Raw genomic sequence first — 115,343 nt, 5'->3', positions numbered from 1 at the left:
AAGTATGCTTCAGCAAGAGCAGAGATCAGAGAGATCTTTACCACCCATAAAGGCAGGTACGGTTATCGTCGTGTGACGGCCGAAATGCACAATCGCAACCATCCGATCAATCACAAGACCGTCTATCGTCTCATGCGAGAAATGGGTCTTTGGGACAAGAAGAGAAAGGTGCACTATCAGTCCTATCTCGGACCACTTGGCAAGGAGGCACCGAACCTTATCAACCGAAGTTTTTCTGCTGGCGCTCCGAATCAAAAGTGGGCAACGGACATCACACAGATCAACATCGGGGGCGAAAAGCTGTACTTCTCACCCATCTTGGATATGTTCAACGGGGAGATCATAGCCTATGACCTCTCGACAAGTCCGAATCTGGAACAAGTATATGCCATGCTCGAAAGGGCTTTCTGCTCTCGCAAAGCTCTCAAAGGGCTGATCCTTCACTCCGATCAAGGCCGGCAGTACCGCTACCAAGGCTACCGCAAACGCCCCGAAGAGCAAGGGATCGTGCAAAGTGTGTCGAGAAAAGCCAACTGTTTCGACAATGCGATGATGGAAAGCTTTTTCGGAACGATGAAAACCGAACTATTTACCTCTCGTAAAGCCTTTGCAAAGGCTTTACGAGAGTACATCAACTACTACAATTGAGAGCGGATAAAGCTCCGATTAAATGGTAAGAGCCTGGAGCAATACAGGACTCAGAGAGAATGAAACAAAAATAGTGTTTAACGTGTCCAACTTTTTGGGGGCACTGCATTTACGGTGTTGGCGTACGTTCGGGTCTGGTAGCCCGATACTGTCGGAAAAGCAGCTACGAACCTGCCCTTGCTGATGTCGATTCCAATGTAAGTCATAACGTCTTTTTTTTGATTGAATACATCCTGTGACCTATCGTCGCTAACACGGGATATAAAGTCCCAACGAACTATCCAGATTTCAGATGTAAAAGCATGGGGACTGAACGTTAACCCCGGTTTCTTGATCCAACCATTAATCGGTCTTTGTCCATGTTTATATCAAAGTTATTAATTATTGAATTATTTACAAAAGTACAAATGTGCGACCATTGAAATCTCTTGCTTATTTTCCCTTTACGGAACACCTCACTTCGGAGTTTACAAAAAAGTCAAGAACAACGTATTCTCCTTTGATTATTGGTCTTTGTTCTAGTCCAATAATATGAGTTGCTGTGCCTATAAGCTTTGTTGACACAGCAAATTCATCTTCTTCTGAAAGCTCGTTAACTGCACTCATCACACTTTCTTTTCCACCCTCTTGAATACATATTTTTTAGCCTGTTCAAATTGTTCATCAGTAGAGATCGTTTTTATAGCTTTCAAAGCTTTTGCTAGTTCTATTCTTGTTACATCTTTACTTATAATTGATAAATCAATTTCATTATTGAAAAATTGTTTTAATATTAGACTGACTTAGATGTTGTATTTTTAGGTCATTAATAACATCTTCGTCAGATTTCGCTTTTAAATGTTTCTTAAATTTCACATCAGGGTGTAAATGGGCATTCGAACTCCCCCCATATATTTCCGTAGTTCCTCTAATAGTTTTTACCACAGAAAACCAATTGCGAGGCTCATCCAAAAATAATGTTGTTTTGGAATAAACAGGTGTTATAAACCCTTCAAAACTATTTAATTCTTGCCGAAGATTTAAAACAAAGAACGCCCCTTGTTCTTCAATTAATGGACTTACTGAACGAACATTAGTTCTAACAGAACAGTCATCATTTAAACCAGAACCAATAACATGTGTACCATTCAAATCTTGTTTTATTCTCCATATTCCAAAATGAATTTTACCATTTCTCGTGTATTCATAAGACCAATATCCATCAATATATAATTTACCCCAATACAAATGCATAAAAAAAGATGTATGAGAGATAACAAAGAATATTAACCATATAATAAATTGATATAGACCTACAGAAATGAGTAATACTATAATCCGATAATATTCTATCGATTTAATACTCGGAAGCCAATCGTCTATACCAATGGCTATATATACTACTAATAACAAAACAATAGTAGCAATATTTTCCCTGTTGTCATTTTTATAAGTACTCATCAGATAATCTAAATTTGATTGAATTTCCACTATGATTTAACATTCTCAAACGCCCGTCATATACATTTTTTATGGCTAATACACTTACTGATGCATTTGTTTGTTTAAAAGACCAGATATAGTTTGCTGGTAAATCCAAAGCATTGCAGATAATTAATCTATTTACAATATCATGCGCTACACTGATTATACTACCACCCCAAGAGTATAAATCTTTTTGATAGTCCTCCCAAATGTTGTTACACCTATTATATGCATTATTTAGATGTTCAGATTGAGGTATATTTGCTTTTTGAGGAACAGTCTGCCATTGGTTATATTCAGCATGCCTGTAGCGTGAAACCTCATCTTCAGTCATGCCTTCCCATATACCATACAAAAACTCATGCAAGTCATTCCTAACACTAACTGATTTTATCCTATTGCTATTTGCTATAATTTCTGCACTTTGTATTGCTCTTGACAATGGACTACAAATAATTCTTGTTGGGATATTAGGAGTAAATGATTTTGCTAGAAGATTCATGTTCTTTATTCCAAGTTCTGAAAGAGGAATATCCATGGAGCCTTGATATTTTCTTTCTAAATTAGAATCTGTTTGACCATGACGAACTAAAAAAAGTTCTCCATATGATTTTGTTCTTTCCTCTGTTTTAAAATCAATTAAAGGGGCATCACAAAAAGTCGGAACTTCATTGGTAAAACACAACTCATAATCACAGGATGTTTCAATAGTATTTCTTTCTTGAATTACAGTTACAGAACCATTATCCAACTGTAGAATATGATGATGTGATTTAGGTAGTTTCAATAGGGTGTTAACTATCGCAGAAATGGAACCTTTATGAGCAACTATAACTTTTATCCCTTTTTTGTCACTATGTAAAATCTCTTCGTTAAGAAAAGAAGAGATTTTGTCATATAATTCTTTAACTGGAAATCGCTCTTCTAATTCAAAATCATATGGTCTAGTCCTCCATAATCGATAAATGTTAGAAAAATTGCTGATAATTTCTTTTCTTTGTAGTCCATGCCAACAACCAAAATTTATTTCTTCTAATCTTTCATCAATTTTCAACCTAGATAGGCTTACCCCACATTGGTTAGCTACAATTTCAGCAGATTCTTTAGTTCTATTTAAGTGTGATGCATAAATATAATCTATGTCTAATTCTTTCAGCCATATTCCAACACGGAGCATCTGTTTTCTTCCTTCTTCTGTAAGAATTGGATGGTCTGTATTCCCTTGAATTATACCATCTTTATTAAAGGTGGTTTCACCGTGCCTAATAAGGATTATTGTATTGCCAGACATAAATTAAAAATGCTTTTGAAAACCATATTTAGTGTAGGAGCTTTTTTGAATTATTCTTTCGACGACAACTCCAGGACAATGCTGTTGCATTTGCGAAAAAATGCTTTCAGGCGAAGTTGGATCAGAAGAAAAGTTTCGAATACTTAGTCGTTCATCTTTCCCTAAGGATATTAGTGGTTCAATAGGGTACGATTTTCCTGAAAGATAAAACTGTTTGTTTTCTAAATCAATTTCAAAGCAAACATCTTTTTCACAAGTTTTTCCCCATCCATGGGGAACGATTAAGCGCTCCATTTTTTCATTAAGCGTAATAATTTTGTTTGCACCTCCTTGCAGTGGTTTAAATACAAAAATATCTTTACCTACTTTGGAAAATATGGGAACTTCTTCACCCTCTGAAATTATGAAACATCCGATAGCAACACTATTTCTTGTGGGCATATAATAATGATGCTTGTCAAATTGATGGTTGATTTTCGTTCTTTTATGTGTCAATAAATGAGCAATGAATCGATGTCGAATAATATTAAAATCTTCGAGCATTTTTGCAATATCAATAAAGAGTTCAGCTTTATCACCCTTTAAATATCGGATATATCTATTCCCTTCTTGGTAAATATTAATGTCATCAGCATACCAATTTTCTTTGGCAGGCATCAATCCATTAAATTGATATTTAAACTCCTTCTCATTGGAATGTATAACAAGTACAGGACAGTTTTTTTCTACACTATGCCCAAAACTAATAAAATGATTTCCTTTGTGAAAATTAAAAACATAACTACTGTTTTCTATTTTGCCTCTTAAATCGGAAAAAGTATTTTCATCTATTGAATCTGTGATATCATCATCAAGATAGAAAATAGAACTAGTATCAATATTGACTGTTGTATCAATGGGAATAAAGGGAGTATTGCATTTCCATTCTACGAATGCTCCTGTCGGAAAACCTCCTGCAATTCTAATAACATCATGAGGGAACCCTAAATCAACAGCAGGTGTAATTCTGCATTCAGCATTGAAATCTATACTTTTTAGAGTATGCTCCAACAATTCTTGCGTTTTTGCAATAAAAGGAATGAGAAGATTATGAGCATAATCTTCTTTTTCTATAAGTTTCATATGGACATTCTTTTAAAGATTATCTATCAAAACTTTTTGAATCTCTTTAATCAGTCCTGTTTGATCTTTATGTTGATTATCGCCCATTACTGGTAAGGCTGGCCAACCATTATCAACCCATTCTAAACCTGCAAAATTTCTTATGCCATTATATCTTGGAATTACGTGATAATGAACATGACGATCAACCATCATAAGCATTAAGTAATTCATAATGTTGTGATTAAAAGTTCTTTTAATGACTGTTTCTACACTTTTAATCAAAGTTGCTAATTCTGCCATTTCTTCTGGAGTAACATCAGATAGATGCAATGCATAGCGATTTAGTGATATTATACCAGAAGCTAATGTCGGCTGAGCAGGTCTAACAGACCAAGACCATGCGCCTGAATTTAAAACAAGGTTTTCTTCTACAGCAAATTTCACTCTAAATTCTTTTAATGTCTTTTCATTGTCCATGATTTTATCTTTTAAATTAAAAACTATATAACATATCATCGCGAATATACTCATAAAAAAACACCTGAAAAAATTTATTTTCAAGTGTTTTTTCAATAACTTACCTAGAGTCGTTTATTCATCAATGAGTTCGTACTTTCGCTTACCCTATCTGTGTATTTATCTCCCGCCGGGAAGCCAGCGGATCGGCAATATAAGGATATGAACTTGTAACGCCTCCGGTAGTAACCGTAATCCTTCCGAAACCAAATATCCATCCTAAAACACTTTGCTTTATGTGCAGACCTTCGCACTTTGCCAGCACCAAATTTACCGCCTTTCGGCTAATTACGCCTGTTTTGAGAACCACCCGCTTATTATGTATTTTCCAGTAGTAAGTGCAACGCAAATAGAAAGAATATCCCCAGAGGGGCTAGCCCCTCTGGGGATGGGCGCCAAAGATTATATTTGCGTGAATATGAAAAAATACAACCATTTGAGCCGAGAGCAAAGGTACACAATAGATCGGCTACTACAACAAAAGAAATCTTATTCTTTCATCGCTCAAACCATTGGTGTGTCAACCAGCACCGTCTCACGAGAAGTCAAACGCAACAAAACGGCAAGAGGAAGATACTCCTGCCATGCAGCACATATGTATGCTACAGAGCGTAAGGAGTGGCGTTGCTATCCGAGGAAATTCACGGATAAAATGCAAGAACAAGTCGTCCAGATTTTGAGAGAAAAACAGTGGTCGCCTGAGCAAATCGTGGGGCGTTTTCGGCTCAAGGGAATCCCCATCGTGGGGAAAACCACCCTATACACTTTTCTCCACGAGGATAAGGCACTCGGAGGAGACCTTTGCCAGCTAACAAGGCATCACTTGAAGTATCGACGAAAGAACCTTGCTAAACCGCTCAAATCCCAATGGGAAAAGCGTAAGGGAATTGACCAAAGACCCCAATGCATCAATCAAGAAGAGCGTTTCGGAGATTTCGAAATGGACCTAATCATTGGAGCTAAACAACAAGAGGCTATCCTAACACTTACCGACAGAAAGACAGATTATGCTATCATTGAACCATTGCCCAAAGGGAAGAATGCTAAGGCATTAGCCAGAGTGGTCAATCAAAAACTAAACTATTTCAAGAGAATGGGGTTGCTACATTCCATCACAACGGACAATGGTGCCGAGTTTATGTTTTTTTCTTCCATCGAAAGGGCGCTCAAAATTCCTGTTTTCTTTGCAAAACCCTATTGCTCAACCGACAAACCACACATAGAACATCTAAACAAACTAATAAGACAATATATACCGAAAGGAACCTCTTTCTCCGAAATATCTAAACTACAAATCAAAACAATACAGAGACTACTAAACAACAGACCCAGAAAAAAGCTAAACTTTCAATCTCCTATAGAAGCCCTTGACGTATATTTGCAACAACGTTGCACTTGACTCTGAAATCTGCATGGTCAAAAAGCTTTGAGAAGTCATCTGCCATACAAAAAATATCTACTATATTTGTCTTCATAGAGTGGCATTTTATTTGTGTGTATTACCTTGATTTTCAGACATTAACGCCCAATTCATTCGCCACTTTTTCAATTATAACTACAACAATATTAGGCAGTTAATGAAGTTTATGAGATTGTTTCATTCTTTGTTTTCTTACGTCGAACTGACGTTAATCTCATCTGTCTTCTACTTTTCCTCTTCCCCTTGGCTGTTGAACTCAAACGAGAGTTTTGCCGTCTGTCCGAAATTGTCCTCCACATACACGTCGATTGTCTGCTGGTCGGTGGAAGCAGAGGTGTAGTAAAGCCTGAACTCCTCTTTTGTAAGCGGGTAACGGTCATTGGGTTTGAATATCGTGCCGTCTTCCATCTTCAGCCGTCCTTTTCCATCGGGCTGAAAGTACCTTATGGTGTAGCGGGTGTCGGCAAAGTTGCCCTCCCTTTTCAATGTACAGCGTATCTCCGCCGTCTGTCCCTTGACGATGTGCTTCTGAACGGGCATCGTCTCGACAGTGAACGGGTACGCCTGCTGAATATCCAACTCATTATCACAAGCAGATAAACAAAATCCTGCAAGAGCAAGCACTCCTATTACCAAAATCGTATTCAATATTTTCTTTTTCATTGTTCCTTACATTTTATTGTTATACACTCACTCCTGCCTTTGATAGAGCAGGTAATCATTCAAATCTTTGTGGTCGGCATACAGAGAGGAACGGTCAATAACCTTCTCTCCGAAATCTGCCCTCAGCCTTTCCAATGTTCTTCGTCCCGCATTATCATTATCGAGGTAGCATTCTATCCTGTGATAACCGCCCAGTACTTTCAGTGCCTTCTCCATGTTGGAAACGGAATTAAGGACAAGCCAGTCCGAAGCGATTATGCCGAGTTGCATGGCGGAGAGGTAATCCATAAAACCCTCAAAGACGGCACACACGTTCGAGCCGTTACGCTTCAGTGAAATGTCTTTGGGCGGTATGCAACCCTTGAAAAAGCAATTACGCAATTCCATTCCTCCTGCCTCGTTACGAAAGCCGATGGCATAGTACCGCTTGCCCCGTACACGATACCTCACCTCCTCGCAGTTGGGGATGGCAACGTGGGCATCGATACCCCGTTCTTCCAGATAGCCCAACAGTCTGCCATTCAATAAGGGACGCCTCTCAATATCCTCAAAGGAGGGATCTCTTTCTTTTTCCCTTAGCGATTGCTCCATAACGGGAAGCGGACAAGCTCCGTTCCGTGCGATGAATGCCGCCCGTAGGAGAAAATCACTGCTTCCGATAAACTCTCCTGCCAAGTCGAAGATGTCGCCACCTTTGCCCGTCCCGAAATCGAACCAAACATTCTTGGCGATATCGACCTTGAAAGAGGGTGTCCGTTCCGTGCGGTACGGAGCGGAATACCATAAAGCGTTTCCTTTCTGTTTGGTCGGATGAATACCCATTGCGTTCAGGAAGTCCGCAATGGGTATCTCTCTCATCTGTCGCATGTCCATCAGTCCAGCATGATTTTCAGTCCGACACCGTACTGGGCATGAAAACGCCCCGTAGAGCCTCCCCACAGGCAACGCTCCCTGCCATAGAGCAACAGTACAAGGCGGTCACTCAGATAGGTCTCCGCCTGTAGGGTGATTGCTCCACCATAGATAAAGCCATCTTTGTTATGGAGCGTAGAGCCATCGAATAGCAGCTTCTTCCCTCCATTGACCGTCTCATATCCCGCCAAGGCGGAAACGCCTGCGGAGAGGAAAAAGGTCTTGCTCCCGTCGGAAAGCACACCAAAGAAGAAGCCTCCCTCGCCTGTGAACTGCTCCATAGGGATACGGCTATCTCGATAAGGGTGGTATCTGCGGAGATACTCCACCCCGAGCACCCATTGATGTCCGCCTTTGGTATAGGTGGCAAGCGAAGCCCCGAACGTATAGCCTGTGTTGTTGCTGGCAGGCTTGGTATAAAAGCCGTCCGCCATGCCTGTGGTCAGGCGTATGCCCTTCATCTTGGGCAGACATCGTTGGGCGTGTGCCTGCCCTGCAAGGAGGGCAAGCATCACGACAAACAGGAAAAATGCGAGCTTTCTCATATCACTTCACTTTGAGTTCGTCAATCTCCCTTGCACGCACAAGGTCTTCGTTCTCCACAACGAAAGACTGGTGTCTTCCGCCGTTCTTCTCGTGCATCTCCACAATGAGCTGCTTATCGTCGGGGATGGTGAACTTTTGAAGCGTGAATACCGTGCGACCGCTCTTCTGCCCCGCCACGCAAGTAACATAGTTGTAGGCACGCAGCGGAAGCAGTACCTGCTCCTGCATGGCGGTCTGCTTGGCTACGTTCTTGTCCACAATTTTGAACGTGATGAAGTCGATGTCGAACGGCACGTTGGACTTGTTGCGCAGTTCCGTATGGAAGTACAGCAGTCCGTTGTGCGAGTACAACCCTTTGAGCAGGTACTGAATACCGAAGGACTTGCTGCCGATGTGCTTCACAGTCCGCCTGTCCTCCTTGTGAATGGACTTCATGATAAGCCTTACCAGCATCGGACTCTCGCTGCCGAGTTCCTTGAGATAAACCTCCATTGCGTTGTTCGGTCGGTTTACGCTCGCCCCGTCGTGGATAGAGTCCGCCATTTCCACATTGAGTAACAGTGGCTCGTTGGCATACTTGACATTGAAGGTGTAGAATGCTCCGTCTTCGGTGATGACACTCATGTTCGTCTCCTCGTGGAAGTTCTTGACCGTCGCTTTCACACGGATGACGTTTTCCGCTCCGTCCGCCTTCCCCGCAATGAGATTGGGCGAACCCAAATCGACATAGCGCACGGCAGATGGGAAGATGATGTGCACCGTCTTGTCATAGGTGATTTCCAATCCGTGGGGCGGTATCATCCGCTCAAAGGCAATCTTTCGGGTCAGACCCTGATAGAGGTCTCCCGTTGAGGTTGTCTCCTGTGCGTTGGCACAGACTGCGCCCAGCATCAGGGCGATGGCTAAAACTGTTCTTTTCATTTTTACATTGGATTAAAGTGGTGAATAATAACTGTGAATTACTTGTTTTCAGGTTGGTAGAGCAATACCTTGTATCCGGCTTTGAGATGCACCTTGACGGTGCGCATTTTCTTGGCGAAATACTGCGAGGTTCCCTGTATCAGCCCCTTGCCCAAGTCGGCGGCAAGCTGTGCACCTGCATCGGTGGAGATGTTCATGCTGCTGCCCACGGATGTCCCCATGTTAGCGGCAATCTCCTTGGCGGCACTGCGCTCCATCGAGCCGGGAATGAATATCCCTTCCTGCCCGTCCATATCGTACACTGTCAGCTCTACGGGAATGATATTGCCCTGATATTCCAGTGAAGAAATGACAACGGCAAGCCGTTCGCCCTGTACCTTTGTCGTTCCCACGACAAGGGTATTGCGTGGTATTTCCCTGCCGGAGACCTGCATCGGTTCCAAGAGACGGAAACGCACCGTCTGACCATCCATAACCGTCTGGTTGTTATGCACACAGGCTGATATGGTGTTTCTATCCGTCTGTGAGGCTGTCCCGATAGCAGTTTGAAATAGGAAATTTCTCTCCTTGACATATTCGGAGCGGAAAGTCGAGTCGCTCATCGGCTGCGCCAGAGCCGACACCACTTGTTCGCTCACAGGGGCAACGGGAAAAGCTACCGCCTTCCCGTTTCGGGTGGTTGCGACCGCTTTCCTTTCGGAAGCCGTCTCCCCATCCGACACCAACGCCATATTGGAAGATGGTTGTCCAGCACCCGACGGCATATACTTTGCCGCCAACTGATAGGACTTTTCGAGCAATGCCATCTGGTCGTTTACGGTTATGGCAGGCGACTGCTGTTCGCTATTCATACGGTTTTCCAACTCTGCCAATCGAGCACGCAGCTCCTCCTTTTCGAGGTCTTCCCTCGGTGCTTCATAGAAACTGCCGAGCGTGCGGTTGATGTCCTGATAGGCGGATGCCGAAGCGTGAAAGCCATCTTGCGGGGCAGAATGTCGGGACGTGTATCCCTCACTCTCATTCGAGGGGTCAGACTCCCAAGCGGACGCTTCGCCCGCTCCCTGTGAAGTCTCTCCTCCTGTCATTTCCCCGAACATGGAACTAAGGCTTTGCATGGCACGACTTCGTTCCTGCTCCTTCTGTTCCATCATCTCCTTCTCATAGGCTTTCTTCTTATCACCAATCAGTTCGGCTGCCATCGGGTCGGGCACTTCCGTGTTGAAGCCCTTGGTCTGTTTCTCCTCTTCTTTCTCCGACGGAGCGAAAATGAGCCACATGGAGCCTGCAAAAAGCAGAAACATCAGGGGATAAATGATAAACTTCTTTTGCCTTTGTCTCTCTTCTTCCGTCAGCTCAGGCGAGGTACTCGTATCGGAGGCTGTCTTTCTTTTGAATGGGAACATAATCGTAATACTTTAATAGGTTGATACTGTCTTGCGGATAGAGCCGCCTTACTTCAGGGGCTTCTATATGCTTGATTGCCGGTAGCCTTTCCTCTTCGGAGTCTCCTTCGGAAAAGATACGGTACAAACCGTTGAAGAAAACATAGTTGGCAAGGAAGGCGAAAAAGAGAAGCATCGTCAGGACGACATATAACCTCATATGAGTGGGGATGCGTCCGCACAGGCGGCGGAGTCTTGCCTCCGCTCCCTCCTGCATCATTCGGAACAGACTTTTCTTTTTCATCGCTTACGAGTACTGATGTCCTTGTTCTCCAATATTTCAAATCCCTCGATGTTGAATCCGTTCGGATTGTCGTCGCTGCGGCTCGTATTGAGCAGGCGACATACGGTCACGAGATTGCGCTCGGTCACGTTGGTTGCACGGATAATCATCTGCCGGGCGTACGTCCGTACCGAATAGGGATAGTGGTCAAAGTCACAGAGTACGCTGTCCACCTGCACGACCTGATTGATGTTTCCTGCCACGATACGGTTGTAGTACCCTTTCTCGGAGAAATCCCGATAGTAATTGTAGGCACTTTTGTCCGCCAAGAGCAGCGCACGGGAGATATTCCCCTCGATGGCACTCTTATCGGGCGAAAGGGTGAAGAACAACTCGTGGAAGCGGCGCACGTGCTCTTTCGCCTCGGCGGGTCTGTTCTGCGACAGATCCTGCGACAAGGCGAGCATCAGCGACTTACCGCCATCCAGCACATAGATTTTCTGCCTTTGAGCTTCGGCAAAGGAGTAGGCACTCCATACCGAATAGCCCGCAAGGGCGGCACACAGACAGACGACAACCAAAGTAAAAAGGCGTATCTGCCTGAAACTTGTTTCGATATTCTTTAATGACTTAAATTCCATAGCGTTTTAATTTTGTTCCGATGGTTCGGAGGATTTGTTTTCTCCCCGATGAAATAATTTTCCGGCAATCTCTTTGGCTTTGCTGCCCGCATGGTTCATCATGCTTCGTCCGTGTCCCACGGCAAAGCCGCCTGCGGCTCCACCCACGGCACCTGCGATACCGGCACCCTTTCCTGCTGCATAGTTCACGTTTTTTCCGAAATTACCTGCTCCACCTGCCTGTATCACCCAGCCCGCAACCGTTGGAATGGTAAAGTAGCCGATGATGCCGATAATCATAAATACAAGGTAGACCCCATTCGAGGCATCTATCGTATAGGTAGGGTCATTTTGTAGCTGTGTGATGTCATGCTTGAGCATCAGCTCCTGAATCTTCGCCAGCATCGAGCTGAACAAGTCCGCCACAGGTAGCCACAGATAGATGGAGATATACCTCGTAAACCATTGCGTGAGGGTACTCTGAAAACCGTCCCACACCGAGATGGCGAAGGCTATCGGTCCCAAGATGGAGAGGACTATCAGGAAGAAAGTCCTGAGCGTGTCGATGAGCAGGGAGGAAGCGGCGAAAAGCAGTTCCAAGAACTCCCGCACCATATTACGGAACCATTTCTTGAGGTTGTACATACTGCGCTCCACATACATTCCTGCCATCGTTGCCATATCCGAGGGGGCGATACCGAGTTCATCCAATTTTTTGTCGAACTCTTCATTACTTACCAGATAGGCTGTTTCGGGATTCTTCACCATCGCCTCGTATTCCAGTTTGTCCCGTAACTTGCGGTATTCGTCCATGCTGAAGGTCTGCTTTTCGAGCATCTTGTGTGTACCCTGCACAACGGGACTGAGTACCCCATTGATGGTCTCCAGCACCATCGGAAAGAAGAGGATGCAAAGACCGAGTGCAAAGGGACGAAGTAGCGGATAGACGTCGATGGGTTCGGCACGAGCCAAGGTCTGCCACACCCGAAGTGCTACATAGAAGAGTGCTCCCAAGCCCGCAATGCCTTTGGCTACCCCTATCATGTTGCCGCACATCGGCATCATCTCCGTGTAAAGCGAACGGAGGACTTGGTGCAGGTTATCAAATTCCGCTCCCATGACTACCAATACCTTTCGTTGTCCGTTCCATAGAGCGAAAGCACCCGGTCGGTATCCTGCTGCTTCTTGGCTCTGAGATAGCTCACGGAGATGTTCTTGTTCGTGTAGTAACGCACGAGGTTACGATAATCCCTGATTTCCTTGTAGCAGCGATCCACCACATCCATACGCTCCTTGTCGGTCATCTTCAGCGTGGTGATGTTCACCACCTGCTTCAGCTCCTTGAGCAGGTTGTTACTCTCTCCGAGTAGTTTGGTATAACCGTTGGCGATGGCAACCAACTCCTCTGGACGGAAGTTCGGGTCGGAAAGCATCTTCTTGTAGTTGTTCATATAGATGTCGGAGATTTCCCCGACCATCAGGATGGTCTCTTTGACTCGTTGGGCATCCCGCACGAGGTCATTCACTTTTTTCAGAGCGTCGTAGTACTTCTTGCTCTCATTGTAGAGTTTCTCCACCTCTTTGAAGTTGTTGAGCGTGTTCTTGACCGTTTTGGAGGTTTGTACGATTTCCTTGGTCGTGTTGATGATGCTCTGTGCAAGGTTGGTGGGGTCTGTGACTACCCACTGGGCGTGTGCACTGCCGGCCAGGAGGCAACCGCACGTGATAAGCATTAAAATTCTCTTTCTCATTTTACGTTGGATTTTAGTGATGATTATTCTTGACTATTCTTCTTCAGTGAGCTGCCTGATGGCAAGCTCCATGTTGCCGCCGAGTTGCTCGGCACGGGCCAGTACGCGCATTTTCTCTGTCTCCTCCGTTGTGTAGGTGAGGTATTCGGCTTTTGATACTTCGGTGGCATAGACAGCGGATTGTACACCACCCAGTCCGATCCATACCTCCTTGTATGACCTCGTGGCATCGTTGCTCTGGTTGATAGAGAGGATTTGTCCCCGCTCCTTGTCCGTCAATCCCAAGAGTGCCTGTATCTGGTCGAACTTGTTCATGTACTTGCGTTGGTCAAGGAGTATCTTGCAATCGCTATTGTTGATAATGGACTCCTTGACTACGGAAGAGGAAATGATATCGTCCACCTCCTGAGTCACCACGACCGCTTCGCCGAAGAACTTACGCACGGTCTTGTAGAGGTAGCGTATGTATCCCGCCATATTTGCGGAAGCTATCGCCTTCCACGCTTCCTCGATAAGGATGACTTTCCGAACCCCTTTCAGTCGTCGCATCTTATTGATGAACAACTCCATAATGATGATGGTCGTGATGGGAAAGAGGATGGGATGATCCTTTATCGCGTCGATTTCGAAAACGATGAAGCGGGCGTTCAATAGGTCGAGTTGCTTGTCCGAGTTCAGCAGATAGTCGTATTCGCCACCCTTGTAGTACGGCTCCAGCACGTTGAGAAAATTGGGCAAGTCAAAATCCTTTTCCCTGACCTTTTTCTCACGAAGCAGAGCCGAGTAATCGGTGGTGAGATACTCGTAAAAGCTGTTGAACGAAGGAACGATACCATCGTCTGTCTTGATCCGCTCGATAAAGAGCGAAACGGCATTGGAGAGGGCAACCTCTTCCGAACGGGTGGCAGGCTCATTGTCCTTTTTCCACAGCGTCAGCAGCAGTGTCTTGATGCTCTCCCGCTTCTCCACATCAAAAATCTTGTCCGTCGTGTAGAAGGGATTGAAGCTGATGGGACTCTCGTCTGAGTAGGTGAAATAGACCCCATCCTCGCCCTGCGTCTTGTGGCGTATCATCTCGCACAAGCCCTGATAGCTGTTTCCCGTGTCTACCAAGACGATATGGGTGTTCTGTTCCCAGTACTGCCTTAGTAGGTGGTTGGTGAAGAACGACTTGCCCGAACCCGACGGTCCCAAGATGAACTTGTTGCGGTTCGTGATGATGCCTTGCTTCATGGGCAGGTCGGAGATGTCAAGATGAATAGGCTTTCCGCTTCGGTCTGCCATCTTAATGCCGAACGGAGACAAAGAATCACGGTAGTTGGTTTCCTCATTGAAGAAGCATACCGCCTGTTCGATGAAGGTGTAGAAACTCTCTTCGGCAGGGAAGTCGGCTTCATTGCCGGGAATGCCCGCCCAGAAGAGCGTCGGCACATCCACCGTGTTGTGTCGTGGCTTGCACTCCATCAGTGCCAGCTGACTACCCACATCATTGCGGATAAGGCGGAGTTCCTCCTCATCCTCGCTCCATGCCAGCACGTTGCAGTGGCAGCGTACCGAGGTAAGTCCGAAGCTGTGTGCCTCATTCAGATACTCGTCAATCCACTGTTTGTTGATTTGGTTGCTTCGGCTGTAACGGGAGAGCGAGTGCATATTCCGTGCGCTCTTCTCGAAGCGTTGCAGGTTCTCCGCACTGTCGTCAATCAGCACATACTGGTTATAGATATGGTTGCACGGCAACAACAGCCCCACGGGAGCGGCAAATGAAAGGCGGCAGTCACTTCGGTCGGTGGATAAACGCTCATACCGCATATCCGTAGCAACCTGTCCGGGCAGATCTTCCGTATCGGAAAGCGTATGCAGGCAGAGCCGTTTGTCGCCGATACGCATGCTGTCGGCACGGAGGTCAATGTCTTCCAAGACCGTCGTGTCAGATAGGGACAGAGAGAAGTATTTTTCTATCAGTCCCGGCTTATCCTCTGTCCCGATAATTTCCTCATCGCTCAATCGGGTAAGACAGACAAAGCCGCTCTCATTGATAATTCTCTCGAATTGCTCGGTAGCTTCAAGAAATTTTCGGGCGGTATCCTTGTCCCGTACCTCCTTGGGGATGATATGTCCCCGGCAGAGAGTGGAAAAGTTGCTTTGCTGTCGGCTGCGGTTCTTGGTTGTCTTAGTCAGGAACAAATAACAGTCGTGATGAAGGAATGGTCGCTCGTTGAAGTGCCGCTCGAAACTTCGGGAAAGGAAGCTCATATCCTCCTTTTGCAATTCCGGGCGGTAGCCCTCCTTGACGAACCAATCCTGTTTGTGTACGATGCTGTAGGTCGGCAACACCTTGATTGCCTTCACCCAAGCCGAATGAATGGCGACATACTCCGCACTTGTCACCGTATAGAGTTCGGGAAGTTCGACCCGAAAAGCAACCGTGATGTCAGCCTCCTTCGAGAGGATACACCCCTCTTCGACGGCAAGCAGCGGAAAGCGGTTCTCCAGCGTGGTGGCTTTCAGTATATTTCTCATTGCCTTTCCTCCTTTTCTTTGTTTTTTCTTTCGTTCTGTTCTCTTTTTACTCTTCTCTGTTCCTTATGTCGGAACAGACGGGGAATGCGACGACGGTTGATGAGGTATCGGGGATGGCTGTGCAAGGCGGAACGCTTCATCAGCCCATATTCCCCATACTTCGTGTTCAGGGAGAAGGTCTGCCACACCAGAACGGACGCGGCAGTCCCTCCGAAACCAATACAAATCCATTGATTGACACCCGCCATGTAGAGGATGACAAACAGCACGAAAAGGGCGAGTAGCCCTCCGGCGAAAAAGAACAGATACTGGCTTTTGAGTCCCTGAAACTCTACCGAGCGACCGATTCCCTTGTTGATGGGATAGGTCTCCATAGGCTTAGAGGAAGAAACTTCTCAGAATGGTGGCTGCGACAATGAGGAAGATACACGCTCCAAACCAGCTTGCGGCGGTCTTCGAGGTGTCCGGATCTCCGGACGCAAACTTTGAATAGACTTTTACCCCTCCGATAAGTCCCACAACCGCACCGATGGCATAGATGAGTTTCGTGGCAGGGTCGAAATAGCTCGTCACCATGTTGGTGGCTTGGTTGATACCCGACAAGCCGTTGCCTTGGGCAAAGGCAGAGGAAATGGAAAGCAGCAGGACGGCTGCGAAAAGAAAATGTCTTTTGGTCATAAATCTTTGTTTTGTGCCAGAAGGATTGGATATGTCCTCCCGACGGATGAATACTGTTGTTACTTTCGGATGTTAGTGGTGGCTCTCTTAGGGTCAGCCGTACTCTTTTTCTTTCATTGTTCCTGTTATATTAAAGGGTCCATACTATTGGGGTTAAAACCGATCGGAAAATGTGTTACGCTTTTTTGCCGCTGTAAAGCTCCTCGAAACGGGCACGGACGATTTCATCGATCGTGGCCGAACGTTTCGCATCGCTTCGGAGCGTTTCCATCAGCCGGGTTCCTTCCAACGCTCTCAGCGTATCGCCAGTACTCTGTCGCTCTGCTTCGGTGTGGGCGTGGCGGTGAATGACCGACAAGGCTTCCAGCACCCGTTCAAAATCAATTCCCATAGCGTATTCGCTTTCCCCCTGTATGGGAAGTTCTTCGTCCTCCTCTTCAAACGATGGTGCATCCGAAGATTCATACGTTAAAGGAATCTCATCTATGTCGGGCAGATCATCCGGCTCTTCCGATGGCTCTTGTCCGTTTTCGAGGGCAAATGTAGAAGCCTTTTTTGCTTCTGCCTCGCCTTTTGGATAACTGCGTACTTGTGGCGTCGAGTGGCTTATCTTAAAGCGACTCTTACCGATTATTTCGGCTTCACAGACCGTTTGACAAGGCTCTTTCTCAATTGCTCTGTTCTTTCTCTTTCTTCGTTCATACGAGAGAAAAAGCAGCAGCCACAAAAGGTAGAGCAAGAGAAGGACAAGGACTATTCGGTACATAGGCGTTGCAGGATTTCATGAAGTTCATCGCCCAACTGAACACAGAGCCTGCTCAACATCCCTCCGTGGGGTGGGAAGAGGGTGCATACCCCTCTTCTGCGCTCGGAAAGCAGCGGACGATATAAACGGGAGTGGCTCAATGAGGTCTGCATCAGCAAAGCTCCTGTTTCATCGGCAAGAGTGAGACAGCGTTCGTCGGCTTCCTCACGTTCCCAAGCCTCTATCATATTGCGAAGCAGGTAAAGCTCACGGATATTGCCCCTGCCCATCGTCAGTATCTGCTCTCCCAAGATGTCGATGAAATGGCGGACAGCTTCCATATCCATCGGACTGTCCGTAACGGGAAAGACGACGGCATCCATTGCCGAAAGCAGTTCCACCGTTCCTTCGGTACGCATCAATGGAGGGAGGTCGAAGAGAATGCAGCGAGGAGGATTGTCCACACAGTGTCGCTCCACCCGGTTCAGGGCTTCCCGCACCGGAGTGCAAATTATCGGATAAGGGGTACAGGGTGTTCGATGTTTCAGGTGCATCAGCCTTTGAGTACTCAGCTCTTCCGACTCTTGCTGCCGCAGACGGGCGATGGTATAGACGGGATGGTTGCAATCCACAACAGCGACATTGCATCCTCTGTGGTAATGCAGAATACTTGCAGCAAGTACCGTAAGCGAGGTTTTGCCGACACCTCCCTTGGGGGAAGCGATGGCGAGATAGATGGGTTTACTCATATTTTCTCCTTTCTTTGAATGGGTGAATACTATGTCTTGATAAATCGTTTGTAATCGAAATTGCCTGACAGAATCTCTTTCGGGGCTTCTTCGGCAACGCGATCCAGCAGTTCGCGGACACGTTCCCCGGCTGCTTTCTTAATTGCTTGGAACATCGGGGAGTCATGTATCTTATAGATGGTTTCAGCAGCTTTCGCCGCTTCCTCTATCGGGGCATTCTTGCAGGAGAGGACATTGCCCATTTGTTGCAGTTCTTCCACGGTGATGCTTTCCGAAAGAGAGTGGCTTTCACCTTGGACTTCCACCAATACATAATCCTCTTCCTCTTCGGGGATGAACGGAGAGGTCTCTTCCGACATTCCCGTTTCAGCCGTCTGTTCCTGTTGTTCTTCTTCAATGGGCAACTCGACTAAAAGGATATTCTCCTCTTGGGAGAATTCCTTCTGGGGGATGCGGATGGTAACGACGAATTTCCCCTTGCCTCGTTCTCGGAAAAAGAGTCGCAATTCACGGTAGAGTCTCACGGCACTCCGATAGCGTCCGTACAGAAAGCGGGCGACCTGTACGCTGCCGAGATAGGCTAAGCCTACCGACAGCAGAATGACAATCACCTGCTTCATCGCTCGAAACGTTTACGGAACTGTTGCTCAAACAAGGCGTCTATCTCATCACGGTGACTCTCTAAGTGATGCCGGAGAATATGTTCTACGAATGCCCCAATCGTCAGTTTGCCTGCGGCTGCCACATAGACGATTTCGGAAATCTCTTCCTGTGTCTTTTTGGAAATGAACACGCCCTTTCGGTCTCCGATGTTCAGGGGTTGCAGAAAGACGGTTTCATAATCGCTTCTCTCTTCCTGAAGGAGACCTGTAGAGTGTCCCTCAGAATGTTCGATGAGCGTGGTGGAGTTACGGATGGTTACTTTTGAAGAGACGCTTTTTCGTTCTCTGCAGGACTCTTTGCCTGCCATTGGTCGGTTTGTTTTCTGTTTCATATCACAATAATTTCTTGAAGTTCTTTTCACTTAATCGGTTGATTTCTTCCTTGTAGTCCTCCAAATGTTTGAGAAGGATGTTTTCCACGTACATGCCCAATGTCATCTCCCTCTTTCGGATGAAGAGGACGATTTCCGACAGTTTGTCCTGCAACTCTTTGGAGATGTAGATTGCCTTGCGGTCATACAGATCATTGCGGTGCATGAAGAGCGAGATGTAATCTCCTTTGGCGATATTCTTGCGACGTGTTCGGATGGGTAGTTGCGGTTCTTCCGAAACCTCTTTTCGTGTTTCCGAAACGGACGCATCCACCTCTTCGACGGTGGCAGGCGGAATCATCTCGCTCTCTTTCTTTTTCATCGGTATACCCTGCGAAATCAGCTCTCGGATGGCGACGGGGTCTATCGCCCCTTTATTCTTCTCGGCCATACGCTTCAGGTTTTACGATGGATAGGATTTCCTCCACAAGCTCTTTCAGACGACTACCTCTGAGCAGCGTGCGGGAGGCGGGAAAGATGGTCGAACGGAAGAGGGTTGTACCCTCATCCATCACTTCCTTTTTGTAGCGGGTCGTATTGGGGACTGCCGTCTTCAAGACCGGAAGTCCCAACTCGGCAATGACCTTTTCATACATCGTATAGAGGGGTGTTTTCTCTCTGCCGTCTACCATGTTCCAAAAGAGGTAGATCCCTTTGTTGGCAGTGTCTGTATTGTCGGTTATCACCTCCTTGATGATGGCTGAAAAGCTCAACGTGCTTTCCAAGGATATACGGTCGGCGGAGATGGGTGTGAAAATGTAATCCATATTGGAGAGAGTGGTCAGCACACCGTCATTGTTGATGGTTCCGGGCAGGTCAAAAAAGACGAAATCCGTATCCGACTCATGTGTTTCCAGATATTCCCTGACCGTATCCACGGCTGCCTCTGCCGTGGCACAAAGGATGGTGTACGTGGGCTTTTGCAACTCGGAGAACTGGGTGGCTGCCAATTCCTGCAGCGCGGGGTTGCGATCCACCCCCTGTGCGTCACGCTGACGCATCGCATTGATGCTGAATTGCGGATAGTCGCAATCCACCACAATAAGGTTATACCCGCAGGCATAGTGCAGGTAACTCGCCGTCAAGACCGTAAAGGTCGTTTTGCCGACACCGCCCTTCTGGGTGGAGAAGGCTATGAAAACAGGTTTCTTTTTCATTTCATTTTCTGTTTAATGGTTCTACATATATGTGAGGAAAGGCGTATGCACACCTTGGCTTGTTTCCTTGAAAAGGCAGATATGGAAATGAGTCCGTGAGGGAATAAATCTCCGGACAGGCATACGATAAGGTATTCCGATAAGAGAACATAGACCCACTTTGGGGGATATGTCCCTCCTTGTATAAGGGTGGAGCTATATGACGGGAGGCATACTTGCACACGTCCACCCATCCATACTTCCACGCTTGTACCCTTGCACAAGGGTATAAGGGTACATGGGTGCAATAACTTGTAGATATTCTCATTCCAGTTCCCATTTCCTTGATTGTCTGTTCAAATGGATGCGGACAGGTTTTTAGACTTAGGCAAGTATGTCCACCGATCCGCAAATAACCGTCCGACGGGGCAAATATAGATGCCCTCAAAGCCTCTTTTCTATCCTTTTTGCTAACTACGTACTTGTGGCGTCGATATGCGTACTTGTGTCTACTTATGAGGTAAGTGTCTTAGATACAATGCATAGTAACTTTGCTCCCAAGCGGTAAGCCGAAGTTTTCGAGGTATGAAGCGTTCTTTTTTGAGATACTCGACTTCCGTCCTTCATGGATGGATTTATTTGCGTCGGAGCAAATAGCAAGGTATGTTTTATGCAGCACGACTCCGTTTTTGCAGCATAAAACCCTTGCTCTTGCAGAGGGCTGAAAAAACTCCGAAGTCGTTTTTTCTTGGAAGGGAGAATGCCTTGTCTCGAATGCCGGTGATGCCGTGAAACACTAAAATCCAAAGTAGAAAATGAAACAAAAGAAAATGCGGGGCATAAGCTCCAAAGTGAAGACCGAGAAACGGGTCTCGGTCAATTTTACGGCGATGGAATTTGCCGAGTTTCTCTCCATGAAAGAGACGGCAGGCGTACAAAGTCAGTCGGCTTTCATCAAGGCAAGGGTCTTTGACAAGACTTTTCGTGTCATAAAAGTAGACCGCTCCTTGCTTGACTACTATCAAAAATTGACGACTTTGTACGGGCAGTTCCGCAGCGTAGGGGTCAATTACAACCAAGTAGTGGTCGCCTTAAAAAGCAATTTCACCGAGAAAAAAGCCTACGCCATGCTTGCCCAACTGGAGAAACTGACACTCGAATTGGCGACTATCGGAGGCGAAATCGTACAACTCACCCGTGAATTTCAGGAGAAATGGTCGCAAAAATAAGCTATGGGATTTCCCTTTTCGGGGCGTTAGCATACAATGGAGAAAAGGTAAACGAGGGTGTCGCCAAGATTTTGGAGACCAACAAAGTGTTTTGTTCTGCCGACGGCACACACGATATTGCAGCCTATATGCAGGACTTTCTGACATATATGCCGAGCCAAGTTCGCACGAAGAAGCCCATTATTCATATTTCCCTGAACCCGCATCCCGATGATAAACTCTCTGATGAGCAGTTCTCTGCCATCGCACAGGAGTATATCGAAAAGATGGGCTACGGCAACCAGCCCTTTGTCGTGTATAAACACGAGGACATAGACAGACATCATTTGCATATTGTCACCTTAGCCGTTGATGAACAAGGGAAGAAGATTAACGATGGCAACAACTTCTACAAGAGTAAGCATATCACCCGAGAGATAGAGCAGAAATATGGCTTGCTGCCTGCCGAAAGGCAACGGGCAAAAGAGACTTTTCGACTGCAAAGAGTCCGTCCTGAAGAGGGAAATCTCAAAAAACAACTGGCTTCGGTTATCAAACCTGCAGCGAAGTTCTATCATTGTCCGAGCTTCAAAGAATACAGAGCCTTGCTCTCCACCTATAATATATGCGTGGAAGAGGTCAAGGGAGAAATATATGGAAAGCCCTATAATGGATTGGTCTATTTTGCTACCGATGATAAAGGTAAAAAGGTGGGGAATCCTTTCAAGGCTTCTCTTTTCGGGAAAGCTGTCGGATATGAAGCCCTACAAAACAGGTTCAAGGCTTCAAAGGAGAAACTGAAAGAAAAACATCTTGCTCCCAAGACCAAAGCTGTCGTAGCCGGAGCATTGAGGCATTCTGTCACAAGAGTGGATTTCAGGGATAATCTCTATCACAAGGGGATTGATGTCCTCTTTCGTGAGAACGACGAAGGGCGGCTCTATGGTGTCACCTTCATAGACCATAACAACGGCTGTGTGGTCAATGGCTCACGATTGGGCAAGGAACTTTCGGCAAACGCCGTTGCCGAGTGGTTCGACCGCCCGCATCCCGAACTGTCTGCTCCTATACAGCAGCGTGAGAAAGGCAGTATTCCCCAAACTCTGACTTCGGACGGAGATTCCGTCTTGGGTGGTCTTCTCGATTTGCCCTTGGAAGCCCACGGTACGGATTGGGAGGAAGAGCAGTTCCGCAGACGGATGCAGCGTAAAAAAAGAAAACAGCGTAAACTCTAAAAAAAACAGAAAGATTATGTCACAACAAGAAGACGATTTGAGAGCACTGGCGAAAATCATGGATTTTCTGCGTGCCGTAAGTATTATATTGGTGGTTGCCCACCTCTATTGGTATTGCTATGAAGCGATACAACTATGGGGCGTGAATATCGGTGTGGTGGACAGGATACTGATGAATTTCCACCGCACGGCGGGACTGTTCGGCAATATGCTCTACACCAAACTCTTTGCGCTGGTACTGATGGGACTTTCCTGCTTAGGTACGAAAGGTGTGAAAGAGGAGCATATCACTTGGTCGAAGATAGGGGCATTCATGGGTGTCGGCTTTGTCTTTTTCTTCCTCAATTGGTGGATACTCGCCTTGCCGCTGCCCATTGAAGCCAATGCGGCTTTCTATACCTTTACGATCACCGTAGGGTATGTGTGTCTGCTGATGGCGGGACTCTATATGAGCCGCCTCTTGAAGAACAACCTGATGGAGGATGTCTTCAATCAGGAGAACGAATCCTTTATGCAGGAAACAAGGCTCTTGGAAAACGAGTACTCGGTCAATCTCCCGACCCGATTCTATTACCGCAAGAAATGGAACAAGGGTTGGATAAACGTGGTCAATCCTTTCCGTGCGGTCTCCGTATTGGGGACACCGGGTAGCGGTAAGTCCTATGCCATCATCAATAATTTCATCAAGCAGCAAATCGAAAAGGGATTTGCCATCTACTGTTACGACTTCAAATATCCCGACCTTTCCACGATTGTGTACAATCACCTGCTGCACCACTCGGAAGGGTATAAGGTCAAGCCGAAGTTTTACGTGATCAACTTCGATGACCCGAGGCGATCGCACCGCTGCAATCCGATACACCCCGATTTCATGAGCGATATATCGGATGCCTATGAATCGGCTTATACGATTATGCTCAACCTTAACAAGACGTGGGTACAGAAGCAGGGTGATTTCTTCGTAGAATCTCCCATCGTTCTCTTTGCCGCCATCATTTGGTATCTCCGCATTTTCGAAGGAGGGAAATACTGTACCTTTCCCCATGCCATTGAGTTTCTCTGCCGAAAATACGAGGATATATTTCCTATCCTGACCTCTTACCCCGAATTGGAGAATTACCTCTCTCCCTTTATGGACGCTTGGCTCGGAGGAGCCGCTGACCAGTTGCAGGGGCAGATAGCTTCCGCTAAGATTCCCTTGTCAAGGATGATAAGCCCGCAGCTCTATTGGATTATGACGGGCGATGATTTCACGCTGGACATCAATAACCCCAAAGAGCCTAAAATCCTGTGTGTAGGGAATAACCCTGACAGACAGAATATCTATGGAGCAGCATTGGGGTTGTATAATTCGCGCATTGTCAAGCTCATCAATAAGAAAGGAATGCTGAAAAGTTCGGTGCTCATTGACGAGTTGCCTACCATATACTTCAAAGGGCTTGATAATCTGATAGCCACTGCTCGAAGCAACAAGGTAGCGGTCTGTTTAGGTTTTCAAGACTTTTCGCAACTGAAGCGCGATTATGGAGACAAGGAAGCTGCTGTAGTGATGAACACCGTCGGGAATATTTTCTCCGGTCAGGTGGTCGGCGAGACGGCAAAGACCTTATCGGAGCGTTTCGGAAAAGTGCTTCAAAAACGGCAGAGCCTGAGCATCACTCGAAGCGACAAAACAACCTCCATCTCCACGCAGATGGACAGCCTTATTCCTCAGAGCAAGATTTCCACACTCACACAGGGAATGTTTGTCGGAGCAGTTGCCGACAACTTCTCCGAACGTATCGAGCAGAAGATATTCCACTGTGAGATTGTGGTGGACAATGCGAAAGTGGCAAAGGAAACGGCCGCTTATCTACCGATACCCATTCTAACAGATTTCAAGGATGAAAACGGAGTGGATATGATGGAACAGGAAATCAAGGCAAACTATGACCGAGTGAAGACGGAGGTGCGGGAAATCGTGGAACGAGAACTGCAAAGAATTGCCGATGACCCGGAGCTTTCAAAGCTGCTTAATACCAAGAAATAACAAGAAGTTTTCCTTGGCTCTAATGTTGGATTTTTGTATTTTTGAATACGCTAAACGATTACACTATGAATTGTTTTAATCATACTCAAGAACCGGCGGTTGCACAATGCACCGATTGCGGAAAAGGGCTCTGTCCCGAATGTACGGAGAGATACCAGCCGATACTTTGCACCCCCTGTTTTCAGAAGAGAAAACGCAGCGAGATTTGGCGAAGCATCTTTAGTCTATTGTTTCTCATTACCTTATTTGTCATCGGCTTCAAGTTGAATTTCTTAGCGACCAAGGGTTTTGAAGATATGAGATGGATGTCGGGATATACACTGATGGCTATATGGTCGGGATACCTCTTCGTAGAGAAGTTCATCCCCTATAAAATGATTGCAGGAACCAACGGGCAGTGGGTAATATACTACATCATCAAACTGATTCTTTTTGTTGTCATTGGTGTTTTCACAGCTCCTTTTACTTGTTTGTGGACTATTATACGGGTTATCAAAGCCTTTCGTTGATAGTAATAAAGTAAAAAACGGGGAACTTTCCTACCATAGAAAGTTCCCCGTTTTCTTCATCTTCTTTTATACTTTCCTCCCCTGATATCGCTTTCTACCATCCGCCTGTTCAATTTTTCTTTCAATTCATCAAGAAAGTAGGTACGACTTTCGTCTTTACGGTGCTTCATGTTCATATAAACATTGTAACAGTTCTTGATTTCGACTCCGAATACCTTGGAAAGCCTATCCGACAATTCTTCTACACCAATCTCTCCATTATTGATACAATTGCAGGTATCCAGAGCATAGAGAAGCTCCACCAAATCTACAACCTTTCCTGTCCAGTGAATTGAAGAACTTTTTTGTAAGTTGGCATCGGAAAAGTTCGTTTTCTTCAGGCCTTTCTCTAAAATCTCCAGTTCAATGGAAAGCACTTGCTCTAGCTCTGAAAAGCAGAGTTGGATAGAAGAACTTACAGAGTGATTTTTTTTGTAATGTCTGAAGTATGAACCGAGTATAGTTCATAATGCGAAACAGAGTAGTATCATCGGTTGCTGAATCACTCAGTTCGAGTATCATTTCAATCAACTCATCAGTAGCTTCACGAATCTCTGAAGCGGAGGAACTCTCAGAAGATACAATCTTAAAAGGATCTGTTTGGGTTAGTCTTTTCATATGATTATTTTATTTGAGATTTACCCAGAGTTGAAGGTTGTCAGAGAAGCTACTTCCCTAAAAATCCCGAAAAAAAGTGAGTCAGTAAGTTCTCGGAGTGAATGGTCAATAGGAAATCGACTTCTTGGTGTTCCAGCTTTTTCATAGGGTGCAATGGTACACGACAAAGAGCCTCTTGTCTACCGAGAGTGTCTCTTGCCATGGAAAGAGATAGAATGTTGCCTTTTGCAACCTCAACAGCCGATTGGAACTCAATTGATGCTCCCTCTATGAGGACATTGGGACGCTTCTCTCCAAATTTTAATAACACATTTATTTTTGTGGTATCCGCCTTATGTTCACTACCTATCTCATGTATGACAGCTGTCCCGGAATAGACCTGCTTATAGGGGAGGAAGTAGGCTACAGCAACAATGCAAAGCAACACAACTCCAATGGCGGTAATACCATAGCGAACCAGTGAGGATGGAATTTGTCCTACTATACTGCGAACTTTCTCACTACGAAGCTCAAAACTTCGCTCTTGTCTATTTTCTTCTTCCATACTAATTTCCTAATTCCAATTGATTCTTCACTAAGGCAAAGTATTTGCCACGCTTTGCAGTAAGTTCTTCGTGTGTCCCTACTTCTACAATCTTCCCCTCATCCAAAACTACAATTTGGTCGGCATTGCGAACTGTGGAAAGGCGGTGTGCTACCACAACTACGGTTTTCCCTTTATAGAAATCTGAAAGGTTTTCTGTAATGGCGCGCTCGTTGTTGGCATCAAGGGCATTAGTCGCTTCGTCCAAGAAGACAAACATCGGATTCTTATAGACTACTCTTGCTATCAGGATGCGTTGTCGTTGCCCTTGACTAATGCCTTGTCCATCCTGTCCTATCATGGTATTATAGGCTAAAGGAAGAGCTTCGATGTAGTCTGCGATATTTGCCACACGAGCTGCGTGGCGGATGCGCTCGATGTCGGGTTCGTCGTCTGATATGGCGATGTTCCTTGCAATAGTATCGGAAAAAAGATAGCCCTCCTGCATCACGGCTCCACATTGACTTCTCCACCACCCAAGATTGTATTCATTCAGATTAGCATTGCCTACCCGAATACTTCCGTTTAATGGTTCATAGAATCCCAATAGGAGTTTTATGAGAGTGGTTTTCCCACTTCCACTGGCTCCAACAATAGCTGTAACTTTGCCGTTAGGAATTAGGAGGCTTATATCAGAAAGAATGTTTCGAGAACTATATATGTCATATTTGAAAGAAAGGTCTTTAATATCAATAGAATGTCCTTCAGGAGTCTCGCCTGTGTAGGCGTTCCGTGCTCGCTCTACATTTTCCTCGTTGGTTTCGGTATGTATCTCATTCATACGATCCAAACTAATACTCACGTCCTGCCATGAATATATGAATTGAATAAGTTGTTCTACAGGGCCATTAAGTTGCCCAATAATATACTGAATCGCAAGCATCATACCAAGGGTCATATTGCTGTGAATAACGGCTGTGGCAGCAAGAACGGTAATGAGAATGTTCTTTACCTCGTTGATAATGACACTACCAACCTGTTGTATTTGTTGTAGATTGAGCGATTGTAGATTGACCTTGAAGAGGTCGGCTTGTACGTCCTCCCATTCCCAACGCTTGCGTTGCTCACAACCCTGTAGTTTAATTTCCTGCATACCTTCTATGAGTTGATAGGTGACGTTACGATTACGCCCTTCCTGTTCAAAGTATTTATAGTCTAACTGTCTGCGTTTTCTAAGAAAGAGGATGATCCATCCGGCATAAAGCAATGTCCCCAAAAGAAAGACAAGAAAGATGCCGAGATTATAAACTGCAAGGACGATGCCGAACACTAAGAATGTGAAGAAGGAGAATAGCAGACTTAGACTACTTGATGTGAGAAATTGCTCCACACGGCGATGGTCTTCGATGCGTTGCAAGAGGTCGCCAAGAAGTTTGGTGTCAAAGAATTTCATCGGGAGCTTCATCAACTTGATGAAAAAGTCTGAGATAAGCGAGATGTTTATACGTGTGGAAATGTGTAGAAGTATTTTAGAGCGGATAAAATCAATGGCAGTACGGCTGAACAGGAGCATCATTTCCGCTAAAAGCACCAACCATACGAAACCAATGTTCTTGCCTCCAATACCTGTATCTACAATGGCTTGGGTAAGAAAAGGAAAGACGAGTTGCAGGAGGGAACCCAGCAATAAACCGAGTGCTAATTGCAAAAAAAAACGCTTGTATTGCTTGAGATAGTTCCAAAGAAATTTGGTACGATTATGAGAGAGAGCATTCCCCGTTTTGTTTAGAGTGTAAAATTGTTCCGTTGGTTTAAGGAGCAATGCGACACCTTTCTCTTCACCTTTGATTTGAGTACTTATCCAATGTTCACAGAATTCATCTTTTGAATAAACTAAAAAACCCTTGCTGGGATCTGCTATACAAATCTCATATTGCTCCCTTCTATTATTTTTTATTTCGCAAAGAACAACAAAGTGATCTTGATTCCAATGTATAATACATGGAAGTTCTATCTCTGTACTTAGATTCTCGAAAGACAGAAATGATGCAAAAGTATGTACGTGAAAAGACTCTGCGATCAGTCTGATACTGTTTAAAGAAACCCCCTTTTTTGTTACTTTGAAAATGCTACCTATTTTTGAGCAATCAATCTTGTGATCGTAAAACTTAAAAATCATTTTTAAGCATGCAATACCACAATCCATGCTATCATGCTGTGGTATAAATCTAATCTTTTTATAATTATGAATCATACCATTGAGATGTATAAGGGTTATATGTGCATTTTCGAGGCTTTTCCAAGAGATTATCTAAAAAAGCCCGACAATCATTACAGACGTATCTAAATTCACAATCACGACAGACGAATATATCATCTTTTATAATCTCCCATTTTTTTTGAAATATCTCACTTTTGACAATTTTCGTGAGCTCTATATCCTGCTTGTCAATATTGCCATAAGTATACGGCAGGCATGGACAATTTGCTACATCTCCCTCTTTTGTAATAAAAACCTTCTTATACAAGCAATTGTTGTGTTTTTTTGACATTATCACAGATTGGAGAGTACTCATGTTATATAGTGTATCCTTATGAATTACACCACAATCCATAGGAGAATTAAAATGTTGTCGTGTATACAATACAGAGCTTATTGATTGACTTCTGTATTTTGAATTTACATTGAATATTTTTGTTTCATTCTGATTAAATACAATAATTGAAACCATGGGCAAATCATACAAGAAGTCTACGATCTCTTGAGGATCTTCCCATAAAGGATTACTAATAAGAAGTTCTATCGAAAACCAAGGATAGACGAGAAATGGAGATAAAACTTGTCTGATTTTAGCGATGGAAACTGATGAAAAAAATCTCAATTGAAGATGCTCACAGCAAAGACTTCTCAACTGAGATGCAATAAAAGAATATCGATGTTCTTTTTCTGCGATATCAATAACCATAATTTCTACAACAGAAGGGGATTCGTAATCTTCTACAACATTGGGAAAATGGTCAATGTCTTGAACAAGTACTCCATATTTATTTTCAAGAATAAAATCAATGAATCCCTTTACGATCTGGAGATCTTCCCCAGAGTATGATTGGCTGATAGCCTCAATAGTTGTTTCTCTAAATCTCTCAAGTAGTTTTTCTGGTATAACAGGGATATACGAAAAAGAGCCAGCCTTCTTCGTGTCAAAAACTAATGTCCTATTAGCACCTCGAGTAATAATAATATCTGGAAAAATTAATAAATACATCAGTCTTTGTCATTGTTGATAGAAATCGCAATGGACTTCCATCTGTTAGATTTTCGAAAAATGCAATATCCTTGATATTTTTGAGAATAGCAGTATTTTTCATTACTACTCTCTTCTTTGTGTTGAGAGATTTTTCTTTCTTCAATACTTCTTAAAAATAGAGGTGCCTCTATTTTTTCTTTGTTATTCATAACTGTTCGGAGATTATTTTGTCAAGGTGATAATTACAAGCATTTCCATAAGCAGAGAATTGTCCAACAGGGTTGATTTCCAAAAAAATGATCTCATTATTCTTAGATAGAATAAAATCTAATGCTCCATATGACAATCCAATCTGATTCATAATAGTCACGATTTTCTTTTCTATTTCTAGTGGTAATTTATAGGGGGTCATTCTCAGTATCTCTTGTGGACATCTGCGTCCGTCAATCTGAGAATGCTCATAAGCTTGAGTAAACATTGCTATCGAATAACATATTTCTTTAATATAAATAACTCTTATTTCGAGTTGTTTCTCTATCTGCTCTTGAAATAGTGCAACTGGAAAGTAAGAAGGGATATTGGGTAAATCATCCTTGCTTATAGAGGATGTGTAAGATACAAATGCATACTCTTCTCCAATGTCATACACACCTTCATACAAGGGTTTAATTATTAAATTTCCGTATATTTCTAATATTTTAACCAATTCATTTTTAGAGTTAAGTATAAATGTTTTAGGTACGGATAACCCAATCTCTTTGGCAAGGGTCAGTGTCTCAATTTTGTTTAACTCTCTTAATTTATAGCTGCCTAGCCTTGTGCGAGCTTTTCGTATAATGTGAGAGAAAATAAATTCTCTATAGGCCTTAAACTCTGATAAGGCAAATTCTGAAGCATGCTTAGAAAGATATTTGTATGTCTCTTCTGTTTTATTTGGAAAAATATCATCATACGTATGGGAGTTCGTTTTCTGACAGATATTCAGTCCACACTTTCGATACCAAAAACTGTCAATGCAAATCAAAGGCACTTCTTCCTCCATATAATGAGATGTAATATATAGAAGACCATTCCTATATGAGAACGAAGCATCGAAGCCATCTCCATTAAATCTCAAATAGTCTTTTGCTTGGTAGTATAACCAATCAATGACATTTGATGTTGAAGCATCATCCAAACGTGACGAAATTAAAATCATTCTATGAAGTTTTTTAAGAATAAGAGGTGAGAAACCTTTGATAAAAATCTCCTCACCTCGATAATTACTTGAGAGCTGGACATAACCATCATTTATTCAGGTGAACAATCTCTGCTCTAGCCTCATAAGCAAAGTAAAAAACATAGGTATTTTCCCTGCTTATGTAGGTACACAAACAGGTTACGGAAGCAATTTTTTACCTTCAAGAGTTGGCGTAGTGGATACAGAGTCGTCTGCATCACTGTCTTTGTCTTTGCCACTAGACAAATTTGCCGAAGCGGCTAGAGAAATCGTAATAGAGATTTTCTCAACTCCTTGACCTCCAAGTAGAACTTCTTGCATACTCTGTGGGATTTCAACGCCCACGTCAAACTTTTTCTGTTTCATAACGAAAACTTTTAAATGGTTAATAATTGATTGTTAATACATTAGTCGCATCATTTCTTTCGAAAGGGTTTGACCACTGCTTTTATTGCGTTTCCCCCACTTGTATTGAACTGTAAGGAAAATACCTCTAGTCCCTCCATGGGAGTAATCCTGTCTCAAGATATTGTTTGTATTGAGTAGGATTCTTTCATAGGCTTTGTTGAAAATATCTGTAGCATAGATTTGTGTAATTAGCTTGCCACTCATCCAACTTTTAGATAAGCGTATATCAAAGTTGCTGTATCCTTTTGTTTCTCCCGTTGCATAACTTCCATTCTTGAGGTGTCCAGAAATTCCACACCTTAATGATACGCCCTTAAGAAATGTATAGTTTAATCGAAAAGAATAGGCAATCAAGGGTTTGTTATAAGATACCCCTCCATATTTCAAATCTTGTAACTGCAAACCAACATCTGCGAGAATACCTAGATTTCTTATTTGAGGGTTCATTGAAAGTCCTGCATAAAACTGATTATAATCCGGTAAGTTTTCTGGAGAAATCTTTACAATCATGCTTTGGGGATCAAGCAATGTGCAGACTTCAAAAAAGCCATCCTTTACTCTAGAATACGAGAGGGATAAGTTTGCCCAGCTGTAAGTAAGATCCGTTGTTAAAGAGTGTACATAGCTATTTCTAAGTGTGGGATTTCCATCCCATCTTAGATATTTGTTACTCATAAAGGAATTAGACGAAAGCTGGTTGTAACTAGGTTTATCTATTGTTTTATTATAAGATAACTCTAATGAGAAATCTTCATTCTCGTAAGAAACGGAGAGCTTGGGCAGGTATTTTAGCGAACGTTTACTCTGCCCGTTGATTATTGTCTCATTTTTAAAGTATTTGAAATCAATAAACTCCATTCCCATCTGAGCCTGAGCCCTCCACCTTTTGTTAATATTAGCCTGTAAAGCGATGTATCCAGTAAGTTGTTTTTGATTAAAAAAGTCAGTATTACTATTTGTAGTTTTATACCTACCATCTCTTTGTGTAAAAATGTATTCTATCCCAGAGAATAAACTAAATACCTTTGAAAGATTTTGTTCACAATCACCTTTTAGTGTTAGGTTGTGAGCAATACTTTTTTGATCAAACTTACTTGTCTCTTGTTCAGTAGATAAATATCGATTAGCATTCTGCTTCATATAGAAATATGTTCCAGAAAAATCTATTTTTGTTTTTGTGGTATTAAAGTGGTATGCTCCACTAAGCAATGTATTTGATGAGTTTGTTTGGGTTATACTATTAAATTCTTGGACAAGGTTGACATTATTGATGTCGTTGTGGTGCAAGAATCCATTAAGATGTTCTTTTCCGAGAACTGTAGGATCTACGTTTGCAAAAAGATTGATACTATGGTTGTTATTTATACGATAAACTACCTCTGTTGAAAGACTTAGATTCTTTTGTACACCACTTAACTCTGTAACGGAACGATTCCTGATCTGATTATCTAGAACAGAATAATCATAGGTGTCTTCTTTATGATACATCTTCTCTCCATAGATGTAATTTGTACCTGCTTTGATAGATATCTTTGATAAATTGAGATATGCTGTAGCATTTAGAGCATTTGAAAATTTTCCTTTTGAGCCAACTTTATCCATAATGTCAATGCCCCAAATATCCTGATAGGAAGTGGACGTTGTGATAATAATGGCAGACGAAGTGTTTACCCCATATCTCCCATTAGGATTTCCTAGCACTTCTATTTTTCTTATTTCAGACGATTTTATACTCAATATCTTGTCAATATTTAGCACTTTACGACCATTAAGATAGATATTTGGGATTCCCTTGCCTAAAATTGCAATCTCGTCCCCTTGAACAACAACACGAGGAATTTCCCTCAAAATATCTATGACTGTACCAATGTTTTCTAAGGAACTTCCCTTGACATTTACCTTAATATTATTGGCCTTTCTAGAAATCCTTTTTTCCCCTTGAACAATAACTTCATCAAGCAACACAGAGTTTATATTGAAGCGTAGAATACCTAACTCTAGCTTATCTAGCCCTTTAGGTATGTCAAAATGAAGTTCTTTGAGTGATGCGCCCATATATGAAACTTTCAATATATAACTATCATCGCTAGATACGAGAAATGAGACTTCTCCATTTTCATTACTCCATGAAGAAAGAACAAGGAGGTTTTCTTTTGCTCTAAAAACAGAGCATTTAGCACAATCAACACTTTGCCCCAATGAGTCCTTCAAAGATAAAGAAACTTCAGTGTCTTGGGCATTTGATAGCATAGGAACAAAAACGAGAATAACACCTAATAGAATTTTTCTCAGCACAACTATTTTGAGGACTGATATTCTACAGATAATCTCTTCCCACAACACATCTCTCAGGGATGTACCGAAATGCACAAAATTAGATCCACTCAACAAAAATGAATCGTGGAAACCTATGAGTCTAGCTCTCTTCCTATCCATTTTCTCTTTCATAAAACAAATCAGCTATTTTTCCCAAGTGTCAAATATTTCCCTCAAAATAAATCGAAGCCCTCCTGTTCAAATAAAAATGACTCCTAGTATTTCCTTAGAAGCAGTGATCCGAATGAAAATCGACCACTCTCAGGAACAAGAAGGAGTATCTTCTGTCCTTGTTTTATCTCTTTTGATCTAATTAACTCATCTAATGCCACATAGATAGCTGCTGAACCTATATTCCCAACTGAAGTGAGGTTTGTAAACCACTTTTCTTTCGTTAGAGCAATTCCCCGATTGGAGAGCTCATCATTAAGTTTCTCGTAAAAGAACATTGAAGAGACATGAGGTATCACATAGTCTATCTCTTCTGGTTTTAGATTGTACTTAGCAAGTACTGTCTCTATATGATCTACCCAATACTTAATAATGTGTACTTTCAACTGACGAATATCTTGTTTACCCACAAGAACTCCACGCTCTTTAATTTCCTCGGGAGTATATTCTTTCCAACTCTTCAAACGTCCATCGGATTGTAATTCCGAAGCCATAAACATACACGTTGGTAGTTCATTAGCGTATGAGGTCATCTCAATCCATTCGATTTCGAGAGAGGGGTCTCCTTTAGGAGTATCTTCTACTAATACAGCCCCGGCACCATCAGACAACATAAACCTCATAAAATCCTTTTCAAAAGCCATATAGGGGTCTTTATCCGGATTCGCATGTGTTGCTTCATATTCGGGTTCATAGAATTTTGCAACCAATGCCGGTGAGGTTAATTCCGAAGCAACGCATACAGCCTTTTGATGCAATCCTGCAAGAATATTACTGTAACAAATCTTCAGTGCTTGTAGGGAAGTGAGACATACACCTGCTGAGGAAAATATCTCCATCGGGAAGTTCCCTAGCTCTCCATGCACCATAGAGGCATGGGAGGGCAGAAGTTGATCAGGAGTACTCGTACCACAGGCTAAAAGGGTAACATCGGTTGGTACAACTCTATCTGCAAATAAATCCACCACAGCTTCTTTTGCAAGCTGTGCATTGGAGTGAGTTATCTTATGCTCCTTATCCAAGCCATAATACCGAGTCTTAATTCCATTCTGTCTTAGTACAATAGAGCGAACTCTTGAGGGTTTTCCCCCAATCATCCCTATATAATCTTCCATTTCATCGTTGGAGATAGGCTTATTGGGTAAATAAGAAGCAATCCGATTAATGTACACCTTCTTTTCCATCGCACAATGTTTTATAATTTATACTCTTGGTAGATAAACTCCCATAACCTCTGTAACTCTTCAATAGAGAGGCGGTCAATTAGAGCTCCTTTGTAGGACAGTCCTAAATAAAGAGTCCGAAATACCGTAATAATTTGACCATTATCAATGTCCTCCCGAATCTCACTTTTCTTTTTTGCCAATTCTATAACTTCATTCCATGTTTTAACCTCCTGCTCTTCATACTCCTGTATCTTTTCTTGCCATGATGCATAATGCTCCTTGAGATACAAGACAAAACTCATAAAACTAGCTGCTGTAACCGAAGCTCCCAGAGTATCTGAAAAATGGAGCATTCGTTCACCAATTATCTTGGTACAATGAGCTAAAAAATCTTTCAAGGGCGTTTTCGACTCCGAAGATTCAATGAAACTCTCTCCTTCTCGAAAAAAACTAAATACAAAACGATCAGCCACCTGATTGAAGATATCTTCTTTTCCTTTGAAGTGATGAAACATCCCTCCTCGTGAAATATTCGTTGCTTTGACCAAATCTGCAAAGCTGACCGCATCATATCCCTTAGACAGAAAGAGCCTGAAAGCTTCCTTCAATATGATTTCTTTGTTATTTGTTCGTGCCATTACTTTAAACAAAACAGAACGTTCATTCTCTGCTTCTGAATGCAATATTATAAAAGAATATTTGATTAGCCAAATTTTGAAATGATTTTTTTCTTTTAAAGCCACTTCTATCCATGTCGAAGCCACAAGTACGCAGTTATTTATAACCTGTAACACACTCTTTATCTATGGTTTACTTTTGTCCGTGCACCGCTATTGGTGTCATTAGATAGATTGTAATATGGACGAAAAAATCAAAGACCAAGAAGTTCTTTTGGTCAAGGAACAGAAGGACGAGAGCCTCCGAGCTGTTGCCGGAGCAGATGAGAAAGGCGGACTAAAAACCATTCCGCCCACCTCCGAGAATGAACAGAGCTTTCTGAAATTCGACAAGCACAGCAATGCGCTGGAGAATTTCCTTTCCAACTTCATGCGACAGTTCAAGCATCCTACACCGCTGAACTTCTTCAAAGTGCCTTTTGAGAGTGCCGTTGCCAGCGCACGTGTGCTCTCGGAGATGCTCAAAGCACCGGATGTCCCCTCCAATAAGGAGATGCTGGACTCCGCCCGTATCAATCCTGCGGACCATGCAGGGGAGCAGAAGCAGTCCTTTCAAGGCATCGATCCCGACAAGGTGAAGTGGGAGCAGTTCGAGCAGATGGGCGTAAGCCGTGAGAGTCTGGAAAAGGGGAAGCATCTTGAAGAGTTGCTTCAATACCGCAAGACTCCGCTTATTCCCATCAGTATCAAAATCGGAGAAGTCTCCCTTTACACCGATGCCCGTCTTTCTTTGAAAGCCTTTGGAGACGGCACGTTTATCCCTGTTGTCCACGCCATCCGCAAAGAACCTCAATTGGAGCGTGAGTTCTTCGGGCATACCTTCACCGACGAGGATAAGAAAGCCCTCAAAGAAACGGGTAATCTCGGTCGTATTGTGGAACTGACCTTCCCCGGCAAAGAGGAGCCAACCCGCAGTTTTGTGAGCATCGACCGCCTGACGAACGACATCATCGCCCTGAGTACCGACCGGGTACGCATCCCCGATGAAATCAAAGGCGTGAAGCTGACCGATGAGCAGAAAAAGGAACTGTCGGAAGGTAGGAGCATCTATGTGGATGGTATGACCTCCAAAACGGGAAAGCACTTCAATGCAAATCTTCAATTCAATGCCGACAAGCGGTCGATTGAATTTCGTTTCGGTATATCCAAGCAGGAACAACGTCAAAGACAAGCCTCCGAAGGGCAGCAACAGACGGAGCAGAAAGAATTGCGTGTCCCCCAAAAGATGCTGGGACGGGACATTTCTTCCGAAGAGCAAGCGAAGCTCAAAGCAGGTCAGACGGTCTATATGACCGGGCTTATCGACAAGAAAGGAGAGCCTTTCAATGCCTATGTGCGTCCGAACTTCGAGAAGAACAAGTTCGACTTTCTCAAATGGAACCCCGACAAGTTCCAAGCCAAAGAGGTAACTCCCGACAATGCTTCCAGCACGCAGGTCGCTGTCAATTCCGAAGGCAAGACCAACGAGGCTACCAAGCATGTGAGGGAGCCACTCAAGCAGGGACAGACAGAGCTTACCACAGGGCAGGAACAAAAGCAAGAAGAGAAAAAACGTTCCAAGGGAATGAAAATGTAATCCGCCACCACTAATATCCAAAAAGTAAGAACAAATGAAAGTCATCATAGCAGAAAAACCGAGCGTAGCTCGTGAAATTGCCCGTGTTATTCGGGCAACCAACAAGAAAGAGGGTTATATTGAAGGAGGCGACTATGCCGTCACTTGGGCACTGGGGCATCTGATAACGGCAGCCATGCCCGAAGCCTACGGCATCAAGGGTTTCCACAAAGATAACCTGCCGATTCTTCCTCCCGTCTTTACCCTTATTCCCCGTCAAATCAAGGAGGGAAAACGCTATAAAGCAGACTCTGCTGCAGTCGCCCAACTCAAAGTCATCGAAAAACTCTTCCGGGAATGCGAGGGCATTATCGTAGCCACCGACGCAGGACGTGAGGGTGAGTTGATCTTTAGGTTCATTTACGAGTATCTCGGCATCGCCAAACCCTTCGACCGGCTGTGGATTAGTTCCTTGACAGATAAAGCCATCAAAGAGGGGCTCGCTCGTCTGCAAAGCGGCGCGGCGTATGACAACCTCTATTATGCCGCCCGTGCCCGTAGCGAAGCCGACTGGTTAGTGGGCATCAATGCCACCCAAGCCATATCCATTGCAGCAGGACGAGGCACTTATTCTTTGGGCAGGGTACAGACCCCGACCCTCTGTATGGTCTGCTCCCGTTTCTTGGAGAACAAGAAGTTTGAGCCACAGCCATTCTGGCAACTCAGCCTTGCAGTGAAGGAAGGTGATGAGAGTTTCCGCTTCTCCTCCGCCGACCGTTGGTTCGATAGGACGGAAGCCACTGCTCTGTATGAGAAACTCCGAAATGCTTCTGTAGCTACCGTAGAAACGATTGTGCGCAAGGAGACCAAGCAGGAGCCACCGCTTCTGTATGATTTGACCACTTTACAGAAAGAAGCGAACAGCCGGTTCGGCTATTCGGCGGAACAGACCCTTTCCTTGGCGCAGAAACTCTATGAGAAGGCATACATCACCTATCCACGCACGGGCAGCCGTCATATCCCTGAAGATGTGTTTGCCGAGATACCTGCCCTGATAGCCTTTTTGCACGACCATCCCGTCTGGGGTGTCCATGCCCGCCGACTGACCGAACTTAATGCGCATTCGGTGGACGGCAAGAAAGTGACCGACCACCATGCCCTGCTCATCACGGGCAAGAAGCCGATAGACATGTTTGGAGACGAGGCGGTCATCTACGATATGATAGCCGGACGTATGCTTGAAGCCTTTTCCGCCCGTTGCGTGAAAGATGTCAGTACGGTTACTGCCATCTGTGAAGGTGTGAAGTTCATCCTCAAAGGTGAAATCATCAAGGAAGAGGGTTGGCGTGCCATCCTCAAAAACAGCAGGAAAAAAGATAAGGAGCAGTTAGAAGCTGAAGAACGAGAAAGTCGAGAAAATGGGGAAGGCATCATCATCCCCGAATGGGAGGAAGGCGAGCAACTCCCGCTCTGTTCCTGTTCCTTGGCACAGGGAATGACCAAGCCCAAGCCCCTGCACACGGAAAGTTCGCTGTTGGCAGCGATGGAGACGGCGGGCAAGGAGTTGGAGGACGAGGAATTGCGTGCGCAGCTCAAAGATTGCGGTATCGGCACACCTGCAACCCGTGCCGCCATCATCGAAACCCTCTTTGCCCGTGAATACATGGTGCGCCAAAAGAAGTCGCTCGTCCCCACGGAGAAAGGACTTGCCGTCTATTCCATCGTCAAGGGGATGAAAATCGGCAATGCTGAGATGACCGGACAGTGGGAAGCGGACTTGGCGAGAATCGAACGGGGAGAGTTGAAAGAGCAAGAGTTTCGCAAGGGCATCGAAAACTACGCCACACAGATTACCGATGAACTGCTCTCCTCCAAAATCCTCTTTCCCAAGAAACAGAGCGACATCCATTGCCCAAAATGTGGCAAAGGTTCACTGGTCTTCTATCCCCGATGTGCCAAATGTTCCGATGCCGATTGTGGGCTAACCCTTTTCCGCAATGTGGCAGGCAAGAGCCTCACAGACGAACAACTGACACAATTGGCGGTGAACGGGGAGACAGGTGTCATTAAGGGCTTTACCTCCAAAGCAGGTAAGAGCTTCGAGGCTTCGCTTTCTTTGGACGGAGAGTTCAAGACAGTCTTCATCTTCCCCGAGCATAAGAAACCGAGCAAATCCCGAAGGTAACTCCCCGTAATTTGCTAATTTTGCCACTGAATGATGCGGTCATAAACAATCCTGTTGTTTTTACTGCGGATTTTAGTGGTGGCACTCGGCGGGGACGTCGAGTGCCTTTGCATTATAACGTCATGCCCGAAAAGACTCCGGAGAGCCTCTCTTTCCAAACCTAATGACTGAAAGGTAAAAAGCTTATAAGCTTTCTCTCGATTACTCCTAAGCTTTTGTCCAACTACCTCTATGCTTTTCAGGGCAACTCAAAACATTCACTAAAATCACAGATATGACAGCCATTCGATTTTCCTATTACGAGCTATCTCTGCTCTCCTTTCTTCGGGAAAGTCATCCCGAAAAAGCCGGTGATATTTCTTTTATCAAAGAGCGTGCGGCAGCTGCTTCCGAAGCCTATGCCGAAGCCTTCGATGCCGGACTTCCCATAACCGAATGTATCGGTATCGCCAACAAGACGCTCTATGCGGGTTTGCACTTTTCCCACCACGATACCATCTCCTCTGTTCTTTGGAACGAGTTCTCTGCTGAAGTGCCGCTTGAAGCGGTCAGGGAGACTGCTATCCGCCTGCGCCCGCTCTTAGAAAGCATCTTCGCCAAGTATCCGATTTCGGACGAGTTCGCCTATATGCCCGAATACAACTCCCTCTATACGGAGATTACGGGTTTTGTCCAACTAAAACTCGAAGAGGATGGCAAGCTATAACAAGAAGGAGCATCTAAAGGCAAACATAGAAGCCATCAAGACGGTCTTTGCCCTGCATCGGGAACAGCGCACGGCGACACCCGAAGAGCGTACGATATTGGAAGCCTATACGGGCTTCGGGGCTTTGAAGTGTATCCTCTCTCCTGCCAACACGATGGAGGACATCGCCCGATGGAACAAGTCGGAGCTGGAGCTTTTCCCCTTGGTGATGGAGTTGCACAGCATCATTAGAGACAACACCGCTTCCGAATCGCAATACAAGAGTTATATGCAGAGCCTGAAAAACTCCGTGATGACCGCTTTCTATACTCCTGCGCCCATAGTGCGGGAGATTGCCGTTGCCTTACAGGAGGCAGGTATCGTCCCCAAGCGAATCCTTGACCCTTCGGCGGGAATGGGCGAGTTCATCCGCTCTTTTGATGCCATTGCAGCCGAAGGACATACGACTTTCGGTTTTGAGAAAGACATTCTCACGGGGCAGATGCTCTCCGCCCTGTACCCCGAAAACAAGATACGCATCCGAGGGTTCGAGGAAATCGAATCCAAGTTCGGAGGTTATTTCGACGTGGTTAGCAGCAACATTCCTTTCGGAGATATGGCTGTCTTCGACCCTGTTTTCAGCAAGACGGACGAACCAGCCCGAAAGGTCTCCCGCATGTCCCTGCACAATTACTTTTTCGTCAAGGGGGTAGATATGCTCCGTGAGGGTGGCGTGCTGGCATTCATCACCTCGCAAGGCGTTATGAATGCGCCAACGAACGAGTCTGTACGGGAGTGGCTGATGAATCATACCCGCCTTGTTTCGGCGATTCGCCTTCCTAATAATCTCTTCTCGGAAAATGCGGGGACAGAAGTGGGCAGTGACCTTATCGTCCTGCAAAAGCAGAGAGGAAAGACAAGTTTGACCGAAGAGGAACTGCGTTTCATCAAGAGTGAGAAACGCCCTAGCGGGGTGCTGTTCAACACTTATCTGCGAAGTATGTCACAGATCGTACATACCGAGTGGAAGCAGGACACCGACCCTTACGGCAAGCCTGCCATTCTGTTCCATCACGAGGGTGGAGCGGAAGGCATCGCCACCGATATGGGTAAAATCCTACGGGCTGATTTAGCCAAACGCTTGGATATGGCGTTGTACCAAAAGCATATCTTCATACAGGAGCAACCCCAAGTTAGCATTGCCGTTCCTCCCGAAATAAAACAGCGAGAAGTGACGCTTACGTCTGCCACTTCGGAAGAAGAGCAATCACACCAAGAGGTGGTGCAACTGAAAAAGGAACAGCCGACAGAGCAACCCCGAAGCAGTGTTGCACCACAGGTACAACTACTCGACCTTTTTGGCAATATCATTCAAGAGGAGAAACCCAAACGAAAAACCTCCTCGATGAAACGTGCTGTGGCTTCCACCCCTTCTCCCACTGTCGAAATAAAGCAACAAGAGACTGCTATGGGACTGTTGGAGACAGGAGAGTTGTGGTGGCAGCAGAACAAGGAGAAAGGGATGCAGCAGCGTCCCTATGAGGGCTTATGGCATGAACACCTCAGAGAGGGTTCTTTGCTTGCCTCGGACTTTCAAGTCGGAATGCTTGTCCGTGATATGGAGGACAATCGAATGTTCCAGCCCATAGACCTCTCTTCCCAAGAACGACAAAAAATGTTACTCTACATAGACCTGCGAGATGCTTACCATACGCTCTATGATTATGAAGCGGAACGCAAGGTGGCGAATGAATCCCTGCGACAGAACCTCAATGAACTGTACGACCGTTTCGTGCGGCAGTACGGGTATCTGAACGATCGCAAGAACCACGAGCAGATCCTGATGGATGCCAGTTGCAGGGAGATCCTTTTCTTGGAACGAAAGGTGGATAAAGAAACGCTCAAAGCCGACATTTTCCATCAACCCGTTTCTTTCAGCCTGCACGAGGTAACAGAGGTGAGCAATGCCCAAGAAGCACTTTCGGCTTCACTCAATAAATTCGGAGCGGTGGACACCGGATATATGCTCTCTTTGCTTCCCGAAAGTTCCGAAGAGGAGATGCTCTCCGACTTGCACGGCAAAATTTATTACAATCCCTTGGAGGGAGAGTATGAAATCGCCGAAAAGTTCATATCGGGCAATGTGGTTGCCGCATCGGAACGTATCGAACAATATCTCTTGGAGCATCCGGAGGACACAAGGGCGCAAGTCTCCTTGCAGGCCCTGAAAGATGCCATCCCCGAACCTATTCCTTTCGTGGACTTGGATTTCAACTTCGGGGAGCGATGGATTCCCGTAAACCTTTACTCTGATTATGCCTCGCACCTCTTCGATACCGAGGTGACGATACGCTACAATTCAAGTGCGGACGAATACTCCGTGGATGCACGGGGCCACAATGCCAACATCTGGGACAGATTCTGTGTGCGGGGACAGCATCGTCGCTACGATGGTATTGCCTTGATGAAGCATGCCCTGCTGAATACAACGCCGGACATCACCAAGAAAATCATGGTCGGAGACAAAGAGGTCAAGGTACGAGATACCGAAGCCATACAGATGGCAAACGCTAAAATCGATGAGATACGAAACGGCTTTACTGATTGGTTGAACGAGCAGAGCGATGAGTTCAAGAAGCGATTGGAGAAACTATATAATGATACTTTCAATTGTTTTGTTCGTCCTCAGTACAATGGATCCCATCAGACATTCCCCGACCTCAACCTGAAAGGCTTGGGTATCGAAAGCCTGTACGACAGTCAGAAGGATGCCGTGTGGATGTTGAAGCTTAACGGAGGGGGTATCTGTGACCATCAAGTAGGGGCAGGGAAAACGCTTATCATGTGTACTGCAGCCTATGAGATGAAACGGCTCGGCTTGGCAAACAAGCCGATGATACTCGCTCTCAAGGCTAACGTGCAGGAGATAGCACAGACTTTCCAAACGGCTTACCCGAATGCCAAGCTGCTTTATCCGGGCAAGAACGACTTCACCCCCGACAAACGGCAAAGGATTTTCCACGATATCAAGAATAACAACTGGGATTGCATTGTCCTCACACACGACCAATTCGGTATGATACCGCAATCGGACGAGATACAGCAGAAAATCCTTCAGGATGAGTTGGACAGCGTGGAAGAGAACTTGGAAGTTCTGCGTCAGCAGGGGCGCAGTATCTCTCGTGCCATGGAAAAGGGGCTTGTCAAGCGACAGATGAACTTACGGGCAAAGCTGGATGAAATCAAGTTCAAGATAGAGAACCGAAAGGACGACGTGGTAGATTTCAAGACCATGGGTATAGACCATCTTTTCGTGGACGAGTCGCATACGTTCAAGAACCTGATGTTCAATACTCGCCACGACAGAGTGGCAGGGCTTGGGAACAGTGAGGGAAGTCAGCGTGCCTTGAATATGCTCTTTGCCATACGAACGATACAAGAACGGACGGGGAAAGACTTGGGAGCCACCTTCCTTTCGGGTACGACCATATCGAACTCACTTACGGAGTTGTACCTGCTTTTCAAATACCTGCGTCCCCAAGCCCTCGAAGCACAGAATATCAAAACCTTTGACGCATGGGCTGCCATCTTCGCCAAGAAATCTGTGGACTATGAGTTCTCTGTTACCAATGAAATCGTGCAGAAGGAGCGTTTCCGCTATTTTATCAAAGTGCCGGAGTTGGCGGCGTTCTACGCTCAAATCACCGATTATCGAACGGCAAAGGAGATCGGCATAGACCGCCCCGAAAAGAATGAGATTATGCACAACATACCACCTACACCCGAACAGGAGAAGTTCATTGCCAAGTTGGTGGAATTTGCCAAGACAGGTAATGCGGAATTATTGGGACGAGAGAAACTCTCCGATAGAGAGGAGAAAGCCAAGATGCTTATCGCAACGGACATGGCTCGAAAGATGAGCTTAGATTTGAGACTTATTGATCCTAACAAGTACGGAGATCATGTGGACAACAAAGCCTCCCACTGTGCTGCCAAGATTGCGGAGTATTACCACAAGTTTGAGGAACAGAAAGGAACGCAATTTGTATTCAGTGATCTAGGCACCTACAAGCCGGGCGAATGGAATCCCTATTCCGAAATCAAGCGCAAGTTGGTGGAAGATCACGGCATACCCGCTCAGGAGATACGCTTCATTCAGGAAGCCAAGACTGACAAGGCAAGAAAGACGCTCATCGCAGGCATGAATGAAGGTTCAATCCGGGTGCTTTTCGGCTCTACTTCAATGCTCGGAACGGGTGTAAACGCTCAGAAGCGTGCTGTCGCTATCCATCATTTGGACACACCATGGCGTCCTTCTGACTTAGAGCAGAGGGATGGACGAGCCGTGCGTAAGGGAAACGAGGTAGCCAAACTCTATGCAGACAATAAGGTGGATGTTATCATCTATGCGGTGGAAAAGTCGCTTGATAGTTACAAATTCAATCTGTTACACAATAAGCAGCTTTTCATCGAACAGCTGAAAAACAACCGTATGGGTAGTCGTACCATCGACGAGGGAAGTATGGACGAGAAGTCGGGAATGAATTTTTCCGAGTATGTAGCCATTCTTTCAGGAAATACCGACTTGTTGGAAAAGGCGAAATTGGAAAAGAAAATAGCCGGTTTGGAGAGTGAGCGACAGGCCTTCATCCGCAGTAAATCATCCTCCCGAAGTCGTTTGGAGGAGGTTATGCGAGCAGTGGATAGCAATAGGGAACTGATTGGTCGTTTCAGAAGCGATTGGGATTTATACCAAAGCCGAGTGCAGAAAGATAACGAGGGCAACATACTCAACCCGATAACACTCAAAGGAGTAGAGAGTAAAGACCCGAAATGCATTGCAACTAAACTGACAGAAATCAATGAAAAAGCTCGTACTCAGGGGGAATACTTTAGTATTGGAAGCCTCTACGGATTTAATCTCGTGGTCAAGACAGAATCCTCTTCCAAAGATCTGTTTGACCTTTCACAGAACAAATTCTTCGTGATGGGAGAAAGCGGAATGAAGTACAGTTACAACAACGGCAAGATTGCGACAGACCCACAACTAGCCTGTATGAATTTCCTGAATGCCTTGGAGAAGATACCCGGCTTGATTGAGAAATATCAGGCAGACACGGAGAAGATTGCCAAGGATATTCCTGTTTTGCTGGAGGTGGTAAACGGTTCATGGAAGAAGGAAGAGCAGCTCAAAGAGCTCAAAACGGAACTTGCCGCACTTGACCGAAAAATACAGCTTTCCCTAAAGCCGATTGAAGAGGGAGAAAGCCAACAGGAGGGAACGGAGATGATGCAAGATGGCGAAAGAAAGGCGGAAGAATTGGAACGGTCACGTCCGATTGAGCCGACTGTCGCCGCCCCCTCCGTCAGCACCTCTGCGGCTCAAACCGACAGACCGTTGGAAGACAACGGGCAGAGTAGCTCAGCTACACAGCCTTCGAAGGAAAGACTACCACCGTCTTTGGCTGAAAAGGTGTTCATTGTCAGACCGAAGATATAAAACAAAAGGACGAACTACATATTGTTGTAATTCGTCCTTTTAGAATTTATACCATTTCAAAACAACTTCAATTTGGATTGTTGATATAAAGTCATTCCGGGAATATCATCATACATTGCAGCTAATTTATTCCTAAGTCCAAACATTCGTTTCTCAGCAGTGTCAACAAGTTGATCAAAGTCTGTCAAGAAGATGCTTCCTTCATCTTTAGAACCTGCACGATACTGACGTTGTAACCCTTTTGCCACTTTATCTCCTACGACAAAAGCTGTTATTTTTGCAGTATTAATTCCCAATGCAATCAAACTGTCTACATAGTCAGTAGCTTGATTTCTTTCTTTACTTGTTATTTCAAAGCCTCCTCGTTTTAGTTCAACTATCAGAACTTTGGTTACTGTAGCTAGCTCATTATCGCCAAACTCTTCTACACCTGTCATGGAAAGAGAAGTACTATCAGCTAAAACGACAAGGTCTGGTCTTCTATTTGTTTTTACACCATTCCCATCCAAGATATCCCTTTTGAACAAAGTCCTCATTACGGTCTGAAGCTGCCTATTAGATGTATATTCGGGAGTATCATATTCAGGACCAAAAAGCCACCGAGATTCGGTTACAAGAGGGTGTAAGACATGTAACTCATCTGTGCTCTTATCTTTAGAAAGTTTTCTTATTGCTTCAATAATGGATAAGCGTCTATCAATTTCACTCAATACGGTGAGGGCATCCTTTACTGACCACTTATTGAGTATAGTATTAAGACCCGTAATATCTTCTTCCGTAAGTTGAGAGAGCTTCATTAAAAGCTCTTGTCCATTTTTCGATGATTCTAAATTTAACACAGCCTCAACGGCAATAGATATTGTTTCTTTAGTTGCTGTTGGAGAATTTATCGAAATATTCTCTATGATTTCATCAACCTCATACTGAGCCAATGGAGAAGCTTCTTTTAATTTAGCAGCCAATTCCTTCTTTACAATAGCCTTTGTTTCTTCTAAATTAGCCTTTGCTGTTTGTTCAAACATTGTATTCACATACTCTGCAACTGTTCGGTACAAATTTTCTGTTTCATTTGTGTTTTTGAAGCCACTCCAATCTTCCCTGACCAACTCGGCTAATTCGTTGCTTTGTATTACGATTGTATATCTCTTAGCAAGGGCGGTTCTGCCATCTAAAGAAAAAATAGTTCCTAATCCCCATGACGGAATGCCGATCAAACGACCGCTTTCCCAAAAAGCAATTCCTAGATAGATACTTTTGCGAGAAGATTTCTTTGAGTCTATAAAATTTGCAATAATGTTGTATCCATCTGATGTCTTCAATTCTGTTGTGTTTAACAAGCCATCTAGCTGATCTAAAGAGAGTTGCTGTTTGTTTACCTCTATTATGAATTCAGGATCATGTAGGAAACGAGAGGAGATTATTTCTCTAATTTTATCCACATTGGGAAGATTTCTATCAACTCGAACCTCCAATCTTGTACCATGCTTTGAAGAGGGTGAGATATTTTGTTCAATGACAGAGATCGCTTGATCTTTTACTTTAGTTGAAACTGTAAGAGAAAGTTCCTTCCCGTTTTTTGAAGTGACAACATGATATTCGTCGTTAAAGCATAAAAGGCTATGCCTGCCAATACCATTGCGTCCATAAGCCATGCGAGGACTTCTTTTCTTTTTATCTGGAAATAGAACCTGTTTACCTTGATGTGTTAGTTTGTTATATCCCAGGGTCATCCAACGTTGTTGAAATTCCTCTTCTGTCAAACCATTGCCATCATCTTCTACGACAAGGAGACCACCATATTCATCGGGAATGAATATGCTTACTTTTGTAGCACCTGCATCCCAAGCATTTGCAACAAGTTCCGTTAAAGCAATATCAGCTTGGCTGGTTATGGAACTATTCAACGTTCTAACAAGGTAGTCTTCCTCAAAAAGAGAGCGATATATAGGAGCAGATTTCTTTTTCATAGTATCTATTTATCGTCATTATCAACTAAAAGATCTGTTGCCTTTACTTGCAATACTACAGAAATCCGATATAGCATCTCAAGAGAGGGCTGTTGTCGATTGCAGACATATGCATTCACTGTGCTGAAACTTTTATTGAGCTTCTCTGCCAGCCATTTTTGAGATATTCCCTTTTCTTCAAGAACGTCTTTTATTCTATTCAATTTCATCTTTGTAAAAAGCACGAGGATCGTATATTCTACTACGAAAATAGCGAATTATTTCTGACATGCCTAATTTTTGAAGCAAAATCTTCTTTAATGCAAAAACGCCTTGTCATCACGACAAAACGGGGGCTTAACGACTGTGCACAATCAATTTACTCACTCTAAAGTCACATAGTTTTTTTCTTTGTTCTTTTTCGTTTTAGGTTTTCGGTAAAGTGGGCTTTCATGAAAGAGAGAATTTCCGATTCCAAGTACCAAGTTTTATGGTAGATAATGTGGAAAGGAAGTGTCCCGGAAGCACGGTAACGTTGCAGAGTACGCTTGCTGATTTGAAGCATCATACATACCTCTTGGTTATCCAACAACGGTTCTCCTTCTATCATTGGACGTTGGGGTATATCGTGAGTCGGCTGCTTCAAATCATCAAGACGCTTCATGATGCGTTCCATCCAGTCAAGAAAGGTCTCTCTATCCAATAGTTCCATCCTTTATCTTCCTACTTTTAAGTTTGAAGTTATGCCGTAGTTCTTCCATGTTCTTCGGATTACAGTAGAGACTTCTGTTGCGTATCGCCTCCTCGATGTCATGTAGGTCGTAGTAGCAACGCCCATAGATTATCTTGTAGCCGATTCGGTCTGCACTGCGCATACGCTGGAGGGTACGTTTACTGATACCTAGTATCGCGGCTAACTCATCATTGGAGATAAGGCGGTTTTCATACTCCGTCTTTGCCTTTTTCTCCTGCTCCACATACCGAAGAATCTTTTCTATCTTACCTATCAGTTCCTGAAAGGCTCTGCTTTCTAGTGTAATGACATCCATAACTATTTGACTTGATTATGGCACAAAGTTCGGGAGGGACAATAGGATGAATTGTATGGTAAATATGTACTGAATAAAGATTTTTCGCCTCAGTTTCAAATATTCTTCGACAAAGGCATCCATATCGAAGCCACAAGTACGCTATAATGGATAATCAGGGGCAGGAGTCTCTTTTCGTAACTACATTTGTGTGGAAGTGAAAATTAAAACGGACAAGAATTATGGAAGTAATAGCAATAGAGAGGAAAACGTATGAAGCCATGATGGAGCATTTCCGCATTCTGACAGCCAAAGTCGATGCCCTGTGTCGGGAGTGTGACGAGAAGCGTATGGGCAGGTGGCTGGACAATCAGGATGTCTGCCAAATCCTGAACATCAGTTTGCGTACCCTGCAAACCTATCGTAGCAACCGAATGTTGCCCTACACGCAAATAGGGTATAAGATGTTCTATAAACCGGAGGATGTCGGAAAACTGCTCGAACGATCCTCCGCTTTATAACCAATAAACAATCTAACCACTAAATCCAACGTAAATATGAACAATGACGTAAAGACAAAGAACGACAAAGAGATTGCGTACTTTTTCAACGCCGGTGACCGCATGATAAAAGGCATAGATGCTCTGCGGAAAAAGAACAGACCTCTGCTTAACGGTCATCGCTACCTGACGGATGATGAGTTGTCCCGTCTATTGCATATCAATCGACGCACGTTGCAAGACTATCGCAACATGGGAAGGATTTCCTTTATCAAGTTAGGCGGAAAGGTACTCTACCGAGAAGAGGATGTGGAAAAGCTGTTGCAAGAGAATTATCGCCCTCGGTTTGAGAAGCCTTGACAGAAAAACAGGCAGCAAGAAGCATTTTTCTTACTGCCTGTTCTCATATTCAGTTGTACCATCCACCTTTGCCATAACACACAAGTAGCGGAGAACTTGTTCTCTTCTTTTCGGTCACTCTTCCGATTATCCATTTACGGAAGCTCTTGGCTTCTGGAGAGGCAAATCGAAACGATAGCATCGTTATCATTTCAAGATTGTATAAATCTACAGCACCGTCCTTAAACATTAACCTTCGCATCACCTCATCTTCCCTGAGTAAGCCCTCTTTGAAGATAGACTTGATGTGGTTGCTTACCTTACCGGAGAATACGCCGAACAAATCGGCTATTTCACAAGCCGACATCCAAACAGGGCTTGTCGGAATATGTACCTTTCCGCCCTCTCCAATGGTTATGATTTCTCTTTTCATCGTTTGTCCTTCTTGTATTATATCGTGATCTCATTGAACTGCTCTACCTTACTCAGTTTATCGGAGAGTGCCGCCATGTCCCGACTCTCCTTTTCGTGGGTGATTTTGGCGTAAATCTGCGTGGTGCGGATATTCGTGTGTCCGAGCATCTTGGAAAGGGTCTCGATAGGAACGCCGTTGGTCAGGCAGATTTCCGTTGCCATGGTATGGCGACTGGTATGCCACGTAATCTCTTTTTCGATACCGCAGAGTCCGATGATTTTCTTGATGTTCTTGCAAGCGGTTATATACGTCGGAACGGGCAGAAGCAAATTATCATTCGCCATACCATCGTATTTCTCGATAATCTGCTTAGGAATATCTAAGAGCATGATGTTGGACTCCACCCCTGTCTTTTGTCGCTTGGTCATAATCCAGAGTTTCCCGTCAAAGGAGGTTTGAAGATTATCCTTGGTCAGGTTCTTCATATCGGTAAAGGACAAACCTGTAAAGCAACAAAAGATGTATAAATCCCGAACCAGCTCCATCGACTTGCGGCGGAATCTCAAATCCAACAGCCTGCGAATCTCTTCTTTCGTCAGATAATCTCTATCGGTACTCTCGGCATATATGCTGTAATCGACAAAAGGGTCACGGACTATCCATCCGTGGTTCTGGGCAATGGTAATCATACGGCGCAGGGGCATCATGTAAATCCATACCGTATTGTTACAGCATTGCTTTTCGGTGCGCAGGAAGATGTCAAAGTCCGTAATGAAAGGCGGAGTGAGTTCTTTCAAAGCAATATCGCTGACATGGTAACGCATCTTGATGAACTCCTCCAAATGCTTGTAGACCGTACAGTATTTTTCGTAGGTAGATTTGCTTCGCAAACCGGCATTGAGCAGTTTGGCGAAGTCCTCATTGTGCTGCGCGAAGACTTTCAGCAAGGTTTCATGCCGCATTTCCAAACCCAAGAAAGCGTTCTTTACTTTCTCGGCAGTGACATAGTTATCCCGCTCGGCTATCTCCTTGTATTTGGCATTGATACCGACACGTATCTTGTCCAAGAAACGGTTGGTTTCCAACGCAACGGTACTTTTTCCAGAAGCGCGATTGCTCTTGATGTCCCACAAATCGGGATGGATGTCGCATTTGCAACTGAACTGGGCAATGGTGCCGTCAATGGTGATACGACACATCACGGGAACGGAACCATTCTTCTTGGGAGCGTTCTTTTTGAGGTAGAACAGAACCTTAAACGTACTACGCATAACTCTGACTTTTATGGTTTGCAAAACTATTTATTGTCAGGTTATTTGTTGCTACGCAAAACATTGTCGTTCAATGGTAAAGAAGCAGTCCGCAATTTATTTGCCTGTTTCCTTTCATCGAAGTACCTTTGCAGGAGGTAATCCCCGAAGTTCAGGTCGGATATTGCGCTGTTCGTTACCGCTTTTCCCACCCCTCACTTGCAAAGGAGGTGGTAATGTTTTGGTAACGCTGCTCTGTCCGGAGGTGGCATAAATCCGTCTTTTCGAAGTTCTCCGCCAAATGGCTTAAAATCCAAAACTGACTGACTCACAATTCATTTGCGCCATTTCGCCTTTTCTTGAACCTTGAGGATAGATTTTTTCCGAAAAGTGTTGCTTTTGTACGAATTTATCGCTTTCCAAGAAGCCCCCTCGAATAAAGTTGAATAACTCGTAGAAAAAAGCTACTTTTGCGATAGTTTGTCATACACTAAAACAGTAATCTATACAACACTATGAATATAAATAGGTTATACATCCTCACTTCCCTCGTTACATTAGCAGTTGCATTACTTTTCACGTCATGTGAGAAAAAGCGCATATCATACACAGATATGATAAAGAGAGAGAATAAGGAGGTATCTGAGTTCATGAGCAAGAACAGCATGAGAGTAGTAGAGGACTTTCCAGAAGGATTGATAACTCCTGAGAACGTCTTTGTGAAAGTGCTGGAAGGCGTATACATAAGAGTCATCAACCCCGGGAACAATACAAAACCGATATCAGGGAAGACTCGTGTTTCGGCAAGATTTTTGGTAAAGAGCATCTCCGATCGTCGTAAGTTTGAGGCTGACATCATTTCACCTCAATCAGGAGGTACCCACCCTCTCAGATTTATCTACCGAGAAAATAGAGAGCATCTGACACCGGATCCTCAGGCTTCTGAAAATGAAGCAACGAACAACCGCTTCCTTTGCGGCGCTATGTTGCAGAGTCTGAAGTACCTCGGAGATGGTGCAGTCATCCAGATGATAACCACATTCAGAGAAGGACCTTCATTCGCTGCGGAGGAAGGGATTCCTATGTATTTTGAGCGCCTTCAATACCAATTTATAAAATAATACACGACCGAAATCAATGAGTTTGATTAGTTCGATCTCCGGGATAAGGGGAACTATCGGTGGGGAGATTCACTCCGGCCTTAACCCCATCAATATATCAGAATTTACTTCAGCCTTCGCGTCTTATATACGTCAGACATCCCCCACAAAAAGCAATAAGATTGTCGTCGGTAGGGACGCTCGTATTTCAGGAGAGATAGTCAAAGGTATTGTCATCAATACGCTTAGGGCTATGGGGATGGATGTCGTAGATTTAGATTATGCGACAACGCCTACGACAGAGATGGCAGTAACGTATGAAGGCGCAGATGGGGGTATCATCATCACCGCGAGCCATAACCCCAAACAGTGGAATGCCCTAAAGCTGCTCAACCACAGAGGTGAGTTTTTGGACAGCGAGGCTGGAGAAACGATTCTATCATTGAGCCAATCACGGGCATTCCAATATGCCGGCGTGGATCATCTCGGAAAAATTGAGCACAAAGACTTTACCAAGAAACATATCGACGCCATACTCGCACTACCTGAGGTCGATGTCGAAGCCATCCGGAGGTGCAACTTCTCAGTTATAGTTGACTGTATCAACTCAGTAGGATCGATCATCGTACCGGATCTACTGAAGGCTCTAGGGGTTCGGGACATACACCTTATCCACGATGATCTTAGTGGCAACTTTGCTCATAACCCCGAGCCACTACCCGAGCACCTCACGGATCTTTCTGAAAAAGTTGTGACCCTCGGTTCCCATGTCGGATTTTCCGTCGATCCAGACGTCGATCGTCTTGCTATCGTTTGCGAAGATGGTTCTATGTTTGGGGAAGAAAATACCCTTGTATGTATTGCTGACTATCTTCTTGAGCATCATCAGTCAGGAGCAGCGACTACGGTGTCAAATCTTAGTTCTTCTCGAGCCCTTAGAGATGTCACCTTGAGACATGGGGGACAGTACTTTGCTGCAGCAGTAGGAGAAGTAAATGTAGTACGTAAGATGAAAGATGTCGGTGCTCTCATCGGTGGCGAAGGTAATGGAGGAATTATCTTTCCAGCTCTACACTATGGGCGAGATGCCTTGGTCGGGATTGCACTATACCTCACCATCATGGCTCGTAGGATGAAGACACCTACACAACTGCTGGCATCGCTACCCAAGTATGCAATGGCAAAGAAAAAGGTCGAACTCAATCCGGCTATAAATGTCGATCAGATACTCTCAAAGATAGAGAGACTCTACGCTGACAGTGAATCTGACATCAGCATCTCGACGATAGATGGCGTCAAGATAGACTTTCAGACCAAGTGGGTGCATCTAAGAAAGAGCAACACAGAGCCCATCATTAGGATTTACTCGGAAGCTCCGACCCTCGCAGAAGCGGATGAGATTGCAGATGAGATAATCCAAAAGATAATGGCTGAGTCTAACATCAAGTAAATCAAAATCCAAAAAAATATGGAATCCAATAGAACACACCCCATAGTCGATAGGTTTCTCAGATACATCAGCATTGACACAAAGTCTGACGAAACGTCCGAGACAGTCCCAAGCACATCGATACAGTTTAATCTCGCAAAAGAACTCTTTCAGGAGCTCACAGAGATGGGGCTTAAAGATATCTCTTTGGATGAGAAATGTTATCTGATGGCTACCCTTCCTGCAAATACAGACGAGTCAAGACCTACCATCGGATTTATAGCTCACTTGGACACAGCTCCGGATATGGACGGAGCCAAGGATCCCAAGATTGTAGATTACAAGGGTGGAGACATCACGCTCTGTGAAAAAGATAACATCGTGCTATCCTCAGCATTGTTCCCTGAGCTCGAGCAGTACAGGGGACAAGAGATCATTGTGACCAATGGGCATACTCTCCTTGGAGCTGATGACAAAGCCGGAGTTGCTTCGATCATGCAAGCAATAAAATATCTAGTCGATCATCCCGAGATCAAGCACGGTACGATCAAGGTGGGATTCACACCCGACGAAGAAATCGGCAGAGGAGCTGACTTTTTTGATGTGGAGAAGTTCGGAGCTGATTTTGCTTATACTATTGATGGGGGACAGATCGGAGAATTGGAGTTTGAGAACTTTAATGCAGCAGGAGCCAAGGTCTTCTTCAAAGGTCGCAATGTGCATCCCGGTTACGCTAAGGACAAGATGGTCAATGCCATGATTTTGGCGATGGAGTACAATAGTTTCCTCCCTGCCGCAAGGCCTGAGAATACAGAGGGGTACGAAGGCTTTTATCACCTCGTCAATATGTCCGGGACAGTCGAAGAGGCCCAACTTACGTATATCCTCAGAGATCATGACAGAGAAGCGTTCGAACTCAAAAAGAGGTCCATCCAAGCCACGGTAGAGCGTCTCAACGAGCTCTATGGTGCAGGTACTGTCACTGTCGACATCAAGGATCAGTATTACAACATGAGAGAGATAGTCGAACCAAAGATGTACATCGTCGATCATGCAGCCAAGGCCATGCAGTCTGTGGGGGTCACTCCGGATATCAAGCCCATACGTGGTGGTACAGATGGCTCTCGCCTTTCGTTCATGGGACTACCCTGCCCTAATGTCTTTGCAGGCGGTCACAACTTCCACGGTCGTTATGAGTATCTTCCGATTCCGTCTCTTGTCAAGGCTATGGAAGTAATACTTGCGATTGCAACCCTTCCCGTAGAAAAGAATTAAACAACAATATCAAACAACTAAACTATATTCAACACTATGAAATCTACTCCATTTACCTCGATTCATGAGAAGTTAGGAGCACGTATGGCACCTTTTGCCGGTTACAATATGCCTATCGAATACTCTGGTATCATCAATGAGCATAACAATGTCATCGAGAACGTCGGCGTCTTTGATGTATCGCACATGGGTGCCATCTACGTTAAGGGCGAAAAAGCTCTCGAATACCTACAAGCCGTTTGTAGCAATGATATCTCAAAGGTCTCTCTCGGTAAGGCGCAATACAACTATATGCCAAACGACAAAGGTGGTATTGTCGATGACTTCATCCTTTATCACTTCGATGGAGAATATATGCTCGCTGTCAATGCTGCAAACATAGAAAAAGACTTCGAGTGGATGCTCAAGCACAAGATCGACGGAGTAGAAATTGAAAACAGATCAGAGAGGATCTCCATCCTTGCGATTCAAGGCCCCAAGGCGAAAGCTACGATCCAAAAGCTCACAGATGTCAATCTTGACGAAATCCCATTCTACGCTTATGCCATCGGCAAGGTAGCCGGTATCGATGCCATCATCTCAAACACAGGTTATACCGGAGCCGGTGGTTTCGAGCTATACTTTGTGGATCTCAAAGATCCTCAAATGGTATGGGACTCACTGTTCAAAGCTGGTGAGGAGCACGGTATCCTCCCTACAGGGCTTGGTGCAAGAGACACACTCCGTCTTGAGATGGGATACTGCTTGTACGGTAACGATATCGATGAGACTACCAATCCCCTCGAAGCAGGATTGGGTTGGGTCACAAAACTTATCGATGGTAAGCCTATCCCCAGTCGCGCACTCCTCGAACAAACAAAGGCTGAAGGTCTCAAGCGCAGGTTGGTAGGTTTTGAACTCCTTGACAAAGGGGTTGCACGCCACGGTTACGAGATCACAGACGAAGCTGGAGAAGTCATTGGCGTAGTCACGTCAGGTACCATGTCTCCATACCTTAAGAAGAGCATCGGCCTTGGCTATGTTCCTAAAGACTTCGCAGGCGAAGACACTAAGATCGGCATCAAGGTACGTAACAAAGTACTTTCTGCAAAGGTGATCAAGTTGCCATTCCGCAAGTAAGATTGACGCATAAGCGCATAAATCAAAAAAGGTCGTTGGGTTTTACTATTATAACCCAACGACCTTTTTCGCATTCGTCAATCAGAACAACAGCCTATAGACACTCAAAAAGTCGTAAAAGAGAAGAAATCAAGTCGTATGATTTGATGACAAAGGTCGTAAGACTTGATGATGAAGATCGTATGACTTCATGAAAACTCGTCTGACAGTGTTTCTGACATACAAGTTTTTTTGCATACTAAGATGAAACAACATAGTGAAGTCGCTACATACTCGTAAGTGTGGACTGATAGCTCTTCCGTTGCATCGTTTGTGAAGATTATCTATATTTGTTTTACGATTTGGGGCTAGGATGGCTCCTATAATTACAACACATCTTCCTTCCATGAATATCAAGAGCCTTTATTCGATAGAACAGCTCTCTTCAGATGAGATCATCAACATCTTGGACAGAGCTGAGTACTTCGAGCAAAATCCCAACTGTGACTTCCTTCAAGGTAAAGTCGCCGCAACGCTTTTTTTCGAGCCTTCCACCAGAACACGTTTGAGCTTTGAGACCGCCGTAAATCGGCTCAGAGGACGAGTGATAGGGTTTACTGATGCCAAGACTACGAGTTCGGCAAAGGGGGAGAGTCTCAAAGACACCATCCTCATGGTGGCCAACTATGCTGATGTTATCATCATGAGACACTATCTCGAAGGCGCAGCTCGCTATGCCTCTGAAGTGACCGATGTACCGATCATCAATGCTGGAGATGGTGCAAACCAGCACCCATCCCAGACGATGCTTGACCTCTATTCGATACGCAAGACACAAGGCACTCTGAAAGACCTCAACGTAACCATGGTAGGAGATCTCAAGTATGGTCGCACAGTGCACTCACTGATCGAAGGGATGAGCCACTTCTCTCCGACTTTTCACTTTGTAGCCCCACAGGCTTTGGCTCTACCGAGAGAGTATGTGGAGTACTGCGAGGGCAAAGGTATACCCCATACGTTCTCAAACGAACTCTCTCGAGAAGTGATCGAACGAAGTGACATCATCTATATGACGCGAGTTCAAAGGGAGAGATTCACCGACGATGAGGACTATGAAACGATCAAAAACTCGTTCATTCTCAGCGCAGATATGCTCGATGTGGCGAAACCCAACCTGAAAATACTCCACCCCCTACCCAGGGTCAATGAGATCACTTATGATGTGGATGACACACCACATGCATACTATTTCACTCAGGCTCTCAACGGTCTCTATGTACGTGAAGCTCTCATTTGTAGAGCTTTGGGCATCGATGTCCCTGCGAAAAAGAAGTAAGCAGTATCAGTAATCTTCCAAACATTCTGAATATAATTATGTCTAAGGTAGAAAAAGGTGCACTACAAGTCCCCGCCATTTGCAACGGATCGGTGATAGATCACATCCCTGTCGAAAAGTTGATGAAAGTCGTCCGGCTACTCGGGATGGACAGACTCAACCTCCCGATCACCATCGGACAAAACTTTGCAAGCCAAAAGTTGGGGCGAAAAGGAATCATCAAAGTCGAGGACAAGCATTTCACCCAAGCTGAAGTAAACAAGCTTGCTTTGGTGGCACCTCGCATTGTGATCAATGTCATCAAGAACTATAAGGTGGTGGAGAAGATCCATGCTGTACTCCCTAATGAGATTGTGGGTATAGTACAGTGCAGCAACCCCAAATGTATCTCTAACAATGAGCCCATGCAAAGTGCATTCTCGGTCATAGACAGAGAGCATGGCATACTCCATTGTAAGTATTGCAACAGAAAGATCGAACGCGAAGAGGTTATCATCCCTTTTCATGAGTAATAAAGACTAAACAAAAACATCCGAATATATGAAAACAAAGTCAAGACTATTATCCTTTATCATCATCCTCGTCGTCGCTGTGGGGCTTATATCTTATGGCATCAACAGCTATAACGGCCTCGTGGTACAAGAAGAAAATGTAGAAAATGCTTGGGGAAATGTCCAAACCCAATACCAAAAACGTATGGACCTCATCCCTAACCTTGTCAATACCACCAAAGGCTATGCTGCACACGAAAAAGAGACACTCGAAGGCGTCATCAATGCTCGCAGCAAAGCGACTCAGGTAACCATAGATCCGACCAACCTTACCCCCGAAGCGATGAAACAATACTCTGCTGCTCAAGGGGAAGTATCGCAGGCTCTCAGCCGTCTCCTTGTCACTGTCGAAAGATATCCGGATCTCAAAGCGAACCAAAACTTCTTGGCTCTGCAAAATCAGCTTGAGACAATCGAGGATCAGATCAGTGTCGAGCGTAAGACATTCAACGAAAGAGTAACTGAGTTCAATAAGTACATGAGGGTATTCCCACGTGTGATGGTCGCTCGCATCTTCGGTTTTTCAGAAAAGGTTTATTTCGAGGCCGAAGCCGGCAGTGAAAAAGCACCAAGAGTGGAATTTTGATCCCACACAGTTTGGTTCAAATACTACAGCTAAGAGATATGTACAAGTGTAGGTTGCTATTTTTACTACTCGTATGTGTACACTTTGCACACTACGGATCGGCTCAAGGCTTCACCCCGAAACAGATCCCCAATGTTCAACTCAGTGACTCAACACAGTATGTGTCTGACCCCACCAACTTGCTCTCTGTGACCGACAAGGTCGCCATCAATGATTCTATAGCTTCCATTCGTCATCGTTGGGGTGTTCAGGTGGCTGTCGTCATCGTGCCTGAGGTTCAGGATGATGATCCTGAAAGATTTGCCCACGAGCTCTTTCAGCTCTGGGGCATAGGTCAAAAGGAGGAGGACAACGGTCTCCTCCTGCTGTACGTATACAAAGAGCCGGGCAGAGCCATTCGTTTTGAAGTCGGATATGGACTTGAGGGAATCCTCACGGATGCCTTGACCTCACAGATCTCCCGACGAAGGATGGTACCCCTACTCAAGGATGGCAAGCAAGGCGAAGGAATTCTTGAGGGTGTCAAAGCTGTACGTGAAGCCCTTGACGGCTCCTACTCCGGTACTCAGACATCCGAAATAGAAGAAGAAATCCTACTTATATTCAACATCCTCAAGTGGACATGCTATTTTTCTGTGATAATGAGCATACTCGCCATCCTCAGGATGATATATATCTATCCCAAAATGACATACCTGAAGCAATATGTCATTACTAAGGACGGAGTGAGCCCAAGTATGGGTTGTCTATTCGCACTATTTCCACTGGCAGTCTTATTCATGATCCCCTTTTATCGCTGGAGAAAACGTATCTCCTTAGCTCACCTCAAAGACTGTCCCCAATGTAAAACCCAAGGGTCGGTCACTATAGGTCGGGCTTATGCAGACAGCCATCACCTGACACCGGCACAGCAGACAGAGACGAGAATACACAGCAAGGAGTATTTCTCTGCCCAGTGTTCGGTATGTGACTACCAAGAGATTGCAGGTAGCGACAATGAATCCTCGCCTTACTATGTATGTCCAAAATGCTCTACCAAGGCATGGATTGAGGGGACACCACGTCGTCTCTCATCGGGAGACACCCTGACCGAGTGGGCGTGTGTACATTGTCACTACCAAAAAGTTATTCGCTCAACCCCATCTCGTGGATCGTACGGAGGAGGATCATTCGGAGGAGGATCATTCGGAGGAGGAGGGTCGTGGGGTGGCGGAGCCTCGGGAGGAGGCGGATCGACAGTGAGATTCTGATCGGACACCATAGACAAGCAAAACAAATATTAAGTATATCAAGCTATCACTTGAGAGAGGTTATATCAACCCACTCTCGGGTGATGGCTTTTTTGCTCCTTCAAATAGCATCATCTCAATTACCACGAATAACGCAAGTTAAAATAGCGTGTGCCAGAGAATCAAAAAAACGCCCCTATTTAATGAAATTTATATTTTAATATCGAGTACTATGACTATCTTCGCAGAGTTTTTGACCTAATAACAAACTTTTTAACTCAAAAATAATTCTAAACCTACTCAGACTTTATTCATGAGAAAGAAAATCTTTACACTCTGTCTGCTGGCTCTTCCATCGTTATCATACGCCATGAAGCACGGTATCGATAGTGTACACAACCTCAGCCAAGTCGATGTTGTGGCTGATATGTTGAGAAAGAAAGTCAAGACCAACAACCTTGCACGTATGGATGTCCCTTTGTCGATGCTCCCGATGACCATCAATAGCATTGATATGAAGGACTTGGCCAAGCGTGGTCTCTATCAGCCCATGGACGCTCTTCGTTTTGCCACGGGAGCGGGCTTCCGAAAGACCTACGGTGCCTTCTTACGCCTCAACGTACGTGGTTTTGAGGACTCACCTGTGATCGTGGATGGTATGCGGGATGAACGTACGACATTCAACTCTTATCCGCTCTCTGACCTCAGTGATGTCGAAAGCCTTGAAATCCTCAAGGGGCCGGCTTCCGTACTCCAAGATCACTCTGCCGTGGGAGGTGTACTCAACATCACTCGTCGCAGAGCCACTCGTAACACAAACGTCAATGTCCTCCTGGACTACAACACCTTCGAGCAAATGCGAGTAGTGGCTTCTGCCGGGGGATATCTCGGTGATGGCTGGAGCATACTCTCGGGCATATCACACAGCCGAGGTGAAGGATGGCGTAGTAAGCGCGACCAAAACTTCAAGCTCTACACGACCGTAAGCAAGGTATGGCACAACAACGAACTAGACTTCCGATTGAGCTATCACAATGACTTCTACGGCACAGAAGCAGGCCTTCCGGCAGTCTTCAATACACCGGTGTATGATGCGAAGACAGATGCCATCCACCTACACCCCGGGCAAATACAACCCGGTATCCGGAAAGAAGCTCGTTACAACAACGAGAGCGATGCTATGTACAACCGTAACTTGAACTTCGCAGCCAACTGGACAAGCCAGCTCACTCCCTGGCTCAAACTCCGTGAACAGTTCTCATTCAACGACGATGACATCGACTACTTTAGCACAGAGACTCTGAGCTATCCGACAGACGACAAATTGAAGGAAAACGGCGAAGCTCCCTTTCCTCACTACTACCTCTACAAGAAGGAAGGAAACAGTACTGAAATACGCAGATATGTAGACCTCTCTCGTGTCCAGCTGACTGATCCGCTCCGTTTCAGACACTTGGCAAAGACAATCCAAAACCAGATCAGCCTCGAAGCAAAGCTACATACAGGAGACTTCAAGCACAACCTAAATCTCGGCTACGCTGTCAGCTATATGCGTCGCACATCATTTACGGGATACAACTTCCGTGGTAGCGAGGGCATACAAGATATCACCGGTCCGGGGCTCTTCTCACATATCTCGGCCTACGACCCCAAGAGTGCAGGCCCCATGGAGACTCGCTTCAGCAAGGCAAATCCGGGCAATGTATTCAGCAACGGTATCTACATTCAAGATGTCATTGAGTTTTCACCCATGCTCCAAGCCATGGCAGCCCTACGTTACGACCGTTATCGCTATGAACGTGCAGACAGATTGGATTCGAACGATGGTGGCACCCGGTACAACAAGCCCCAAAAGTACCACCTCGCTCTATCCCAGGCCTTGACCTATCGTCTTGGATTGGTATTCACACCGATCGAAGAAGTGAATCTGTATGCATCACTTGCAAACTTCTACAAGCCATTCATGACGATCTACAACCCCAAAATCATCTATGTGAACAAGAAGGGTCAGACCTTCATTCCTACTCCGGACAAGGAGATCTTCGCCCCCATGCGCGGTCATCAGATCGAACTCGGGACACGAGTACAACTTGCATCTTGGTTAGAAATGACAGCTTCGGCTTACTACATCAACCAAAACAATGTCCTCCAAAAACTCGGAGATGTAGAGGAGATCGAAAATGGTAAGACGATCAAGAAGACAGTGAACGGACAAGTAGGCAACATATACACCCAGGGCTTGGAAGTCGACCTGAAGGCATCTCCTATCGAGGGGCTACTCCTCGCAGGTGGATATAGCTATACAGATGCACGGATCGGACACATTGCAAAGAATAAATATTCAGATCAGAATAAGGTCGAAGGCAACCGCCTCCGTTTTATCCCGGCACACAAGTTCTACTCTTTCGGTGGATATACCATATCCGAAGGGCTCCTCAAGGGGCTCGAAGGGCACTACTCCTTGAACTACAACGGAGAGCGTTTCCGTGATCTGGAAAACACCATTTTGTACGAAGGCTTTTGGCAGTTTGACCTCGGTGTATCTTATAAGATCATGAGAGGCCTCACCATCGGTCTTGATGTCTACAACGTACTCAACACAGAGACTTATCAAGAATCTTTGGGCAATCAGCTCTTCCCTTCGGAGCCACGTAGCTTCCGTGCTAGCCTCAGCTACACGCTCTAAATCAAGGACAAACACACCATAAATCAACAAGCAGTGAGATACTCTCGGAGTATCTCACTGCTTGTTTTTTGACGCTTGGTAAACGACGTATTCTGTACCTCGACAGAATGTTTTCTGTCCCGCAGTAGAAAACTTTCTGTCGTGGATCAGGACAAATTCCGGTGCCTACTCTGAGAGCATTCTTCGATCATCTCGGAAGCAGTCTCTGACTTTGGGCTCAATAGTTGTCTCCGATGTATTTTTACCTAATTATCTGCTATGAAATTTATGGAAAAATAAGTACCTTTGGACTTATGTTAGTGCCGTCAGAAGCACTTGTATTCAATAGATAATTTGAATTGACAATGCAAGAAGAGTTTGAGAACAAAACGGATAGGATCATCAAAGTAAACATTGATGACCAGATGAAATCTGCTTACATAGACTATGCCATGTCTGTGATCGTAAGTAGAGCCCTCCCTGATGTGAGGGATGGTTTCAAGCCTGTCCACCGCCGTATATTATATGGTATGAACGAGCTGGGCAACACGCCCGACAAGCCTTACAAGAAGAGTGCCCGTACAGTGGGGGACGTGATGGGTAAGTATCACCCTCACGGCGATGGCTCTATCTATATGGCTTTGGTGCGCCTTGCCCAAGACTGGTCAATGAGATACATGCTCGTCGATCCTCATGGTAACTTCGGCTCCATCGATGGTGACATGCCGGCGGCGATGAGGTACACCGAAGCACGTCTTGCGCCCTTGGCGATGGAGATGCTCTCGGACATCAACAAAGAAACTGTAGACTTCGTCTCCAACTATGATGATTCCACCACGGAGCCTTCGGTGCTTCCGTCTCGTATCCCCAACCTTCTTGTCAACGGAGCATCGGGTATCGCCGTGGGCATGGCGACCAACATGGCTCCGCACAACCTGACCGAAGCCCTCAACGCTTCATTGGCATACATCAATGCCCGAGGAGAGATCACCATAGATGAGCTCATGGAGCACATCAAGGCTCCGGACTTCCCCACAGGAGGTATCATCTACGGTTACAGCGGAGTACGCGATGCTTTCCACACCGGTAGAGGGCGTATCGTCATCCGAGGAAAAGCAGAGATTGAACCAAGTGCACTACATGATCAGATCATCATTCGTGAGCTACCCTACCTCGTCAATAAAGCCGAACTCGTAAAGAGCATTGCCGAGCTCGTAACGACCAAAAGGATCGAGGGAATCTCCAACATCGCGGACGAGTCCAGCAGCAAGGCAGGTATCCGCATCGTCATCGATGTCAAGCGTGATGCTCATGCCGCAGTCATCCTCAATAAGCTCTACAAATATACAGCCCTACAGTCCTCTTTCAGTGTCAACAACATCGCACTGGTGGATGGACGACCACAGCTACTCAACCTCAAGGACATTGTCGGAGAGTTCGTAAAGCACCGTACGGATGTCGTCACTCGTCGTACCCGCTACGACCTCCGAAAGGCTGAAGAGCGTCTCCATATCCTCGAGGGGCGTATCATAGCGACAGATAATATCGACGAGGTCGTGGCGATCATACGTGCTTCAGCTCGTCAGACAGAAGCAATAGAAAAGCTGATGGCTCGCTTCAACCTCTCACAGATACAGGCTCGTTCGATCGTCGAGATGCGTCTCGGTCAACTCACTGCTCTGGAGATGAATAAGCTCAGAGAGGAGTACGAAGGACTTGTGAAGCAGATCGAGTTTTTCAACGAAATCCTTACCAACGAAGATACCCTCTACCGTATCATCTCGGAAGAACTCATTGAAATCCGTGACAAGTACGGTGATGTCCGTCGTTCCGATATCGTCTATGCCTCCGAAGAGCTCAACCCGGAGGACTTCTACGCTGACGAAGAGATGATCATCACCCTCTCCCACCTGGGTTATATCAAGCGTACGCCCCTATCGGCGTTCAGAGCTCAGTCGAGAGGAGGTGTTGGATCAAAGGGAACAGACACCAAGGACGAAGACTTTGTCGAATATATTTACTCGGCTTCGATGCACGCAACGATGCTCTTCTTCACAGAGAAAGGTCGATGCTTCTGGCTGAGGGTATTCGAGATCCCGGAAGGTACTCGCACATCAAAGGGTAGAGCGATACAAAACATACTCAACCTCGATCCGGACGATAGAGTCACCACATGTATCCGCATCAAAAATCTTACGACGGATACAGAATATGTCAACTCACACTATCTGACCTTCGTGACCCGTCGTGGTACAATCCGAAAGACCCTGCTTGAGGCATTCTCTCGTCCTCGTGCCAACGGTATCATAGCGATCGGTCTACGTGACGAAGACAGGGTGGTATCCGTACTTCTGTCCAACGGCAAGAGCGAATTTATCCTCGCAAGTCGTAATGGTAAGGCGATACGCTTCCATGAGTCTCTCCTCCGTCCTCAAGGTCGCCAGACCATGGGTGTGAGAGGTATGCGCCTTGAAGAGGATGGCAAGGATGAAGTCATCGGCGCCATCTGCATCAAGAAGCCGGACGAAGAGTCAATCCTTGTTGTGTCCGAAAATGGTTACGGCAAGCGTTCTCAGATCGATGACTACCGCATCACCAACAGAGGTGCGAAGGGTGTCATCACTCTGAAAGTGACCGATAAGACCGGAGACCTCATAGAGATCAAAAATGTGACCGATGAGCATGACATCATGATCATCAACAAGTCGGGTGTCACCATCCGCACTCATGTCAAGGACATCTCTGTACAGAGCCGAAATACTCAAGGGGTGAGATTGATCAACCTCGAACGCAGAGGTGACGAGATCGCTTCAGTATGTCGAGTTCAGGCCGAGGAGGAAGAAGAAGTCTCGGAAGATATAGACACTGAAAACAGCGAGATCGTCAAGAACAATACAAACGAAACGGACAACTCCACATTGGAATAAAAAAAGAACTAAACTGAGTTACTAATCTTCAATCTGACCCTGGTTCGGTGGGAGTCGATTTTGACTTCGGTATTTTTATTTCTAAATTTGGCAGTGAACCGGTAGGAATCAAAGATCAGTATTCACCTAAAAGTTAAATCATAGACATGAAAAGATTATTTCTATTGGCTACTCTATCATTGGCGGTAGCATCTCCGGCTCTGGCACAGGTCAAGAGCGTAAAACAGGCTGAGCGCATAGCAAAGGACGATAAGCCCGACTTTGCTCAGGCACGTAGCATCATCCAGCCTACTCTATCGGATCCTGAAACAATGAATGATGCTCGAGCATGGTATGTGGCAGGCCTTATCGAAGAAAAGCAAGTGGATGCACAAAAGATCAATATGTCTTTGGGCAAGCCTTTTGATGAAGGGGCTTTCTATGGAGCATTGTACGCTATGTACCCCTACTACATCAAAGCGGACTCTTTGGATGCTCTCCCCAATGAGAAGGGTAAAGTAAAGAGAAAATTTAAGAAGGAGATTCACAAGGCAATGAGCGAAAATCATGGATTCTTCGTCAACGCAGGCTCCTACTATTTCGATAAGGAAGACTATGCATCGGCTCACAAGTTCTTCAAAAAATACTTGGACATCAAAAAATTGCCCATGTTTGAAGGCACACCGATAGCCGAACAAGACTCCATGTCTATGCAGATCGGTTTCTTCTCTGCTTACGCAGCTTCGAGAATGCCGAACAACCTCAAAAATGCCATTGCAGAATATGAAGTAATCAAGGATGTACAATACAGACAAAATGACGTCTATCAGCTTCTAGCTTCTGCATATATGGAGCTTGGGGACTCTGTGAGCTACGAGAGAGTACTCAGCGAAGGTGTGAAAGTCTTCCCACAGGAAAAGTATTTTGTATTCAACCTCATCAACATCTATGTCAGAAAAGGTGAACACGAAAAGGCTAAGGTATTCCTCGAACAAGCCATCGCAAACGATCCTGAAAACAAGCAACTTTACAATGTATTGGCTACTGTTTACGAACAAGGCTTCAAAGACCCTGTAAAGGCTGAAGAGATCTATAGAAAGGTACTTGCAATCGACCCTGCGTACGCAGAAGCAGTGATCGGTCTTGGTCGTATCTACTACAACCAAGCTGTTGCGATCCAAAGTGAAGCCAACATGATCAATGATGCAAAGAAGTATAAGGCTAAAGAAGCCGAAGCAAAGGAGCTCTTCAAGAAGGCTCTTCCTTACTTCGAAAAGGCTGTCGAACTCGAAGCCGGCAACACTGAATATCTCATGGCTCTCCGTGGCATCTACTACAACCTTGAGATGAATGACAAGATGGCTGAAATCGAAAAGAAACTCGGTCAATAAGCACATCCCCCAAAAATAACAAAGAAAGGGAAGTCTGAAAAACAGACTTCCCTTTCTTTGTTTATATCACCCTGACTCCCCCATAACCCTTGATAAAGGCTCTTCACTTATAAAAAGCTAATCATCTCAAACAATCCCTAATCGTGCAACTATGGATATCCCCCTCAACGATAAAAATGAAATAAAATAAATCGTATCGACACTCTCATTACATTAGCCAAGACTTTGTCAGCTTTACTTATCCTCTATTAAACAAACTCGAAATGTTATTTTAAGTTAAATATCTCATCTTCTACCACAACCCTTCTTATTTTTCTTACAGTAAACATTTTCAGTTAAGAAAAGCTTATAGATAACAGATTTTCATCAGAAGAAAAGAGATTGAATTAAAAATAATCACAAATCCTTTTTTCTGACATTATCCTGCATTTCTAAAAGGGCCGAACTTGATAAACGAGGCATTGCATATATTATGGTCTTTTATTAATTTGGAGGGTGTGATTTTCCTCCTTGGGTGTAATAAAAAGAGAGTGTGTGAAAAAAGAAACATAAAAAAACACACTCAAGGAGTGTCCCTAATGGGACTCCTCACTACCTAATATCTTTAACTATAAAAATTTATCATTATGAGAATGAAAAAACTACTGGCTCTCGCAATATGCGGAGTCCTGTCCGTCCCATCTTTGGCTCAAAGCAAAAGGACGGTATTGAGTGCCCAGATATATGGGTATCAAAGAGAAATGGTATACTTCGACTGCGTACAGAGCCCTCTCATCAAAGCAGAATTTCATAATAACCCCGGAGAAGAGCATCACCTCGCCTTCGAAACAGATGAGATGGTAACTCTCATGATCAATGGAAAAGTAAAAGCATTTCTTGAACCAGGGGACAGCCTTCATGTAGAAATCAGATATGATGGCAAGAAAGTCAGTGAAGCTATGTTTTCGGGCGATAATCGAGCAGTAGCCAACAGTAATCTCTACCGTACCATAGAGCAAGCCAAAGCAAGCATGAAGTATCGTAGCAATCTTCTAGGGCTCGTAGTATTAGATGTTAAACCGAAAGACAGAATCCGAGACTCTCACAAACTTCTTGAGATAACGAACAAAGCGATAGAAAAATACAAAGGTAAAATCTCACCTGCAATGGAGACATACATGAATGCAGAGTCCGAAGCCATGGCATACACCTCATTCATGGAATATCCCGTGATGTATGCCGACACGCGGAAGGTGCCTATAACACAGCAGGAGATTGGCGACTATTGGTCTCTGATGGATGGTTATGACCTAAGATCAGAGACAACAGCACTCAGATGCCCCGAATACATTTCGTTCTTGATGCGCTATTGCTTGTACCAAAAAGAAAAGGAGGCCATCAAAGAAAACACCATCTACAAGGCACCAAATAAGCTGGAAGACATGTACGCGCTATTGTCCAACTTCTATACAGGTACACAGAGAGATCATATACTCTTCCGCCTAATGTCAAACTTTATCCTCGGTGGCAAAGAACTTGAACGTGTAGATCCACTCTTCGAAGAGTACAAAGCAAAGTACAACTCTGATCCTAAAAACCTACAGGTGCTTGAAATGCTCCTTCAATAGCCAAAAGATATAGAAAGCAAAAACACATATCCTAAAGTAATATCTGTATGTCTATGAAAACAGGACAAATAATATCACATCTCCGACACTTATTGGTTGTGGTGTGCCTCACAACTTTTGGGACAATATCCCCCATCTTAGCTCAAGAGGGCCACAAAGCAGACAAGTGGAAAAATGATCCCATTACGCTACGTATCAGTAACGAGACAATGGGTACAGTATTAGAAAAAGTCGCCAAGATTGCAAATGCGACAATCATATACAATAATGTGGGGCTTGTCGGTATAGATAAACGTGTAACTCTGAATGCAAATAACGAGCCGCTACATAGTGTCATCAGTAAACTAATTGAGAACCAACAAGTCGAAGTAAGATACGAAGAAGATAGAAGGATCGTATTCTATCCCAAGAGTACAGAGACCTCAAAGGGAAGAGGGATAGCTCGCTTCCCGATATCAGGTAAGGTGATGGCCGGTGATACAAAAGAGCCTCTCGCAGGAGCTACAGTCGTCATACTGGACAATAGTCAAGTAGGAGGCAATAAGGGGATGCAGACCGACATGGACGGTAAGTTTAATCTCATTGCAAAGGAAAAAACATCCATACGTGTATCTTTCGTGGGATTTGAAACCGTAACCATCCCAATCAAAGGCCCTGAAACAAACATGACTATCATCCTCAATCCCGATGCTATGACCATCGGCGAAGTCGTAGTCACAGGGATCAGCAAACGTAGTGAAAGTAGTTTTACAGGGAACTACGTCACTGTCAAGGGTGAAGAACTCAAGAAGATGAACCCAAACAATCTCCTGAAAGGTCTACAGTTCTTTGATCCTAGTTTCAAAATCATCGAAAACCAAAATAGAGGTTCCGACCCCAATGCTCGTCCGGAGTTTCTCATGCGTGGGGAGCAATCATTCTCTCGGGATGCCAAAAAGATGGGATCTATGGATCTTATGCTCGACAATGTTTCGGCTCGCCCGAACACTCCACTCTTCGTGTTGGATGGGTTTATCGTACCGATCTCACGTATATTGGATCTTGACCCTGAACGTGTTGCAAACATCACAATCCTAAAGGATGCTGCAGCGACAGCAATCTATGGTTCAAGAGCCTCGAATGGTGTGGTTGTCATCGAAACAAAGGTTGCACGTGATGGTGCACTCTCGGTCTCTTACAGTGGGAACTTCACCATGGAAATGCCCGATCTCACGGACTATAACATGATGAATGCAAAAGAGAAGCTTCAAGCTGAAGTCACTGCAGGTCTATATCAGGAGAATAACGTGTCAGCAATGAATGAGTACAATAGGTATCTTAGAAATGTCCTTGCCGGAGTCAACACCTACTGGTTGTCTCAGCCTCTTCAGACATCCTTTCAACAACGACACTCTATCAGTGCGAGTGGTGGGACAGAAGTCTTCAGATACAGTCTGAACCTTAGTGCAAGAATCGCCCCCGGTGTGATGAAAGAGTCTGACAACAATGTCAAGGGTGTCAACTTTAACATGAGCTATCGAAAAGACAAAATCACAGTAGGGGCGGACATCAACCTAACTGAGAGTGACGGACACAATTCTCCTTATGGCAACTTTGCATCTTACACAAGAATAAACCCTTACTACAAGCCAAGAGGAGAAAATGGCGAGTATCTCCAAGCATTGGATACTCACAGAGGCACAGGCAATGCAAGAACTATTGTCAATCCTCTGTATAACGCAACTGTGGGGATCAAAAACTTCACCAACAACATGAACATTGCGAATAACCTCAGTATAGAATACCGATTACTGAAGAATCTTCGCCTATCCGAACAACTCTCTTATACTAAAGGGATAGCACGAGCGGAAAACTTCTTGCCTGCAAATCACACATCCTTTGTCGAGGTCTCAGATCTTACAAAAAAAGGAAGCTACCAAAAAAGTATCGGAGAAATGTCGTCATGGTCAAGCAACTTCGGTATAAACTGGAGTATCCCTTTGGACAAACATTTGATTAGCCTCTTCGGTAACTGGACATTGGCAGAGGATCGTAGTAACTATGTCAACCTAAGTGCCACAGGATACCCCGATGTCCATATGGATGACTTTATATTCGGATATAAGATGGACTCTGATCCAAGAGGTACTGAAGCTCTGTCTCGTTCAATGGGGCTCATCAGCCAATTTTCATACAGCTATGACAACAAATACTCGTTTGACTTTAACCTCAGTAGCGAAGCCTCATCGCGCTTTGGGGCGGGGCAGAGATTGGCTCCATTTTGGTCTACAGGTGTAAGATGGAATGCTCATCAAGAAAGTTGGCTTCAAGGACGAGTATCTAACCTTGTTTTAAGAGCAACTTATGGAATTACCGGCGAACAAAACTTCAATCCCTACCAAGCAATAGAGTTCTATACATTCTCCAACACAATGGTACCATATAAGTCATTCTCAAACCTCGGTGCTGTGTTGGTTGAACTAAACAATCCTGATTTGGGCTGGGCTAAAACCGGAAACTTCAGCCTCGGGTTAGACTTTGGATTCTGGAACAACAGAGTCAATGCATCTCTGAACTATTACAACAACATCACTCACAACCTGTTGACACAATATGATTTGGCACCATCAACGGGGTTCGAATCCATGACAATAAATGCTGGTGAGCTACAAAACAAGGGGCTTGATGCAACTCTCAATGTAATTGTGGCACAAAACATTGCAAAGGAGTTCTTTTGGACTATATCAGCCAATGCCAACCATAACCAAAATAAGATCAGAAAGATATCTGACTATCTCAGAAAGGTAAACGAAGAGCAGCTCAAGTCTGACAAAGCTCCGCTGCCGGTCTTTCAAGTAGGGAACTCTACAACGACTCTCTATGCTGTTCGCTCCCTTGGGGTGGATCCAATAACCGGTAAAGAAGTGTTTTTGAAGAGAGATGGCTCCAAGACTTTCGAGTGGGATCCTGTAGATAAAGTACCTGTAGGAGACTCATCCCCTAAGGTAAGTGGCACAATAAGCAGTAGCATCAATTGGAAAGACTTCTCTTGCGGACTTGGTCTCACCTACAAGTATGGGGGTGTGGTTTATAATAATACTCTTGTCGACAAGATAGAAAATGCAGATCTATCTACAAATCTGGACCGCAGAGCAATAGAAAACAGATGGACAAAGGTAGGAGATGTAACACGATTCAAAAAGTTTGTCGCTACCGGAGACCAAACCCCTGCAAGTACAAGATTTATCATGAACGACAATGAATTGAAGTTGTCGACTCTCAGTGTGGGCTATCGTATGAGGAGTGAGAAGTTTGACTTCCTAAGGAAATTAAACGTAGAGTTACTTACCCTGAACTTCACAACAAATGAACTGTTCAGGTTATCAACCATTCGTATGGAGAGAGGGCTCGAGTACCCCTTCGCAAGGTCATATACACTCTCTATGTCTATAATGTTTAAGTAATAAGTCAAGATTGAGATGAAACATAAGATAATACAAAAGACAATATCAGTAACCTTACTTGTGGGGTTAACTCTTGGCTCTTTGAGCTGTAACAACTGGTTTGATGTCAGCCCCAAAACAGATGTCAAAGCTGGAGATCTCTTCACCACTGAGACCGGCTATCTTAGTGCCTTGGCAGGGATTTACAATTGGTTAGCGAAAGAACATGTATATGGGGAAAACATGACATTCGGTCTTATTGATCAAATGGCTCAAATATATGACTGGACACCAAGAGGTGATACAGATAGAGCAAAAGTCTATACTTACAACATAGAAACCCCTGATGACTATAACACCAAGACCTTGTTGGCTCAGACTTGGCTCAACAGCTATTATGTTATAACAAATGCCAATAATCTGATCAAATGGTTGGACAAAAATGGGGAAGAAGTGTTGAAGAATGAAGCAACTCGCAACATGATCCGTGGTGAAGCTCTCGCAATAAGGGCTTACGTACACTTTGATCTGCTGCGAGGCTGGGGGCCGATCTACAAGAACGACCCAACAGCACTCAGTATTCCCTACCGAACAGTAACCGGGGATCAGAAACTTCCTCTACTTGAGGCTCAAGAAGTATTGAAAAGAATCATAGCTGACCTAAACGAGGCAAAAAACTTGCTCGCTCATGAATCTGATCAACAAATACTTGATCTCAACCTATCACGAAGATTCAGACTAAACTATCATGCTGTAAATGCAGTTTTGGCAAGAGTCTACTGTTATGCTCAAGATGCCCCAAAAGCAATAGAGCATGCCAAAGAGGCACTCGAAAAATCCGGACTTGAACTTCAAGTAAACAATACAGAAGATCCGGCACAATACAGAGAAACCCTATTCGGAATAAATCTGAACAAGATGTCAGATAAAATAAAGTCTAAGTTTGCAGAGAGCCCTAAAAACCTCTCATCTCTCTATCATTCGACAATGGAAACATTCAATACTCTGTACGAAGTATCTGGAACAAACACTGAAGACATTCGTGCCAAATCCAGTGGATTCATACGATTTTCCGACCATGCCAAGGTGCTTACTCGCAAGTACATCGAAAACAGTGAAGAGATAATTCCTCTCATACGTATTCCGGAGATGTATTATATCTTATGTGAGATGTCTCCAATAAATGAAGCTGCCCAATATCTCAATAAGGTGCGAAACAAAAGAGGATTCGCCACAGCATCAAATGTAAGGATAACCTCTGAAGAAGATCGTCTCAGAGAGCTGGATAAAGAGTACCGCAAAGAATTTTATGCTGAGGGGCAGTACTTCTTCTTCTTGAAGCGTCATGCATTCACGACATTCATCAACTGTCCGATTACACCAATGAGCAAAGAGCAATATGTGTTTCAGCTCCCGGATTCAGAAAAAGAGTATGGCTGGACTATCGAGAGCGAAAAGCCAGAGAAAAAGTGAGGTCTAACATCAACTCATACAGTGAGTAACCATTAAAATGAATGATCTATATGATAAAATACAATTACCTAATCGCATTACTAACGCTCGGTATCATGGTGTTCAGTTCATGCAAGTATCAAGAGCCCCCTCTATATGATGATGCATCCGACGGTGTCTACTTTGACTACAAGCTCAAGGCAGATCTTACCCAAACAGTAAACTTTGCGGATCATGTCCTTAGAGAAAAAGAGACAGTCCCCTTCACCGTGAAGTTGAAAAGACTTGGTTATATGTCAGATAAGCCTCTCAGACTTGTTATGAAGTCAAAAGAAGTCAAAGATAGACCCTCTGTCATCGTACAAATACCCGAAATCAAATTCGAAGCTAATGAGTACGAAAAAAATGTGACCGTAGAGGTCAGTGCACCTGCCGAACGAGACAAAATCTATGCCGTTTGTCTCTACTTTGATACCCAAGATCCGGCCTCCGATCTAAAGTCAAGTATCAAAGAATTTTCGGAATTCATACTTGAAGTCAAGGAGTCCTTTACCAAGCCCAAAAGCTGGGACTGGACACTTCAAGCATATCTCGGAAATTGGTCTCCGGAAAAGCACGTATTCATGATTACCACATTGAAGGAAAATGACTATGCCGAAAGTAACGACTGGAGTAAGTATATTCAGTACAACATCGCTGCGGTCAATGAGCTAAGGAAGAGACAACAACAAGACGAAAACTACATCGTGACAATAGATATTCCATTCAGCACTGAGGCTCTATATGACAAGCCCTTCTATTGGACACAAGAGCACGACAGATATCTCGGCACCTACACCTCATCCGGATTTGTGTCTCTCGCCTCAGCTCTAAATGCCAATACCACAAACGAGCGCAGACTCTTTGCCGGTAAGGAGATAAGTATGGAGCGTCTGAACAAGACAGCCGTCAGAAACATGATGAATAGTTACAATACCTTCTTCAACTGGCAACTACCCGGAAGTGTGTACCGAGAAAAGGTATGGGTGCCGATGTTTGCGGAGACAGAGTATGAGATTGTAGCCCCCGTATGCTGGTCCGAGTCTCCGGCAACCAAAAGTATGCTCGAATACTATTATGGGGAATATTCAGAAGCAAAATATAAGTTCATGCTCAAGACATGGTTGGAAACACAAGGCACACATGATTTCTGTATCGTTCAGATGTTCCCTATTACTGTCTCCTGGACAGAGGAAGGCACACAAGCAGGTCTCTGGGATGAAAGTATCGGCGGACAGACTCAGATCACCGAATGCTATAAAGTATTCAAGAAAAAATACGACGAAAATCCAAGTCTATACCCATTTGAGTTCCCCAACATAGTATTGAGCATCTAATCGAAAAAGATATGAAAAAAACGATATCTCTTATTTTACTTGCGACACTCGCAACATCCTGCTACAAGGATTTGGGTAATTACGATTACGACTTTGACTCACTCAACGAGATCAGAGAAGTAGAGTTTTCTCCAAAAACATTCATAGGCGCACAAGGAGAAACTGTTGAGCTACAACAACCTTTGTCCGAAGATGCCACAAGAAGAATAGAAGTGAATCTATCTCAGACCAAGTTTTCTGACTTGGATAACCTCGACTTCACCTGGTTTGTGAGTAGGACAGAAGGAAAGGAGACAATAACCGACACCTTGCACACTAAAGGATACCTGGATGTCTTCCTTACTGCCGGTAAGCCTTCACAATACAAAGTCAGACTGAAGATCTACGACAAGAGTACGACAATTGCCAAGTATTTTGCACTCGTAGTGAATACTCGACCAGTGTTCAAGAACAGCCTTTTTGTCCTGCATGGAAACACGATGGGTACCATAAAGCTCGGAAATATCGAAGAACTCCCAACAGGTACTAATGTGACCACAGATGCGTTCAAATACATATATCCGAACGACAACAAAGAACCCTTTGGCAATGCCATTGGATTGGGCTATTCGGCATATTACAATATGATGTCACGAAAAGAGTCACATAACCTCTGTGCCTTCAAGGTTGATGGGACAGCAGACATATATGACCCATTCGGACTGACTCCAAAGTTTCACCCTAACTATGTACTACCTCCTGAATCCGAAGATCCATTTATCTTCAGCAGGATGATTGCAACAGGAGAAGCCTCCCAACTTAGGGATTACAAGTGTATCCTTTCACGTGATGGCAGGATCTACGTCGCCAAGACTTATCTCTGCTTTTATCAACCGGCCGGCATCACACCTCCCGATGACACATACAAAGTAACTGCAGCTACGATCACAGGCTCACACTTCGTGATGTGGGATGCACAGAAAGAGCGTTTCCTAATGCTACGTAAAGATGATGCTTTCCCTTACGATGAAAAGAATGCGCGCAATGCTCAACTTTCAAATCAGATCATCAATGCCCGGGTAGACTTTACCTCACTTGGACAATCTCTATCTCCCAGAGGCAAAAAGGCATTGTATGCGTACAACGGATACAGAGACAATTATGATGAAGCTCATCCATTTTTCATCTTCAAGGATGACAGTAACAATTTCTTCATATATGAATTGACACCAACAAATGGAGGAGGAAGTGGAAAAGATGATAAGGGAGATAAAGGCAAAGACAATAATGACACTTCTGAGGACAAGCCCCAATTCACGATTACGGGCAAGCGACTTCAGCACTTACCGGAAGATCTCTCTCCATCGACATTGGCATACAATTCTTGGTTCTCAACCAACTATATCTTCTACGCCAAGGGTGGATCTGTCTTCAGATACAATACATCCAATGGGGACACCGAAGAGATATATGTTGCTCCTGAGGGATACAAAGTATCTGTGATGAAGTTCAGGACCGAAGACTCAGGGCTCTTCGTAGCAGATTTGGGGAGAATACTCTCCATCGGGATAAACAAAGACGATGAGGGTGCAGTAGCAGAGATCAAGCTCACGACTGCGGCAGACGTCGACCAGGCATTCACACCAAGATTCTACAACAAAGCTGAAGACGGGTCCAAATTCGGAACTATCAGAGACTTACAGTTTGCACACATTTACTTTTATAAGAGTCCTAACTAAGCATTCTTATGGATAAGACTTAAACAGACTTTAGTAAACACCCCCAATTTATGAAGTACGACAGAATAGATTCTTTCCTATGACAGATCCTATTCTGATTTAGGAGAAAAAATATTCTGTCGTATCTTAGTTTTCTCATTCTTAAACTGAGTAAAAGGAAAAAGCAAGCAAACATAGAACAGTAACCCATAGAGTGGGTTACTGGATCATAATTATAAACAATATGTTCTTATGAATAGACTTTTAATGACCATATTATCATTGCTCACTGCCTCCACATACTGCTATGCACAGCACACTGTGGAGATAAAGGGCAAGATCGATGGAGTAAAATCAGGGCAGCTCGTGCTACTACGACACCGTTCGGAAAATAAAATAGATACTCTCGGTACAACCCCCTTTTCCACTCCAGATTTTGCTCTATCTGCCTCCCTTTCAGAGCCATCAGTGGTCCGTCTCGTGGTAGCAGGTTATGCAGGAGGGTTCGAGTTTATTGCAGAGCCCGGCGCCCAATACCTCGCACTGCTCAAAGATGGCGATGGCGCTTACATCAAAGGTGGAGACCTACAAGATAAGTGGCTACACTTTCAGTCATGGATGAAGGCCTCGCAAGATTCCATAGACATCGTAAAGAAAAGATATGATGCACTGCTGGCACAGAACAAGTATCGTAGTGCAAGTCGGACCAACGATACTCTCATCTACCTTCAAAAACGGCAATTAGAGGAGCAAGAAAACTTCCTCAAAGGTAATGACAATATAATATCTGCCTACATGGCACAGAGCACAGCTGTGGCCAAAGGCCTATCTCTTGAAGACAGCGAACGACTCTATGGTGCATTAGGGGCATCAGCCCGCTCTTCGATCAGCGGTAGAATCATGAAAGAAAGGATCGATCGCCTGAAGAAGACCTCTACAGGACAAAAAGCCCCCGACTTCACGATGTCTGCCCCCGATGGTAAACAATACACCATCAGTAAAGTCCCTGGGAAGATCAAAATCGTGGACTTCTGGGCCTCATGGTGTGGTCCTTGTCGTCTCAACAACCGAACCCTCAAAGAACTCTATGCCACTTATCACACTCAAGGTCTGGAGATTATCGGTGTCTCTATGGATGACAACAGAGACAAGTGGATAGATGCGATCGAAAAGGACCAATTGCCATGGATCAATATCTCAGACCTTAAGGCTTGGAAGAGCGAGGTAAGCAAACTCTATGATATTACCGGTATCCCGGCACTATTCATCTTGGATGAAAACAACAACATAATAGGACGAAACATAAAAGGTGAAGCACTGAAAACGTTCATCAATAAACAGTTTAACAGATAAACATTGTTCGAAAAGAACCTACACGAATCCAGACATTATGAAAAAAGTTTTTTTACTTATCCTAACCTCCCTATTTGGTCTGAGCATATACGCACAGTCCTCGGGACAGTTTGTGATCGAAGGGAGTATGACAAATGACTCCTTACGATTTACCCAAGCCCCTCTTAAAAAACTATACCTGACTCGTATAGTGGATGGTCAAGAAAGCGTGATAGACTCTACCACTGTCCGCAATAAGAGTTTCCGATTCAGAGCGAAAGCTCCTCAAGGATTAGAGATGTACTTTATCACAGGCTTCGACAACGGGAGTGTGCAGTTTTTTGCTGAACCCGGAAAGATCAAAGTTCTGCCTTTCGATGCTCGTTTTCCAACCGTCGCAAAGACTTCTGGCACTCCCAATAACGAAGTGCTTAGAAGCTATAAGGAACTGAATGAAAACTTTGTCAAAGAGGTACGAGCCAACCCTCATGGTAAGTACTCCGAACTCCCCGACAGCATCCTCAACAACGAGAAGCTCTATATGCCTTACCATCGAGCAAACTACCATGCAAGCAGTTTGCTCTACAAAACCAAAGTCATGAAGTTCGTGAAAGAGCACCTCAACTCGGCTGCCACACTTCACATCATCCGCTACGCACTCTTCCATAACTTTACTCCCAAGGTCATGGAACGCCACTTCCTGAGAGCAATACCTCGACATCTATACAAGCAACCGATGTACATCGAACTTGTCAATCAGATCAAAGCGGCAAACCTTGCTGTCGGCAATCCGACTCCGGACATTGGAGGACTCACGGTGGAAGGAAAAGAGATCAAGCTATCAGACCTCAAAGGCAAGTATGTACTTCTTGACTTTTGGGCATCATGGTGCGCTCCTTGCCGCCGAGAGTTTCCGGTCCTCAGAGAGGCCGCAGAGTATTCTGAGAAAACAGGCAACAAGTTTGTTATCTACAGCTTCTCACTTGATAATAAGCGTAAAGACTGGACAACATGCATAGACAAGAACAAGCTCAAACACAGTAACTGGATACATGTCAGCACACTCAAGGGTTGGGGCTCGGAAGCTGTTTCACTCTTCAATGTAACAGCGGTGCCAAAGACTGTCCTCATAAACCCTGAAGGTAAAGTGATCGCATTTGATCTGAGAGGAGAAGAATTCCTCAACAAAGTCAAACTTATCATGGACGGAATAGAAACGTATGAATAACACAATAACCATGTTCAGAAATATGTCTTACAAATTTATACACTCTCTTATCATCGCTCTCTTGTGCATATCTGTAGCCTCAGCACAAGACGTCTGCCACATCAAGGGAACCATTCACAATGACTCACTTCGATACGAAAATCAGAAGCTATCAACGATCTATCTCAGCGGTTTCGATGAATACGACCGTATTGTCGTCAAAGATTCGGTCAAGATAAAGGATGGCAAGTTCGAATTTGTCCAAAAGATGGCTCCAGGCTCCCCTATAATGCTGTATCTACTCACAGGCTTTGATAATGGGCAAGTCCCAGTATTTGTCGAGCCTGGCACTATTACTATAAACATCCCAAAAGCAGCTTATCCCGGTAGCAGTAAGGTTTCTGGAACAAAAAACAATGATCTCTACAGAGAGTACAAAGCAATCTCTGATCGTTGTGTACAAGTTCAGAAGGACTCGTTAGAAGTCCTCAAGAAAACAAGAGGAGAAAAGTGGTTAGACACTCCTGAAGGTCAAGAGGCATGGATGAGAATAGGTGCCGAAGCCCTGATCCAATGTGATGCCGAACGTTTGGAGTTTATTCTAAGACACAATGATCTTCCTCTCATTCCCCTCATGCTGGAGCGTGAGATTGGGCACACTCTCGCAAATGAGACAGAGGAGCAGTTTCTCTCTGCCCTTGACCCTTCACTGGCAAGCCATCCATACTATCGTTCCTTCAAAAACTCAGTGAAGGCTCGCAACCTCAAAGTCGGTGGTGAAGTCCCCGACATCACCCTTCCCCTACTCGATGGTGGCAAGAAGTATTTGAGCGATTATAGAGGCAGATATGTGGTCCTTGACTTCTGGGCATCATGGTGTGGACCCTGCCTCAAAGAGATACCACACCTGATGGAGCTGCATAATGAGTTCGGTGCAATGACTGATAAGTTCACACTGATTAGTTTCTCTCTGGATGATAAAGAGAAAACATGGAAAGGAGCAGTATCCTCAAAAGAGATCGACAAAAAACATTGGACACACGCCTCGGATCTCCTTGCTTGGGGATCACCTGCCGCACGTATGCTCGGCGTGAAAGCTATCCCTATGATTTTTCTCATCGATCCGGAAGGAAAACTCATATCATCGTCCCTCAGAGGCGAAGAGCTAGTAAGACGAGTGCGGCAAATCATGAGTGGAGATCTGTATTATCAATCTTCGGGCAGTGAGGATTGATGCTAACTCTCCTAAATAAGAGAGAATAAGGGATAATAAACTATTCCCAAAAAGTTGTCTAACTTGATCACACGATACATACAAAGCGGAGATACAAGTTAGACAACTTTACGTTTTATGTCCAGCATAAGAAAATCCCTACACAACCTGCAGTATCAGGTAGTGTCCGAAAAAGTGTGTAAGGTTAGTTCTCCCTTTTTCCCCTGGGGCATGCCCCAGGGGAAAAAAACTTTGAGTTTTTCGTGTTATTACTCATTACTCATTTATTTGGTGCTCCACTCTTGGAAATAGGGTAACCTCCTTGCGTAAGTCCTTTCGGTCATTTCTCGGGCTACAGAGCCCAAGAGAAAGACGACGGCATCTGCCGAGGGTAGAGCCCCACGCATACGCAGCGTACGCTTATAGCTCCGATTGAGACGCTCCACCCAATTCGTTGAGTAAATCATACGACGAACACCCTCCGGGAACATCAGGTAAGTGAAGTAGCCTATATTGCGAGGTGCCGACAAGGAGAGCAGGCTCCGGTAGCTTTTCCCCCAGCGTTCTGCAAATGTACACAATTTCTCAAATGCCTTGATGGGTGTAAGACTTGTACCCGAAATAGGAAACAAGTCTTCCAACTCTTGTCTCATCCTATCCTTGTCCCTCTTCGATACGGCATTAAGTGCGTGACGCTTGAAATGAACGACACACAGCTGATGGGAGGAGTGAGGGAAAGCCGAGGCGATGGCTCGTTCAATCCCTTGTAAAGCATCTGAGATGATCAGGTCTATACGTTCGACTCCACGTGCTTTGAGGGCTTTCAACTCTGCCTCCCAATTCAACGCTCCCTCCGTGGGATGATTCACCACACAAAGCACCTCCCGACTACCGTCAGGAAGCAACCCCAACATCGTGTAATAGGCTTCCTGAGCCACACGTTCCTCCCGCCGTGTGTAGGCAAAGGTAGCATCGATGTACACGGCCAAATAGTGGGGCGACAGTTGGCGTTCCAACCACTTGTAGATCTCCTCTTTACTCGTGTTGGTGAGAAAACTGACTTGCTGCTTGCTATAGTGATAGCCGTAGATCCGTTCGCACACCGAACCAATGTCTTCGCACGAAAGTCCTCGGGTGTAAAGTTCATGGAAGAGGAGGGCGCGTTCGCTTTCCTGATGGGAGAGGATGCCCAAAATTAGGGGCTGAAAATTCCCTGAACGAGTACGTGGAATGCGAAGCTCAAAGCTACAGCCATAGCCTCGCCATCGACGAGGACGGAAACCATTGCATTGTTCACCCTCATGCTCTTCGACAAAAAGAGCACGTTCTTGCTTCGAGAAGGTGTCCAATAGTACACGGATAAGTTCGTTAATACCTGCCTCTGATGATAGCATTTCAGAAATAAATGCCGACTTTTGTGTTGTTGTAAGCTCCATTGTTCTTAGGTTTATTTTTTTTCTTACCTCAAAGTTAAGGACTAACGGGGCTTACACACTTTTTTAGGACAGTATCCAGTATCATATCTGCCACTTATGTCAATTGCCAAATTAAAGATGGCAGTCAATGAAGCAATATTTGTCAGTCAATAAAAATTCCTTGGCTTTGGCATATTTTTTTCTTGTTAGTAGTGAGAGCCGAAAGTCTCAAACATCAAAGCAGAAAACAATAATCACAACATAAAGAATAAAAATAACAGCTATGAACATTAAGCCACTTGCAGACAGGGTACTTGTGGTACCTATTCCAGCAGAAGAGAAGACTGTGAACGGTATCATCATCCCCGATTCAGCAAAAGAAAAACCCCTAAGAGGCACTGTACGTGCCGTGGGACAAGGAACAAAAGATGAGGAGATGGTACTCAAAGAGGGTGACGTTGTACTCTATGGCAAATATGCGGGGACAGAGATCGAGTTGGAGGGTGAGAAAGTCCTCATCATGCGTCAGTCTGACGTCCTTGCAGTGATTGGTTGATATTGACAATAACAGTAATACGATAATACAATGGCAAAAGAAATAAAGTTTGACAGAGAAGCGAGAGAGCTACTCAAGAGTGGTGTGGATAAACTCGCTAATGCAGTGAAGGTGACTCTCGGCCCTAAGGGTCGTAATGTCATCCTTGGTAAGAAGTTCGGTGCGCCTCATATCACCAAGGATGGTGTGTCAGTGGCTCGTGAGATCGAACTTTCGGATGCTTTCGAAAACATGGGTGCTCAACTCGTCAAGGAAGTGGCATCGAAGACCAATGACGATGCGGGTGACGGTACAACAACCGCAACTGTCCTTGCACAAGCTATTATCTCTGTCGGGCTCAAGAACGTTGCCGCAGGTGCAAGTCCTATGGATCTCAAGAGAGGTATCGACAAGGCTGTGACTAAGGTAGTCGAAGAGATCCGTAAGCAGGCGGTAGAGGTTGGTGACGACTTCGAGAAGATCGAGCACGTAGCTAAGATCTCTGCTAACGGTGACGAGACCATCGGTGCGCTCATCGCTGAGGCTATGAAAAAGGTAAAGAAAGAGGGTGTCATCACAGTCGAAGAGGCTAAAGGTATGGACACGACAGTGGAGATTGTCGAAGGTATGCAGTTCGACCGTGGATACATCTCTCCTTACTTCGTAACGAATACCGAGAAGATGAGTGTGGACTTCGAAAATCCATACATCCTCCTTTACGACAAGAAAATCGCAACGCTCAAGGAGTTCCTTCCTATTCTCGAACAAGTCGTTCAGACAGGCCGTCCACTCCTCATCGTTGCTGAAGATATCGAAAGTGAAGCACTCGCTACACTTGTGGTAAATCGTCTCCGTGGCTCTCTCAAAATCTGCGCTGTAAAGGCACCCGGCTTCGGTGATCGTCGCAAGGCGATGCTCGAAGACATCGCTATCCTCACAGGTGGTACAGTGATTTCGGAAGAAAAGGGGCTCAAGCTCGACAGTGCTACGATGGATATGCTTGGTTCGGCAGAAAAGGTGACCATCGACAAGGACAACACCACCATCGTCAACGGTCTTGGAGATAAGGAGGCTATCTCTGCTCGTGTCAATCAAATTCGTGCACAGATCGAAGTAACAACTTCGGACTACGACAAGGAGAAGCTACAAGAACGCCTCGCAAAGCTTGCGGGCGGTGTGGCGGTACTCTATGTAGGAGCACCTTCAGAGGTCGAAATGAAAGAAAAGAAGGATCGTGTCGAAGATGCGCTTAGTGCTACTCGTGCAGCGGTTGAAGAAGGAACCGTCCCCGGTGGTGGTATCGCTTATATCCGTGCAACCACAGCACTTGAAGGAATGAAGGGCGACAATGCAGACGAAACAACAGGTATCGAGATCATCAAACGCGCAATCGAAGAGCCTCTTCGTCAAATTGTCGCCAATGCCGGAAAGGAAGGAGCCGTCATTGTCCAGAAGGTCAAGGAAGGAGATGCAGACTTCGGTTACAACGCTCGCAACGATGAGTTTGTACACCTCTTCAAGGCCGGTATCATCGACCCGGCAAAAGTAACTCGTGTAGCTCTCGAAAATGCAGCTTCCATCGCAGGTATGTTCCTCACCACAGAGTGTGTCATCGCTGACGAAAAGGAAGATGCGGCAGCAATGCCCACAATGCCACAAGGTATGGGAGGCATGGGCGGCATGATGTAACATCTGTCAAATAAATTATTCCAAAATCAGAGAATGTGTCAAAATCCTTTTTGGCACATTCTCTTTTTATCATGGTAAAATGAATCTGAGTAGTCGTTTTATCCGATGAGTACAGATTTGTTTATCTCGATATAAACACCTATATTGTAAATAGTTAATTGCTCTATCCATCGATCACAACACTTTCACTCAGTGGACTCTCAGTTTGTTATGATCCGTGGGAAGACAAGTTATGAGTATATGAGTCAATACAATGAATAAAATCAAATGACTATGAAAAAGAACGTTATTTTAGGCTCGATCGTACTTGTGCTGCTACTGTCACAGATAGGTACATTCATTTGGAATCGAACCCTCAGAGATAAACTCCATATTGCTGAGCAAAATGTCACAGTAGTGTTAGATAGCATACGTACACTAAAGGATACGAATGGTAAACTCTATGCTGAAAAAAAATCCTATATCACAACTGTAAAAGAGCTAAAGGATCTGAATAAAGAAATGCATGAAAACATCCAATCTCTCGAGCGTAAGATGAGAAGGCTACTCATCTCGGGAGCAAATATTGGTATAAAAACGAGGGATACCATCATCCAGAAAAACATCATAAACTATACACTTGACAGCTTGGTCAATATACGTTTTTCGGATCAAGTCATAGATGCCAATAGTTTTGTCAGAATACAAAAAGACAGCGTTTATCTTGACCGTTTTGCTTACCAACTGGATATCCCTATTGAAGTATACTTTACAAAAGATCATAAAGTCATCGCACGTAGCAAGAACGATAACATCACGTTTACCAAGCTTGATAGTTTTGTCGATCCACAAGTTACGAAGTACCGCAAACCAAGACGTTGGGGAATCGGCATACAAGCAGGTGTCGGAGCGACATCTATCTACAACTTTTCAGACAATAAATTATCCACCGGTGTCGGTCCCTATGTAGGTATAGGTATCAGCTATCAGTTCTTGCAGTGGTAAAAAAATATCTTTGTTTATGCTAATTTGAAGTGGCCTTAAACCTGTTTTCTTTAAGATTAGCATAACCCTCAATCACGGTGATCTGTAATTTTCTCTAACAAAGCATCATTAGCTGCTTACACCCGTGTGTAGCATAATTACAAAAGAGACTCAGGGACCTTATCTTGGCAGAAAATCTCCTAGGGAACACTTGCAGGATTAAAAATAAGTCGTAACTTTGCACCCGAAAACAAAAACAACCATCGTGCTCCAAAAACATATGGTTAGTTTTCAAAAAGAAAGAGATCATAGACATATTGAAGACAAAAGTATAGACAATAGAACTTGACAGCATTGTATAAGGGAAATGTAATTATTTCCTCGGTCAATTTTATACTTAAATCGAATAACAGATCTTAGAGCAAAGGAACAACAAACAAATTTATTTCAACAATGGAGAGTTTGATCCTGGCTCAGGATGAACGCTAGCGATAGGCTTAACACATGCAAGTCGAGGGGCAGCACGGGATTAGCTTGCTAATCTTGGTGGCGACCGGCGTAAGGGTGCGTAACGCGTATGCAACTTGCCTGTCAGTGGGGAATAACCCGGAGAAATCCGGACTAATACCGCATACACTTTAGTTTCTGCATGGGGACTTTAGGAAAGATTTATTGCTGACAGATAGGCATGCGTTCCATTAGATAGTTGGTGAGGTAACGGCTCACCAAGTCAACGATGGATAGGGGAGCTGAGAGGCTTATCCCCCACACTGGAACTGAGACACGGTCCAGACTCCTACGGGAGGCAGCAGTGAGGAATATTGGTCAATGGGCGAGAGCCTGAACCAGCCAAGTCGCGTGAAGGAAGACGGTCCTATGGATTGTAAACTTCTTTAGTAGGTGAGTACAAGCAGTTACGTGTAGCTGTAAGCAAGTAACCTAAGAATAAGTATCGGCTAACTCCGTGCCAGCAGCCGCGGTAATACGGAGGATACGAGCGTTATCCGGATTTATTGGGTTTAAAGGGTGCGTAGGTGGCTTCATAAGTCAGTGGTGAAAAGCTGTGGCTCAACCATAGTCTTGCCGTTGAAACTGTGGAGCTTGAGTGCGGATGAGGTAGGCGGAACGCGTAGTGTAGCGGTGAAATGTATAGATATTACGCAGAACTCCGATTGCGAAGGCAGCTTACCAAACCGCAACTGACACTGAAGCACGAAAGCGTGGGTATCAAACAGGATTAGATACCCTGGTAGTCCACGCAGTAAACGATGATTACTCGGAGTATGCGATATAATGTATGCTCCCAAGGGAAACCGATAAGTAATCCACCTGGGGAGTACGCCGGCAACGGTGAAACTCAAAGGAATTGACGGGGGCCCGCACAAGCGGAGGAACATGTGGTTTAATTCGATGATACGCGAGGAACCTTACCCGGGATTGAAATGTACATGACGGTTGGGCGAGAGCCTGGCTTCCCTTCGGGGCATGTATGTAGGTGCTGCATGGTTGTCGTCAGCTCGTGCCGTGAGGTGTCGGCTTAAGTGCCATAACGAGCGCAACCCACATCGTCAGTTACTAGCAGGTAGAGCTGAGGACTCTGACGAGACTGCCGTCGTAAGGCGCGAGGAAGGTGTGGATGACGTCAAATCAGCACGGCCCTTACATCCGGGGCGACACACGTGTTACAATGGTAGGGACAAAGGGCAGCTACCTGGCGACAGGATGCGAATCTCCAAACCCTATCTCAGTTCGGATCGGAGTCTGCAACTCGACTCCGTGAAGCTGGATTCGCTAGTAATCGCGCATCAGCCATGGCGCGGTGAATACGTTCCCGGGCCTTGTACACACCGCCCGTCAAGCCATGGAAGTCGGGGGTACCTGAAGTGCGTCACCGCAAGGATCGCACGAGGGTAAGACCGGTAACTGGGGCTAAGTCGTAACAAGGTAGCCGTACCGGAAGGTGCGGCTGGAACACCTCCTTTCTGGAGACTCTGAGATCTTGTTAAGTATAAAGACAATAGTTGTCGCTATAGTCCTGCTTTTGTCCTTCAATATGAATTATATAGATCGTGTGTTGTGAGTTTTTTTCACAGCACACGATCTTTTTATTATGTAAGTTTTGCGGAGGATCAGCATCGGTTATAAAGCTTATTTTAGATCTATACTAACGTCAGTTCGATATAAGGAAGAGATGTAATGTACTGATTATTATAATGTTTAGTTTTTTACGCGAGATTTTCCAGGTGCTTACATTGCTCTCAGATGTCTTTTTACTTGTGTCTGAGTCCCAAAGACTTAGATGTTGGCTCTTCTTTGCAATTATCCTACTAAAACAAAACAAAAAAACAGATTGATTTACAGTTGCTTACTTGTTTTACGGCATATTTTCTTAGATCGAACTGGCGTTATACTAGGAACTTTTCGGGTATCGTTGTGTATTGGAATATGGAAATAGCTGATTGCAAAAGATTTGATTAGAAGAGTGGAAAGTTGTACCACAAATTCTCCGTATTTTTTGGGACTATGTCGATTTAGTTTGGTATTTTTGTAGCATATTAACCAACAGCTTGGCAAAATTTACCCTATTGAATTCCTATAATATTAAATCCAGATGAATCAAGAGAATAATTTTCTTGTCTTTGCAGGCACTAAGAGTCAGTACCTCACAGAGGAAATATGTAAGTATCTCAATTGCCCCCTTGGCAAGATGAAGGTAGACAGATTTGCGGACGGTGAGTTTGCTGTGTACTACGAAGAATCTATCCGTGGTAAAGACGTTTATTTGGTGCAGTCTACATTTCCTACTGCGGACAACCTGCTTGAGCTCCTACTCATGGTCGATGCAGCCAAACGCGCCAGTGCTCACTATATCGTAGCGGTTATCCCCTACTTTGGCTGGGCTCGTCAGGACAGAAAGGACAAACCTCGTGTCTCTATCGGGGCCAAGCTCATCGCAGATATGTTGTGTGCAGCAGGGATATCTCGCTTGATCACAATGGATCTACATGCTGATCAGATTCAGGGATTTTTCAATGTACCTGTGGATCACCTTTACGCATCAAGTGTATTCACAGAGTATATAAAAGACAACCTCAGTCTCGAAAATCTTGTCATCGCCACTCCTGACGTTGGTGGGACTAAGCGTGCCAACTCTTACGCAAAATACTTTGGAGTGCCAATGGTCATCTGTCATAAGTCGAGACTTAAGGCCAACGTGGTCGATGAGATGAGGATCATCGGTGATGTGGAGGGTAAGGATGTGCTACTTATCGATGACATCGTGGACACAGCCGGCACCATCACCAAGGCTGCCAATTTGATGATGGAAAATGGAGCCAAGTCAGTCAGGGCTATTGCCAGCCATGCTGTGATGAGTGATCCTGCCACTTCTCGTATCGAGCAATCTGCTTTGAACGAAATGATCTTCACCAACTCAATACCTTATCATGGAGGGGGGAAGAATGTCCGTATCCTTTCGGTGGCAAAGATGTTTGCTGAAGCTATCCGAAGAGTTAGTTCGCACGAATCTATCAGCCTTCTTTACAATCTATAATCTCACCTACCGAGCCTACAAGACTTGAAACTAAACAATAATACAGCAGGTCACTATCCCGACACCTTGATTGACAAAGGGATAGTGACCTATTTTCGTCAAGCTCTAATAGAGTGGTACGAACTCAACGGACGTAGACTACCATGGAGGGAGACGAATGATCCTTATAAGATATGGATTTCTGAAGTTATCTTACAACAAACACAGGTCATTCAAGGGTTGGATTACTATCTTCGTTTCATCGAACGTTATCCTGATGTGAAAGCATTGGCAGCAAGTCCGGAAAGTGATCTTCTACTGATATGGCAGGGACTTGGTTACTACTCAAGGGCACACAACCTTCATAAAGCTGCGCAAAGTATCGTTCAATATCACTCGGGAGTATTTCCTAAAGCAGTAGAAGATGTCAGTAAACTCAAGGGAATAGGACCCTATACCTTGGCTGCCATTATGTCGATAGCTTACAACGAACCTCTTGCTGTAGTTGATGGTAATGTTTATCGGGTTCTCAGTCGTGTTTTAGACATCGATGTACCTATCGATACAAGTATGGGACAAAAGGCATTTAGAGCACTGGCACAAGAATTGTTGGATCCCCAATATCCGGGCATCTACAATCAAGGTATAATGGATTTGGGAGCCATGATATGTACACCAAAATCACCCAAATGTGATGAATGCCCCATACAAAAAGTTTGTAAGTGTGCACATTCACCCACAATTACACTTCGCCCGGTAAAGGCTAAAAAGATGATTGTCAAGGAGCTGTATCTTGATTTCTTTCTTCTCATTCAGGGCGAATATATATGGGGTGAAAAAAGGAACAAGCAGTCTATTTGGAAAGGGTTGTATCAGTTACCTCTTCATTTATCTGATAAAGCTCATTCGGCTCCATTGAGTTTACTTCCAGACCTAAAAATAAACACAGGAGAAGAAGAGCTAAAGATCTCCCATTCATACACCACTACACACCGTTTGACACACAGGCTACTGAACATCAACATACACACGATTCACTTGCCCGAACATATTGATTTATCTTATTTAGGCTTGGAAGCCATACCAATCAGCAGGCATTCAGAGTATGCCTTCCCTAAACCTCTACGTGAATTTCTGGATAAAAACTTGAAATAAAAGGTAGTTTTCGTATCTTTGGGCGAATTGTAGCAAAAAATCACTATTTATAATTACAGATAATATTATGAATGCATTCGTTTTTCCAGGGCAAGGCTCTCAGTTTGTCGGAATGGGTAAAGATCTTTACGACTCTTCTGAGGAAGCTCGTAGACTCTTTGAGATTGCTAATGAGGTACTCAACTTCAGGATTACAGATATTATGTTTGCCGGCACTGATGAAGAGCTCAAGCAAACAAAAGTGACTCAACCTGCAGTATTTATTCACTCCTATATAAGTGCAAAGGTGAGGACATCAAGTATCACCCCTGACATGGTTGCGGGACACTCTCTTGGTGAATTTACAGCTCTTGCTCTCGCAGAGGTTCTTTCGTTCGAAGATGCTCTGAGACTTGTGTCTCAACGCGCTCAAGCAATGCAAAAATCTTGTGAAGAGGCTCCTTCTACCATGGCTGCCATCTTAGGTCTCGATGATGATGTAATCTCCGATATTTGTTCGAAAATTGAGGGAGAAGTCGTCATTCCTGCCAACTTCAACTGCCCCGGACAAGTCGTTATCTCGGGGTCAGTCAAGGGTGTTGAATTAGCTTGCGTTGCAGCAAAGGATGCCGGTGCAAAGAGAGCTCTCCCATTGAGTGTAAGTGGAGCATTTCACAGTCCATTTATGGAGTCTGCGAGAGGACAGCTTGCTGAAGCTATCGCAAATACACACTTCAATGACGCAAAATGCCCCGTGTATCAGAACGTAGATGCCAAACCTTATACTGATGCTGAGTCCATCCGTACAAATCTTGTCAAACAACTCACAGCTCCCGTTCTTTGGACACAGACTGTACACAATATGGTCACAGATGGAGCAACATACTTTGCGGAATATGGTCCGGGCAAAGTTCTTCAAGGCTTAATAAAGAAAATAGAACCAACTGTAAATGCAGAAACCGGACTATAAACGGAAAACAAACTAATAACAAAAAAGAGACTGACAAGATTTTGTCAGTCTCTTTTTTGTTTCAATAAAACCCACAGAACTATAAAAAGCAAAAGAGAGTATCGGTATCTGAGGGTAGAACTGCTAGTTATAAATATAATCCTCAAGTTACTATAAACTCACTTCAGTAACCAAAGCTTAAGTATTTATTATGGGGGTCAGTCTAATACCACTAAAAAACATAAGATAGTGTTCCAGTCAGTCCGGTGTACTCAGGGACATATCGACATATACCTCCGACACATTGAACTCCGGCTCTGGTACGACCATAACTAAGCATTACGCGAAGACTCCCATAAGTAAAACTTCCCCCAACATTGTAATAATGTTCTTTCTTTTCAGCTGCATAACTATACATATCGCTACCAAAGACAGTAAAGTGTGGAGCAAAACCAAATTCAACAAGGCCGTAAATCCATCCTTTCTCTTCCATATCCGTTGTCATATGTTGAAGTTCAGTACGGAGAGAAGCCTTCTTGCTCATCTTCCAAAGGATATCGACAACCTGAGCAAAAGACTTGTAAAGAAGGGTATTGTGATCGACCTCTTGATAGTGCAGACCAGTATTGATCATGATGGCACGAGAAAAACGCTTACCCATTTCCAACGAGATCTCGCTAAATAACTTTGAGCCTTCACGTCCAAAAAATGGCATAGTCTCCATAGGATTACGTCCAAGAGAGTTGTAATAAGAGGCATTGAGTGCAAGCTTGAGTGGATACTTACCAAGCCAGTCTCCTGAAAGATTGTAATACACATCAACCTGACCACCTATTTCTCCGGATGTATTGGTCTGATGAGGATAAAGAGAGGGTAGCGCATACTTATGCTGTTTGGTCAAGGCTGGGATGTAGTTCATGGGGACATAGATTTGTTGCAACTTATTGTCGATACGAAAATCCATATGCTCTACTCGACGAAATACCCCGGACACTCCAAAGTCATTACGCAGATAGTCAAGATTGACAAGCAGAGCTGTACCACTCTCTTTGAGGAACTTCTGTACATAAGGAGAGAAAGACTGACCCATTCCCTTGATGGTGTACTCTGCACCAAGATTGAATCCTCCGGCACTAAATCCTCCGCGCATACTGTAAAGATGCATCATCTTAGGGTCAACAGACTCAGGAATACTTTTGGTATTCTTCTTTGTCACCCAAGCACCTCCAAGAGTAATGTCATAGCTTCCATCCTTGTTCCAAAGTCTAGAGATAGTCACATCGGCATCTCCACCTCCAATGATGGCATCAGCATAGGTGATGTATCTGCGTGGCTGTCCTCCCATGAGCTTAATTCGAAGCCAATCAGTCGGAGTATACTTCACATTGAGTCCCCTGAGGGAGTTGTTTATACCGAGAGAGCGCTCTTCAAAAGCACGAAAAATAAGTCCGCTACCAAACTGCTCATAAAAACTACCAGCAGTGACACTCAACTTATCATTCGAATAACCGACATAGTACTGTACCAAGCCATTACCTTTGAGTTCTTCAGGATGTCCTTTCAACGGAGGCTCAAAGATCTCGTACTGTAATCCGGCTCCCAAGTTCTTATAGTCATACTTCAGATTAAGGTACGTATTGTTCCCATGCTTCTGTCCATCGGGGTTGGCTTCATCTTTTTTGTACAAGATGGCATTACTTTCTATCCCACCGTGAATCGTTCCCCAATCTTTCTTCCGCTCCTGTGCCGACACTGTAAGTGTCGACAACAGGGCTGAAGATACGAGTAAACTTATGATAAACTTATTCATACTTTATCCTTATTATTGCTCTGATGTATATTTACTTGACATACTTCATTGCCTCTTCAAGCAAGTACTCCTCATCACCAGGGCTGTACCCACTGTGTTTGTAGACTTGCTTACCATTACTGAAAATGAAGAGAAAAGGCACATTAAGGACATTAAGTTTTTTGTATAACTCTTGATTACTGTCCATGTATATCTCAAAAGGATAGTTGCGTCCTTTGACAAACGAAGGCACCTTATTCTTAGAGCGAGAGTCATCGATAGAGATAGACACGATACGAATCTTACCTTCCCACTCTTCTTTGATCTCCTTGAGAGCATCCATCTCCATAAGACAAGGTTTGCACCAAGTTGCCCAAAAAGAGACGATAACAGGTTTGTCTCCCTTGATGAGATCAGAGAACAAAATTTTCTCACCCTTCAAGTTTTCGATGTTTACATTCTGAGCATGTGTGCAGATCAAACCCGCACACATCATTACAAGGAAAAATATAATCTTTTTCATAAGTTAATATCTTGCTATTAAGAAATTAGTACTTTCATTAGTAACCGGAAGCACTGCCGGCTTCAACCTTCTGTGCGGTGATTACGGTATTGTCACTCGCCTTTGTGATAATGATAAACAAGTTACAATTTTCAGCTTTCCAAGAGCTATCTAATTGCACTGTAAACTTCTTCTTCATAACCTCATTGGCTGTTAAACTGATAGGCTCACCCCAGATAGAAGAGCTATGCGTCTTGCGATAGACATACCTATGCTCCATATCACGTATAGGATTTCCATATTTAGGATATACTGCATTGGCTTGATCTGCAATCAATTTATCCTCAACTATGATGACAACCCATTTCAAATCATTGAGAGTTTCAGTACTCTTGATCGTCATATCCACATCAAGAGCAGAGCCAGTGATAGTAGTGTAAACGGCCATACCGATTGGAGTACTTTCTGGTATTCTGTTAATGATATCTGATCTGTTCTTGGCTTGGTTATTTTTATCTCTTCCAACTACTATAGTTGGATATCCCTCCAATCCGTAAGCATTAAATAGACGTTGGCCTTCACTCGTTGCAAACTTATCCCTACCTCCATGGACACCAGAAGCCACAACCTGAGGCTCATCACAAAGTTTATCCATGACCGGGATAACAAGTCTTGGACAGTATGGACACCAGGTTCCTGTAAATAATTCGAAGTACACCCTTGGTGTCGGAACATATTCGCTCTGAGAAGTAACCATCACTTCCTCCTTAGTGACTTCTTCTCCTAATTTCGCAGTTATCTTAAACTGCTTGTTTTGGGTGGTATTGAAGTAATTCTTATCCAACTCACGCCCATCTAAATAGAATTTAACCTTTTTTGTCAAGTCTCTATCTTCATCAAGGGTATTTATACATCTCAATGACACGACGTCAACACCATCACTGACAAGCCTTTCCTTGCTCACCTTCACGACAAGATTATACTTAATTGGCTCCTTGACTGTGATGGACACCTGATTGGACTTGTTACCGTTAAAATCCGCTGTGACCCTAAACAGACCGACTGCAGTTGGAACGAAGACATTACCTTCGATAGGCTTATCATTGATGAAGATTTGTGCTCTCGTGGTCAAGTCTTCGTTATCCTTGTTGTAAACCTTAAACGTAGCCTTATCTTTTCCATCAAGGAAAAGTTCGACCTTATCCACTTGGAGGATGATATCTTGCATCTTGTTGGCCTGGATGGTCAATTCATTCGAAAACTCATCGCCACGTTTAGCGATAGCCTTGTACTGACCTTCATTTTTTGCACGAAACTTATTTCCTACAATACGCTCATTATCAATAAAGAAATCACAGTTATCCGTAATGTCTTGGCCATTCTTATCTTTCACATTGAAAGTGATCCAATCTTTAGGATTACCTGCAAGGACAGAACCCTTATCACTCGTCAAGACAAGAGTTGCCTCTTTAGCGGTAGCTGTAACCGTTATTTCATCAGATTCGATGTTATCTAAACTTGCAGCAAATTTATATGTCCCGGGCTTATCAGTTTTAAAGGTATTACCGTCAAGTTTTTTGTCATTGACCGTAAATGTCACACGAGATGTTAAGTCGGCTTCGTTCTGCGCCACGGCAGTGAGCGTAACCATATCAACTCCATCCGCAGCAATTGTAGTCTTGTCTGCCTTGATTTTGATGGCCTCGATGAGATCCATCTTATTGTTCTTCTCTGCACACGAGAAAAGCAAAATAAAGCATGTAATCAAAAAAAGTGCACGTTTCATAGCTGTTCTGATTTTATTCGATTAATATCATGTGTATTTTCTGTGTCTTTCGACCTATTGACAGTCCTGTCGCTTAATTTAGCAAAAATTCAACACTCGCAACTTAATCTAAGAGAAAAACGGCTACATTTTATGGTATTTTTCATTTTAAGTTGAAAATTCAGGTAACACATCTCACAATCAGGATGCTGCAATCAAGCTCCTCAAAAGAATGCGTCCGATCTGTTTGTTGTTATCAGATCGGACGCTCCTATAAGGTCAACGGACTTATCCAAAGCTGTTATGATTGACCGGTAGCTTTGGGAAGATATTCTCTGTCGGCCACCCATCCCAAGGCACTGGCTCCAAGGACAGCAGCGTCACTCTCTTTTAGTTCAGAAAGGAGGAGTTTCACCTTCCCTCTATATATATGAAGGAGATTGGCCTCCATACTGCGCGCTATGGGCTCCATAATGAGTGCTCCGGCTTTGGTCAAACCACCAAACAAAATAATAGCCTCGGGGCTGGAGAAGGCTACAGCATCTGCAAGGGCTTCTCCGAGGATTTTCCCGGTCATTTCAAAGATCTCAAGAGCAAGTTGATCACCTTTGATTGCAGCATCATATACATCTTTGGAAGTGATAGCGTCAATATTCAAGTCTCGCAAAAGGCTCTTATCGCTCCGAGTGGTCAGATACTCCTTGGCCGTCCTTGCGACCCCCGTAGCGGAAGTATAAGTCTCAAGACATCCCTTACGTCCACAAGCACACTGACGACCATCACGACGGATGATGACATGCCCAAGCTCGCCGGCAAACCCATCGTGCCCATAAACGAGATTCCCACCGATCACGATACCACTACCTACCCCTGTACCCAGAGTGATAATGATAAAGTCCTTCATTCCTCTGGCTGCACCATAGGTCATCTCCCCTATCGCAGCGGCATTGGCGTCATTGGAAATGGCAACAGGTAATCCCGTCTTTTCAGACAAGAGGTGTGCAAAAGGGATGCGTCCTTTCCAGTTGAGGTTGACAGCATTCTCGATCGCACCCGTAAAGTAGTTTCCATTGGGAGCACCGACCCCTATTCCTCGAATCATCTCATCCCCTCCGACCGTATCGACGAGGGCCATGATTGAGTCATTGAGGGCATCGATATAATCGGTCACCTCAGCATAGACACCTGTCTTGATCGAACTTGAGCCAAGGATCGTACCACGAGCATCGACCACTCCAAGGACCGTATTTGTCCCTCCGATATCGATCCCGACGACATAAGGCTTTTCAGTTGTAGTAATCATAGCACTATGTTGTTTAAACTTATTTCCTGATAAATGTACGGCTATCACCTTGTGCGAGAGGCAGGATGAGCATATCGGCAACGTTAAGGTGTTCGGGAGCAGAGATCATGAAAAACAAGCATTCGGCTATATCTTCACCGGTCAAAGGCTGGTAACCGTCGTACACATGATCCGCACGCTCGGTATCTCCGTGAAAACGCACGGTCGAGAACTCTGTGTTCACAGCCCCGGGAGCAATCTGAGAAACTTTGATACCCTTACTGACCAAATCAACTCTCATCCCTCTGGTCAGAGCGTCGACAGCATGCTTGGTAGCACAGTAAACATTACCGTTGCCATAGACCTCCTTACCTGCAATAGATGCGACATTGATAATATGTCCTGCTCCTTGCTTGATCATGTGAGGGATAATGGCTTTGGACACATATATAAGCCCCTTGACGTTCGTGTCTATCATGACCTCGATGTCATTCATGTCTGCATTGTCAAAAGTATCGAGACCGGAAGCCAGACCGGCATTATTCAGTAGGACATCCACCCTCTCAAACCCCTTGGGTAGCTGTCCGAATGCCCGATCGACAGCACTCTTGTCTCTCACATCAAGGGTAATCGTGCACACCTCTGCTCCGAGCTGTTCGAGCTCGGTCTTCAAGGTGCTCAAACGTTCGGTACGGCGTGCAGCCAAGATAAGTTTACCACACCCCTCTTTCGCCAATTTTCTGGCTGTGGCCTGACCTATTCCCGAAGTTGCTCCGGTGATCAGGGCACACATGGACTTAAGATCTCTCATGACACTGATTATGTTATAAAGTTATTTTTCTATATACTTTATCTCAAAGGTACACAAAAGAATGAAAAAGGGAAGTGTGAAATAACTTCACACCTCCCCTTTTGGTTATATTTTTTGAGCTTTTTCCCAGCTTATGGCAAGGGGATGATGTCAAACCCTGTGTACGGACGAAGAGCCTCAGGTATACGAATACCCTCGGGAGTCTGATTGTTCTCCAAAAGAGCGGCGACGATACGTGGCAGAGCAAGGGCACTACCGTTAAGTGTATGGCAAAGCTCAGTCTTACGATCAGCATTTCGATAGCGACATTTCAGACGGTTAGCCTGAAAGCTCTCAAAGTTGGACACCGAACTGACCTCCAGCCAACGCTCTTGCGCCATGGAGTACACCTCGAAGTCAAAGGTGAGTGCCGAGGTAAAACTGATGTCTCCGCCACAGAGTCTCAATATACGCCAAGGTAGCTCCAACTTAGTCACCAGACTCTCAACATACCCTACCATGTCCTTAAGAGAGTCATAAGAGTGCTCGGGCTTATCTATACGGACGATCTCGACCTTATCGAACTGATGAAGGCGATTGAGTCCCCTCACATCCTTCCCATAGCTACCTGCTTCTCTTCTGAAACAAGCCGAGTAAGCTGTCACCTTGACAGGGAGGTCTTTTTCTTCAAGGATCACATCTCTGAAGATATTGGTCACAGGCACCTCAGCGGTAGGGATGAGATATAGATTGTCCAATCCCACGTGATACATCTGTCCCTCCTTGTCGGGAAGCTGTCCTGTCCCGTAACCGGAGTCTTCATTGACCACGTAAGGAGGCTGCACCTCAAGATAACCGGCCTCACGAGCATTGTCCAAGAAAAAGTTGATCAAAGCCCTCTGCAATCTTGCACCGTAGCCCTTATACACAGGGAAACCTGCGCCACTGATCTTCACACCGAGCTCGAAGTCAATGAGGTCATACTTCTTTGCCAGTTCCCAGTGAGGCAGCATCGTAGCTTTGTCCAGTTGAGGCATCACCCCACCCATCTTCTCAATCACATTATCATCGGCAGTCTTGCCTTCCGGCACTTCGGGCGAAGGGACGTTGGGCAACTGCACAATAAGCCCATGAAGTTTATCCTCCAAATCCTTCTTGGTCACCTCAAGTTCCTTCGTCGTCTCCTTGAGCTGAGCGACCTTGTTCTTGGCTTCCTCTGCGAGGTCTTTCTTACCCTCTTTCATAAGGGCGCCGATCTCCTTCGAGAGCTTGTTTTGCTCTGCGAGGGCATCATCAAGACTTCTCTGAGTGGCACGTCTACGCTCATCGATAGTACGTATCTCTTCGATAATGGGAGCCGCATCCACGTGCTTTACAGCCAGTCTGCGGATGGCTTCATCTGTATTCTCCAGAAGGAACTTTGTTGTCAACATAATATTATTGTGTAGTATATATGATTCCGAACAGGCATTGTGTGTCGCACCTGAAGGTGTACGACTGATGCAAAGGTAACTATTATTCTTTTCGCCACTTATTATAATAACGAAGAAAATAATCGTCATAAAAACGAAGAGGGCCGATACCCATGCTTATAAGCCGAAGTACCGGACACCTCTTACCTAGTGTGCAGCGATGCGGCCAGCTTCACAGATGCCCGGCATCTTTTTAGTACTTACGTACCATCATGCAACTTAGTCTAAAGATTGTGTGAAAGGGAAATTTTGATTTGACTAAATCAACATGTGGCACCTCTCCAACCCTCGAGAGAGATACAGAATGCACTTGGATGGCAGGTCTTCTGACTGACCTCTACACGACACGCCTTCCCATGTACTCGAAGCGAACCTCACGAGGAGGATCAACTCTTTTTCACAGTGGCATCATGCGCCGTGCAATGGAGGCTTCACAGCAGCGGGACTGTACGAGAATTCCACTCGTTTCCCTTTTAACTCATACGGACGAACGCCCGCACGAGCACCATCGGTGCAAAGTTAGCAATATTATGGTGGATAAAGCAAATTATCCCACCACTTTTTTATCAATATACTCCGGTATAGGTGCGAGGAGTGATAGCCTTCATCTCCTCCTTGATATGTGTTGGGACATCGAGAGAGTCGATAAATTCGATCAAACGCTCGGTAGTCAACCTTTCGTTGGTGCGGGTCAAAGCCTTCAGAGCTTCGTAGGGATTAGGATAGGCCTCTCTGCGCAAGATGGTCTGGAGTGCTTCTGCCACAACCGGAAGGGCTGCATCCAAGTCTCTCAAGACTGCATCCTCGTTGAGCAGAATCTTATCGAAGCCTTTCTTGAGACTTGAGAGTGCGATCATAGAATAAGCAAATGGCAAACCCATGTTTCTCATCACCGTAGAGTCGGTGAGATCTCTTTGGAGGCGAGAGATCGGGAGCTTGTGCGCCAGATGCTCACACATCGCGATGGCAAGACCGAGATTGCCCTCAGCATTTTCGAAGTCGATAGGATTGACCTTGTGAGGCATGGCTGACGAGCCCACCTCACCCTCTTTGATCTTCTGTTTGAAGTACTCCATGGAGATATACTGCCATACATCTCGAGAGAGGTCGATAAGGATAACGAAGATACGTTTCATCGCATCGAAGAGAGCCGCAAGGTTGTCATAGTTGGAGATCTGAGTGGTGTACTCCTCGAGACCAAGCCCCAGGTACTCTCCGGCAAACTTGCGTGCAAATCCTCTCCAATCGACATCGGGATAAGCCACGTGATGCGCATTCATATTCCCCGTAGCTCCTCCGAACTTGACGGTATGAGGAATGGCCTTCAAGAGGGCCAACTGTTGCTCCAGCCTGTAAGCAAAGACCTTGAACTCCTTACCCAACTTTGTCGGTGAAGCCGGCTGTCCATGCGTCTTCGCAAGCATGGGGATATCCATCCACTCATCGGCACACTTATCGATCTTTGCGATGATCTCCTCAAGCATCGGCACCCACACCTCATCCATGGCGCGCTTGAGCATGACCGGCTGGGCAGTGTTGTTGATATCCTGAGAAGTGAGTCCGAAGTGGACAAACTCCCTCGCCGCATCCACCGGTGTACCCCCTATACGCTCCTTGATGAAGTACTCGACGGCCTTGACATCATGATTGGTGACACTCTCTATCTCCTTGACACGGAGAGCATCAGCCTCGGTAAAGTTTGCGACAATATCACGCAACTGCCTACGCACCTCTTGATCTGCAAGAGCATCGGAGACCTCAATCGTCTCGCTAAGAGCGATCAGGTACTCGATCTCTACATGAATACGATATTTGATGAGGGCGAACTCTGAAAAGTAATTGCTCAATACTGCGGTCTGTCTGCCATAACGCCCATCAATAGGCGTCACTGCCGTCAAAGAAGATAAAGCCATCTGAGTAAGGATATGTTATCTAAATTAGATTGTTAAGTAATATATACATGTGCTTATTAAAAAGGCAAAGATACAGCATTCTGTTTAGACTATGATGAGGTCCGATCCACAAAAAACAAGAGAGGATACATCCCTCATGTGGAGACATATCCTCTTTGTGTCTTTGGACCAGGCCGGGGACATCATGTCAAACCCTGCCCTCTCCTCGAACGAGTTGCGTATCAGAAGCTGCGACGCTCACGAATTCTCGCCTTCTTACCACGTAGCTGACGTAGGTAATACAACTTAGCGCGACGCACACGACCCACCTTGTGGAGTGTGATTTCTTCGATGAATGGTGAGTCCATTGGGAAGATTCTTTCGACACCTACACCGTTAGAGATCTTACGTACAGTAAATCTTCTCTTTTCACCATGACCGGAGATGCGGATGACATCACCACGGAAGATCTGGATACGCTCCTTGTTACCTTCCTTGATACGATAGTGCACAGAGATGGTGTCACCACTCTTGAAAGAAGTGTGCTCCTTTCCGCTCTTAAACTCTTGTTCGACAAGTTTAATAAAATCCATAATAAGTTTTGCTTTATTGAATTAGTTAAGTACTAAACGCAATATACACAGGTCTCACTTTCAAACTCCTGTCAGAGATTACGCAAAGCGTCTGCAAAGATAACCATAAATTTCTGATTATCCAACCCTTTACAGACCTCCCATATCCATATAGGGACACCCAGAGATTTCGGTCGTAGAAAGCTCGAAAACGAATCTTACGACTTTCGTCATCGAATCTTACGACTTTCGAGATCAAGTCCTACGACTTTTTTTTAGAGAACAGAGACAGACAAGGAGACACGAGTCAAGAGACACAAAACTCGACCGACCACACGAAAGTCAAGAGGTGAAAGAGACAAATACATTCTTGAAAATGAAAGCATTCTCAAAACGTTCAAAAAAACATGCCAAATAATTTGGAATAGCGAAAAGTAACATCGACCTTTGTACTGGAAATGACCTCACTAGCACCTTTAGCAGAAAGAATGCGACCTCAGTCTCTTGACTCCTATGTAGGGCAAGAGCATTTGGTTGCGCCGGGAGCACCGCTGTATGAGATGCTCTCAGGGGGATTTTACGCTCTTTCATACTATGGGGGCCTCCGGGTGTGGGCAAGACAACATTGGCTCACATCATTTCAAAAAACCTTGGGCTACAGTTCTATACCCTCAGTGCTGTCTCTTCGGGCGTCAAGGATGTGCGTGATGTACTGAAGATGACAGAAGAAAATAAGAACAATCTCTTTTCGGGAGGCACGCCCATACTCTTCATCGACGAGATACACCGCTTCAACAAGTCCCAACAAGACTCCCTCCTTCATGCTGTCGAACGTGGAATCGTCACCCTCATAGGGGCGACGACCGAAAATCCTTCGTTCGAGATCATTCGTCCCCTACTCTCCCGTTGCAGAGTCTTCACACTCAAGTCTCTTGATGCAGATGCGATGAGACGTCTCTTGGACAAAACAATAGAGACGGACTCACTCATGCAGGCATTCGAATTTAAGATAGAGGAGACAGATGCCCTCTTTGCGGCTGCCGGGGGTGATGCGCGGAAACTTCTGAACATCCTCGAACTCCTGACACTGACACCGGAGGCGCAGAAGTCAAAGACAGTGATCATCTCGAACGAAAATGTGGCAAGACACCTTCAACAAAACCCGGCGGTCTATGACAAGGGCGGCGAGATGCACTACGACATCATCTCTGCCTTCATCAAGTCGGTCAGAGGAAGTCATCCCGACGCAGCATTGTATTGGTTGGCACGAATGATCGAGGGTGGAGAGGATCCCAAGTTTATCGCCAGACGACTGGTAATACTTGCAGCCGAGGATATAGGCCTTGCGAATCCCAATGGACTCCTGATCGCCCAAGCGGCATTCGATGCGATAGAAAAGATCGGATGGCCGGAGGGTCGCATTCCCCTGGCACAAGCGACCATATATCTGGCGACGAGCCCTAAGAGCAACAGTGCCTATGAGGCCATAGACAAAGCATTGGGGTACGTACGCAGTAACCCTGCCCATCCGGTCCCAATGCACCTTCGCAATGCACCGACCGAACTGATGTCCGAATTGGGCTATGGAGTGGGCTACATCTACCCTCACTCATACAAGGGGCACTACGCTCCTCAACAATACATGCCGAAGGAGATGGAGCAGATGACCTTCTGGACACCCACCGATCAACCACAAGAGATACGTATGGTCGAGTACCTCAACACCATGCACAAGATGTATGGTGAGCCAATAAGGGCAACTGCCTCTCAAGGTCAGCAAATCGAGACAAACAGGAACGATAATTCTGAAAAGTAATTACTATATTTATAAACTAAAATTTATTCAAACAATTTTCAACAATGAAAAAGCACAATTTCAACGCCGGACCATGTGTCCTCCCTCGCGAAGCAGTAGAGTCTGCAATCGAAGCTATCCGTGATTTTGACAACACCGGTATCGGTATCCTTGAGATATCTCACCGTACTCCGGGTTGGGAACGCATCATGAAGGAAACAGCAGATCTATGGCGCGAACTCCTCAATATCCCTGACAACTACAAAGTACTATTCCTCGGTGGTGGCGCAAGCACTCAGTTCTTCCACGTACCTGCAAACTTGCTCAACAAGAAGGCTGCTTACCTCCAAACAGGGGTATGGGCAAAGAAGGCTGCCAAGGAAGCTAAGTTCTATGGTGATGTAGAAATCGTTGCTTCTTCTGAAGACAAGAACTACTCTTACGTACCAAAAGGATACACCATCCCTACAGATGTTGACTACTTCCACATCACAACAAACAACACCATCTACGGTACAGAAATCCACGAAGACATCGACAGCCCTGTGACTCTCATCGCAGATATGTCTTCTGACATCCTCAGCCGTCCTGTAGACGTGAGCAAGTACGGTATCATCTATGGTGGTGCCCAGAAGAACGTAGGACCTGCAGGTGTTACTTTCGTCATCGTACGTGAAGATCTCCTCGGCAAGGTAGACCGCAAGCTCCAAACCATGGTAGACTACCGTACACACATCGGTGAAGCAGAAAAGGATCGTTCAATGTTCAACACTCCTCCTGTATTCTCTATCTTCGTGATGCACGAAACTCTAAAGTGGGTGAAGAACCTTGGTGGTCTTGAAGCAATGCACAAGCTCAACAAGGAAAAAGCAGAACTCCTTTACAACGAAATCGACCGCAACAAGATGTTCGTCGGAACAGCAGCTAAGGAAGACCGTTCGCTCATGAACGTTTGTTTCGTAATGGCTGAAGAGCACAAGGACAAGGAAGCAGCATTCATGGACTTCGCAAAGGCTGCAGGTATGGTAGGTATCAAGGGTCACCGCTCAGTAGGTGGTTTCCGTGCATCTATCTACAACGCTTGCCCACGTGAGTCTGTAGAGGCTCTTGTAAAGTGTATGCAAGACTTCGAAAAGCAATTCTAATTCATTGACTACTAATCCGTAAAATCATTCAGTCATGGCAAAAGTATTGATTGCAACTGAAAAGCCTTTCGCTCCCGTAGCAGTCGCTCAGATCAGCGAGATCCTTGAGGCTAACGGTTTCGAGGTAGTAAAGCTCGAAAAATATACAGAAAAGAGTCAACTCCTTGACGCAGTAAAGGATGTCGAAGGTATCATCGTACGTAGTGACATCATCGATGCTGAAGTCATCGAAGCTGCCAAGAACCTCAAGATCGTCGTGCGTGCAGGTGCAGGTTATGACAACGTAGACTGCGAAGCTGCCACAAAGCACAACGTATGTGTGATGAACACACCCGGTCAAAACTCAAATGCTGTTGCAGAGCTTGTGTTCGCAATGCTCCTCTTCCACGTAAGGACAGGTTTCAACGGCAAGACCGGTAGCGAACTTATGGGCAAGAAGCTTGGTGTGATGTCTTATGGCAACATCGGACAGAACGTAGCACGCATCGGTCAAGGATTTGGTATGGAGGTCTATGGTTTCCAGAGATTGACTCCTGCAAACTACTTCGTAAAGGACGGTTTCAAGTTTTTCAACGATAGAGAACTTATGTTCGGTCTTTGTGACGTGATGGTATTGGCAATGCCTGCTGCCGCAAACACAAAGAAGATGATCGACTACAACTTGCTAAGCCGTATGCCTAAGGGTGCTATCCTCGTGAATATCGCTCGTAAGGACCTCATCAACGAAGCTGACCTTCTCCGTGTGCTCAGCGAAAGACCTGACCTTGCTTACCTCACTGACGTGAAGCCTGACTGTGAAGCTGAGCTTGTCGAAAAGTTCCCCAACCAATACTTTGCGACAGCAAAGAAGATGGGTGCTCAGACAGCCGAAGCCAACACCAACGCAGGTATGGCAGCAGCCAAGCAGATCGCTGCGTTCATCCAAACAGGTGAAGCTAAGTTCAGAGTCAATAAGTGATTGTACTCACTTCAGAATAATATTTGAGAAAGGGTCGACCGGCAGTAAATCATTACTGTCGGTCGCACCTGCCTCTATTCGTCATATCATAAACAACAAATACAATGGCAAGAGTAAAACCTTTTAGAGGATTTCGTCCTCCCCAAGATCTTGTAACACAAGTAGCATCACGTCCATACGACGTCCTAAATAGTGATGAGGCTCGCGAAGAAGCTGCGGGCAACGAAAAGTCTCTCTACCACATCATCCGTCCTGAAATCGACTTCCCTGTTGGTAAGGACGAGCATGATGAAGATGTGTACGCTAAGGCTGCCGAGAACTTCAAGATGTTCCAAGACAAGGGCTGGTTGGTTCAGGACTCTGAGGCATGCTATTACATCTATGCTCAGACAATGAACGGCAAGACCCAATATGGTATTGTCGTAGGAGCTAATGTAGATGACTACATGAACAACGTCATCAAGAAGCATGAGCTTACCCGTAAGGACAAGGAAGAAGACCGTATGAAACACGTACGCGTCAACAATGCCAACATCGAGCCTGTATTCCTTGCGTTCCCAGACAATGCAGAGCTGGAACGCATCATCAACAAATACAAAGCTACTGAGCCAATCTACGACTTCGTAGCTCAACTCGATGGCTTCGGTCACCACTTCTGGGTCGTCGATGACAAGAACGACATCGAGACCATCACCAAGGCTTTCGCTGCGATGCCATACCTATACATCGCTGACGGTCACCACAGATCCGCAGCAGCGGCTCTCGTAGGTGCAGAGAAAGCCAAGGCAAACCCAAATCACACAGGTGACGAAGAGTACAACTACTTCATGGCTGTATGTTTCCCGGCAAGCCACCTCACCATCATCGACTACAACCGTGTCGTGAAGGATCTCAACGGCTTGTCAGAAGCAGACTTCCTCAAGGCACTCGAAAAGAACTTCATCGTCGAAGAAAAGGGCACAGCAGAGTACAAGCCTGCCAAGCTTCACAACTTCGCACTCTACTTGGGAGGTAAGTGGTACTCACTTACAGCTAAAGAAGGTACTTACAACGACAACGACCCTATCGGCGTCCTCGATGTGACTATCTCTTCTAACCTCATCCTCGATGAGATCCTCGACATCAAGGATCTCCGCACTTCTAAGCGTATCGACTTCGTGGGTGGTATCCGTGGTCTTGGCGAACTCAAGAAGCGTGTCGATAGTGGTGAGATGGTAGCAGCACTTGCTCTCTACCCCGTGTCAATGAAGCAACTCATGGACATCGCAGACTCAGGCAACATCATGCCTCCTAAGACAACATGGTTTGAGCCTAAGCTACGTTCAGGTCTTATCGTTCACACCTTAGAGAACGACAAATAATATCTCTCGGCCTCATGCTACCTATGTCTCACTTCTGTGAAGCATAGGTAGCGTGCCGACCGACAATCACAGTATCATGAAGGCGATCTGACGAAAGCCTCCTAACACTTATTGTCATTTCATTTAGTAATGGAAAATAACAAAGTAAGGGTCGAAAGCGACCTTCTCGGCTCCAGAGAACTTCCCAACAGCGTACTTTATGGTGTCCAGACTCTGAGAGCTATGGACAACTTCAACATCTCACCATTCAAGCTCAACAACTACCCACTCTTCATCCACGGTCTCGCATGGACCAAGATGGGGGCTGCCAGAGCAAATGGTAAGCTCGGCGTGATCACCCATGAGTGTGCCGATGCCATCGAAAAGGCTTGTCAAGAACTCCTCGAAGGCAAACACCACGAACACTTCCCTATCGACATGATCCAGGGAGGTGCAGGTACTTCAACCAACATGAATGCCAATGAGGTCATCGCCAACAGAGCTCTCGAGATCCTTGGGCACGAGCGCGGTCACTACAAACACTGCTCACCCAACGACCACGTCAACGCATCTCAGTCTACCAACGATGCTTATCCCACAGCCATCCACTTGGGTCTCTATGCGACACACCTCCGTGTGATCGAACACATGAAGTCATTCGTTGCAGCATTGAGAGTCAAGGGCAAGGAATTTGCACACGTCATCAAGATGGGTCGCACACAGCTCCAAGATGCTGTACCTATGACCCTTGGTCAGACATTCAACGGCTTCGCTTCGATCATCGAAGAAGAAATCCCTAACCTCCGCCATGCTGCCGAACAGCTCCTCACCATCAACATGGGAGCCACAGCTATCGGTACAGGGATCTGTGCAGTACCGGGTTATGCTGAAGAATGCACTCAAGCTATCAAGGACATCACAGGCTGGGACATCAAACTTGCCGAAGATCTTGTAGGTGCGACATCAGACACCTCACACCTCATCGGTTATTCACAAGCCCTCAAGCGCATCGCAGTCAAGGTGAGCAAGATTAGCAATGACCTACGCCTCCTTTCTTCGGGACCACGCTGCGGTCTCGGTGAGATCGAGCTTCCGGCACGTCAGCCGGGCTCTTCCATCATGCCGGGTAAGGTCAACCCCGTGATCCCCGAAGTAGCATCTCAGATTGCATACAAGATCATAGGTAACGACGTATGTGTCACTATGGCAGGCGAGTCTGCACAAATGGAGCTCAATGCGATGGAGCCTGTCATGGCACAGTGCTGCTTCGAGTCGTCAGACTACCTTATGGTCGGCCTTGACACCCTCCGTGATCTCTGTATCGTAGGCATCAAGGCTAATGAAGAACGTTGTCGCAGACACGTCAGCGAAAGCCTTGGTATCGTGACCGCACTCAACCCATACATCGGCTACAAGAACTCTACAAAGATCGCCAAGGAAGCCATTGCAACCAGCCGACCCATCACTGAGATTGTTATCGAAAAGGGCATCCTCACTCAGGCTGAATTGGACATGATCCTCGCTCCTGAGAACATGATCAAACCCGTACACCTTGACATCAAGCAGTTGGATGACCTCGGTTACGAAGATTGAACTCCTCAAAACATTGCAAAAAAACTGACAGCCAAGGAGTAACCTGCACTGCCGGTCTCATAGATAAAAGAGGTCAGACTCACAGAAGTCCGACCTCTTTTTTGTTATAAGCTGACTCAAGCATCAAGGGCAAATAGAGGGTCACATCAAAAGTGGCAGAAGCCGACAGATCAAATCTTACCACTCGATGACGAAAGTCGTTAAACTCGATGCAACGAGTTTAACGACTTTTTTTAAGACGAAATCATGAACACACAGATAAGGGAAAAGAAGCTTATCATCTGACAAAGATATCTTCATGCGACCCTAACGCTCCATTCAAGAAGCATTACGAAGAGCAACACCCTCAGAGCACAAAATCAGGAAGTCAAGAGAGACCTGCATTTGAGTAAAATTTTCTCCTTTAGTCATCAATTTTATCAAAATGAAAAACGGCAGGCATCAATAATTTGCTATCTTTGTCTATGGTTTTATTACTTAGATACAATCACAATAATATATACTAAGACACCATGGCAGATATTTCTACCCTTTATGCCGGATTGACCCTAAGATCTCCCCTTGTCGTAGCGAGCTCAGGGCTCACGAATAAAGTACACAAAGTCAAAGCCCATGAAGAAGCGGGTGCGGGTGCGGTTGTGCTCAAGTCTATCTTTGAAGAACAAATGGAGCAGGAGGCTGCGTATATGTCTCAAGACAGTGACTACCCCGAGGCAATGGACTACCTTCGTCACTATGTGACATCCAACGCTCTATCGACCCACATCGACCTCATCAAGGCGTGTCGTGACTCTGTATCTATCCCTGTCATCGCAAGTATCAACTGCTACAAGAGAGATACTTGGATGGACTATGCCCGTCAGCTTGTCGAAGCAGGAGCTTCGGCGATCGAACTCAACGTGATGCGTATCGATACCGATGTCAATGAAGAGGCAGGAACACACGAAAGTGGCCTTGTACGGATGGTACAAGAGATGGTCAGCAGTGTGAAAGTCCCTGTGATCGTGAAGTTATCCAAGTTCTTCACCAACTTCTGCAAGCTCTCCAAAGACCTCTACAATGCCGGCGCGGCAGGCGTCGTCCTCTTCAACCGTATGTACATGCCCGACATTGACATCAACAAAGAAGAGATCATCATCGGCAATGTATTCTCCAGCTCGCGAGACCTCTTCGACAGCCTCAGATACACAGCTCTCGTACGTGGCACGACCCCTCAGTTGTCTATCGGTATATCTTCGGGAGTAAGATCCGGAGAGGATGTCATCAAGAGCATCCTCGCAGGTGCGGACACCGTACAGCTCTGTACACTACTGTACCAAAACGGCTCACAGATGATCACACGCCTCAACGAGCACCTCTATCACTGGATGGAGGAGAAGAAATATGAAAGCGTAGAGGAGTTCAAGTCCAGATTGGCTGCTACGAGAGTTGATCACTTCAACCTCTACCAGAGGTCACAGTTCATGAAGCACTTCTCATCCTACGATGAGACCCCCATAAACACTGCTACCCCTCCGAAAGATCATCCCGGTCTGGCTTACTAAAAAACATGCCAAGCCCCAAGAGCAGCAAGAGACAATGACAGAAGGAAGACTGACTCCTTTCTTTAGAGATATACTCGGGCAGGACACTCTCATCGAGCGACTGCGCGAGTATATTGTTGATGAGAACACCCCTCACGCCCTCCTCTTTGTAGATAAAGAGGGTGGAGAGGCTCTGCCCCTTGCTCTTGCGTTTACGAGATATCTCCAATGCGAATCTCCCTCGGAGGGCGACAGTTGTGGCAGGTGCAGAGCCTGCCTTCAGATGGATACCTTGGCTCATCCGGATGTCTTCCCCATCTTCCCTGTCACCAAGGCAGATAGCAACGACAAGCCTACCTCAGTGGATCGTCTATCCGACTTCAGATCTATGCTTTCGAAAGAGAAGAGACCACTCTTCTCAGACTGGAAGACAGCCCTGAGATCCGAGAACAGACAGCCACAGATGTACATATCTGAAGCAGAGTACCTCCAGCACAAGCTCTCCTACAAGTCTTTTCAGTCGAAGTATCGCATCGTGCTGGTATGGTTGCCCGAGCTGATGAATACCCCTTGTGCCAATACCCTCCTCAAGCTCATCGAGGAGCCGCCACCGGGTGTCATCTTCCTGATGGTGTCGACCAATCCCTCTGCCATCCTTCCGACCATATACAGTCGTCTCCAACGCATACGTACCGCCACTATTCCGCAGAACAAGATCGAACGTTATCTATCGGATCACTTCGGCATCAGCAGTTCGGCTGCCACGGAGGTTTCTCACTTGTCGCAAGGCAACCTGCGCAAAGCTCTTGATCTGCTACGTGCCGAAAACGAAGGAGACTACTTCTCTAAGTTCAGAGAGGCTTCGCGCATCCTATACCTTCCCATCAAGGGCGATCCGAAGTTGATCAAGGAGAAAGCCGAAGAGCTGCACAAACTCCAGAGAAGTGAAGCCATCGAACTGCTGGACATCATGTTGGATGTGATCCGCGAGGCCAACTCGACTATTTATGGCGAGCCCGGCTGTCAGTACACTCGTTCGGAAGACAAGGAGCTGGTACAACAGATAGCCAACTTCCAAACCCTCGGCATGATCCCGAAGATGATGGAGCACATCATGACCGCCAGAGCAGAACTCTCCCAAAACGTAATGGTCAAGATCGTCTACTTCGACTTGTTGGTCACCCTTTCACTCCTCTTCAGAGGCAAATGAGAGGAGATTGACGTCTATTATTTTCTCAGTAAAGCATCCAACGATATATGGCACTCTTTCAAGTCGAACACCTTTCCAAGAGTTTTGGTGTCTTACACCTTTTCGAAGACATCAGCTTTTCGCTCAACAAAGGACAAAAGATTGGATTGATCGCACCTAACGGTTCGGGGAAGTCGACATTATTGCGCATCATCGCAGGCAAAGAGACCGCAGACGCGGGTGAGGTCATATTCCAAAATGACATCAATGTAGCCTACCTGCCACAGGTGTCTCACTTCGAAGAGTATCCGGACATCCTGTCGGCCTGCATCTCAGGCATCAGGCCTCAGATCAAGGAAGTAATCTCAGCTTACGAGAGGGCTGTCTCTCGTGGCGCATCCGAAGACATGACAAAGATCATGGATGAGATGGATGCGCTTGGAGCTTGGGACATCGAAAGGGAACTGAGTCGCCTCCTCAGCATCCTCAAGATCGAAGATCCCCTAAGGACGACACAAGGGCTCTCGGGAGGGGAGTCCAAACGTATCGCCATAGCTTCCGTGCTACTGGGAGATCCGGATGTATTGATCTTGGATGAGCCGACCAACCACCTCGATCCCGATGTGATCGAATGGTTCGAGGAGCATCTGTCTGCACGCAACATAGGGCTCTTGATGGTGACCCACGACAGATACTTCCTTGACAAGGTATGTGACACCATCATAGAGATGGATCAAGGCACACTCTTTACGTACGAAGGGAATTACTCAAAATACCTACTCAAGAGAGAAGAGCGGATGGAGCAGTTATCGAAGGAGCAACAATCCCTCCGCAACCTCTACAAGAGAGAGCTGGAGTGGATGCGGAGGATGCCTCAAGCTCGTGCGACGAAGGCCAAGTACCGCAAAGATGCCTTCTATGAGACGGAGTCCAAGTTGAAGAACATCCAGCAAGCCGAAGGCCCCAAGCTCGAAGCCTCATCAGTCTATATCGGCAAAAAGATATTCGAAGCCAAGCATCTCAAAAAAGGCTTTGATGGCAGAGAAGTCATCAAGGATTTCACATACAATTTTGCAAGGCGTGACCGTGTCGGCATCATCGGTCCCAACGGTGCCGGAAAGTCGACCCTCATCCGTCTTATCCTGGGGCATCTCCGACCTGACAGTGGCACGATTGAAATCGGGGAGACGGTTCGTTTCGGTTACTTTGCTCAGACCCCACCCGACTTTGACCCTAAGAAGAAGGTCATCGAGGTCATCACGGATAAGTCCGAAAAGATACAGCTCGGCAACGGTACTCAGATCTCTGCCATGCAACTCCTGACACGCTTCCTATTCCCACCAGCAAGGCAGCAAGAGTATGTGGAAAAGCTGAGCGGAGGCGAGCTCAGACGTCTTCAACTGTGCTCGGTACTGATGGATGCACCCAACTTCTTGGTGCTGGATGAGCCGACCAACGACTTGGACATCCCTACCCTCCAAGTGCTGGAGGAGTATCTCAGGGAGTTTGACGGCTGTACCCTCATTGTCTCTCACGACCGTTATTTCATGGACAATCTCACGAACCACCTCTTTGTCCTCAAAGGAGATGGCGAAGTGAAGGACTTCCCCGGCAATTACACCGAATATCGTCTCCAACAGAAAGCTGAGCAAAAAGCCCCCACCACAAAAGAGACATCGCAGCCTACCCCACCGCTCAGGGAAAGAAACCAAAGAGAGAAGAAGAGGCGGAGCTTCAAGGAACAACAGGAATTTTCGATGCTTGAGCAAGAGATCCCCGAACTTGAAGAACGACTACAAGAGCTACAAAGGATGATGTCATCGGGCACTTACACGGGACCCGAAATCCAAAAAATGGGGGACGAATATGAAACACTTCGAGAAAAATTGGATGAAAAAGAGTTAAGATGGTTGGTCTTGTCGGAATTATCAGATTAGCAGGTCGATTGTTTTGACTACATTTGCATAACGTCGAAAACATAATATTTAACGTAAGTCAGAGATAAGCAGATGGTCAGATAGAGCATCGAGGAACTTGAAAGTCCCTCACTTGAAGTTAGAGTCAATAAGTTCGTACTTAAAAGATGAGTGCCGAAGTCCCTAAAAGACAAGTATCGCACCCTCGAAGAATAGGATTGTATGACTTGATGACGAAGTTGATATGACTTGATTTAGGGATCAGGCTTGGATTGACGATCAGCTTATGTCTAACCCACGCAGCATTTGATATCCGTAGGTGAAACGCATCACAAGATATATAGCAGGCTTAGTAATTGTTGGTTACTTGTGTGTCTCATTCGCGATGGGACATATAAGTAGCATACAGCTATCTCCACATAGCTATGCCGTAGTAAAGGAGCTGAGAGACTCTCTACGTACAGAGGCCAAGAAAAAAGACTCTCTACTCATGGAAGTGCTCAAGAGAGACTCCATCACTCGCAGTGTCACCGACACTCTCCGCACCCCTGCAATCGATAGTCTCAGCAATATCTCGGACAGCATACCTCTCCCCAAAAACCTTCTGAATCCTACCCAAAGAGTACTTGGGGACACACTCTTGGCTTCACAAGACTCCACCAAGGGGATGAACCTTGATGCGCCTGTCAATTTCGAAAGCACAGACTCCATCGTGATCTATCCGGGAGAGAACTTCGTGCGGATGTTTGGCAAGGCTTCGGTGAAGTTCAAGCAACAAACCCTCCAGGGTGACTATATGCACATGAAGACGGACAGTGGTACGGTGTATTCGACCTATATAGACTATCCGGACTCTCTCAAAAAGGAAAAAATCTATGCAAAGATCCAAGATGGAGAGCAGAACTATGAAGCGAAGTCCATCACATACAACTTCAACTCCCAGCGTGGATACATCACCGATGTGATCACAAAGCAAGGAGAAGGCTACATCACAGCAGGGAAGACAAAGAGAATGGAGAATGAGGATATGTTCATGGAGGGAGGGAAATACTCTACCTGTGACAACCACTCTCACCCACACTTCTACATCGCCTTGACAAAGGCGAAGGTACGCCCTGAGAAGAACTTGGTGTCCGGCCCGATCTACTTGGTCTTTGCCGACGTGCCCATTCCTTTTATCTTCCTACCCTTTGCATTCTTCCCATTTACCCAGTCTCAGACCTCGGGGATCATACCTCCGAAGTATGGAGATGAGCTCGACAGAGGGTTTTATCTCCGTGACGGTGGCTACTACTTCTCGATCAACGACTATGTAGACCTCCAACTCACCGGTGACATATACACCAAGGGCTCTTGGGGACTAAATGCTCAATCGACTTACAACAAGCGATACGCCTTCAGGGGTGGCTTCAATGCGAGCTACCTTGTCACCGTAAGAGGAGACAAAGCGGCAGGCGACTATGCAAAGTCTACGGACTTCCGTATCGCTTGGAACCATAGTCAAGACCCGAAGGCCAACCCCTATCGCACCTTGTCTGCAAATGTAAACTTCTCCACAAGTTCGTACAACCACAACAATCTCAACGGACTGTACAATCAGGCTATTCTCGGCGAAAACACAAAGAGTTCGAGTGTCGCCTTCACTCAGCGTTTCCCCAACAGTCCCTTCTCGATCTCAGGCTCTATCGACATCACACAGAGGAGCCGTGACAGTGCAATAGCGATCACGGCACCAAACCTCTCGATCTCCATGAGTCGTATCTTCCCTTTCAAGCGGAAAAAAGTGGTGGGGAAAGAGCGTTGGTACGAAAAGATCTCGGTGTCTTACTCGGGACAGCTACGTAACTTCATCGACACAAAGGAAAATAAGATATTGAAGTCCAACCTTATCAAAGATTGGCGCAATGGCTTCAACCACTCTATCCCCATCAGTGCGAGCTTCGACCTATTCAACTACTTCAAGATCAGCCCTTCGTTCAACTACACCGAGCGGTGGTACACATCGAAGATCGAGCAGGCGTATGATGCAGCTCAGGGCAAAGTGGTGCCTACGGATACAATCTACGGCTTCAACCGTGTGTATGACTACAACACGTCATTGAGCCTTTCGACCACGGTCTACGGTTTTTGGCAACCACTTCCTTTCATCCCGTTCTTAGGTAAGTGGGTAAGCATGATCCGTCACCGTATCGACCCATCTATCTCTCTGTCTTATCGTCCGGACTTCGGCGATCCATCTTACGGTTATTGGAGAAGGTTGAGCTACATCACCCCGAAGGGTGAGGTCGTCGACAAGCCTTACTCCCCTTACCAGCATCAGCTTTTTGGTGTACCGGGGCAGGGTAAGAGCGGAAGTGTGTCCTTCTCTGTCAATAACAATATCGAAGCAAAGATCAGAGACTCCAAAGACTCTACGGCGTTCAAGAAGATCAGTCTCATCGACGGTCTGTCGCTCTCTACGAGCTACAACATGGCTGCCGACTCATTCCAGTGGAGCGACCTGTCGGCATCATTACGCTTGCGTCTCTCTCAGACATTCACGCTGGCACTCAGTGGAGGCTTTGACTTGTACACGATGGACTACTACGAGCGAGATGGACAGATTGTCCCCTACAGAGTGAATAAGCTCAGAGCTCTCAATGGCAGAGGATTGGGTAGGCTACGTTCGACCGGAGCATCGTTCTCATACAATTTCACGCCACAGACCTTTGACAAACTCATCTCTCTATTCACCGGACGAAAGGAAGAGGGCACTGAAGGATCATCGGGTACAAATGGTAATTCGAGAGGAAGTAGCACGGGGGGCTCAGGTATGATGGATGACAACTCGTTCTCTTCCGGCTCATCGTCAGGATCGGGAGGTGGTGGAGGTTCTCTCTTTGGAGAACAGGATCATTCTCTGGGCGAATACGACAATGATGGCTATCTGAAAAACAGTATGAATTGGAGCTTGGGCTTCAACTACAGTATGTCATTGGCACAAGACTTCTCAAAGTTTGACACACGGACCAAGGAGTACAAGTACAAGTTGAACCACGACTTGAGTTTCAATGGGCAGTTCTCTCCGACGAAAAACTGGAACTTCAACTTCTCGGCGAACTATAACTTCGAGCTCAAGAAGATCACCAACATGACTTGCAACATCACCAGAGACCTTCACTGCTGGAGCATGACCGCGAGCTTCATCCCTCTCGGCCCCTTCAAGTCGTACAACTTCTCCATTGCTGTCAAGTCGTCCCTACTTCAAGACCTCAAGTATAGACAAAGTAATACACCTAGATACAATACTACCGAAAGGTGGTACTAACCCACACACCTTATATCACAACGATCCAATGATCACAACACCTAAAAAGCGGATTCTCATCGTCTTTGACACAGTGCAGGAGGGATTCGAAGAGCTTTATGAGCGTTATGACGTTGTACGCCCCGAGCCTGGTAAATCCTTTACCCAAGAAGAATTGGAAGCTCTTGGAGGAGACTTTGATGTCATCGCCACCGAATTCAGCATACCTGTAACCAAGGATTACATCGACAGATATCCACACTTGAAAATGATTGCAAACTATGCCGTGGGGTA

Annotated in this window: 97 protein-coding genes, 1 rRNA gene, 1 pseudogene and 1 riboswitch (2 of these 100 only partly in view); of the genes and pseudogenes, 48 read left to right on the top strand and 51 right to left on the bottom strand. The window is 45.2% G+C overall.

Annotation, left to right across the window (positions count from 1 at the left end):
- Positions 1 to 648: the 3' portion of an IS3 family transposase gene (locus tag EL262_RS01205; RefSeq protein WP_126464327.1), read on the top strand. It extends 105 nt beyond the left edge of the window; only the last 648 of its 753 coding nucleotides appear in the window; its start codon lies beyond the left edge, outside the window; the stop codon is at positions 646 to 648.
- Between the two features lie 77 nt (positions 649 to 725).
- On the opposite strand, the gene EL262_RS10215 is transcribed toward EL262_RS01205, so the two are convergent.
- The 7 genes from EL262_RS10215 to EL262_RS01180 all read right to left on the bottom strand — a co-directional run bounded on the left by EL262_RS10215 (position 726) and on the right by EL262_RS01180 (position 5,372).
- A complete protein-coding gene (locus tag EL262_RS10215) occupies positions 726 to 854 on the bottom strand; it encodes a hypothetical protein (protein WP_262501322.1) in 129 nt (42 codons plus the stop codon).
- 226 nt (positions 855 to 1,080) lie between these two features.
- The gene (locus EL262_RS10010) at positions 1,081 to 1,254 is read right to left on the bottom strand and encodes a hypothetical protein (protein WP_159100509.1); all 174 of its coding nucleotides are present in this window, start codon (positions 1,252 to 1,254) and stop codon (positions 1,081 to 1,083) included.
- A 144-nt stretch (positions 1,255 to 1,398) separates the two neighbouring features.
- A complete protein-coding gene (locus EL262_RS01200) occupies positions 1,399 to 2,088 on the bottom strand; it encodes a hypothetical protein (RefSeq protein ID WP_078735723.1) in 690 nt (229 codons plus the stop codon).
- Entirely contained in the window at positions 2,075 to 3,403 is a 1,329-nt protein-coding gene (locus EL262_RS01195; protein WP_078735722.1) for a histidine phosphatase family protein, read from the bottom strand. Before EL262_RS01195 ends, EL262_RS01200 begins: the two co-directional genes overlap by 14 nt.
- Before the next feature lie 3 nt (positions 3,404 to 3,406).
- On the bottom strand, positions 3,407 to 4,525 hold the full coding sequence (locus EL262_RS01190; RefSeq protein ID WP_025837634.1) for a hypothetical protein: 1,119 nt from the start codon (positions 4,523 to 4,525) through the stop codon (positions 3,407 to 3,409).
- A gap of 12 nt (positions 4,526 to 4,537) precedes the next feature.
- Complete coding sequence (locus tag EL262_RS01185; protein WP_159100508.1) at positions 4,538 to 4,984, bottom strand: HIT family protein; 447 nt, start codon at positions 4,982 to 4,984, stop codon at positions 4,538 to 4,540.
- Between the two features lie 142 nt (positions 4,985 to 5,126).
- The gene (locus EL262_RS01180) at positions 5,127 to 5,372 is read right to left on the bottom strand and encodes a PH domain-containing protein (RefSeq protein ID WP_262706860.1); all 246 of its coding nucleotides are present in this window, start codon (positions 5,370 to 5,372) and stop codon (positions 5,127 to 5,129) included.
- A 69-nt stretch (positions 5,373 to 5,441) separates the two neighbouring features.
- Here EL262_RS01180 and EL262_RS01175 point away from each other — a divergent pair, with 69 nt between their 5' ends.
- Positions 5,442 to 6,422, top strand: coding sequence for an IS30 family transposase (locus EL262_RS01175; protein WP_025837628.1), 981 nt, complete (start codon positions 5,442 to 5,444; stop codon positions 6,420 to 6,422).
- A gap of 246 nt (positions 6,423 to 6,668) precedes the next feature.
- Here EL262_RS01175 and EL262_RS01170 read toward each other — a convergent pair whose 3' ends face one another.
- The 18 genes from EL262_RS01170 to EL262_RS01085 form a co-directional block, all read right to left on the bottom strand.
- Positions 6,669 to 7,106 (bottom strand): DUF3872 domain-containing protein, encoded by a 438-nt coding sequence (locus EL262_RS01170; protein WP_036853486.1) that lies wholly within the window; start codon positions 7,104 to 7,106, stop codon positions 6,669 to 6,671.
- A 27-nt stretch (positions 7,107 to 7,133) separates the two neighbouring features.
- Complete coding sequence (locus tag EL262_RS01165; protein ID WP_025837626.1) at positions 7,134 to 7,979, bottom strand: toprim domain-containing protein; 846 nt, start codon at positions 7,977 to 7,979, stop codon at positions 7,134 to 7,136.
- Positions 7,979 to 8,563: a conjugal transfer protein TraO gene (locus EL262_RS01160; protein ID WP_025837624.1), complete on the bottom strand. Its 585-nt coding sequence runs from the start codon at positions 8,561 to 8,563 to the stop codon at positions 7,979 to 7,981. Before EL262_RS01160 ends, EL262_RS01165 begins: the two co-directional genes overlap by 1 nt.
- Position 8,564: 1 nt before the next feature.
- Positions 8,565 to 9,485, bottom strand: a complete 921-nt coding sequence (gene traN / locus EL262_RS01155) for a conjugative transposon protein TraN (protein ID WP_025837621.1) — start codon at positions 9,483 to 9,485, stop codon at positions 8,565 to 8,567.
- A 38-nt stretch (positions 9,486 to 9,523) separates the two neighbouring features.
- The gene (traM, locus tag EL262_RS01150) at positions 9,524 to 10,888 is read right to left on the bottom strand and encodes a conjugative transposon protein TraM (RefSeq protein WP_078735721.1); all 1,365 of its coding nucleotides are present in this window, start codon (positions 10,886 to 10,888) and stop codon (positions 9,524 to 9,526) included.
- Complete coding sequence (locus tag EL262_RS01145) at positions 10,839 to 11,171, bottom strand: TraL conjugative transposon family protein (RefSeq protein WP_025837619.1); 333 nt, start codon at positions 11,169 to 11,171, stop codon at positions 10,839 to 10,841. The genes traM and EL262_RS01145 overlap by 50 nt, the downstream gene beginning before the upstream one ends.
- Positions 11,168 to 11,791 carry a conjugative transposon protein TraK gene (gene traK, locus EL262_RS01140; RefSeq protein ID WP_004584343.1) on the bottom strand — a complete coding sequence of 208 codons (624 nt, stop codon included), beginning with the start codon at positions 11,789 to 11,791 and terminating at the stop codon, positions 11,168 to 11,170. The genes EL262_RS01145 and traK overlap by 4 nt, the downstream gene beginning before the upstream one ends.
- A gap of 6 nt (positions 11,792 to 11,797) precedes the next feature.
- Positions 11,798 to 12,889: a conjugative transposon protein TraJ gene (gene traJ, locus EL262_RS01135; protein ID WP_013815827.1), complete on the bottom strand. Its 1,092-nt coding sequence runs from the start codon at positions 12,887 to 12,889 to the stop codon at positions 11,798 to 11,800.
- Between the two features lie 2 nt (positions 12,890 to 12,891).
- The gene (locus EL262_RS01130) at positions 12,892 to 13,521 is read right to left on the bottom strand and encodes a DUF4141 domain-containing protein (RefSeq protein ID WP_025837614.1); all 630 of its coding nucleotides are present in this window, start codon (positions 13,519 to 13,521) and stop codon (positions 12,892 to 12,894) included.
- A 33-nt stretch (positions 13,522 to 13,554) separates the two neighbouring features.
- Positions 13,555 to 16,041: a TraG family conjugative transposon ATPase gene (locus EL262_RS01125; RefSeq protein WP_078735720.1), complete on the bottom strand. Its 2,487-nt coding sequence runs from the start codon at positions 16,039 to 16,041 to the stop codon at positions 13,555 to 13,557.
- Positions 16,038 to 16,415, bottom strand: coding sequence for a DUF4133 domain-containing protein (locus EL262_RS01120; protein WP_078735719.1), 378 nt, complete (start codon positions 16,413 to 16,415; stop codon positions 16,038 to 16,040). Before EL262_RS01120 ends, EL262_RS01125 begins: the two co-directional genes overlap by 4 nt.
- Before the next feature lie 4 nt (positions 16,416 to 16,419).
- Entirely contained in the window at positions 16,420 to 16,719 is a 300-nt protein-coding gene (locus tag EL262_RS01115; RefSeq protein ID WP_025837612.1) for a DUF4134 domain-containing protein, read from the bottom strand.
- Between the two features lie 175 nt (positions 16,720 to 16,894).
- The gene (locus tag EL262_RS01110) at positions 16,895 to 17,485 is read right to left on the bottom strand and encodes a hypothetical protein (RefSeq protein WP_025837611.1); all 591 of its coding nucleotides are present in this window, start codon (positions 17,483 to 17,485) and stop codon (positions 16,895 to 16,897) included.
- Positions 17,473 to 18,213: a ParA family protein gene (locus tag EL262_RS01105; RefSeq protein WP_025837609.1), complete on the bottom strand. Its 741-nt coding sequence runs from the start codon at positions 18,211 to 18,213 to the stop codon at positions 17,473 to 17,475. The genes EL262_RS01110 and EL262_RS01105 overlap by 13 nt, the downstream gene beginning before the upstream one ends.
- Positions 18,214 to 18,242: 29 nt before the next feature.
- Entirely contained in the window at positions 18,243 to 18,833 is a 591-nt protein-coding gene (locus tag EL262_RS01100) for a hypothetical protein (RefSeq protein ID WP_025837606.1), read from the bottom strand.
- Positions 18,830 to 19,183 carry a DUF3408 domain-containing protein gene (locus EL262_RS01095; RefSeq protein WP_025837605.1) on the bottom strand — a complete coding sequence of 118 codons (354 nt, stop codon included), beginning with the start codon at positions 19,181 to 19,183 and terminating at the stop codon, positions 18,830 to 18,832. The genes EL262_RS01100 and EL262_RS01095 overlap by 4 nt, the downstream gene beginning before the upstream one ends.
- A gap of 25 nt (positions 19,184 to 19,208) precedes the next feature.
- On the bottom strand, positions 19,209 to 19,637 hold the full coding sequence (locus EL262_RS01090) for a DUF3408 domain-containing protein (protein WP_025837603.1): 429 nt from the start codon (positions 19,635 to 19,637) through the stop codon (positions 19,209 to 19,211).
- Positions 19,621 to 20,403 (bottom strand): ParA family protein, encoded by a 783-nt coding sequence (locus tag EL262_RS01085; protein ID WP_036889339.1) that lies wholly within the window; start codon positions 20,401 to 20,403, stop codon positions 19,621 to 19,623. Before EL262_RS01085 ends, EL262_RS01090 begins: the two co-directional genes overlap by 17 nt.
- Positions 20,404 to 21,197: 794 nt before the next feature.
- Between EL262_RS01085 and mobA the strand changes: the two genes are divergently transcribed.
- Genes mobA through mobC form a run of 3 tightly spaced genes read left to right on the top strand, consistent with a single transcriptional unit; the run spans position 21,198 to position 24,854 of the window.
- Complete coding sequence (gene mobA / locus EL262_RS01075; RefSeq protein WP_013815816.1) at positions 21,198 to 21,611, top strand: conjugal transfer protein MobA; 414 nt, start codon at positions 21,198 to 21,200, stop codon at positions 21,609 to 21,611.
- Complete coding sequence (gene mobB / locus EL262_RS01070; RefSeq protein ID WP_025837597.1) at positions 21,596 to 22,825, top strand: conjugal transfer protein MobB; 1,230 nt, start codon at positions 21,596 to 21,598, stop codon at positions 22,823 to 22,825. The genes mobA and mobB overlap by 16 nt, the downstream gene beginning before the upstream one ends.
- Positions 22,826 to 22,841: 16 nt before the next feature.
- A complete protein-coding gene (mobC, locus tag EL262_RS01065) occupies positions 22,842 to 24,854 on the top strand; it encodes a conjugal transfer protein MobC (RefSeq protein ID WP_025837596.1) in 2,013 nt (670 codons plus the stop codon).
- A gap of 181 nt (positions 24,855 to 25,035) precedes the next feature.
- Here mobC and EL262_RS10095 read toward each other — a convergent pair whose 3' ends face one another.
- Complete coding sequence (locus EL262_RS10095; RefSeq protein ID WP_174706345.1) at positions 25,036 to 25,218, bottom strand: hypothetical protein; 183 nt, start codon at positions 25,216 to 25,218, stop codon at positions 25,036 to 25,038.
- On the opposite strand from EL262_RS10095, the gene EL262_RS10240 reads away from it, so the two are divergent.
- Positions 25,160 to 25,363 (top strand): hypothetical protein, encoded by a 204-nt coding sequence (locus tag EL262_RS10240; protein WP_004584322.1) that lies wholly within the window; start codon positions 25,160 to 25,162, stop codon positions 25,361 to 25,363. The two genes, EL262_RS10095 and EL262_RS10240, sit on opposite strands and share 59 nt — an antisense overlap.
- A 56-nt stretch (positions 25,364 to 25,419) precedes the next feature.
- Here the strand turns inward: EL262_RS10240 and EL262_RS01055 are convergent, their stop codons facing one another.
- From EL262_RS01055 to EL262_RS01010, 10 genes are all read right to left on the bottom strand, one after another.
- Positions 25,420 to 25,779, bottom strand: coding sequence for an RteC domain-containing protein (locus tag EL262_RS01055; protein WP_025837594.1), 360 nt, complete (start codon positions 25,777 to 25,779; stop codon positions 25,420 to 25,422).
- A gap of 290 nt (positions 25,780 to 26,069) precedes the next feature.
- Positions 26,070 to 26,564: a hypothetical protein gene (locus tag EL262_RS01050; protein WP_078735717.1), complete on the bottom strand. Its 495-nt coding sequence runs from the start codon at positions 26,562 to 26,564 to the stop codon at positions 26,070 to 26,072.
- A gap of 1 nt (position 26,565) precedes the next feature.
- Positions 26,566 to 28,749 (bottom strand): peptidase domain-containing ABC transporter, encoded by a 2,184-nt coding sequence (locus EL262_RS01045; RefSeq protein ID WP_244919654.1) that lies wholly within the window; start codon positions 28,747 to 28,749, stop codon positions 26,566 to 26,568.
- A gap of 37 nt (positions 28,750 to 28,786) precedes the next feature.
- Complete coding sequence (gwsS, locus tag EL262_RS01040) at positions 28,787 to 29,809, bottom strand: grasp-with-spasm system SPASM domain peptide maturase (RefSeq protein ID WP_078735715.1); 1,023 nt, start codon at positions 29,807 to 29,809, stop codon at positions 28,787 to 28,789.
- Positions 29,809 to 30,000: a hypothetical protein gene (locus EL262_RS01035; RefSeq protein ID WP_025837585.1), complete on the bottom strand. Its 192-nt coding sequence runs from the start codon at positions 29,998 to 30,000 to the stop codon at positions 29,809 to 29,811. The genes gwsS and EL262_RS01035 overlap by 1 nt, the downstream gene beginning before the upstream one ends.
- A complete protein-coding gene (gene gwsG, locus EL262_RS01030) occupies positions 29,997 to 30,989 on the bottom strand; it encodes a grasp-with-spasm system ATP-grasp peptide maturase (protein ID WP_025837583.1) in 993 nt (330 codons plus the stop codon). The genes EL262_RS01035 and gwsG overlap by 4 nt, the downstream gene beginning before the upstream one ends.
- Positions 30,990 to 31,169: 180 nt before the next feature.
- Positions 31,170 to 31,376, bottom strand: coding sequence for a hypothetical protein (locus tag EL262_RS01025; RefSeq protein ID WP_025837581.1), 207 nt, complete (start codon positions 31,374 to 31,376; stop codon positions 31,170 to 31,172).
- A gap of 33 nt (positions 31,377 to 31,409) precedes the next feature.
- A complete protein-coding gene (locus EL262_RS01020; RefSeq protein ID WP_078735714.1) occupies positions 31,410 to 33,866 on the bottom strand; it encodes an outer membrane beta-barrel protein in 2,457 nt (818 codons plus the stop codon).
- A gap of 83 nt (positions 33,867 to 33,949) precedes the next feature.
- Complete coding sequence (locus EL262_RS01015; RefSeq protein ID WP_025837577.1) at positions 33,950 to 35,089, bottom strand: beta-ketoacyl-ACP synthase III; 1,140 nt, start codon at positions 35,087 to 35,089, stop codon at positions 33,950 to 33,952.
- Between the two features lie 11 nt (positions 35,090 to 35,100).
- Positions 35,101 to 35,835 (bottom strand): TetR/AcrR family transcriptional regulator, encoded by a 735-nt coding sequence (locus EL262_RS01010; protein WP_234394682.1) that lies wholly within the window; start codon positions 35,833 to 35,835, stop codon positions 35,101 to 35,103.
- Positions 35,836 to 35,929: 94 nt separating this feature from the next.
- On the opposite strand from EL262_RS01010, the gene EL262_RS01005 reads away from it, so the two are divergent.
- The 4 genes from EL262_RS01005 to EL262_RS00990 all read left to right on the top strand — a co-directional run bounded on the left by EL262_RS01005 (position 35,930) and on the right by EL262_RS00990 (position 45,673).
- Positions 35,930 to 37,324, top strand: a complete 1,395-nt coding sequence (locus EL262_RS01005; RefSeq protein ID WP_025837574.1) for a DUF3945 domain-containing protein — start codon at positions 35,930 to 35,932, stop codon at positions 37,322 to 37,324.
- Positions 37,325 to 37,358: 34 nt separating this feature from the next.
- Complete coding sequence (locus EL262_RS01000) at positions 37,359 to 39,488, top strand: type IA DNA topoisomerase (RefSeq protein ID WP_013815808.1); 2,130 nt, start codon at positions 37,359 to 37,361, stop codon at positions 39,486 to 39,488.
- Positions 39,489 to 39,762: 274 nt separating this feature from the next.
- Positions 39,763 to 40,194: a DUF1896 family protein gene (locus EL262_RS00995; RefSeq protein WP_013815807.1), complete on the top strand. Its 432-nt coding sequence runs from the start codon at positions 39,763 to 39,765 to the stop codon at positions 40,192 to 40,194.
- Positions 40,181 to 45,673: a helicase-related protein gene (locus tag EL262_RS00990; RefSeq protein ID WP_078735713.1), complete on the top strand. Its 5,493-nt coding sequence runs from the start codon at positions 40,181 to 40,183 to the stop codon at positions 45,671 to 45,673. Before EL262_RS00995 ends, EL262_RS00990 begins: the two co-directional genes overlap by 14 nt.
- Before the next feature lie 56 nt (positions 45,674 to 45,729).
- On the opposite strand, the gene EL262_RS00985 is transcribed toward EL262_RS00990, so the two are convergent.
- The 4 genes from EL262_RS00985 to EL262_RS00970 all read right to left on the bottom strand — a co-directional run bounded on the left by EL262_RS00985 (position 45,730) and on the right by EL262_RS00970 (position 48,668).
- Entirely contained in the window at positions 45,730 to 47,640 is a 1,911-nt protein-coding gene (locus EL262_RS00985) for an ATP-binding protein (protein ID WP_025837567.1), read from the bottom strand.
- Between the two features lie 5 nt (positions 47,641 to 47,645).
- A complete protein-coding gene (gene sinR / locus EL262_RS00980) occupies positions 47,646 to 47,849 on the bottom strand; it encodes a polysaccharide synthesis transcriptional regulator SinR (protein ID WP_036853477.1) in 204 nt (67 codons plus the stop codon).
- Between the two features lie 164 nt (positions 47,850 to 48,013).
- Positions 48,014 to 48,331 (bottom strand): helix-turn-helix domain-containing protein, encoded by a 318-nt coding sequence (locus tag EL262_RS00975; protein ID WP_025837562.1) that lies wholly within the window; start codon positions 48,329 to 48,331, stop codon positions 48,014 to 48,016.
- Entirely contained in the window at positions 48,315 to 48,668 is a 354-nt protein-coding gene (locus EL262_RS00970) for a helix-turn-helix transcriptional regulator (RefSeq protein ID WP_025837561.1), read from the bottom strand. Before EL262_RS00970 ends, EL262_RS00975 begins: the two co-directional genes overlap by 17 nt.
- 221 nt (positions 48,669 to 48,889) lie before the next feature.
- Between EL262_RS00970 and EL262_RS00965 the strand changes: the two genes are divergently transcribed.
- Both EL262_RS00965 and EL262_RS00960 read left to right on the top strand, forming a co-directional pair.
- Entirely contained in the window at positions 48,890 to 49,168 is a 279-nt protein-coding gene (locus EL262_RS00965; RefSeq protein WP_004584305.1) for a helix-turn-helix domain-containing protein, read from the top strand.
- 36 nt (positions 49,169 to 49,204) lie between these two features.
- Positions 49,205 to 49,507 carry a helix-turn-helix domain-containing protein gene (locus EL262_RS00960; protein WP_025837558.1) on the top strand — a complete coding sequence of 101 codons (303 nt, stop codon included), beginning with the start codon at positions 49,205 to 49,207 and terminating at the stop codon, positions 49,505 to 49,507.
- Positions 49,508 to 49,556: 49 nt separating this feature from the next.
- Here the strand turns inward: EL262_RS00960 and EL262_RS00955 are convergent, their stop codons facing one another.
- Positions 49,557 to 49,919 carry a virulence RhuM family protein gene (locus tag EL262_RS00955; protein ID WP_004584303.1) on the bottom strand — a complete coding sequence of 121 codons (363 nt, stop codon included), beginning with the start codon at positions 49,917 to 49,919 and terminating at the stop codon, positions 49,557 to 49,559.
- Positions 49,920 to 49,936: 17 nt separating this feature from the next.
- A complete protein-coding gene (locus EL262_RS00950; protein ID WP_025837549.1) occupies positions 49,937 to 51,172 on the bottom strand; it encodes a site-specific integrase in 1,236 nt (411 codons plus the stop codon).
- A gap of 593 nt (positions 51,173 to 51,765) precedes the next feature.
- Between EL262_RS00950 and EL262_RS00945 the strand changes: the two genes are divergently transcribed.
- The 19 genes from EL262_RS00945 (at position 51,766) to EL262_RS00855 (ending at position 80,044) form a co-directional block, all read left to right on the top strand.
- Positions 51,766 to 52,272, top strand: coding sequence for a DUF4827 family protein (locus EL262_RS00945; protein WP_051522680.1), 507 nt, complete (start codon positions 51,766 to 51,768; stop codon positions 52,270 to 52,272).
- A 16-nt stretch (positions 52,273 to 52,288) separates the two neighbouring features.
- Entirely contained in the window at positions 52,289 to 53,701 is a 1,413-nt protein-coding gene (glmM, locus tag EL262_RS00940; protein ID WP_078735712.1) for a phosphoglucosamine mutase, read from the top strand.
- Between the two features lie 18 nt (positions 53,702 to 53,719).
- Entirely contained in the window at positions 53,720 to 54,955 is a 1,236-nt protein-coding gene (pepT, locus tag EL262_RS00935; RefSeq protein WP_036853475.1) for a peptidase T, read from the top strand.
- Positions 54,956 to 54,991: 36 nt separating this feature from the next.
- On the top strand, positions 54,992 to 56,074 hold the full coding sequence (gene gcvT, locus EL262_RS00930) for a glycine cleavage system aminomethyltransferase GcvT (RefSeq protein ID WP_025837544.1): 1,083 nt from the start codon (positions 54,992 to 54,994) through the stop codon (positions 56,072 to 56,074).
- Positions 56,075 to 56,459: 385 nt separating this feature from the next.
- The gene (gene pyrB, locus EL262_RS00925) at positions 56,460 to 57,389 is read left to right on the top strand and encodes an aspartate carbamoyltransferase (protein ID WP_036845613.1); all 930 of its coding nucleotides are present in this window, start codon (positions 56,460 to 56,462) and stop codon (positions 57,387 to 57,389) included.
- A 38-nt stretch (positions 57,390 to 57,427) separates the two neighbouring features.
- Positions 57,428 to 57,901, top strand: coding sequence for an aspartate carbamoyltransferase regulatory subunit (gene pyrI, locus EL262_RS00920; protein ID WP_025837542.1), 474 nt, complete (start codon positions 57,428 to 57,430; stop codon positions 57,899 to 57,901).
- A 28-nt stretch (positions 57,902 to 57,929) separates the two neighbouring features.
- Positions 57,930 to 58,526 carry a LemA family protein gene (locus EL262_RS00915; RefSeq protein WP_025837539.1) on the top strand — a complete coding sequence of 199 codons (597 nt, stop codon included), beginning with the start codon at positions 57,930 to 57,932 and terminating at the stop codon, positions 58,524 to 58,526.
- A 38-nt stretch (positions 58,527 to 58,564) separates the two neighbouring features.
- Positions 58,565 to 59,776 (top strand): TPM domain-containing protein, encoded by a 1,212-nt coding sequence (locus EL262_RS00910; RefSeq protein WP_078735711.1) that lies wholly within the window; start codon positions 58,565 to 58,567, stop codon positions 59,774 to 59,776.
- Positions 59,777 to 60,068: 292 nt separating this feature from the next.
- The gene (locus EL262_RS00905; RefSeq protein WP_078735710.1) at positions 60,069 to 62,441 is read left to right on the top strand and encodes a TonB-dependent receptor; all 2,373 of its coding nucleotides are present in this window, start codon (positions 60,069 to 60,071) and stop codon (positions 62,439 to 62,441) included.
- A gap of 344 nt (positions 62,442 to 62,785) precedes the next feature.
- Positions 62,786 to 65,347, top strand: a complete 2,562-nt coding sequence (gyrA, locus tag EL262_RS00900) for a DNA gyrase subunit A (protein ID WP_036853471.1) — start codon at positions 62,786 to 62,788, stop codon at positions 65,345 to 65,347.
- 146 nt (positions 65,348 to 65,493) lie between these two features.
- The gene (locus tag EL262_RS00895; RefSeq protein ID WP_025837530.1) at positions 65,494 to 66,717 is read left to right on the top strand and encodes a tetratricopeptide repeat protein; all 1,224 of its coding nucleotides are present in this window, start codon (positions 65,494 to 65,496) and stop codon (positions 66,715 to 66,717) included.
- Positions 66,718 to 67,343: 626 nt separating this feature from the next.
- The gene (locus EL262_RS00890; RefSeq protein ID WP_025837527.1) at positions 67,344 to 68,324 is read left to right on the top strand and encodes a hypothetical protein; all 981 of its coding nucleotides are present in this window, start codon (positions 67,344 to 67,346) and stop codon (positions 68,322 to 68,324) included.
- A gap of 209 nt (positions 68,325 to 68,533) precedes the next feature.
- Complete coding sequence (locus EL262_RS00885) at positions 68,534 to 71,767, top strand: SusC/RagA family TonB-linked outer membrane protein (RefSeq protein WP_234394680.1); 3,234 nt, start codon at positions 68,534 to 68,536, stop codon at positions 71,765 to 71,767.
- A 15-nt stretch (positions 71,768 to 71,782) separates the two neighbouring features.
- The gene (locus EL262_RS00880) at positions 71,783 to 73,219 is read left to right on the top strand and encodes a RagB/SusD family nutrient uptake outer membrane protein (RefSeq protein ID WP_078735709.1); all 1,437 of its coding nucleotides are present in this window, start codon (positions 71,783 to 71,785) and stop codon (positions 73,217 to 73,219) included.
- 50 nt (positions 73,220 to 73,269) lie between these two features.
- Positions 73,270 to 74,574 (top strand): DUF4843 domain-containing protein, encoded by a 1,305-nt coding sequence (locus EL262_RS00875; protein ID WP_159100506.1) that lies wholly within the window; start codon positions 73,270 to 73,272, stop codon positions 74,572 to 74,574.
- 11 nt (positions 74,575 to 74,585) lie between these two features.
- On the top strand, positions 74,586 to 76,292 hold the full coding sequence (locus EL262_RS00870) for a PKD-like family lipoprotein (RefSeq protein WP_025837522.1): 1,707 nt from the start codon (positions 74,586 to 74,588) through the stop codon (positions 76,290 to 76,292).
- Between the two features lie 231 nt (positions 76,293 to 76,523).
- Positions 76,524 to 77,624 (top strand): TlpA disulfide reductase family protein, encoded by a 1,101-nt coding sequence (locus EL262_RS00865; RefSeq protein WP_025837521.1) that lies wholly within the window; start codon positions 76,524 to 76,526, stop codon positions 77,622 to 77,624.
- A gap of 37 nt (positions 77,625 to 77,661) precedes the next feature.
- Positions 77,662 to 78,831 carry a TlpA disulfide reductase family protein gene (locus EL262_RS00860; protein ID WP_025837520.1) on the top strand — a complete coding sequence of 390 codons (1,170 nt, stop codon included), beginning with the start codon at positions 77,662 to 77,664 and terminating at the stop codon, positions 78,829 to 78,831.
- Positions 78,832 to 78,853: 22 nt separating this feature from the next.
- A complete protein-coding gene (locus EL262_RS00855) occupies positions 78,854 to 80,044 on the top strand; it encodes a TlpA disulfide reductase family protein (protein ID WP_159100505.1) in 1,191 nt (396 codons plus the stop codon).
- Between the two features lie 263 nt (positions 80,045 to 80,307).
- Here EL262_RS00855 and EL262_RS00850 read toward each other — a convergent pair whose 3' ends face one another.
- Positions 80,308 to 81,459, bottom strand: coding sequence for an IS256 family transposase (locus EL262_RS00850; RefSeq protein ID WP_126464325.1), 1,152 nt, complete (start codon positions 81,457 to 81,459; stop codon positions 80,308 to 80,310).
- Positions 81,460 to 81,721: 262 nt separating this feature from the next.
- Here EL262_RS00850 and EL262_RS00845 point away from each other — a divergent pair, with 262 nt between their 5' ends.
- The 7 genes from EL262_RS00845 (at position 81,722) to fabD (ending at position 90,261) form a co-directional block, all read left to right on the top strand.
- Complete coding sequence (locus tag EL262_RS00845) at positions 81,722 to 81,994, top strand: co-chaperone GroES (RefSeq protein ID WP_025839634.1); 273 nt, start codon at positions 81,722 to 81,724, stop codon at positions 81,992 to 81,994.
- 30 nt (positions 81,995 to 82,024) lie between these two features.
- Positions 82,025 to 83,662 carry a chaperonin GroEL gene (gene groL, locus EL262_RS00840; RefSeq protein WP_025839633.1) on the top strand — a complete coding sequence of 546 codons (1,638 nt, stop codon included), beginning with the start codon at positions 82,025 to 82,027 and terminating at the stop codon, positions 83,660 to 83,662.
- Positions 83,663 to 83,935: 273 nt separating this feature from the next.
- Complete coding sequence (locus tag EL262_RS00835) at positions 83,936 to 84,646, top strand: DUF6808 domain-containing protein (RefSeq protein ID WP_025839630.1); 711 nt, start codon at positions 83,936 to 83,938, stop codon at positions 84,644 to 84,646.
- 429 nt (positions 84,647 to 85,075) lie between these two features.
- A 16S ribosomal RNA gene (locus tag EL262_RS00830) occupies positions 85,076 to 86,607 on the top strand.
- Between the two features lie 629 nt (positions 86,608 to 87,236).
- The gene (locus EL262_RS00825; protein ID WP_025838904.1) at positions 87,237 to 88,178 is read left to right on the top strand and encodes a ribose-phosphate pyrophosphokinase; all 942 of its coding nucleotides are present in this window, start codon (positions 87,237 to 87,239) and stop codon (positions 88,176 to 88,178) included.
- 24 nt (positions 88,179 to 88,202) lie between these two features.
- Positions 88,203 to 89,312, top strand: a complete 1,110-nt coding sequence (gene mutY, locus EL262_RS00820; RefSeq protein ID WP_078735764.1) for an A/G-specific adenine glycosylase — start codon at positions 88,203 to 88,205, stop codon at positions 89,310 to 89,312.
- Positions 89,313 to 89,379: 67 nt separating this feature from the next.
- Positions 89,380 to 90,261, top strand: a complete 882-nt coding sequence (gene fabD / locus EL262_RS00815) for an ACP S-malonyltransferase (protein WP_025838905.1) — start codon at positions 89,380 to 89,382, stop codon at positions 90,259 to 90,261.
- A gap of 211 nt (positions 90,262 to 90,472) precedes the next feature.
- Here the strand turns inward: fabD and EL262_RS00810 are convergent, their stop codons facing one another.
- From EL262_RS00810 to rplS, 8 genes are all read right to left on the bottom strand, one after another.
- Positions 90,473 to 92,050: a DUF6029 family protein gene (locus tag EL262_RS00810; RefSeq protein WP_025838907.1), complete on the bottom strand. Its 1,578-nt coding sequence runs from the start codon at positions 92,048 to 92,050 to the stop codon at positions 90,473 to 90,475.
- Between the two features lie 31 nt (positions 92,051 to 92,081).
- Positions 92,082 to 92,552, bottom strand: coding sequence for a TlpA family protein disulfide reductase (locus EL262_RS00805; protein ID WP_025838909.1), 471 nt, complete (start codon positions 92,550 to 92,552; stop codon positions 92,082 to 92,084).
- Positions 92,553 to 92,589: 37 nt separating this feature from the next.
- The gene (locus EL262_RS00800) at positions 92,590 to 94,317 is read right to left on the bottom strand and encodes an Omp28-related outer membrane protein (protein ID WP_078735765.1); all 1,728 of its coding nucleotides are present in this window, start codon (positions 94,315 to 94,317) and stop codon (positions 92,590 to 92,592) included.
- A gap of 280 nt (positions 94,318 to 94,597) precedes the next feature.
- On the bottom strand, positions 94,598 to 95,599 hold the full coding sequence (locus EL262_RS00795; RefSeq protein ID WP_025838915.1) for an ROK family protein: 1,002 nt from the start codon (positions 95,597 to 95,599) through the stop codon (positions 94,598 to 94,600).
- 19 nt (positions 95,600 to 95,618) lie between these two features.
- Positions 95,619 to 96,389, bottom strand: coding sequence for an SDR family NAD(P)-dependent oxidoreductase (locus EL262_RS00790; RefSeq protein ID WP_197721273.1), 771 nt, complete (start codon positions 96,387 to 96,389; stop codon positions 95,619 to 95,621).
- Between the two features lie 131 nt (positions 96,390 to 96,520).
- Positions 96,521 to 97,801 (bottom strand): serine--tRNA ligase, encoded by a 1,281-nt coding sequence (gene serS / locus EL262_RS00785; RefSeq protein ID WP_078735766.1) that lies wholly within the window; start codon positions 97,799 to 97,801, stop codon positions 96,521 to 96,523.
- Between the two features lie 338 nt (positions 97,802 to 98,139).
- Positions 98,140 to 98,363, bottom strand: a riboswitch (cobalamin riboswitch).
- Positions 98,364 to 98,406: 43 nt separating this feature from the next.
- The gene (gene purB, locus EL262_RS00780; protein WP_025838916.1) at positions 98,407 to 99,753 is read right to left on the bottom strand and encodes an adenylosuccinate lyase; all 1,347 of its coding nucleotides are present in this window, start codon (positions 99,751 to 99,753) and stop codon (positions 98,407 to 98,409) included.
- A gap of 221 nt (positions 99,754 to 99,974) precedes the next feature.
- Positions 99,975 to 100,325, bottom strand: coding sequence for a 50S ribosomal protein L19 (rplS, locus tag EL262_RS00775; protein WP_025838918.1), 351 nt, complete (start codon positions 100,323 to 100,325; stop codon positions 99,975 to 99,977).
- A gap of 437 nt (positions 100,326 to 100,762) precedes the next feature.
- Between rplS and EL262_RS00770 the strand changes: the two are divergent.
- The 10 genes and pseudogenes from EL262_RS00770 to EL262_RS00725 all read left to right on the top strand — a co-directional run.
- Positions 100,763 to 102,120, top strand: a pseudogene (locus EL262_RS00770) (replication-associated recombination protein A).
- 44 nt (positions 102,121 to 102,164) lie between these two features.
- The gene (serC, locus tag EL262_RS00765; RefSeq protein WP_025838923.1) at positions 102,165 to 103,244 is read left to right on the top strand and encodes a 3-phosphoserine/phosphohydroxythreonine transaminase; all 1,080 of its coding nucleotides are present in this window, start codon (positions 102,165 to 102,167) and stop codon (positions 103,242 to 103,244) included.
- 34 nt (positions 103,245 to 103,278) lie between these two features.
- A complete protein-coding gene (locus EL262_RS00760; protein ID WP_025838925.1) occupies positions 103,279 to 104,202 on the top strand; it encodes an NAD(P)-dependent oxidoreductase in 924 nt (307 codons plus the stop codon).
- A gap of 104 nt (positions 104,203 to 104,306) precedes the next feature.
- Positions 104,307 to 105,563, top strand: coding sequence for a DUF1015 domain-containing protein (locus EL262_RS00755; protein WP_036848663.1), 1,257 nt, complete (start codon positions 104,307 to 104,309; stop codon positions 105,561 to 105,563).
- A 129-nt stretch (positions 105,564 to 105,692) separates the two neighbouring features.
- On the top strand, positions 105,693 to 107,135 hold the full coding sequence (locus tag EL262_RS00750; RefSeq protein ID WP_025838928.1) for an aspartate ammonia-lyase: 1,443 nt from the start codon (positions 105,693 to 105,695) through the stop codon (positions 107,133 to 107,135).
- 512 nt (positions 107,136 to 107,647) lie between these two features.
- Complete coding sequence (locus tag EL262_RS00745; protein WP_025838930.1) at positions 107,648 to 108,679, top strand: dihydroorotate dehydrogenase-like protein; 1,032 nt, start codon at positions 107,648 to 107,650, stop codon at positions 108,677 to 108,679.
- A gap of 34 nt (positions 108,680 to 108,713) precedes the next feature.
- Positions 108,714 to 109,868, top strand: a complete 1,155-nt coding sequence (locus EL262_RS00740) for a DNA polymerase III subunit (protein ID WP_078735768.1) — start codon at positions 108,714 to 108,716, stop codon at positions 109,866 to 109,868.
- A gap of 47 nt (positions 109,869 to 109,915) precedes the next feature.
- Positions 109,916 to 111,784: an ABC-F family ATP-binding cassette domain-containing protein gene (locus tag EL262_RS00735; protein WP_025838936.1), complete on the top strand. Its 1,869-nt coding sequence runs from the start codon at positions 109,916 to 109,918 to the stop codon at positions 111,782 to 111,784.
- A gap of 364 nt (positions 111,785 to 112,148) precedes the next feature.
- Positions 112,149 to 115,070, top strand: coding sequence for a putative LPS assembly protein LptD (locus EL262_RS00730; protein WP_231551996.1), 2,922 nt, complete (start codon positions 112,149 to 112,151; stop codon positions 115,068 to 115,070).
- Between the two features lie 28 nt (positions 115,071 to 115,098).
- Positions 115,099 to 115,343, top strand: the start of a protein-coding gene (locus EL262_RS00725; protein WP_025838938.1) for an NAD(P)-dependent oxidoreductase. The gene runs 730 nt beyond the window's last position; only the first 245 of its 975 coding nucleotides appear in the window; it begins with the start codon at positions 115,099 to 115,101; its stop codon lies beyond the right edge, outside the window.

Origin of the sequence: Porphyromonas cangingivalis, assembly GCF_900638305.1 — a bacterium.
Taxonomy (GTDB): Bacteria; Bacteroidota; Bacteroidia; order Bacteroidales; family Porphyromonadaceae; genus Porphyromonas_A; species Porphyromonas_A cangingivalis.
Note: the sequence above shows the minus strand (reverse complement) of the source record. Positions and strands in the feature narration are given on the sequence as shown.

What these genes read in the sequence shown, in the direction of transcription:
- EL262_RS10215 (WP_262501322.1), bottom strand. Translation starts at nt 854, where the DNA reads ATGACTTACATTGGAATCGACATCAGCAAGGGCAGGTTCGTAGCTGCT.
- EL262_RS10010 (WP_159100509.1), bottom strand. Translation starts at nt 1,254, where the DNA reads ATGAGTGCAGTTAACGAGCTTTCAGAAGAAGATGAATTTGCTGTGTCA.
- EL262_RS01200 (WP_078735723.1), bottom strand. Translation starts at nt 2,088, where the DNA reads ATGAGTACTTATAAAAATGACAACAGGGAAAATATTGCTACTATTGTT.
- EL262_RS01195 (WP_078735722.1), bottom strand. Translation starts at nt 3,403, where the DNA reads ATGTCTGGCAATACAATAATCCTTATTAGGCACGGTGAAACCACCTTT.
- EL262_RS01190 (WP_025837634.1), bottom strand. Translation starts at nt 4,525, where the DNA reads ATGAAACTTATAGAAAAAGAAGATTATGCTCATAATCTTCTCATTCCT.
- EL262_RS01185 (WP_159100508.1), bottom strand. Translation starts at nt 4,984, where the DNA reads ATGGACAATGAAAAGACATTAAAAGAATTTAGAGTGAAATTTGCTGTA.
- EL262_RS01175 (WP_025837628.1), top strand. Translation starts at nt 5,442, where the DNA reads ATGAAAAAATACAACCATTTGAGCCGAGAGCAAAGGTACACAATAGAT.
- EL262_RS01170 (WP_036853486.1), bottom strand. Translation starts at nt 7,106, where the DNA reads ATGAAAAAGAAAATATTGAATACGATTTTGGTAATAGGAGTGCTTGCT.
- EL262_RS01165 (WP_025837626.1), bottom strand. Translation starts at nt 7,979, where the DNA reads ATGGACATGCGACAGATGAGAGAGATACCCATTGCGGACTTCCTGAAC.
- EL262_RS01160 (WP_025837624.1), bottom strand. Translation starts at nt 8,563, where the DNA reads ATGAGAAAGCTCGCATTTTTCCTGTTTGTCGTGATGCTTGCCCTCCTT.
- traN (WP_025837621.1), bottom strand. Translation starts at nt 9,485, where the DNA reads ATGAAAAGAACAGTTTTAGCCATCGCCCTGATGCTGGGCGCAGTCTGT.
- traM (WP_078735721.1), bottom strand. Translation starts at nt 10,888, where the DNA reads ATGTTCCCATTCAAAAGAAAGACAGCCTCCGATACGAGTACCTCGCCT.
- EL262_RS01145 (WP_025837619.1), bottom strand. Translation starts at nt 11,171, where the DNA reads ATGAAAAAGAAAAGTCTGTTCCGAATGATGCAGGAGGGAGCGGAGGCA.
- traK (WP_004584343.1), bottom strand. Translation starts at nt 11,791, where the DNA reads ATGGAATTTAAGTCATTAAAGAATATCGAAACAAGTTTCAGGCAGATA.
- traJ (WP_013815827.1), bottom strand. Translation starts at nt 12,889, where the DNA reads ATGGGAGCGGAATTTGATAACCTGCACCAAGTCCTCCGTTCGCTTTAC.
- EL262_RS01130 (WP_025837614.1), bottom strand. Translation starts at nt 13,521, where the DNA reads ATGAGAAAGAGAATTTTAATGCTTATCACGTGCGGTTGCCTCCTGGCC.
- EL262_RS01125 (WP_078735720.1), bottom strand. Translation starts at nt 16,041, where the DNA reads ATGAGAAATATACTGAAAGCCACCACGCTGGAGAACCGCTTTCCGCTG.
- EL262_RS01120 (WP_078735719.1), bottom strand. Translation starts at nt 16,415, where the DNA reads ATGGAGACCTATCCCATCAACAAGGGAATCGGTCGCTCGGTAGAGTTT.
- EL262_RS01115 (WP_025837612.1), bottom strand. Translation starts at nt 16,719, where the DNA reads ATGACCAAAAGACATTTTCTTTTCGCAGCCGTCCTGCTGCTTTCCATT.
- EL262_RS01110 (WP_025837611.1), bottom strand. Translation starts at nt 17,485, where the DNA reads ATGTACCGAATAGTCCTTGTCCTTCTCTTGCTCTACCTTTTGTGGCTG.
- EL262_RS01105 (WP_025837609.1), bottom strand. Translation starts at nt 18,213, where the DNA reads ATGAGTAAACCCATCTATCTCGCCATCGCTTCCCCCAAGGGAGGTGTC.
- EL262_RS01100 (WP_025837606.1), bottom strand. Translation starts at nt 18,833, where the DNA reads ATGAAGCAGGTGATTGTCATTCTGCTGTCGGTAGGCTTAGCCTATCTC.
- EL262_RS01095 (WP_025837605.1), bottom strand. Translation starts at nt 19,183, where the DNA reads ATGGCAGGCAAAGAGTCCTGCAGAGAACGAAAAAGCGTCTCTTCAAAA.
- EL262_RS01090 (WP_025837603.1), bottom strand. Translation starts at nt 19,637, where the DNA reads ATGGCCGAGAAGAATAAAGGGGCGATAGACCCCGTCGCCATCCGAGAG.
- EL262_RS01085 (WP_036889339.1), bottom strand. Translation starts at nt 20,403, where the DNA reads ATGAAAAAGAAACCTGTTTTCATAGCCTTCTCCACCCAGAAGGGCGGT.
- mobA (WP_013815816.1), top strand. Translation starts at nt 21,198, where the DNA reads ATGAAACAAAAGAAAATGCGGGGCATAAGCTCCAAAGTGAAGACCGAG.
- mobB (WP_025837597.1), top strand. Translation starts at nt 21,596, where the DNA reads ATGGTCGCAAAAATAAGCTATGGGATTTCCCTTTTCGGGGCGTTAGCA.
- mobC (WP_025837596.1), top strand. Translation starts at nt 22,842, where the DNA reads ATGTCACAACAAGAAGACGATTTGAGAGCACTGGCGAAAATCATGGAT.
- EL262_RS10240 (WP_004584322.1), top strand. Translation starts at nt 25,160, where the DNA reads ATGTCGGGATATACACTGATGGCTATATGGTCGGGATACCTCTTCGTA.
- EL262_RS10095 (WP_174706345.1), bottom strand. Translation starts at nt 25,218, where the DNA reads ATGAACTTCTCTACGAAGAGGTATCCCGACCATATAGCCATCAGTGTA.
- EL262_RS01050 (WP_078735717.1), bottom strand. Translation starts at nt 26,564, where the DNA reads ATGGAAGAAGAAAATAGACAAGAGCGAAGTTTTGAGCTTCGTAGTGAG.
- EL262_RS01045 (WP_244919654.1), bottom strand. Translation starts at nt 28,749, where the DNA reads ATGGATTGTGGTATTGCATGCTTAAAAATGATTTTTAAGTTTTACGAT.
- gwsS (WP_078735715.1), bottom strand. Translation starts at nt 29,809, where the DNA reads ATGTATTTATTAATTTTTCCAGATATTATTATTACTCGAGGTGCTAAT.
- EL262_RS01035 (WP_025837585.1), bottom strand. Translation starts at nt 30,000, where the DNA reads ATGAATAACAAAGAAAAAATAGAGGCACCTCTATTTTTAAGAAGTATT.
- gwsG (WP_025837583.1), bottom strand. Translation starts at nt 30,989, where the DNA reads ATGATTTTAATTTCGTCACGTTTGGATGATGCTTCAACATCAAATGTC.
- EL262_RS01025 (WP_025837581.1), bottom strand. Translation starts at nt 31,376, where the DNA reads ATGAAACAGAAAAAGTTTGACGTGGGCGTTGAAATCCCACAGAGTATG.
- EL262_RS01020 (WP_078735714.1), bottom strand. Translation starts at nt 33,866, where the DNA reads ATGAAAGAGAAAATGGATAGGAAGAGAGCTAGACTCATAGGTTTCCAC.
- EL262_RS01015 (WP_025837577.1), bottom strand. Translation starts at nt 35,089, where the DNA reads ATGGAAAAGAAGGTGTACATTAATCGGATTGCTTCTTATTTACCCAAT.
- EL262_RS01005 (WP_025837574.1), top strand. Translation starts at nt 35,930, where the DNA reads ATGGACGAAAAAATCAAAGACCAAGAAGTTCTTTTGGTCAAGGAACAG.
- EL262_RS01000 (WP_013815808.1), top strand. Translation starts at nt 37,359, where the DNA reads ATGAAAGTCATCATAGCAGAAAAACCGAGCGTAGCTCGTGAAATTGCC.
- EL262_RS00995 (WP_013815807.1), top strand. Translation starts at nt 39,763, where the DNA reads ATGACAGCCATTCGATTTTCCTATTACGAGCTATCTCTGCTCTCCTTT.
- EL262_RS00990 (WP_078735713.1), top strand. Translation starts at nt 40,181, where the DNA reads ATGGCAAGCTATAACAAGAAGGAGCATCTAAAGGCAAACATAGAAGCC.
- EL262_RS00985 (WP_025837567.1), bottom strand. Translation starts at nt 47,640, where the DNA reads ATGAAAAAGAAATCTGCTCCTATATATCGCTCTCTTTTTGAGGAAGAC.
- sinR (WP_036853477.1), bottom strand. Translation starts at nt 47,849, where the DNA reads ATGAAATTGAATAGAATAAAAGACGTTCTTGAAGAAAAGGGAATATCT.
- EL262_RS00975 (WP_025837562.1), bottom strand. Translation starts at nt 48,331, where the DNA reads ATGGAACTATTGGATAGAGAGACCTTTCTTGACTGGATGGAACGCATC.
- EL262_RS00970 (WP_025837561.1), bottom strand. Translation starts at nt 48,668, where the DNA reads ATGGATGTCATTACACTAGAAAGCAGAGCCTTTCAGGAACTGATAGGT.
- EL262_RS00965 (WP_004584305.1), top strand. Translation starts at nt 48,890, where the DNA reads ATGGAAGTAATAGCAATAGAGAGGAAAACGTATGAAGCCATGATGGAG.
- EL262_RS00960 (WP_025837558.1), top strand. Translation starts at nt 49,205, where the DNA reads ATGAACAATGACGTAAAGACAAAGAACGACAAAGAGATTGCGTACTTT.
- EL262_RS00955 (WP_004584303.1), bottom strand. Translation starts at nt 49,919, where the DNA reads ATGAAAAGAGAAATCATAACCATTGGAGAGGGCGGAAAGGTACATATT.
- EL262_RS00950 (WP_025837549.1), bottom strand. Translation starts at nt 51,172, where the DNA reads ATGCGTAGTACGTTTAAGGTTCTGTTCTACCTCAAAAAGAACGCTCCC.
- EL262_RS00945 (WP_051522680.1), top strand. Translation starts at nt 51,766, where the DNA reads ATGATAAAGAGAGAGAATAAGGAGGTATCTGAGTTCATGAGCAAGAAC.
- glmM (WP_078735712.1), top strand. Translation starts at nt 52,289, where the DNA reads ATGAGTTTGATTAGTTCGATCTCCGGGATAAGGGGAACTATCGGTGGG.
- pepT (WP_036853475.1), top strand. Translation starts at nt 53,720, where the DNA reads ATGGAATCCAATAGAACACACCCCATAGTCGATAGGTTTCTCAGATAC.
- gcvT (WP_025837544.1), top strand. Translation starts at nt 54,992, where the DNA reads ATGAAATCTACTCCATTTACCTCGATTCATGAGAAGTTAGGAGCACGT.
- pyrB (WP_036845613.1), top strand. Translation starts at nt 56,460, where the DNA reads ATGAATATCAAGAGCCTTTATTCGATAGAACAGCTCTCTTCAGATGAG.
- pyrI (WP_025837542.1), top strand. Translation starts at nt 57,428, where the DNA reads ATGTCTAAGGTAGAAAAAGGTGCACTACAAGTCCCCGCCATTTGCAAC.
- EL262_RS00915 (WP_025837539.1), top strand. Translation starts at nt 57,930, where the DNA reads ATGAAAACAAAGTCAAGACTATTATCCTTTATCATCATCCTCGTCGTC.
- EL262_RS00910 (WP_078735711.1), top strand. Translation starts at nt 58,565, where the DNA reads ATGTACAAGTGTAGGTTGCTATTTTTACTACTCGTATGTGTACACTTT.
- EL262_RS00905 (WP_078735710.1), top strand. Translation starts at nt 60,069, where the DNA reads ATGAGAAAGAAAATCTTTACACTCTGTCTGCTGGCTCTTCCATCGTTA.
- gyrA (WP_036853471.1), top strand. Translation starts at nt 62,786, where the DNA reads ATGCAAGAAGAGTTTGAGAACAAAACGGATAGGATCATCAAAGTAAAC.
- EL262_RS00895 (WP_025837530.1), top strand. Translation starts at nt 65,494, where the DNA reads ATGAAAAGATTATTTCTATTGGCTACTCTATCATTGGCGGTAGCATCT.
- EL262_RS00890 (WP_025837527.1), top strand. Translation starts at nt 67,344, where the DNA reads ATGAGAATGAAAAAACTACTGGCTCTCGCAATATGCGGAGTCCTGTCC.
- EL262_RS00885 (WP_234394680.1), top strand. Translation starts at nt 68,534, where the DNA reads ATGGGTACAGTATTAGAAAAAGTCGCCAAGATTGCAAATGCGACAATC.
- EL262_RS00880 (WP_078735709.1), top strand. Translation starts at nt 71,783, where the DNA reads ATGAAACATAAGATAATACAAAAGACAATATCAGTAACCTTACTTGTG.
- EL262_RS00875 (WP_159100506.1), top strand. Translation starts at nt 73,270, where the DNA reads ATGATAAAATACAATTACCTAATCGCATTACTAACGCTCGGTATCATG.
- EL262_RS00870 (WP_025837522.1), top strand. Translation starts at nt 74,586, where the DNA reads ATGAAAAAAACGATATCTCTTATTTTACTTGCGACACTCGCAACATCC.
- EL262_RS00865 (WP_025837521.1), top strand. Translation starts at nt 76,524, where the DNA reads ATGAATAGACTTTTAATGACCATATTATCATTGCTCACTGCCTCCACA.
- EL262_RS00860 (WP_025837520.1), top strand. Translation starts at nt 77,662, where the DNA reads ATGAAAAAAGTTTTTTTACTTATCCTAACCTCCCTATTTGGTCTGAGC.
- EL262_RS00855 (WP_159100505.1), top strand. Translation starts at nt 78,854, where the DNA reads ATGTCTTACAAATTTATACACTCTCTTATCATCGCTCTCTTGTGCATA.
- EL262_RS00850 (WP_126464325.1), bottom strand. Translation starts at nt 81,459, where the DNA reads ATGGAGCTTACAACAACACAAAAGTCGGCATTTATTTCTGAAATGCTA.
- EL262_RS00845 (WP_025839634.1), top strand. Translation starts at nt 81,722, where the DNA reads ATGAACATTAAGCCACTTGCAGACAGGGTACTTGTGGTACCTATTCCA.
- groL (WP_025839633.1), top strand. Translation starts at nt 82,025, where the DNA reads ATGGCAAAAGAAATAAAGTTTGACAGAGAAGCGAGAGAGCTACTCAAG.
- EL262_RS00835 (WP_025839630.1), top strand. Translation starts at nt 83,936, where the DNA reads ATGAAAAAGAACGTTATTTTAGGCTCGATCGTACTTGTGCTGCTACTG.
- EL262_RS00825 (WP_025838904.1), top strand. Translation starts at nt 87,237, where the DNA reads ATGAATCAAGAGAATAATTTTCTTGTCTTTGCAGGCACTAAGAGTCAG.
- fabD (WP_025838905.1), top strand. Translation starts at nt 89,380, where the DNA reads ATGAATGCATTCGTTTTTCCAGGGCAAGGCTCTCAGTTTGTCGGAATG.
- EL262_RS00810 (WP_025838907.1), bottom strand. Translation starts at nt 92,050, where the DNA reads ATGAATAAGTTTATCATAAGTTTACTCGTATCTTCAGCCCTGTTGTCG.
- EL262_RS00805 (WP_025838909.1), bottom strand. Translation starts at nt 92,552, where the DNA reads ATGAAAAAGATTATATTTTTCCTTGTAATGATGTGTGCGGGTTTGATC.
- EL262_RS00800 (WP_078735765.1), bottom strand. Translation starts at nt 94,317, where the DNA reads ATGAAACGTGCACTTTTTTTGATTACATGCTTTATTTTGCTTTTCTCG.
- EL262_RS00795 (WP_025838915.1), bottom strand. Translation starts at nt 95,599, where the DNA reads ATGATTACTACAACTGAAAAGCCTTATGTCGTCGGGATCGATATCGGA.
- EL262_RS00790 (WP_197721273.1), bottom strand. Translation starts at nt 96,389, where the DNA reads ATGAGAGATCTTAAGTCCATGTGTGCCCTGATCACCGGAGCAACTTCG.
- serS (WP_078735766.1), bottom strand. Translation starts at nt 97,801, where the DNA reads ATGTTGACAACAAAGTTCCTTCTGGAGAATACAGATGAAGCCATCCGC.
- purB (WP_025838916.1), bottom strand. Translation starts at nt 99,753, where the DNA reads ATGGCTTTATCTTCTTTGACGGCAGTGACGCCTATTGATGGGCGTTAT.
- rplS (WP_025838918.1), bottom strand. Translation starts at nt 100,325, where the DNA reads ATGGATTTTATTAAACTTGTCGAACAAGAGTTTAAGAGCGGAAAGGAG.
- serC (WP_025838923.1), top strand. Translation starts at nt 102,165, where the DNA reads ATGAAAAAGCACAATTTCAACGCCGGACCATGTGTCCTCCCTCGCGAA.
- EL262_RS00760 (WP_025838925.1), top strand. Translation starts at nt 103,279, where the DNA reads ATGGCAAAAGTATTGATTGCAACTGAAAAGCCTTTCGCTCCCGTAGCA.
- EL262_RS00755 (WP_036848663.1), top strand. Translation starts at nt 104,307, where the DNA reads ATGGCAAGAGTAAAACCTTTTAGAGGATTTCGTCCTCCCCAAGATCTT.
- EL262_RS00750 (WP_025838928.1), top strand. Translation starts at nt 105,693, where the DNA reads ATGGAAAATAACAAAGTAAGGGTCGAAAGCGACCTTCTCGGCTCCAGA.
- EL262_RS00745 (WP_025838930.1), top strand. Translation starts at nt 107,648, where the DNA reads ATGGCAGATATTTCTACCCTTTATGCCGGATTGACCCTAAGATCTCCC.
- EL262_RS00740 (WP_078735768.1), top strand. Translation starts at nt 108,714, where the DNA reads ATGACAGAAGGAAGACTGACTCCTTTCTTTAGAGATATACTCGGGCAG.
- EL262_RS00735 (WP_025838936.1), top strand. Translation starts at nt 109,916, where the DNA reads ATGGCACTCTTTCAAGTCGAACACCTTTCCAAGAGTTTTGGTGTCTTA.
- EL262_RS00730 (WP_231551996.1), top strand. Translation starts at nt 112,149, where the DNA reads ATGGGACATATAAGTAGCATACAGCTATCTCCACATAGCTATGCCGTA.